We start from the raw sequence: 114062 nt of genomic DNA, 5'->3' as shown, positions 1-114062 counted from the left end.
GCCGGTGCATCTGGTACGCGACGTCGGCGCGCCCGCGTGGACGACGAGCGTGCTGTTCGCCCTGAACACCGTGCTCCTGGCCGTGTTCCAGGTCCCCTTGGCGCACCGGGTGGAACGGGTGCGGCCCGCCGTCCTGGTCGCGGTGGGCGCGGTCCTGCACATCGCCCTGCCCGCCGCCCTCGCCGCCGCGGCACACCTCGCGCCGACGCCCCGCACCGTCGTCCTGATCGCCGCCATGGTGATCTACACGGTCGGTGAACTCCTGGCCTCCCAAGCCGTACTGACCCTGCTCACAGCACTGTCCCCGGACGCGCGGCGCGGCTCCTACCTGGCGTTCAACCAGCTGTTCATCGGCCTGGCCAACGCGATGACACCGCTCCTCGTGACCAGCGCGCTGGACCACGGCGCGAACACCCTGTGGTGGCTGCTGACGGGCTGCGCCCTGGCGGTGGCGGTGCTGATGACCGGCGCGGTGCGCGGCGTGCCGGCGGAACGGGACCCGGCGGAACGGGACCCGGCGGAACGGGACCCGGCGGAACGGGACCCGGCGGAACGGGACCCCGCAGAGGGTGATCTCGACCGGGGGCCGGACGACGACCCGGACCTCGGCTCGGCCGGCCCCTCGGGCCTCGCCCCGGACGGCGGCTCGGATCGCGATCCGTACGGCGCACAGCCCAGCCCCCGGTAGGGCCCGCCCACAGAGCCGGCCCACGGCCGGCGCACTGACCCGCCCCGAGCCGCGTGTGCCGGGACACGCCCCGGCACACGCCCCGCACCCACGGTCACGACGTGATCACCCGGCCTTGAAGGAGAGCCCTCGCATGGGCCGTGCTACCGCCCACGAGTCCAGCCACGCGTCCACCCACGCGTCCAGCCACGGGTCCCTCCGCGCGATCAGCCCGCAGTTCGACCACGCCGAGCAGCGCCGCGTGGCCGATGCCGTCCTCGAACGGGCCCGCGAACTCGGCGTCCAGCACGCGGAGTTCCGCGCCGAGCATGTACGTGACGCGTCCTGGCGGCTGCGCGACGCCCGCCCCGCGGGCGCCTCCGACACGGTGACCGCCGGATTCTCCGTGCGTGTCCTGCACGAAGGGGCCCGCGGCTTCGCGGCACGCACCGCGGGCGGCCTGGACGCGGCTGTCGGCGCGGTCGACGAGGCGGTGCGGGCCGCCGAGGACGCCGGCCTTCTCGGCGGCCGCCGCATCGACCTCGCGCCCGAGCCGGTGTACGGGGAGCGGACGTGGACCTCCGCGTACGAGACCGACCCGTTCGAGGTGTCCGGGCAGGAGCGGACGGCACTGCTCGGCGAGTACAGTGCCCGGCTCCTCGCGGCCCCCGGGGTCCGGCACACGGACGCCGCGCTCCAGGCCGTACGGGAGTGCACGTTCCTCGCGGACAGCGCGGGCAACCGCATCCTCCAGCAACGGGTACGGGTGCTGCCGGAGTTCACCGCCCACACCGTCGACCCGGCCACCGGCACCCTGGTCAGCCTGCGCAGCACGGCACCCTCCACGGGCCGGGGCTGGGAGTATCTGCTCGGCACCGGCTGGGACTGGGACCGTGAACTCGCCGAGCTGCCCGCCCTGCTGGCCGAGAAGGCGGCCGCCCCGACGGTGCGGCCGCGCACGTACGACCTCGTGATCGACCCCACGAACCTGTGGCTGACGCTGCACGAGACCGTGGGTCACGCCACCGAACTGGACCGGGCTCTCGGGCACGAGGCGTCCTTCGCGGGCACCTCGTTCGCCTCGCCGGACGCGGTCGGCACCCTGCGCTACGGCTCGCCCGCCATGAACGTCACCGCCGACCGCACCGCCCCGCACGGTCTCGCCACCATCGGCTACGACGCCGAGGCGGTGGCCGCGCAGTGCTGGGACCTGGTGAGCGCGGGCGTCCTGAGCGGGTTCCAGGTCGACCGCGCGGGCGCGTCACGCGCCGGACTTCCGCGCTCCAACGGCTGCTCCTTCGCGGGCGCCTTCGACCGGGAGCCGCTCCAACGGATGCCGAACGTCTCCTTGCGACCCGCCCCCGAAGGACCGGACACCGCGGAACTGATCTCCCGGGTACAGGACGGCCTGTACGTCGTGGGTGACGGCTCCTGGTCCATCGACACCCGGCGGCAGAACTTCCAGTTCACCGGCCAGCGCTTCCACCGCATCCGCGACGGACGCCTCGTCGGACAGGTCAGGGACGTCGCCTACCAGTCGACCACCACGGACTTCTGGCACTCCCTGGAAGCGGTGGGCGGCCCCCAGACCTATCTCCTGTGCGGCGCCTTCCACTGCGGCAAGGGGCGCCCGCTCCAGGCCGCCCCCGCCGGCCACGGCACCCCCGCGGCCCTCTTCCGCCAGGTGAATGTCCTCAACTCCCGTGAGGAGAACTGACGTTGAACACCCCGCTGCCGCCCCAGGAGATCGTCGAGCGTGCCCTCTCCCTGTCCCGGGCCGCGCACTGCGATGTGATCGTCGACGACACGGACACGGCGTGGCTGCGCTGGGCCGGCGACGAGGTCACCGCGAACGGCGCGAGCGGCACCCGCCGGGTCACGGTGATCAGCAGCGGGCCGGGCGGCGGCGCGGCGGTCTCCGGAACCGTCGATGATCCGCACCGCCTGGAGGAACTGGTACGCGCCTCGGAGGCGCCGACCGACGCACCGGCGGCCGGGGAGACCGCGGCGGCCGGGAGCACCGCGGCGCCCCAGCCGATGCGCGGAGACGGCGCTTTCGAGTCCGCCGAACTCCCCGAAGCCGCCCCCGCGCGGGATCGACTGTCGGCGCTGATACCGGAGCTCGTCCGCGCGCGGGGCCGTTCCCACGGTGCCCTGCACGGTTTCGCGCAGCACCGGACCGGCACGGCGTGGCTGGGCACCACGGCCGGAGTCCGCAGGCGCCACCGCCTCGGGACCAGCACGCTCGAGCTCTACACCCGCACCCCCGACGGCGCCCGTACGGCATGGGCGGGCGCGGTCGCGGACGGTTTCCACGGCATGGACCTGCCCGGTCTCGAGGCCGCCACCACCGGACGCCTCCGACAGCCACTGCCGCACCGGGAGCTGCCGCCCGGCCGGTACGAGGTGCTGCTCTCTCCCGCAGCCGTGGCCGACCTGATGACCGCCGTGTACCGGGCCGGCGGAGCCGCGGACGCCACCGAGGGCCGCACCGTCTTCGCGCGGCCCGGCGGCGGCACCCGGATCGGGGAGACCCTCGCCGCCCTGCCGCTGAACCTGCGCAGCGATCCCCGCGAACCCGGCCTGGAATGCCGCCCGTTCGTGCTCTCGCACGGGGCGGTGTCGGACGCCTTCGGCGAGGCCGTGCAGGCCGGAGCCGACCCCGCGGACAACGGAATGCCGCTGTCGGCCACGTACTGGATGAAGGACGGAGCCCTCACCTCCCTGCTGGCCTCCCGGGCCGACGCGGCACGCCTGGGCGTCCCGGTCCGGCCGGCAGTGGGCAACCTCGTCCTGGACGGCGGCACCGACCGCTCCCTGACCGAGATGATCCGGTCCACCCGGCGCGCCCTGCTGATCAGCTGCCTGTGGTACATCCGCCCGACGGACGTGGGCACCCTGACCCTCACCGGTCTGACCCGGGACGGCGTCCACCTCGTGGAGGACGGGCGCGTCACGGCGTACGTGAACGACTTCCGCTTCGCCGAATCACCCGTCTCGCTCCTGTCCCGTGCCGTCGAGGCGGGGCGCACCGAACGGGCACCGGCCCGCGAGTCCGGCATGCACTTCCCGCGCACGGCCATGCCGCCACTGCGGATCCCGGACTTCCGGTTCACCGCGAGGGCCCCCTCCGCGGGCAGCTGAGCCGGGACGCGGGCCAGGGCGCGGAGCATGCCCCTGAAAGGGTTGCGGGCCCGGCACGCTCTTGAGGCCCTCTTAGGCGTTCCTTTCCTCGTAAAGGGGTTGTGCCCCGGCGCACGCGGCTTTATAGTCGTGATGACTATTAGTCATGGTGACCATTAAGGGGGCGATGGGCATGACCTCACCCGAGGGCTACGACAAGTACGCCTTCGAACCCTTCGCCGTCACCGTCGACCTGGCCGTCTTCACCGTCCGCGCCGGCGCCCTCCAGGTGCTGCTCGTCGAGCGTGGCCAGGAGCCGTACGCGGGCCGTTGGGCGCTGCCCGGCGGGTTCGTGCTGCCGGACGAGTCCGCGGAGGAGGCCGCCTGGCGGGAACTCGCGGAGGAGACCGGCCTCAAGGACGACTCCGGCCTCCACCTGGAGCAGCTGCGGACCTACAGCGAGCCCGGCAGGGACCCCCGGATGCGGATCGTCACCGTCGCCTTCGCCGCGCTGCTCCCGGACCCGCCCGTCCCGCACGGCGGAGGCGACGCCGCGCAGGCGCAGTGGCTGCGCTTCAACGCCATCGGGCCGCTCGCCTTCGACCACGACCGCATCCTCGCCGACGCCCACGAACGCGTCGGCGCCAAGCTCGAATACACCTGTCTCGCCACCTCCTTCTGCCCGCCCGAGTTCACCCTCGGCGAGCTGCGGCAGGTCTACGAGACCGTGTGGGGCACTCCGCTCGACCGGCCCAACTTCCGGCGCAAGGTGCTGGCCACGCCGGGCTTCGTCGAACCGGTGCCCGGTGCCGCCCGCCTGACCGGCGGTCGCGGCAAGCCCGCCGCGCTGTACCGCGCGGGTGGGGCCACCGCCCTGCACCCGCCGCTGCTGCGACCCACCACGGAAGGACGGCCCTGATGACCATGACGCTCCGCACGAAGCGCTCCGCCACCGGCTCCCTGATCGGACTCGCCCTCGGCGACGCCCTCGGCTTCCCGACGGAGTTCAACGACGTCGCCTCGATCCTCGCCAAGTGCGGCCCCTGGCGGAAGATGGCCCTGCCGAAGCCCGCGATCGTCACCGACGACACCCAGATGACGCTGGCGCTGGGGCACGGGCTGCGGGCCGCCATGGACCGCGGATCGCTCGGCCCCGAGGCCCTGGTGCGGGCCGTCCGCAAGGAGTTCGTGGAGTGGTCCCGCTCCCCGGAGAACAACCGCGCCCCCGGCCACACCTGCCTGGTCGCCTGCGACCTCCTCGCGGTCGAGCGCCACCCCTGGCAGTTCGCCAGCCAGATCCACTCCAAGGGCTGCGGCGCCAACATGCGGGTCGCGCCGCTCGGGCTGATCGGCCCGCTCAGCGACGAACAGCGCGCCGGCGCCGCCCAGTTGCAGGCCGCCCTCACCCACGGCCACCCCACCGCGCTCGCCGCCTCCGACCTCACCGCCCACGCGATACGGCTGCTCGCCCAGGGCGCCGAGCCGATGGGGCTGATCGGCCGGCTGCGCTCGTACGCCTACGAGAACCGCTCCCGCTACCACGCCCGCTGGCTCGGCGACCTGTGGACCTACAGCCAGGACCCCTCGCCCGAGCACTACATCGCCCGTGGCTGGGACGACTGCCTGGAGGCCCTGGACCGGGTGCAGGCGGCCCTGCGGCTCCCCTCGCCCGAGACGGACCCCTGCCTGGCCACGGGAGAGGGCTGGATCGCCGAGGAGGCCCTCGCCACCGGGCTGCTGTGCTTCCTGCTCTTCGTCGACGAGCCCGTGACCGCGCTGCGCCGCGCCGCCTGCACCTCGGGCGACTCCGACTCCATCGCCTGCCTCACCGGTGCCTTCGCGGGCGCCTACCACGGGCCGGACGCCTGGCCCGCCGAGTGGGCCGACCGGATCGAGTACCAGGGCGACCTCGTCTCGCTGGGAGCCCTCTGGGACGCTTGAGGGATGACCGACGCCCTGACCGACGCCCCCGACATCGACCTGGCGCCCGTCGTCGCCGAACAGCCCGACCCGCTGCTCTTCGCGACCGTCTCCGGCGCCCACCTGTACGGCTTCCCGTCGCGCGACTCCGACGTGGACCTGCGCGGTGTGCACCTGCTGCCCACGGCCGAACTGGTCGGGCTGCGCGAGCCGGAGGAGACCCGGTCGCGGATGTGGGACCGGGACGGCGTCGAGATGGACCTCGTCACGCACGACCTGCGCAAGTTCGCCCGGCTGATGCTGCGCCGCAACGGCTATGTGCTGGAGCAGCTGCTCTCGCCGCTCGTCGTGCACACCGGCGAGGCCCACCGCGAACTGGTCGCGCTCGCCCCCGGGGTGCTCACGCGCCACCACGCCCACCACTACCGGGGGTTCGCCGTCACCCAGTGGCGGCTCTTCGAGAAGACCGGCGAACTCAAGCCGCTGCTCTACACGTTCCGCGTGCTGCTCACCGGCATCCACCTCATGCGCAGCGGCGAGGTGCAGGCCCATCTGCCCACCCTGGTGCCGCAGGTGGACGAGGCGCCCGGGTATCTGCCCGACCTCGTCGCGGCGAAGGCGGCCCTGGAACACAGCAAGGCCGAGGTCGACCAGGAACGCGTCGCGGAGGACGTGGAGCGGCTCCAGGAGGTGCTGGAGCGGGAGCAGGCGCTGTCAGCGCTCCCGGAGAACCCGTCCGCGTACGACGCGCTGCACGACTTCGTCGTCCGGGTCCGCCTCGACGGCGCGCAGGGCTGACGCGCGCCGGGTGCGTACGAGGAAGTCCTCGACCCGGTCGCGGTCCGGTTCCGGCGGCAGCGGGCTGCGGTGCACCGCCTCCTCGGCCTCCGTCGCCAGCCGGGCCATCCAGGACTCGACCCGGGCCCACGCCATCTCGCCGTGCTTCACCGCCAGCAGGGGCTCGCGCTGGTCGCTCACGTCGACGGTGAGCGTGCCCGTGCGCAGCAGGTCACGGCAGCTCATCAGGAGGCGGAGGAGATGCATGGCGTGCTTCCAGCGCGGGGCGCCGTGCGTGCGGACGTCCGCGTCGAGCTTCTTGCGCTGGCCGAGGGCGTAGCGGGCGAACGTCTCGTGGGCCTGACGGGAGAGGAACGCCCCGCGCAGCGCGAGCAGTTCCCGGCCGGTGGCGTCGACGTGCTCCACCAACGGGGAGTGCAGGCACTCCAGGATGTTCGGGTTGGCGCGCAGGGCCAGGTTGCAGAAGCGCTCCAGCTCCCAGCTGAACTGCTCCTCCGCCGGGCCCTCCACATGGGTCGGCGGCTTCTCGAAGCGCCAGAACGTCTCGGTGGGGGCCAGGAAGACGCCCCGCAGGTCGGTGTCGCTGTCGTCCGTCGCGAGACCGAAGGCCCGCGACCCCATCACACAGGCGTAGACGGTGTGGTCGCGGACCAGGCTGTGCGGGTGCGGGGGCTGCATGCCGGGGAGCGTACGGGGTGCCTCAGGCCAGCTGAATCGAATTTCCCGAGACCTTGATCTCCTCGGCGGGCAGTGGCCGTGTGGCCGGGCCCCGCACCACCGCACCGTCCGTGATCTTGAACCTGCTGCCGTGGCAGGCGCAGTCGATCGTCCCGTCCGAGACGCCGCTGACGATGCAGCCCTGGTGCGTGCAGACCGCCGAGAAGGCCTTGAAGTCGCCCTCCTGCGGCTGCGTCACGACGACCTTCTGATCCTCGAAGATCCTGCCGCCGCCCACCGGGATGTCGGCCGTCCCGGCCAGCTCCTCACCGGCACCGCCCGTGCCGGCGTCCCCTGGGGAGGTCTCCTCCCCGGAGTCGCCCTCGGAGTCGCCGCCGTTGCCGCCGCCGCACCCCACCAGCAGCGCCGCCGTGCCCGCCGCGCCGGTCGTGAGCACCGTGCGCCGCGTCGAACCCATCGTCATGTCGTCACTCCGAACGTGCGGAAGAACCCAACCTAGGAGAGAGTGCCACAAAACGCGCTATTCGCACGTCACGGGCGTCGTCTCGGCAGGCGGGCGCCGCGCACCGGCCGGGGGCGGGCTGACTAGGCTGGTCGCGCAACGAGTCGGCGGGTACATCAGCGAGGAGCAGAGTCGTGGCGGTACGAGCGGTCCGGGGCGCCGTCCAGCTCGAACGGGACGAGGCGGGGCACATGGACGAGCGGGTGGGCGAGCTGCTCACCGCGGTCCTGGAGCGCAACGGACTCGGTCCGGACGACCTGATCAGCATCTGGTTCACGGCCACCCCCGACCTGCACAGCGACTTCCCGGCCGCCGCGGCCCGCAAGCTCGGCACCGGCTTCGCCGACGTACCCCTGATCTGCGCGCAGGAACTCGACATCGAGGGCGCCATGCCCCGGGTCGTACGGATCCTCGCGCACATCGAGTCCGACCGGCCGCGCTCCGAGATCGCGCACGTGTACCTGGGCGCCGCGGCCGCGCTCCGCAAGGACATCGCCCAGTGAGAACCGCACTCGTCATCGGCACCGGACTGATCGGCACCTCCGCCGCCCTCGCTCTCGCCCAGCGCGGGGTGATCGTCCACCTCACCGACCACGACCCCGAGCAGGCCCGTACGGCCGCCGCGCTCGGCGCCGGCACCGACGAGGCCCCCGAGGGCCCGGTGGACCTCGCGATCGTCGCCGCCCCGCCCGCGCACGTGGCCGCGACCCTCGCCGACGCCATGCGCCGGGGTCTCGCGCGCGGCTACCTCGACGTGGCGTCCGTGAAGGGCGGCCCCCGCCGGGAGCTGGAGGCGCTGGGCCTCGACCTCTCCTCCTACATCGGCACCCACCCCATGTCGGGCCGCGAGAAGTCCGGCCCGCTGGCCGCCACCGGCGACCTCTTCGAGGGCCGCCCCTGGGTGCTCACCCCGACCCGGGACACCGACACCGAGGTGCTGAACCTCGCCCTGGAGCTGGTCTCGCACTGCCGGGCCGTCCCGGTGGTCATGGACGCCGACGCCCACGACCGGGCCGTCGCCCTGGTCTCGCACATGCCGCACCTCGTCTCCAGCCTGGTCGCCGCGCGGCTGGAGCACGCCGAGGAGGCCGCCGTACGGCTGTGCGGGCAGGGCATCCGGGACGTGACCCGGATCGCGGCCTCCGACCCCGGCATGTGGATCGACATCCTCTCCGCCAACCCCGGCCCGGTCGCCGACCTCCTCGCCGACGTCTCCGCCGACCTCGACGAGACCGTCCAGGCCCTGCGCGCCCTCCAGGCCTCCGACGAGGCCAAGCGCCGCGAGGGCGTCACCGGCATCGAGGACGTCCTGCGCCGCGGCAACGCCGGCCAGGTCCGCGTCCCCGGCAAGCACGGGTCCGCGCCGCGGAGCTACGAGGTGGTGGCGGTGCTGATCGACGACCAGCCGGGCCAGCTGGCCCGCATCTTCGCCGACGCGGGGGCCGCCGGCGTCAACATCGAGGACGTACGCATCGAGCACGCCACCGGGCAGCAGGCCGGTCTGGTCCAGCTGATGGTGGAGCCGAAGGCGGCGGTGGTGCTGACGGGGGCCCTGCGGGAGCGGGGCTGGGCGATCCGGCAGTAGGAGCGGGCCGGACGGGGCTGTCGGAGGGCCGGGCCGAGGGGCTTCGGGCAACCAGTACCCTTGTCCGGGGCGCTTTTCGCCCCGCCCCACCGCCTCGGACCAGGAAAGGTGCTCCCCAGTGGAACGCGCCACAGTGATCGTTGCCATCGACGGCCCCTCCGGCACGGGCAAGTCGAGCACCTCGAAGGCCGTGGCCGCGCAGCTCGGGCTGAGCTACCTGGACACGGGCGCCCAGTACCGGGCGATCACCTGGTGGATGGTCAACAACGGCATCGACATAGAAGACCCCTCGGCGATCGCCGCCGTGGCGGGCAAGCCGGAGATCGTCTCGGGGACCGACCCGTCCGGGCCGACCATCACCGTCGACGGCACGGACGTCGCCGGGCCCATCCGCACCCAGGAGGTCACCTCCAAGGTCAGCGCCGTGAGCGCCGTCCCCGAGGTGCGGGCCCGGATCACCGAGCTGCAGCGCTCCATCGCGTCGGGCGCCGAGAACGGCATCGTCGTCGAGGGCCGGGACATCGGCACGACCGTCCTGCCGGACGCCGACCTGAAGATCTTCCTCACCGCCTCCCCGGAGGCCCGCGCCGCCCGCCGCAGCGGCGAGCTGAAGGGCTCCGACGTGCAGGCGACCCGCGAGGCGCTCCTCAAGCGGGACGCGGCCGACTCCAGCCGCAAGACCTCCCCGCTCGCCAAGGCGGACGACGCGGTCGAGGTGGACACCTCCGACCTCACCCTCCAGCAGGTCATCGAGTGCGTGGTGACCCTCGTCGAGGAGAAGCGGGCGGGAAAGTGAGCGGGGCGTCGGCGGACCGGACGAGCGCGGCCGGGACATCCTCGACCGGGACATCCCCGATCAGGACGTCTCCGGCTGGGACGCCTTCGGCTGCGGCACCCTCGGCCACGGCTCCCTCGCTGCTCGGTGCGGAGGTCGGCCGGCGTATCGGCGTCGGGCTGATGTACGGCCTGTGGAAGCCGCGGGTGCTGGGTGCCTGGCGGGTCCCCACGACCGGACCGGTCATCCTCGCCGTCAACCACTCCCACAACATCGACGGCCCGATGGTCATGGGCGTGGCACCCCGCCCGACGCACTTCCTGATCAAGAAGGAGGCGTTCATCGGTCCCCTCGACCCCTTCCTGCTCGGCATCGGGCAGGTCAAGGTGGACCGGTCGACCGCCGACCGCACCGCCATCACCCAGGCGCTGGCCGTCCTGGCGAACGGCGGAGTGCTGGGCATCTTCCCGGAGGGCACCCGGGGCGAGGGCGACTTCGCCTCGCTGCGCGCCGGACTCTCCTACTTCGCCGTGCGCGGCGGAGCGCCGATCGTCCCGGTCGCCGTACTGGGAAGCACCGAGCGGCGCGGACGGTTGATCAGAGGGCTGCCCCCGCTGCGCTCCCGTGTCGACGTCGTCTTCGGCGACCCGTTCGAGGCGGGCGACGGCACCGGGCGGCGGACCCGCAAGGCACTGGACGAGGCGACCGTGCGCATCCAGCAGCAGCTCGGCGCCCACCTGGACCACGCCCGACGGCTCACCGGCCGGCGGTAGAAAACGCCGGGCGTCCGAACGGGCGCCGGGCGACACTGAGTAGTGGATCAGCCGGCTCGACAGGCCGGACGCTCCACCGATCACCACGATGAACTACGAGGTACGGACTTCATGAACGACCAGTTTCCCTCCGAGCACGAGCACGGAGAGCTTGGCGACGCCGAGTACGCGGAGTTCATGGAGCTCGCCGCGGAAGAGGGCTTCGACATCGAGGACGTCGAGGGCGCGATCGAGGAGGCGGGCCACGGCCCGCTGCCCGTCCTCGCCGTCGTCGGCCGCCCGAACGTCGGCAAGTCGACCCTGGTGAACCGCATCATCGGCCGCCGCGAGGCGGTCGTCGAGGACAAGCCCGGCGTCACCCGCGACCGCGTCACCTACGAGGCCGAGTGGGCGGGCCGCCGCTTCAAGGTCGTCGACACCGGCGGCTGGGAGCAGGACGTCCTCGGCATCGACGCCTCCGTCGCCGCCCAGGCCGAGTACGCCATCGAGGCCGCCGACGCGGTCGTCTTCGTCGTGGACGCCAAGGTCGGCGTCACCGACACCGACGAGGCCGTCGTCCGGCTGCTCCGCAAGGCCAACAAGCCCGTGGTGCTCTGCGCCAACAAGGTCGACGGCCCGAGCGGCGAGGCCGACGCGACCGCGCTGTGGTCCCTCGGTATCGGCGAGCCGCACCCGGTCTCCTCGCTGCACGGCCGCGGAACCGGCGACATGCTGGACGCCGTCCTGGAGGCCCTGCCGGAGGCGCCCGCGCAGAGCTTCGGCACGGCCGTCGGCGGCCCGCGTCGCATCGCCCTGATCGGCCGCCCCAACGTCGGCAAGTCCTCGCTCCTCAACAAGGTGGCGAACGAGGAGCGCGTCGTCGTCAACGAGCTCGCGGGCACCACCCGTGACCCGGTCGACGAGCTGATCGAACTCGGCGGTGTCACCTGGAAGTTCGTCGACACGGCCGGCATCCGCAAGCGCGTCCACCTCCAGCAGGGCGCCGACTACTACGCCTCGCTGCGCACCGCGGCCGCCGTGGAGAAGGCGGAGGTGGCGGTCATCCTCATCGACGCCTCCGAGTCCATCTCCGTGCAGGACCAGCGCATCGTGACGATGGCCGTCGAGGCCGGCCGCGCGATGGTCATCGCCTACAACAAGTGGGACACCCTCGACGAGGAGCGCCGCTACTACCTGGAGCGGGAGATCGAGACCGAGTTCGGCCAGGTCGCCTGGGCGCCCCGGGTCAACGTCTCGGCACGCACCGGCCGCCACATGGAGAAGCTGGTCCCCGCGATCGAGACGGCCCTCGCCGGATGGGAGACCCGCGTCCCGACCGGCCGGCTGAACGCCTTCCTCGGCGAGCTGGTCGCCGCCCACCCGCACCCGATCCGGGGCGGCAAGCAGCCCCGCATCCTCTTCGGCACCCAGGCCGGCACCAAGCCCCCGCGCTTCGTCCTCTTCGCCTCCGGCTTCATCGAGGCGGGCTACCGCCGCTTCATCGAGCGCCGGCTGCGCGAGGAGTTCGGCTTCGAGGGCACCCCGATCCACATCTCGGTGCGGGTGCGCGAGAAGCGCGGCAAGAAGAAGTAGGCACCAGCGACACGAGGAGGCGGCCACCCGGACATCCGGGTGGCCGCCTCCTCGTGTGCTGCGCTCCGCTTCGAAGACCTCGGCGCCTCAAAGACCCCGGCGTGGGCCCGGGGGCAGCGGGGACGGGATGTGGTGCATCCCCGTGTGCCCGGTGGGGATCCGCCCCACCGGCTGCCACACGGCCGTCGTCGTGGTCGTGTGACCGGGCTGGGTCTCGCGCTGGGTGGCGAGATGCCCCGCCGCGTGCCGGGCGCCGTACGAGCCGGAGGTGTACGACCCGGTGGCGCGCTGTCCGCCGGAGCCGTGCGGCAGGCTCCCGAAACCCGTGAACCCCAGCTCCTCCTCGCCGTGCCGGTCGCCCGGCAGGGTCCGGTAGGTCCTGACCCACTCCGCGTAGAGCGAGTCGTAGATGGGCGTGGCCGAGGGCCCGCCCGACGGATCCTGAGTCGGCCGCATGGACGGGATCGACTGATAGGACTGGCGGCGAGGAACGTCGTATGCGTGCACGTCTGTGCCAACGACCCCACGCCGGAAGGGATGCGCCCCCTCAACCATTCAGCCTCCGGCCCGGGAAGCGCCCTGAAGGGGCGCGGGGAACTGCGCGACAAGCCCCACACGACTCGCAGCCGACTGACCAGCCGCATTGCTACGGCGGGTTGTCACGGCTCGCCGAGCGGAGCGATCAGGTTCCCGCCAGCGGCAGCGTCGCGGCCACCAACTTCCCGTTCGCCGCCGCCTTGTCGAGCGCGTCCCGCAGCAGATCCTCCCGCGGCTGCCGCCCGATGGAGCCCACCGGCGCCGCGAACATCAGCACCTGCTGGTGCTTGTTCGCGGCCGCCCGCCACGCGTCGGCGACCTGGAGCGCCTGGTGGGCCTGCCACCACGCGACCGGCGAACCACCGGAGGTACCCGGCTGCAGGATCGCGTGCAGCTGCCCCATGGCGAGCAGCACGGACCAGCCGTGCAGCACGGGAGGCACGGAGTCGATCTGGGGGAGCGGCATGAAGCCCTGCTCGATGAGCAGCGGCAGGAAGTCGTCGCCCGCGCCGGTCGTGCCCGGGCGTGCGATCGGGGCGGTCGGCTCGACGACCAGCGCCGGGTGCAACTCGCCGCTGAGCAGGATCAGTCCGCTGGTCACACCGAGCACGGCCTGCTCGGGCGCGGCCTGGGCCTGGCTGTCCCCGGCGATGGAACGGGCGGCGCCCTGCAGCTGTTCCTCGGTGACCTGGACGACCTGGGAGGGCAGACAGGTGGCGTGGGCGAAGGCGAGTACGGCGGTCTCGTCGCCGACGAAGAGGACGGTGCTGGTGCGCTCCTGCTCGGAGTCGCCGGGGGTGCGGCACGACGTGCAGTCGTAGCCGCCGGGGGCGTTCTCTCCGGCGAGCAGCCGGTCGGCTTCTTCGTCGCCGATCTCGGCGCGTACCTCGTCGCTGACCTCGAGCATGCGCGGCACGGGTGGCTCCTCGGGATGCGGTGCGTGTCGGTGCCGGGTGGCGCCCGGCCCATGAGCGCGGAGGTTCCGGCCCATGCAGAAGACAACGGGCGATCTGTGGCCGGAGTCACGCCCGAGGACGAACGGAATCGAACCAACCGCAGCGCAGGGTGAATCCCTGGGCGGAATCGGTTACTCCGCGCCAACTTCCCGAGGGTCCGGCGAAGTTGGTCCGGTGAAGTGGGTCACAGGCCATCGGGGTCGCGAGCCGACATATCAGGAAATCAGGGAATGAAGTGGGTGGCCGGAATTGGTCGCTACTCCGGGTAACAGTGAACTGGCCTCGCAGGACGGGCGATTCCTTGCTGACAACCCGTCAACCTCCCTACATTCCCGGCCGTGTGCAACGAGCACCGCTCGGGTACGTCCGCCGGCCGCGCAGAGCCAGACAGCGCGCAGCACCACCTCCGGCGGACGGGGCGGAGCGCCACGCCCGCGTCCGTGCGCGGGAAGCGCCCCGCTCGGGGGGACCCCGGGTCCGTGGAGAGGGATCTTCATGTCCGAATGTGCTGATACCACGCGCGGCAGCGCCCGGAAGGCCCGTACGACGGCGGTTCTCGCCGGGGCGGCACTGCTCGCCCCGCTCGGACTCCTGGCCGTCGGCGGCAGCGCCTCGGCGGCCGACAGCGGAGTGTGGGACCGCATCGCCAAGTGCGAGAGCGGCGGCAACTGGCACATCAACACCGGCAACGGCTACTACGGCGGCCTGCAGTTCGCCGCCTCCACCTGGCGTGCCTACGGCGGCACCGCCTACGCGGCCACCGCCGACAAGGCATCCAAGGCCCAGCAGATCGCGATCGCCACCAAGGTCCAGCGCGCCCAGGGCTGGGGAGCGTGGCCCACCTGTTCCGGCCGCGCCGGAGCGTCCGGCAGCGCGCCCGCCGCACCCGCCGCGGGCTCGGCCCCCGCCGGGTCGGCCGCGTCCACCGGGGCCGGGAAGTCCGCCAAGTCGGCTCCCTCGAACCCCTCGAAGGCGCCGTCGAAGGCTCCGTCGCGCTCCGCCGGTCACCCCGACCGCAGCGCGTCCCGCGGCGACTACACCGTCCGGCAGGGCGACTCCCTCAGCGGCATCGCCGCCCGGCACGGGACCACCTGGCGGCAGGTCTACGCCGCCAACAGGGACGTGATCGGCGGCGACCCGAATCTGATCGTCCCGGGGCAGCGGCTCGACCTCTGACCTTCCGAACCCTGACCCGCTCAGCCCTGTCCGTCGGCCGGTCGGGCGAGTTCGGCCGCCTCCCCGGCGAACGCCAGTGCCCCGCGCCGGAGTTCGTACGCCAGGACGCCCGGCACCTCGCGCAACGCCGGCGGCAGGCGCTGCTCGGCGACGACCACGCAGGCGTCGAGGCCGGCCAGCAGCTCGTACGTGCGGGCCGCGACCGCGGGTGACATGCCCTGGGCGGGTTCGTCGACGAGCACGACCCGCGCCCGTGCCGACAGGGCCCGGGTGAGGGCGAGCATCCGCTGCTCACCGCCCGAGAGGGTGCCCGCGCGGCGGGCGAGCAGGGGTTCGAGCGCCGGGTAGGCGCCCAGGGCGCGGGCGAGGCCGGGCGCGTCGGGGGCGGCGAGTTCGAGGTTCTCGCGCACGGTGAGCGTGCCGAAGACGGCTCGTCGTTCCGGTACGAGGACCAGGCCCCGCCGGGCGCGCTCGTACGCGGGCGTCCCGGTGACGTCGGCCCCGTCCCACACCACGGCACCCCCGGAGAGCGGGACCGTGCCGACGAGGGCCCGCAGCGCGGTCGTACGACCGGAACCGTTGCGGCCCAGCAGCACGGTGAGGCCGGGGCCGGGGACGGCCAGGGTGAGGCCGTGCAGGGCCTCCAGGGGCCCGTAGCGGACGCGGGCGCGGCGCAGGGAGATGAGCGTCATCGGCCGGCCTCCGGGGCGAGGGGGACCGGCGGGTCGAGGACGCGGTCGGCGGGGCCGGAGGTGACGATCCGGCCCGCCGCCATGACGTGGACGACGTCCGCGAGTTCCGCGACGAGGTCGAGGTCGTGCTCGACGACGAGCAGGGCCGTGCCGTCGTCGGCGAGGGCACGCAACACGCGGGCGAGGGCGGTCACCTCGGCCGAGTCGAGGCCGGCGGCGGGCTCGTCGAGCAGCAGCACGCGGGGGCTGCCGGCGAGCGCCCGCGCCAGTTCCACCCGCCGCAGCGTCCCGGTCGGCAGCCCGGCCGCCGGTGCGGTCCGTACCGCCCCGTCCAGCCCGAACAGCCGCAGCGCCCGCTCCACGGCCCCGGGATCGGCGATCCGTCCCTGCTCGGCGCCCACGCGTACGTTGTCCGCCACGCTCAACGACGGGAAGACCGCCAGCTGTTGGAACGTCCGTGCGATGCCGAGCCGGGTACGGGCGTGTGCGGGCAGCCGGGTGATGTCGCGCCCGCCGAGGCGCACCTGCCCGGTGTCCGGCCGCAGCGTTCCGGCGAGACAGTGGAAGAGGGTGCTCTTCCCGGCGCCGTTGGGACCCACGACCGCGCTGACCCGTCCCGGGAGGACGTCGAGATCGACACCGTCGAGCGCGGCGAACTCGCCGTAGCGCAGCCGGAGGCCGCGGGCGCGGAGGGAGGGGGGCGGGGAGGGAGGCGGGGCGGGGCCGATGGGGGTGCGGGCGGCTTGGGCGGGACCGGCGCGGCCTTCGGGCGGGCGGCTGGTGCTGATGTCGACGTTCGCGTCGGTGCTGACGTCCGTGCCGGTGCTGCCGGTGCCGGTGGTGCTGCTGGTGTCGGTCGAGGCGTCGGCCACCGCTCCGCTGACAGTGCTTGTGCGGGCATCCGTCTCGGCTCTCTCGGCCGTCCTGCTCACCGGCCCTCTCCGCCCCACCCCGGCCCGCGCCCCCGCTCGTACCCGTTCCCGAGCGCGCGCCCCCGTCCGCGTCAGCTCGCGTCGTTCACCCGGGTCCGGCCCCGGACGCAGGCGGGTGAGGCGCCTCCGTACCGCCTCGTACGGGCCGTCCGGGAAGCGGCCGACCAGGGTCGCCAGGACGCCGATGACCGCGGTGGCCACGCCGGCCTCGGTGCCCGCGTCCAGGCCCACCAGCAGGGCGGCCGCCGCGAGGGCGCCGAGGGAGTTGTCGGCGCCGAGGACGACGATCGCGGCGAACCAGAGGAGGCTGCGGACGGGGTCGTAGGCGGCCGGGTCGAAGGCGCGGACACCCATCGCGAGCATGCCGCCGCCGAGCGCGGCGAGGGCGGCGCCCGTGACGAACGCCGCGAGCTTCAGCGCCGGGACGCGCACGCCCGCCGCCGACGCCCCGGACTCGTGGTCCCGCACGGCGGCGAGGGCTCTGCCCGTGCGGCCCCGGCGCAGGGCGTGGGTGGCGAGGAGGGCGAGGCCGAGGAGGCCCAACTCCAGGACGTAGTAGGCGCGGTCGCCCTCGAAGCCCGGGGGCCGGGAGAGGGCCAGGCCCGAGGTCGCGTACGGCTGGGCGAAGACGAAGCGGCTCACGCCGACGCCGACGGCGAACGTCGCGAGGGCGAGCGCCAGCCCGCGACGGCTGATCGCGGGCCAGCCGGTCAGCAGGCCGAGGGGCGCCACCAGGAGGACGGCCACCAACAGGGCGGCCGGCGCGGGGAGGCCGGGCAGGAACGGGAAGCGGCCCGCCGCGAGGAGGGCCGTTAACAGGGCGCCCAGGCCCGCGTAGGCCGCCTGCCCCAGGGAGATCTGGCCGCCTCGGCCCGTCACCACCACCAGGGAGAGCAGGATCACGCCGAGCGCCGGCACCTGGACGGCCGTGTGCAGGTCCTGGCCCGCGAAGCCCAGCGGGATCAGGAACAGCAGCAGGGCCACGATCCACGCGCCGCCGGGTGTGCGGACCCGCGCGGTCGCCGGGCGGGGCAGCGCGTCGCGGTCGCCCACACCCGGCAGGACCAGCGCCGCCACGAGGAGGGCGACCACGAAGAGGTTGGCGCCCACGGCCTGGAGCAACGGTTCCGCCCAGCCCGACGGATGCAGCCGGGTCAGCTGGCTCTGCGCGACCGCGACGCCCAGCGCGACCAGTACGGCCACCGGCAGGCTCCGCATCCGGGCGGCGACCGCCACGGCCACCACCTCCATCACCAGCAGCGGCATGCCGTACGGGTCGAGGCGTACGTACGGGGCCAGCAGGACGCCCGTCAGGCCGGCCGTGAAGGAGCCGAAGGCCCAGCCGGTGGCGGCGACCCGGTCCGCGTCGATGCCGCCGAGCACGGCGAGGGAGCGGTCGTCGACGACGGCGCGCAGCTCCCGGCCGAAGCGCGTCCGGCGCGTGACCGCGCCCACGGCCGCCGCGACGGTGACGGCCACCGCCAACTGGCCCCACGGGTCGGCGGAGAACAGCGTCGGCGCGTCGTCCCGCGCGCCCTGCCCCCACAGCAGTGTGGTCCCGCCGACGAGGAGGACGAAGACGCCGATGGAGGCGACGAGGGTCCGCGCCGGGTCGCCGCCGAGCACGGCGAGCGGGCGGAAGACGAAGCGCTCCAGGACCAGGCCGATCGAGGGCGCCACGACCAGCAGGGTCACCACCCCGCCCGCCCAGAGGGGCCACCCCCACTCCACGGTGAACTGGCGCAGCAGATACGCGCACACCACGGCGATCGCCCCGTGCGCGAAGTTGAGCACACCGGTCGCCCGGTAGGTCACGATCAGACCGATCCCGGTGAGGGCCGCCGCGCTGCCGACCGACAGGCCGGCCAGCGTGAGGTCGTACGTCAGCGACGCCATCAGCCCTCCGGGGAGTCGTCCCGGGAGGGCGCCTCACAGATCGGGCACGGCCGCAGTTCGCCGCTCGTCAGGACCCGGGAGTCCACCGGCACCGCTTCCGTCTTCCCGGCCACCAGCGGGCAGTCGGCACGGTGCCAGAGCGTGCCGCCGGGCACCATCAGCAGGGTGCCGCTGGTGGCGAGGGGCCCGAGCGGCTCCCGCGCGGACGGGTCGTCGTCGGCGGGCTCGGCGGCGACCAGGAGGCCGTACAACTCCTCGACCCGCGAGGCGGCCAGGGCGTTCCGGCCGTGGGCGAGGAGGACCGCGCCCGCGACGATCAGCGCGGCGCCGGGGACCGTGCAGGAGGCCAGGTAGGGGAGTTGCCGTGCGGCGAAGCGCTCGCCGGAGACGCCGTACCAGCCGACGACGCACAGCACCGCGCCACCGGCGAGCGCGGCCCAGCCGGCCCAGAGGACGGGGTGCGCGGTCCGTGGTCGGGCTGTCCGCATCCGGGGCATCCGGGGCTCCCACACGTCGTGTGTCTGTCCATCGCAGCCGATGGCTTGCACTATGCCTTCTGCAAGCTGACCCTGAAAGAACCGGGCGCATGCCGCCCGGTCCGACACCCGGTGGTGAGCCAGATGGTTCTCGGGAGCGACCTCAGGCGGGCGAACGGACGCGGGTCCCAGGCGGCGGGACGGGGCACGGCCCTGGCGGCCGCCCTGGTCCTCCTCCTCGCCCCGGCCCTCGCGGCGTGCAGCGACGACAGCGGTGGCGGCGGCGACAGCCCTCCGCCGACCCCCTCCGTGGAACGGACGACGAGCGAACCCGCCGAGGAGACCGTGTCCGCCAGCGCGAGCGCGCCCGCGGACACGGCGGCGGCCGAGCAGGAGATCAAGAAGAACTGGAAGGCGTTCTTCGACCCGGCCACCTCCACGAAGGAGAAACAGGCCGTCCTGGAGAACGGCGACGAGATGGGCCCCGTCCTCGCGGCATTCAGCGGTGACGAGCGCGGCGGGCAGGTCGAGGCGGAGGTCCGGAAGATCGAGTTCACCTCGGCGACCGGCGCCGACGTCACGTACACCCTGCTGCTGGAGGGCGCCACGGCGCTGCCGGACGCGGCGGGCACGGCCGTCGAACAGGACGGCACCTGGAAGGTGTCCGTGAAGACCCTGTGCGGGCTGGTCGCGCTGAGCGGCAATGCGACACCGGGCCCGGGCTGCTGAGACGGCCGCCGCGGGCCTGCTGCTCCTGCTGGCCACGGCCTGCGGCAGCCGGCTCCCGGAGAGCGACTTCGAGCGGGGGAGCGCCCCGCCCGCCCCGTCGCACCGTGAGCCGCTGCGCGTCGGCATCATCACCAGCGTCACCAGCCCGGTCGGCGGCGCCGCGTTCACCGGTCCGCGTGACGGCGCGAAGGCCTACTTCGCCGCGCTCAACGCGCGCGGCGGCGTCGACGGCCGCCGCGTCGAGGTGCGGGAGTGCGACGACGGCGGCAGCGGCGTCGGCAACAACGAGTGCGTGCACCGGCTCGTCGAGGAGGACGGCGTGGTGGCGCTGGTCGCCACCACCGCCCTCGACTACGCGGGCGCCGCCCGGGTCGCACGCGCGCGCGTGCCCGACATCGGGGGCCAGCCCATCGGGCCCGCGTACGACACGTACCCGTATCTCTACAGCGTCTACGGCAGCCTCGCGCCCCGGGACGGCACGACCGGCTGGGACGGGAAGCAGTACGGCGGCACCGAGGTCTACCGCTACTTCAAGCGCGAGCACGGTGCCCGGACGGCCGCCGTGGTCTCGTACAACCAGTCGGCGTCGGCCGCCTACGCCCGCCTGCTGGTCCAGGGGTTGAAGGCCGAGGGGTACGACGTGGTCACCGAGCAGGTCGACTTCGCGCTGCCCAACTTCCGCGCGGCCGCCGCCGACCTCAAGGAGCAGGGCGCCGACCTGGTCTTCGACGCCATCGACGGCCACGGCAACGCCCGGCTCTGCGAGGCGATGGACGACGTGGGCGCCGACGTCACCGCCAAGGTCACCAACGTCCAGAACTGGACCTCCACGGTCGCCGAGGACTACGCGGACGCCCCGCGCTGCCGCAACGCCCTGTGGGCCACCGGCTCCAGCCGCAATCACGCGGATCTCGGCGACGCGGCCGTACGGGAGTTCCGGGAGGCGACGAAGGGCCTGAAGACGCACTCCCAGTGGCAGTTGGAGGGCTGGGCGGCCGCGATGTGGTTCACGGACGCGGCGAGATCGTGCGCGGGGAGCGCGGAGGGCGTCACCCGCGCGTGCGTCGACCGGTTCATGAACCGCGACGAGCCCTACAGCGCCGACGGACTGCTCGTCCCCGTCCGCTTCGAGCGGCTCGCCGAGCCGCCGACGACGCGCCGGACCTGTGTGTCGGTGGCCCGCTGGCGGGACGGGAAGGGGTGGGTGAGCCAGGGCGACATGAACGACACCTGCTTCGACGTTCCCCAACTGCCGTACAGGCCCTGATGCGTTCCGAGGCGAACAGGTTGCCTCGCCGGGCTATCGATCACACAACCGTTCAAAAACAACTTGATGATGATGTCCAACCATTCCAGGGGACGCCGGGTCTAACCGTATGGCGCTGGACCAGCAGTGCCATTGATGGATGACCAGGGAAAACAGGGGGTTCGGGGGACGCATGCACATTTCTTTCCTCATACACAACGCGTACGGGATCGGGGGAACGATCCGGACGACGTACAACCTCGCCAACACCCTGGCCGAACAGCACGACGTGGAGATCGTCTCCGTCTTCCGCCACCGTGACGAGCCGGTCTTCGCCGTCGATCCGAGGGTCCGGCTGCGTGGCCTCGTCGACATCCGGGAGGGTGGCGCCGACAAGGGCCACGCCGACCTGGAGCGCCCCGCCAAGGTCTTCCCGCGCGCCGAGGGCCGCTACAAGCAGTACAGCGTCATGACCGACCGGCGCATCGCCGAGCACCTCGCCTCGGTCGACGCCGACGTCCTGATCGGCACCCGGCCCGGCCTGAACGTGCACATGGCCCGGCAGACCCGTCGCGGCCCGATCCGCGTGGGCCAGGAGCACCTCACGCTCGACAGCCACTCCGCGGCCCTGCGCGCCACCCTGCGCGGTGTCTACCCGAGGCTCGACGCCCTCACCACGACCACCGAGGCCGACGCGCGCGCGTACGGCTCGAAGATGCGGCTGCCGGGCGTCCGCCTCCAGGCCGTGCCCAACCCGGTGCCCGCACCCGGCATCGACCCGGCCGACGGCACCGGCAAATGGGTCGTCGCCGCCGGGCGACTCGCCCCCGTCAAGCGGTACGACCTGCTCATCAAGGCCTTCGACAAGGTGCGCGAGGAGCGGCCCGACTGGCGCCTGCGGATCTACGGCGGCGGCAAGCAGAAGGACAAACTCCGCGCCCTCGTCGACAAGTTGGGCCTCTACAACCACGTCTATCTGATGGGCCCGGCCAACCCCATCGAGCCCGAGTGGGCCAAGGGTTCCGTCGCCGCCGTCACCTCCAGCCTGGAGTCGTTCGGCATGACGATCGTCGAGGCCATGCGGTGCGGTCTCCCGGTCGTCTCCACCAACTGCCCGCACGGCCCCGGCGAGATCATCGACGACGGCGTCGACGGCCGCCTGGTCAAGGTCGGCAGCGTCAAGGCCATCGCCGACGGTCTCCTGGAACTGATCAACGACGACGACAGGCGTCAGCAGATGGCGCAGGCCGCGCTCAAGGACTCCGAGCGCTTCGACCCGTCCCACATCGCCGAGCGCTACGAGACGCTCTTCGGCGACCTCGTCGCCCGCGGCGGCGCCTCCACGGTGGGCCGGATGCGCGGCTCGCTGCACCGCACCCGTGGCACGCTGCTCGGCGGCGCGTACGCCGTTCGGGATGCCGGACGTTCCGCCTTCAAGAAGGGACGCACCGCATGATGACGCTGGCTCCGCAGCAGCCCACGCACCGCGACGACCCGGAGGACAGGGCCACGACCCCCCGCGCCGACTGCGTCGCCGACTTCGCGGGCGGCCTGACCTTCGAGGTCCCCGCCCGCGGCGAGTCCGGCCCCGCCCACCTGCTCCTCGTTTCGCGCGATGGCGACCGGGAGGTGCGCCTGCCGCTCACCCCGGCCGGCGACGGCCTGCTGCGGGCCGCGCTGCCGAGCAGCGTGGACGTCCCCGAGGGCTTCTGGGACGTCTACCTCCAGACGGCCGAGGACGAGCCGCGACGCCTGGCCCCGGGCGTCAACGACCTGCGCTCCCTCGTCGACCGTGCGCCCGCCGCGTCGTCCGAACGGATCGCCGTCCGCATCCCGTACGCCACGAAGCACGGCAACCTCACCCTCCGCAGCTGGGAGCGCTCCCCCCACGCCGAGGCCGGCGAACTCCACATCGGCGACGGCAGGTTGGCGGTGACCGCCCGGCTGTACGGCACCGGGCCCACCTCCGAGGCGTTCGCCGAACTCACCGACCAGAACGGGGTGCTGACCGCCGTACGGACCGACCTCACCGCGCACGACGACAAGGGCGAGGTCCGCTTCACCGTGGCCTACGGCGATCTGCGGCCCGGCCACTGGGACCTGTGGCTGCGGCCCCGGGGCGAGGACGGCCCGAAGGTCCGGGTCGCGCGGCTGCTCGACGACGTCGTCGACAAGCACCCGGTCTTCGTCTACCCCAAGGCCCGCGCCGAGTCAGCGCACGGCCCGGTGGAGGGCGAGCCGTACTACACGGCCCACAACGACCTGTCCGTCACGGTCGTCGCCGTCGACTGAACCGGCCACCGGCCACGCTCGCGGGTGCCCCGGAGTCCTGGACCGTCAGGATCCTCCGGGGCCGCCCGTCGACCGTTCCTGACCGAACCGGGGGTGCGGGGTGCGCTCCTGCCCCTTGCGTGTCTGCGGCGGTGTGATCGCCGCGAACCTCGGATGGTGCAGGTCGAACGCCGGGGACTCCGAGCGCACCCGGGGCAGCGTCACGAAGTTGTGGCGCGGCGGCGGACACGAGGTCGCCCACTCCAGCGACCGGCCGAAGCCCCACGGGTCGTCGACGTCGACCGGCACGCCGTACCGGGACGTCTTCCAGACGTTGTAGAGGAACGGCAGCGTGGACAGGCCCAGCAGGAAGGAGCCGATCGTCGAGACCGTGTTGAGCGCCGTGAACCCGTCGGCGGCCAGGTAGTCCGCGTACCGCCGGGGCATGCCCTCGGCGCCCAGCCAGTGCTGCACCAGGAACGTGGTGTGGAACCCGACGAAGAGCGTCCAGAACTGGATCTTGCCGAGCCGCTCGTCGAGCATCTTCCCGGTGAACTTGGGCCACCAGAAGTAGAACCCCGCGAAGGTGGCGAAGACGACCGTGCCGAAGACGACGTAGTGGAAGTGCGCGACCACGAAGTACGAGTCGGTGACGTGGAAGTCCAGGGGCGGCGAGGCCAGGATGACCCCGGTCAGCCCGCCGAACAGGAACGACACCAGGAAGCCGGTCGCCCACAGCATCGGCGTCTCGAACGACAGCGAGCCCTTCAGCATCGTCCCCGTCCAGTTGAAGAACTTCACGCCCGTCGGCACGGCGATCAGGAAGCTCATGAACGAGAAGAACGGCAGCAGCACCGCGCCCGTGGCGAACATGTGGTGCGCCCACACCACGACCGAGAGCCCGGTGATCGCCATCGTCGCCCCGACCAGCGTGAGGTAGCCGAAGATCGGCTTGCGGCTGAAGACCGGGATGATCTCCGTGATGATCCCGAAGAACGGGAGGGCGATGATGTAGACCTCCGGGTGCCCGAAGAACCAGAACAGGTGCTGCCACAGCAGCGCGCCGCCGTTGGCCGCGTCGAAGACCTGCGAGCCGAAGCGCCGGTCCGCCTCCAGGACCAGCAGCGCGGCGGCGAGCACCGGGAACGCCATCAGGATCAGGATCGACGTGAACAGCGTGTTCCAGGTGAAGATCGGCATCCGGAACATCGTCATCCCGGGCGCCCGCATCCCGATGATCGTGGTCAGGAAGTTCACCGCGCCGAGGATCGTCCCGAACCCGGACAGCGCCAGCCCCATGATCCACATGTCGGCCCCGATCCCCGGCGACCGTTCCGCGTTGTTCAGCGGCGCGTAGGCGAACCACCCGAAGTCGGCGGGCCCCGACGGCACCAGCAGCGAGCCCATCACGATCAGCCCGCCGAACAGGAACAGCCAGTACGACAGCATGTTCAGCCGGGGGAAGGCCACATCGGGCGCGCCGATCTGGAGCGGCATGATCTCGTTGGCGAACCCTGCGAAGGTCGGTGTCGCGAAGAGCAGCAGCATGATCGTGCCGTGCAGCGTGAACAACTGGTTGAACTGCTCGTTGTCCACGATCTGGGTGCCCGGCCTGGCCAGCTCGGCACGCATCACCAGCGCCATCAGACCGGCGGCCAGGAAGAACAGGAAGGACGTGACCAGATAGAGATGGCCGATCTTCTTGTGGTCGGTCGTGGTCAGCCAGTCGACCACCAGCCGCCCCGGTGCCCTCGCCCCCGTCGGCCGGGTCGGCGCCTGTACGGTCTCGGTCCCCATCGCTCGCCCCTTCGCTGCCGCGTCCTGGGCCCGTGATGCACGCACGCCATGATGCTCGTGCCCCGTTCGCTCCGACAGGGGGCGTACGGGGGAAGTGTGGGGGAACCGTGTATTTCCCATGAGGTGGGGGCTTCCGGTAGCCGCCCGGGAATCAGTGGGAAAAGGCTGGACATGCACCGGACACACACGGCCCCGGACATGCTTTCCGACGGGCTATTCGCGATGGTGTCGAAGCGGTCGGGAATTACGTTCCGCAGCACGCGGAAGGCGTAAGGAACCGCTCGTACGTGTGACTGCGTTGGGCCGAAACGGGTGTCGTGGTTCTGTGACAGAAGCGTGACTGCGGGGCGACAGCGGGGCCTGGGGCCGCCTACCGTGGCGGTCATGGCACCCTTTCCCACCCCTTCCGAAGAGCCCCGGGACGACCCCGACGCCTACGTCGGTCTGGAGGCACCGCAGGCCGAGGCCCGAGCCGCCGAACGGGGCTGGTCCACCGTCAGAAAGCTGCCGCCGGGCGCGATCATCACCATGGAGTACCGCTTCGGCCGGCTGAACCTGGAGGTCGAGGACGGCCGGGTGAGGCGAGCCTGGAAGGGCTGAACCCGCGCGTCGTCGGTCGAGGACGGCGAAGGCCCGGCTCCGTAGGGAGCCGGGCCTTCGCCGTGCGGGGCATGGGCTGTGCGTACCGGGCCCCGCTGTCTCGTGTCAGCCGCCCGCGACCGGTCGGGCCGAGGTCGCGTTACGGGCCACCCGGTCCGCGTGGGGCGGCCTACGGGTGCCGAGCGGGGTCACCGGGGTCCGCTCCGACCTGGTCAGATGCGGGCCGGGGGACAGGTGCAGCGGCACGATCGGGGGGTGCGCGGCGCGGGCCGCGATGCCCGTCTCCCGGGCGCTCGCATGCTCCTCGTCGGGCGCCCGCAGCGGGGACGTGCCCACGGCGGGCGTCGGCGCGGGCGCCGGGGCCGTCGCCGGTGCGGTCGCCGTGCGGCGGTCGCGCCAGGCGTCCCGCAGCGAGAACAGCCAGACCTCCGCGCGGGCGATCAGCGGCTCGAACCAGGGCAGCGCCAGCATGATCAGCAGACCGGCGGCCCAGCCCAGCAGGACGTCGCTCAACCAGTGCGTGCCCAGGTAGACCGTGGTGAGGCCCACGCCGAGCGAGATCACGGCGGACAGCGCGGACAGCCAGCGCCTGGCTCTCGGCGTCGACGCCAGATAGGCCAGGATGCCCCAGGTCACCACGGCGTTGGCGGTGTGTCCCGAAGGAAATATGTCGCCGCCCAGCCACATCTCGTTGGAGCCGATCTCGGTGGCGTAGTGCGGACCGAGCCGGCCCATGCCGAGCTTCGCGGCGCCGACGGTGATGTTCAGGAGCAGCAGCGAGACGCCGAGCGCGAGCATCGGCCGCAGGGTGTGCTGTCTCCAGGAGCGCCAGCCCAGCCAGGCGGCGACCATCACGGCGGTGGGGCCGCGCTGGCCCAGGACGACGTAGTAGTCCAGGAAGGCGTGGATCTGCTGCCACTGCTGGTACGGCCGGAAGAACATGATCTGCCAGTCGAGCCGGACCAGCCAGGACGTGATGACGACGGCCCACACGATGGCGACGTAGAAGGCCAGGGTGGAGGCGAACAGCACCACCCGGTGGCGGGTCATCACCGGTACATCGATGTGGGCCGGCCGTTCCGGCTCACGGTCCAGCCTGGAGAAGACCCGGTCCAGACGGGTCGGCTTTAGTTCGGTACGCACTCAATCGACGTTACAGCGAGTGAGCTCGTACGCGGCGTGAATCACCGGCTTTGTGATGACGCCGTGATGTGGGATTCATCTCAGAATGATGTTTATTTCTGCTGAATGGCGAATCGTTGCGCCACTCGGCCTTCAATTCCATGGCCTAATGCGGAGCGGTCGTTTTGCGGCCCTTATGAATTCGTTCACCGATTGCTCGCACGGAATTACCCGTTCGCTCGCTGTCCGTCGCGGCCCGTCAGGGCGGACCGGAACCATTCAGCCAGAACGCCCCGTAGACCGCCGACAGCACCGCGACACCCCCGACGATCGCCGCTGACCTGGGCGTACGCGCACCGGCGAGGGCGCGCGCGAGCGGCAGCAGCAGCGGGAAGGCCGGCATCAGCAGCCGGGGCTTCGAGCCGAAGTAGCTCGAGGCGCACAGCGCCAGCGCGGTGACGACCCCCGCGTAGACCAGCAGCGGAAGCGGCTGCCGCTGACGTACACAGACCGCGTACAGCCAAACGATCGACGCCACTCCGACGATCAGCCCGGCCCCGGCCAGGGCCGACGGGAACGACGTGAACTTGTCGGCGACGAAACGCGCGAAGGCGTACCCGCCGTCGAAGCCGTTGCGCCACCCCGCCTGGACGTCGAGATAGCCGAGCGGGCCCTTGCCCGTACGCCGGCCGACCCACAGGACGTAGCCGAGGGCCCCCAGGGGCGCGAGGAGCATCCCGAGGGCGCGCGGCCACGCGGGAGCGCCTCCTGATACTTCCTCACTCCGGTTTCGTACGAACGGGGGACGGGTGACCGAGTCTCCGGCGCGCGGGAGAGTGTGCGGGACAGTGTGTCGCCGCTCCCGTGCGTACGACACGATCGCCGCCGCCCACACCGCCGCCACCACCGCGAGCCCCACCGGGCGGGTCAGCCCGGCGAGCGCCGCGAGGACGCCCGCCGTCACCCAGCGGCCGGTGAGGACGGCGTACAGCGACCAGGCGGCCAGCGCGGTGAACAGGGACTCCGTGTACGCCATCGACTGCACCACCCCGACCGGCAGCACGGCCCACAGCAGCACCGCGCACACCCCGACCCGGCGCCCGTACACCCGGTCCGCGACCGCGAAGATCCCCCAGGCCGCGGCGAGCGAGGCGAGGCCGGCGACGAGAAGACCGGCGTGCGCGTACGACAGCGGGGTCACCGCGGACACCCCCCGCTCCAGCCAGGGCAGCAGCGGGAAGAAGGCCAGGTTCGAGTGGATGTCGCCATTCGGCAGCCGCACCTCGTAGCCGTAACCGAGTTCGGCGACGCGGGTGTACCAGAGCGAGTCCCAGCGGGCCGACAGCAGGGTCAGGGCGCTCTTGTCGCGCGCCGCGCTCCACACGGCGAGGACGACGAGGCCCAGGACGCGCACGGCCGCGTACCCGAGGAGCGCGGGGGCGGCCCGCCTCAGAAGGGGCGCCGCCGGGCGCGTGGCGAGATCGGTCACGCGCTCGATTATCGACGGCACCGGGAACCGGCCGGGACGCCGTCACGTGGTGGACCGTGATGGACCGTGACCGAGGAACCACGGACGAGTGATGAAGGAGCCATGGAGGACCGGTGGACGGCCCGGCGCGTGGCGTATGCCACACGTCACATGAGGGTTCCATGAGACACCCACCACGTTCCACCGGCGGGAACTCGCGTACGCTGACGGCTCGCTCGCCTTTCGTTGCGCGGGTCCGGGACACCGCTCCTCCCGGGCCGTGACCGCCGGGGACTCCCCGCCCCGCCGGTTCCGCCGAACGCGAGAGCCTTCTGGGAGGTACGTACATGTCCGGGACGCCCACGGCCGCCGCACGACGCCGTCGGGACGCCGGGGCCGGTGCAAACCGCTGGGTCGTCCTCGTCGTCCTCTGCGTCAGCCTGCTGCTCGTCGCCGTCGACGCCACCGTGCTGCACGTGGCGGTGCCCGCCGTCACCGAGGACATCAAGCCGAGCGCCATGGAGCTGCTCTGGATCGTCGATGTCTACCCGCTGGTCTGCGCCTCGCTGCTGATCCTCTTCGGCACGCTGGGCGACCGGGTCGGCCGCAGACGGATCCTCCTCCTCGGCTACGCCCTCTTCGGCGTCGCCTCCGCCCTGGCCGCCTTCGCGGACAGCCCCCAGGTGCTGATCGCGGCCCGTGCCCTGCTCGGTGTCGGCGGCGCGATGATCATGCCCGCGACCCTGTCGATCCTGCGCCAGGTCTTCCCCGACCGCCGGGAACGGGCGCTCGCCATCGGCATCTGGAGCGCGGTCGCCGCCGTGGGCGCGGCCGTCGGACCCCTCCTCGGCGGGTTCCTGCTCGAGCACTTCTGGTGGGGCTCGGTCTTCCTCGTCAACATCCCGCTGATGCTCGTCAGCCTGCCGATCGGACGGCTGCTGCTGCCCGAGTCGACGGGCGACCGCGACGGTCCCTGGGACGTGGTCGGTGCCCTGGTGGCCGCCGTCGGTCTCTTCGGGCTCGTCCTCGCCGTCAAGCGGCTCGGCAGCGGCCACCCGCCGTTCGAGCCGGCCACCGCGCTCGCGCTCCTCGGCGGCGCCGCCCTGCTGATCGCGTTCGTACGACGGCAGCGGCGCCGGACGCATCCGCTGGTCGACCTGCGGATGTTCGCGCGGCCCGCGTTCAGCACCTCGGTCGGCTGCATCGTCCTCGCGATGCTCGCGCTGGTGGGGCTCGAACTGATCGCCGCGCAGTATCTGCAACTGGTCCTCGGCCTCTCCCCGCTGGAGACGGGGCTGCGGCTGCTGCCGCTGACCGTCGCCGCGATGGCCGCCGGGCTCGTCGGCTCCCACATGCTGCACCGCTTCGGGCCGCGCCGCATGGTCTCCCTCGGCTTCTGCCTCACCGCCTTCGCGGTCGTCCTGCTGACCGCGATGGGACGCCACGACAACGCGGGGCTGCTGCTCGCCGGGTTCGTGCTGCTGGGCTTCGGCCTGGAGACGACCCTGTTCGGGGCGTACGAGTCGATGCTGAGCGAGGCGCCCGCGTCGTCGGCGGGCGGGGCGGCGGCGATCGGCGAGACCTCCTACCAACTGGGCGCCGGCATCGGGATCGCGCTCCTCGGCAGTGTGATGAACGCGGCGTACGCGCCCGGCCTGTCGTCCGTGCCGGGGGTGCCTTCATCGGCGTCCGCCGCCGCCGGGCACTCGCTGGGGGAGGCGTACGAGGTGGCGGACCGGCTGGGCGGTTCCTCGGGCGAGGCCCTGCGCCATGCCGCCCGCGACTCCTTCGTCCACGGCCTGCACGTGACGCTGCTGGTGAGCGCGGCGCTGCTGGTGCTCGGCGCGGTGATGGCGCTGCGGCTGCCCCGGGGGATGGAGTGCGGGGGCTCCGCCGAGGTGCCGGGACCGCGGGAGGCCTCCGGGGCGACACCGGTGCGCGCGGAGTCGATGCGCTGACCCCGTCCGCAGCTGAGGACGGCGAGGACTGGGTACGGTGGTTAGCGTCGCTAGTTTTTGAGCCGGAGGTGCACCCATGAGCTTCGACCCCGCCGATCTCCTCGGTCTCGATGATCTGCTCGACCCGGAGGACCTCGCCGTGCGGGACACCGTGCGGAGATGGGTGGCGGACCGGGTGCTGCCGAACGTGGCCGAATGGTACGAGCGGGGCGAACTGCCCCAGATCCGGGAGCTGGCGCGGGAGTTGGGGGCGATCGGGGCCCTCGGGATGGCGCTTCAGGGGTATGGGTGCGCGGGGGCGAGCGCCGTGCAGTACGGCCTCGCCTGTCTGGAGCTGGAGGCCGCGGACTCGGGGATCCGGTCGCTCGTGTCCGTGCAGGGGTCGCTCGCGATGTACGCGATCCACCGGTTCGGCAGCGAGGAGCAGAAGCAGACGTGGCTGCCGCGCATGGCCTCCGGCGACGTCATCGGATGCTTCGGGCTGACCGAGCCCGACCACGGGTCCGACCCGGCGTCGATGCGCACGTACGCCAAGCGGGACGGCTCCGACTGGGTGCTCGACGGGCGGAAGATGTGGATCACCAACGGGTCCGTCGCCGGGGTCGCCGTGGTGTGGGCCCAGACCGAGGAGGGCGTGCGGGGCTTCGTCGTCCCCACCGACACGGCCGGGTTCTCCGCCCCGGAGATCAAGCACAAGTGGTCCCTGCGCGCCTCCGTCACCAGCGAACTCGTCCTGGACGACGTGCGGTTGCCCGCCGACGCCGTACTGCCGGACGTCATCGGGCTGAAAGGCCCGCTGAGTTGCCTTTCGCACGCCCGCTACGGAATCGTCTGGGGCTCGATGGGCGCCGCGCGAAGCTGTTTCGAGTCGGCCGTCGAATACGCGAAGACGCGGGAGCAGTTCGGGAAGCCGATCGGGGCGTTCCAGCTCACCCAGGCCAAACTCGCCGATATGGCGGTCGAGTTGCACAAGGGGATTCTGCTCGCCCACCATCTGGGGCGGCGGATGGACGCGGGACGGCTCCGTCCCGAGCAGATCAGTTTCGGCAAGCTGAACAACGTGCGTGAGGCGATCGAGATCTGCCGTACCGCCCGCACGATTCTCGGCGCGAACGGGATCTCCCTCGAGTACCCGGTGATGCGGCACGCGACCAACCTGGAGTCCGTGCTCACCTATGAGGGCACCGTCGAAATGCACCAACTCGTGCTGGGCAAGGCGCTCACCGGTCTCGACGCCTTCCGGTGAGCCGCGCCGGGTGACCGGGACACCGAAAGGACGGGCCGGCGAGCGGCCCTGCCTCAGCTCTGGTTGAAGAAGCCGTCCACCGGACGGCTCGCGACCTCGCCGCTGACGATCTCCGTGTCGGCGGGGGTCAGCAGGAACACGCGGTTCGACACGCGCTCGATCGAACCGCGCAGACCGAAGATCAGGCCGGCCGCGAAGTCGACGACACGCTTGGCGTCGGCGGGCTCCATGTTCGTGAGGTTCATGATGACCGGGACACCGTCCCGGAAGAGCTCGCCGATGTGCCGGGCGTCACGGAAGCTGTCCGGCGTGACCGTGCCGATCCGGCGGCCGTGCTCCTGCGCCGACTCGGACGCGACCTTCACACGAGGGTCGGTGACCCAGGCCTCGCCGGTGCCGGACTCCCGCTCATCGGCGTAGTCGTCGTCGTAGTAACGCTCGTCATCGTTGTCGTCGACGAGGCCAAGCCAGGCACTCGCCTTGCGCACCGATCCCATGGACGCCTCCTCTCGCAGCGGTCTTTCGTGCTTTCCGCATCCCTATCGTCGTCCATGATGCGGATGTCTCGCCAAGTGGATAGACGCCGCACGGGGGTTTCGTGACGGTACTGGTGCAGAACGAATTCGTCGAGAGTCCATGTGCCCCAAGGGCTCCGCTGTACACACCTGCTGACAGGGAGTGAAATAATATTGTTCACGGCGTTTGGGTGAGTCCTGCTGCGTCCGGGTGAACGTTCCGGCGGCTACGATGCGGCCACGCCGACGGGCGTGCGGAGACGTCGGGAGACACGGGGGAGTGTCGTGTTCGGAATCGTGAGGCCGTGCAGCCACCGGCTGGGCGAGGGGCTGCGGACCCAGTGGATGGCGCATCTGTGCGGACTCTGTCTCGCACTGCGCGGGGATCACGGGCAGTTCGCTCGGATCGTCACCAATTATGACGGTTTGCTGGTCTCGGTTCTGACGGAGGCTCAGGCCCAACGCACCACCGACCTGCGGCGCGCCGCCGGGCCCTGTCCGCTGCGCGGGATGCGCACCGCCTCCGTCGCACGCGGTGAGGGCGCGCGGCTCGCCGCCGCCGTCTCCCTCGTCCTCGCCTCGGCCAAGGTGCGTGACCATGTCGTCGATGGGGATGGACTGCTCGCGCGCAAGCCGGTGGCGCACGCCGCGCGCCGGATCGCGACGAACTGGGGGCGCGCGGGGGCGCGTACGGGAGCGGACATCGGGTTCGACACGACCGTGCTGGTCGACGCCGTGGACCGGCAACTCGGCATCGAGGCGCTCGCCGGCCTGGGCACCCCGCTGCTCACGGTCACCGAACCGACCGAGACGGCGACCGCGGCGGCGTTCGCGCACACCGCGATCCTGGCCGGACGACCGGGCAACGCCGAACCGCTCGCCGAGGCCGGACGCCTCTTCGGGCGGCTCGCCCATCTCCTGGACGCGGTGGAGGACCGGACCGCCGACGCCGCCGTCGGCGCGTGGAACCCGCTGACCGCCACCGGCACCTCCCTCACCGAGGCCCGACGACTCGCCGACGACGCCCTGCACGGCATCCGACTCGCCCTGCGCGAAGTCGACTTCGTGGACGCCGGGCTGGCCCATCTGCTCCTCGTGCACGAACTACGCAGGTCGGTGGAGCGCGCGTTCGGAACCGTGCCGGTGTGCTCGGCGCATCAGCCGGGCGGTGCGCCTCAGCAGGGGTGGGCGCACCAGCAGGGTGGGGCGCCGGTGCCGGGCAATCCGTACGCGGGTGGCGCCGGTGACCCCTATGCGGGCGGCGGAAGCAATCCCTACGCCGGCGGTGGCGGGAACCCCTTCGGCGGTGGTGGCGCGGGACACGGCGGTGGCGGGGGCGGTGGTTTCGGTGGCGCGCCGGCGCCTCAGCCGCCGCGGCGGCGGGGGTTCTGGGCGGGGTGCGGGATGTTCACGCTGCTGTGCTGCACCTGCCAGATGTGTTGTGCGAAGGAGTACGAGGGCCCCTGGTCCCGGAAGAAGCGCGAGGGCATCTGCCGGGACTGCGACTGCTGTGACGCGTGCGAGTGCTGTGGCTGTGACTGCTGAGAAGGCAGCCGCGCGGGACCGGAGTACAGGGGAACGCGAGGGGAGGGGCGCGTGTGTGAAGGCCGGGGGAAAACGCGAACGGCGCCCCGCGGAATCGGGGCGCGCAGTGGGATCGGCTCAGCTCAACAGGAGGAGGACCACACTCGACCGAAGTCGATGTGGGAGCGCTTGACCAGCCACTGCTGCGGATGCATGGACCAAGTGGAACAGGCATACGAAGGCACGTCAACCGACTTGAGACGTGGCGCTCACAGTTCGGACAACCTTGACAGCGGGGGGAAAGACCGCCGTACTCTCGGCGCAGACCGCTGCTGAGGGGCTCGGTCGCCCGCGTCCGTCTCACCGGACGCGCTCGTGTGAAGGCACCCGTGTTCGACTCGGACATCACGGAGCCTTTCGCATGCCGTCTGCCCCTTCCTCTCCTCCCTCCCCGCCCTTCTCCCGTCCGTCCCTGGTGATCGTCGGGGCCGGGCCGCGCGGCACCGGGCTGATCGAGCGGATCGCCGCCAACGCCGGTGCGCTGTACGCGGGCGCGGGCTTCGACATCCACCTCGTCGATCCGCATCCGCCGGGCGCCGGGCGCATCTGGCGGGCGGAGCAGTCGCCGTTGCTGTGGATGAACTCGCAGGCCGAGGACGTCACCATGTTCACCGACGAGACGGTGGCCATGGAGGGGCCCGTCCGGGAGGGGCCCACGCTGCACGAGTGGGCGGGCCTCGACGGGCGGGTCTTCCCGGACCGGCGGATCCAGGGCGAGTATCTGCGCTGGGTGCACGGACGCGCCGTGGCCGACCTGCCCGAAGGGGTCACCGTCCGCCATCATCCGCGGCGGGCGCTCCGGGTGACGGGTCAGCCCGAAGAGCGTCAGCAGGTGTGGCTGGAGGGGCGGACCCGTCCGCTGTCCGCGGACCTCGTCGTCCTCGCACTCGGCCATCTGGACGCCGAACTCGACGACGAACAGCGGGAGTTGGCGGAATACGCCCGCACCCATGGACTCGTCCATCTGCCGCCCGACTTCACCGCCGACAGTGACCTGTCGTCGCTGGCGCCCGGGGAACCGGTGCTCGTGCGGGGCTTCGGGCTCGCGTTCGTCGACCTCATGGTGCTGCTGACGGAGGGACGCGGCGGGCGGTACGAGGGGGACCCCGACGGGGGCGGCGACGGGGAGTTGACGTATCACCCCTCGGGGCGGGAGCCCGTGCTGTACGTGGGGTCGCGGCGCGGAGTGCCGTACCACTCGAAGATCGGGTACGACCTGGAGGGGGAACGGCCGCCGCTGCCACGGTTCTTCGGGCCGGCCGAGGTCGACGCGGTGCTGGAGCGGGCGGGCCGGGCCGGGCGGGTGGACTTCCGGCGTGACGTGTGGCCGTCGGTGGAGAAGGAGCTGGGGTTCGCGCACTACCACCGGCTGTTCCGTGCCCACCCCGAGCGGACCGCCATGGCCTGGGCGGACTTCGAGGAGAAGTACGCGGCGGCGGACGCGGGGGAACGGGCGGTGCTGGTGGCCTCGGCGGTGCCGGACGCGGCCGACCGGCTGGACCTGGCCGCGCTGGACCGCCCGTTGGAGGGGGTGCGGTACGGATCGTACGAGGAGTTCCAGGTCGGCCTGCGCGACTATGTCGAGGCCGATCTGGCACGCCGTCATGATCCGTCGTTCAGCCCGGACCTGGGGGTCTTCTTCGGACTGCTCTCCGTCTACGGGCAGTTGATCCGGCTCGGGGACGTCGGCCCCTGGTGGCACGGGTTCTTCAGCTACCTGGCCTCCGGCCCGCCCGGCCCCCGGTTGCGGCAGATGCTCGCGCTGTCGCGGGCCGGCGTCCTGAACTTCGTCGGGGCGGACATGACCGTGACCGTCGGGGACGGGGTGTTCCGGGCGTCCGGGGCCACCGTCCCCGGCCGGTCGGTCGAGGCGAGGGCACTGGTCGAGGCACGGCTCCCGGAGCCGACGGTCGCGCGGGTACGGGACGGGTTGCTGCGCGAGCTGTACGAGGACGGGGGTGTCGTCGAGACGGCGGAGGGGCTGGTCGCCGTCGACCCCGGGGACGGGCGCGTCCTGGACCGGGCCGGACGCCCGCACCCCAGACGTTTCGCCCTCGGCCCCTACACGAACAGCCGTACGCCGGGCGCGTTCACCCGGCCGCGTACGGGCGGGCCGGCCTTCCGCCAGAACGACGCGACGGCCCGGGCCGTACTGACGTTCCTGCGCGACCTCGGGCAGCGCGCGGCCGCGTGAGGACGGGGGCGGGTTCGGGGTGGGGGGCGGGGGTTTCTGTACGTGGTCGTGCGGTCGTGCGGTCTTGGGTCGGAGTGGAGAGAGGTCGGTCGGTATGGGGTCGTCGTACGGTCGGGGGCGGTTGCACCTGGCCGCAGCCATCGATCAGCGGGCGGAGGGCGACGGGGAGACGTGCGTCGAACTCGCCCGGCTCGCGGAGCGCGGGGCGCTGGATTTCGTGACCGTCGGGGACGCGTTCGCGCGGCCGGGGCTGGACGCGTTGGCGGTGTCGGCCCGGGTGGCGCCGGAGACGGACCGGGTCGGCCTCGTGCCGGTGGTGACGGCGGCGCCCACCGAGCCGTGCCGGGTGCGGGCGGCCGTCGCGACGCTCGACCGGGTCAGCCGGGGGCGGGCCGGGTGGTGGATCGAGGCGCCGGGGACGGAGGAGGAGGCGCTGCCGGTGAGGGCGCGTCACATCGGCTCCGGGGCGGTCGCGGATGTCGAGGGTGCCGGGCTCCCGGCTCAGGGGGCTTCGGTGGTGACCCGGTCGGCCCAAGGGCATCCGGTGCGGGTCGTCGACGTGACCGAGGAGGAGAGCCGCGGGGCCGCCGCCCGGTACGCGGAGGTGGCACTCCTGCGGGTCGCCGACCCGGCCCACGCCGACGCCGTACGGACGGAGCTGCGGGACGGGGCGGCCCGGGCGGGGCGGGACCCCGACGAACTGCGGGTTCTGGTGAGCCTCAGAGTGGACCTCGGCGGCGGGGAGCACGCGGCCGAGCCGGGCCACGGCGGGGGAGGGCCACGCCGTACCTCGGACGGCCCGCTGTACCGGGGCGGCCCCGTCGCCCTGGCCGAGCTGATCACCGACTGGCACCGCGCCGGGGCCACGGACGGCTTCCATCTCGTCCCCGTCGAACCGCGCCGTGACCTGGAGCGACTCGTCAACGGGACGGTGGCGCTGCTCCAGCACCGGGGATTGTTCCGCACCTTCTACCCGGGCAGCACGCTCCGCGAGCACCTGGGTCTCACCCGGCCCGCCCACCGGCACGTCGTGACAGGGGGAACGTCATGACACACCGCCGAACGGCTGAACGGCCCAACGCATCACTTCCGGACACCCCCGGGCGGTGGACCCGGGTACTCCGACCGGGCGCCTCGGGCGGTGGCCTCCACTGCGGCCGACGATAGTGGTGATCAACGCTTCCGGGCCCTGCGGCCTGCTCCGACGACCCGTCAGCCGATCCCTCCGGGAGCCGACAAGGATTCACACAGAACCCGCACATATGGCCTGGTGGGATCAACTGGCATGGAGGGCGAGCCGGTTGGGTCCCGAGAGGCCGAAAGGCACCCTTGCGTGGGTCGGCGGTACGGCCGAATACTTCCCCCCAGCGCCTTGTCAGGGGCACGGCGTGTCCGGAATCCGGACCGATGTCCTTGATCTGCGCCTCACGGGCCCCGACCCCACGCGGGCCCCCGACTTCCCTTTGGAGGGAACGAACAGTGAGGATCAAGCGCACCACCCCCCGCAGCGGCATAGCGAGACGGACCCGGCTGATCGCCGTGACCGCCGGACTCGCGGCCGCGGCCGCCGTCACGGTCCCCACCGCCAACGCGGCAGGCACCCAGACGTTCAGCGCCTCCGAGCTCAAGAGCGCCAGCTCATCGGTGCTCAAGGCCGATATCCCGGGCACCGCCTGGGCGATCGACCCGGCGACGGACAAGGTCGTCGTCACCATCGACAGCACCGTCTCCCAGGGCGAGCTGGCGAAGATCAAGGAGGCGGCGGGCGAGAACGCCGACGCCCTGACGATCAAGCGGACCCCGGGCAAGTTCAACAAGCTGATCAAGGGCGGCGACGCCATCTATGCGAGTAGCTGGCGCTGTTCCCTGGGCTTCAACGTCCGCAGCGGGAGCACGTACTACTTCGTGACCGCCGGCCACTGCACCGACGGCGCGGGCACCTGGTACTCCAACTCCGGCCGCACCACGGTCCTCGGCCCGACCGCCGGGTCGAGCTTCCCGACCAACGACTACGGTCTCGTCCGCTACAGCAACACGTCCATCGCCAAGGACGGCACCGCGGGCAACGTGGACATCACCAGCGCGGCCACCCCGAGCGTGGGCACCAACGTCATCCGCACCGGCTCCACCACCGGTACCCGTACCGGACGCGTGACCGCTCTCAACGCGACCGTGAACTACGGTGGCGGCGACATCGTCTACGGCATGATCCAGACCACGGTCTGTGCCGAGCCCGGCGACTCCGGCGGCCCGCTCTACGGCAGCAACGGCGTGGCGTACGGTCTCACCTCCGGCGGCAGCGGCAACTGCAGCTCCGGTGGCACGACCTTCTTCCAGCCGGTCACCGAGGCCCTGAGCGCGTACGGCGTCTCGGTCTACTAGGTCGGTGGATCGTCCGGTGATCCGGTCGAGAGGCTGACAGGTAGGCAGGCCGACAGGTAGGCAGGCCGACAGGTCGAGTGGGGGTCGGCGCACTTCCCCCCGGCGCCGATTCCCCACCCGGCCGCTGTCGGCAGCAGGTTGCAACGGGCGAGCCCCCGCACATCATGTGTGTGCGGGGGCTCGCCCTCGTTCCGGCGGCGGGGTTACCTTCGATCCGTACTCCCTCTCATACGCCCACTTCGGACCCTGGGGGCCGTGATGGTCGAGGAGCTGGTGACGGCGGGGGTGGCCCTCGCGTCGGTCGGCACGGCGTACGTGCTGTCGGCGGCCCGGGTCGTGAAGCAGTACGAGCGGGGGGTGGTGTTCCGGCTCGGCCGGCTGAAGCCGAAGGTGCGGGGGCCCGGTTTCACGATGATCGTGCCGTTCGTCGACCGGCTCCAGAAGGTCAACATGCAGATCGTCACGATGCCGGTGCCCGCGCAGGAGGGCATCACCCGGGACAACGTCACCGTGCGGGTGGACGCCGTCGTGTACTTCAAGGTGACCTCGGCGGCGGACGCGATCGTGCGGGTGGAGGACTACCGGTTCGCCGTCTCCCAGATGGCCCAGACCTCGCTCAGGTCCATCATCGGCAAGAGCGAGCTGGACGATCTGCTCTCCGACCGGGAGAAGCTCAACCAGGGGCTGGAGCTGATGATCGACAGCCCGGCGGTGGAGTGGGGCGTCACCATCGACCGGGTCGAGATCAAGGATGTCTCGCTGCCCGAGACCATGAAGCGGTCCATGGCGCGGCAGGCCGAGGCCGACCGGGAGCGCCGGGCGCGGGTCATCAACGCGGACGCGGAGCTGCAGGCGTCGAAGAAGCTCGCCGAGGCGGCCAAGGAGATGTCCGAGCAGCCTGCCGCGCTGCAACTGCGGTTGCTGCAGACGGTGGTGGCGGTGGCGGCCGAGAAGAACTCCACGTTGGTGCTGCCGTTCCCGGTGGAGCTGTTGCGGTTCCTGGAACGGGCGCAGCAGGGGGCTCCGCCGGTGCAGGAGGCTCCGCCGGGAAGCGGGGCGTCCTAGCGGGTGGTGGGTCGGCTGCGGGTCGGTGGGGGCTGGTCGCGCAGTTCCCCGCGCCCCTTGAAGCGTCAGGCCCGCGGGCCTGAAGAAGCCGGGGCGCGGCAGGGGGCTCCCGCTGTTCAGGGGCGCCACCTGTGGGTGGGGGTTGCTCGCGCAGTTCCCCGCGCCCCTAGAAGCGTCAGGCCCTGCGGGCCTGAAAAGCACGGGGCGCAGCCTGCTTTTCAGGGGCGCGGGGAACTGCGCGAGAAGCCCCCACTGGACCCGCGGCCGGTTGTCAAGGCTGGGGTAAAGGGGATGCGGATGCAACTCCCGCCCCGCGAGACCCGTTTCATCCCGGACCTTCCATGGGTGAATTCAAGACAGGAGTAGACCTCACCCGTTGCTGACGAGGTCGTTGCTTCTCGTGTTTGCAGTGCGAATTCCTGTGATCCTCAAGTGGTGCGTTACCGGACGGTAATGACATAGGGGGCGTGCGCCCTCGTTGTGTGCTCGGCCTGAAGTCGACCTTGTGTGCCCCCCGCGCGCCTAGGAATAGTTGTCGCCGCACAGTTGGCATGGACGCGGCGTTTTTACCGTCCGTCGCCTCCTTGCCCGCACACCTTCCGGTCGAACGGGGCCCCCACGCCCCTCTCGGCCAACCCCCCACAGGAGGACGCGAGTTGAAGCACCGACGCATACCCAGGCGCCGCGCCGTCGTGACGGGTGCCGGCATCGCCGCACTGGTCGCCGCGGGAGTGACCTTCCAGACTGCGAACGCGAGTGAGACCGCGCCGACCCCCGAGCCGAAAGCGCTCTCCATCACGGCGGCCGGAAAGCTCGCCCTGACCCTCGACGCGGACCTCGGCGCCGACGCGGCGGGAACGTACTACGACGCGAAGAGCAAGCTCCTCGTCGTCAACGTGCTCGACGAGGCCGCCGCCGAGACCGTCGAGGCGGCCGGTGCCAAGGCCCGCATCGTGGAGAACTCCCTCGCCGAGCTGAAGAGCGCCCGGACCACCCTCAAGGCGGACGCCACCATCCCCGGTACCGCCTGGGCCACCGACCCGACCACCAACAAGGTCGTCGTCACCGCCGACCGCACCGTCTCCGAGGCCGAGCTGGCGAGACTCACCAAGGTCGTGGACGGCCTCGGGGCCAAGGCCGAACTCAAGCGCACCAAGGGCGAGTACAAGCCCTTCGTCGCGGGCGGCGACGCCATCACCGGCGGCAGCGGCCGCTGCTCCCTCGGCTTCAACGTGGTCAAGGGCGGCGAGCCGTTCTTCCTGACGGCGGGTCACTGCACCGAGGGCATCTCCACGTGGTCGGCCGGCGGCCAGGTCATCGGCGAGAACGCGGACTCCAGCTTCCCGGGCGACGACTACGGTCTGGTGAAGTACACCGCCGACGTCGACCACCCGAGCGAGGTCAACCTCTACAACGGCTCCACCCAGGCCATCTCCGGGGCCGCCGAGGCGACCGTGGGCATGAAGGTCACCCGCAGCGGTTCGACCACCCAGGTCCACGGCGGCACGGTCACCGGCCTCGACGCCACCGTGAACTACGGCAACGGCGACATCGTCAACGGCCTCATCCAGACCGACGTCTGCGCCGAGCCGGGCGACAGCGGCGGCTCGCTCTTCTCGGGCGACAAGGCCATCGGCCTCACCTCCGGCGGCAGCGGCGACTGCACCTCGGGCGGCGAGACGTTCTTCCAGCCCGTCACCGAGGCGCTCTCGGCGACCGGCACGCAGATCGGCTGACAGCCGGTCAGCTGAACGGCCGGTCAGAAGCCTGCTGGGTGGAAGCCGGCCGATCAGAAGCCGGCCGATCAGAAGCCGGCCGATCAGAAGCCTGCCGATCCGTCGGCTTCTTTCTCAGGGCCGCCATCGCCACGGTGATGGCGGCCCCCGCCACTGCCCAGGCGGAGAGCACCAGCAGCGGGCCGGTGGTGTCGTTGCCCTCGAAGTACGCGATCGAGCGGGCCACCCAGACGCCCGCTCCCGGTGGCAGGGCCGGGCCGATCGCCGCCCAGAACGGCGGGAGCAGCGGCGGCGGCAGCGCGCCGCCCGCGCTCGGGTTGCCCGCGATCACCACCAGCAGGACGGCCACGCCGATGCCGGCGATCCCGAAGACGCACTGGAGCGCCAGCGTGGCCGCGCCCACCGCGAAGACCACCAGAGCCCCCAGCCCCCACAGGGCCGCCAGGCTTCCCGGCAGGGCGCCCAGGACCGGCCCGGCGATGACCGCGCCGCCGAGGCCGCCGAGGATCGCGAACAGCGCGAGGGCGCCGAGGCGGATGATCCCGCGCCGGATGTTGGTGGGCCGCGCGCCCGCGCTCATCGCCAGCGCCGAGGCGCACAGATAGCCGCCCACGCACCAGCCCACGACCAGATAGAAGGACGTGAGCCCGTTGGCGTCCCCGGTGTCGGCCGGGGCCACGTCCACCGTCCGCACCGTGCGGCCCTCGGACCGCTCCAGCGCGGTGACGAGGGTGGCCAGCGCGTTGGCGAGGGTGCGTCCGCCGCCGGAGGCGACCAGCAGGGTGTCGGTGGTGCCGGCCGGGTCGATCAGCAGGGCGCCGTCGATCTCCCGGTCCACGATCCGCTCGCGCGCCGCCGCCCGGTCGGCCACCGTACGCGGGTCCAGCGGCTCGCCCGGCAGGCCCTCCAGCCGGGTCACCGCCTGCTCGGCCGCCGCCCGGGGCGCGACCACACCGAACGGCACGTCCCTGAGCTTCGGGTGGTGCAGCGCCCCCACGTACGAGGCGATGAAGAGCAGCTGCAGGGCGAGCACCCCGACGACGAGCAGGGTGGCCCGTGGGGTGACCCCGTCCTTGAGCTCGTCGAGGAAGGACCTGGGGGCGGGCTCGGCCGTCTGTGTCATGTCCCCCACGGTCGGAGGAGGGCGGTGTTTGCGCAGGTGGGACGGGGCCGAATGGTTGTCGTACAGAAGTTCGAAAAGTGGTCTATGGTGGAGGCGAGGAGGCTGTGAACTGATGTTCGAGCCGAGTGGCTGATCGAGTGGCCGAGCAAGGCTGATCGAGTGGCTGGGTGACTGGTGGATCGAGTGCGGGAGGTGCGTGTGCCGGGGTTCACGCATCTGCACACCGTCTCCGGGTTCTCCCTGCGGTACGGGGCCTCGCACCCGGAGCGGCTGGCCGAGCGCGCCTCCGAGCGGGGCATGGACGCCCTCGCGCTCACCGACCGGGACACCCTCGCGGGCGCCGTCCGGTTCGCCAAGGCGTGCGCCGGGGCGGGGGTCCGCCCGCTGTTCGGGGTGGAGCTGGCGGTGGGGGCGCCCGCGCCTTCCGTACGGCAGGCGCGGCGGCGTGCCCCCGTGCGCGGCGGCGCCTTCCTCGACGAGTCGACCCCTCGGGTGACGTTCCTCGCCCGGGAGGGGGCCAAGGGCTGGGCCGAGCTGTGCAGAATCGTTTCGGCGGCGCATGCGGACGGTGGCCCGGACGGGAACAGGAATGAGGTTCCGCCGCTGCTGCCCTGGTCGGAGTGTGCCGCCGAGGGCCTGACCGTGCTCCTCGGCCCCGCCTCCGACGTGGGGCGCGCGCTGGCCGCCGGGCGCCCCGACCGCGCCGCGAAGCTCCTCGTGCCCTGGCGGGAGGCGTACGGCGACGCCCTGCGCCTCGAAGCGGTGTGGCACGGCCGCGAGGGCACCGGCCCCGGTTCGCTGCGGCTGGCCGCCCGGACCGTCGGCTTCGCCGCCGAGCAGCGGGTACGGCCCGTGCTCAGCAACGCCGTCCGGTACGCGGACCCCGGCATGGGTCCGGTCGCCGACGTCCTGGACGCGGCCCGGCGGCTCGTCCCCGTCGACCCCCGGGGCGAGCTGGACTCCGGCGAGGCCTGGCTCAAGGGCGCGGACGCCATGCTGGGCGTCGCCGAGCGGGTCGTCGAGGCCGCCGGGTACCGCCGTGACACCGCGCACCGGCTGCTGGAGCAGACCCGGGCCACCGCCGCCGAGTGCCTGGTCGACCCGGAGGACGACCTCGGCCTCGGCACCGTCCACTTCCCCGAGCCGCGTCTCGTCGGCGCGGGCCGCCGCACCGCCCAGCGGGTGCTGGCCTCGCGGGCGGCCGCCGGGATGATGCGGCACGGCTACGGCGCCCGGCGCGACTACTGGGAGCGGATGCACCGGGAACTGGACGTGATCGCCCACCACGGCTTCGCCTCCTACTTCCTGACGGTCGCTCAGGTCGTGGATGACGTACGCAAGATGGGGATCCGGGTCGCCGCGCGCGGGTCCGGCGCCGGGTCCCTGGTGAACCACCTCCTGGACATCGCGCACGCCGACCCCGTCGAACACGGGCTGCTGATGGAGCGGTTCCTGTCCAAACGGCGGGTCGCGCTGCCCGACATCGACATCGACGTGGAGTCCGCGCGCCGGCTGGAGGTCTACCGCGCGATCATCGACCGCTTCGGCACCGAGCGGGTCGCGACCGTCGCGATGCCCGAGACGTACCGCGTCCGCCACGCCGTCCGGGACGTGGGTGCGGCCCTCTCCCTGGACCCCGCCGACATCGACCGGATCGCCAAGTCCTTCCCGCACATCCGGGCCCGTGATGCGCGGGCGGCGCTCGAAGAGCTGCCCGAGCTGCGGCAGTTGGCGGGGGAGCAGGAGAAGTACGGCCGGCTGTGGGAGCTGGTCGAGGCGCTGGACGCGCTCCCGCGCGGAGTCGCCATGCACCCGTGCGGGGTGCTCCTCTCCGACGCGTCCCTGCTCCGCCGTACGCCGGTGATGCCGACCAGCGGCGAGGGGCTGCCCATGTCCCAGTTCGACAAGGACGACGTCGAGGACCTCGGGCTGCTCAAGCTCGATGTGCTGGGGGTGCGGATGCAGTCGGCGATGGCGCACGCGGTGGCGGAGGTCGCGCGGGCGACGGGGGAGCGGGTCGACCTGGACGCGCTCGACTTCGAGCGGGGCGCGGGCGATCCGGCGACGTACGAACTCATCCGCTCCACCGAGACGTTGGGCTGCTTCCAGATCGAGTCGCCGGGTCAGCGGGACCTGGTGGGGCGGCTCCAGCCGGCCACCTTCCACGACCTCGTGGTGGACATCTCGCTGTTCCGGCCGGGGCCGGTCGCCGCCGACATGGTGCGGCCGTTCATCGCGGCCCGGCACGGGCGGGCGCCGGTCCGCTACCCGCACGAGGATCTGGCGGAGCCGCTGCGGGAGACGTACGGCGTGGTCGTCTTCCACGAGCAGGTCATCGACATCGTGCACCGCATGACCGGCTGCGGCCGGGACGAGGCCGACCGGGTGCGGCGCGGGCTGTCCGACCCCGAGTCGCAGGGGCGGATCCGGGTCTGGTTCGCGCAGCACGCGGCGGCGAAGGGGTACGACGCCGAGACGATCGCCCGGACCTGGGAGATCGTCGAGGCCTTCGGGTCGTACGGCTTCTGCAAGGCGCACGCGGTGGCCTTCGCGGTGCCGACGTACCAGTCGGCGTGGCTGAAGACGCATCATCCGGCGGCCTTCTACGCCGGGCTGCTCACCCACGATCCCGGGATGTACCCGAAGCGGCTGCTGCTGGCGGACGCGCGGCGGCGCGGGGTGCCGATCCTGCCGGTGGACGTGAACCGGTCCGCGGTCGCTCATCGGATCGAACTGGTGTCTGAATCAGAGGGGTCGGAGGAGAGAGCGAAGACAAGGCGGGTGCCGGGGAAGGGCTCGGACGGGGAGAAGGCGTGGGGGATCCGGCTCGCGCTCTCCGATGTGCACGGCATCAGTGAGGCCGAGGCGGCGCGGATCGCGGACGGGCAGCCGTACGCCTCGCTGCTGGACTTCTGGGAGCGGGCGCGGCCGAGCCGACCGCTGGCTCAAAGGCTGGCCCAGGTCGGCGCGTTGGACGCGTTCGGCGCCAACCGGCGTGACCTGCAACTGCACCTGACCGAGCTGCACCGGGCCGGCCGGGGCGCGGGCGGCGGTCAGCTCCCGTTGGCCGGAGGGCGGCGGACCGCCCCGGCCGGTCTGCCGGACCTGTCCTCCGCCGAGCGGCTCAGCGCAGAGCTGGGCGTGCTGTCGATGGACGTCTCGCGCAATCTGATGGACGACCACCGGGCCTTCCTCGACGAGCTGGGCGTGGTGTCGGCCCGGCGGCTGCGCGAGGCGCGGCACGGCGAGACGGTGCTGGTCGCGGGGGCCAAGGCGGCCACCCAGACCCCGCCGATCCGCTCCGGCAAGCGGGTCGTCTTCACCACCCTCGACGACGGCACCGGCCTGGTCGACCTCGCCTTCTTCGACGACTCCCACGACACCTGCGCCCACACCGTCTTCCACTCCTGGCTGCTGCTGGTGCGCGGAGTGGTGCAGCGGCGCGGACCGCGCAGCCTCAGCGTGGTGGGCGCGGCCGCCTGGAACCTCGCCGAGCTGGTGGAGCTGCGGCGCGAGGGCGGCCTCGACGCGGTGGCACCCCGGCTGGCGGCGCCGGTGGCCACCGGGAACGACGGGAACACCGGGGGCGACGGGAGCACCGGTGGTGAGCCGGACGGCAGGCGCGGTGACACCGGGCGGCGGATCCGGATGCCCACCGGATACGAGATGCATCCATGGGCCGATCTGCGGCCCGCGGGCGAAGAGCCCTCGCAAGGTCCTTCTCAGCTACGGAAGTTGTGGCACCAGAGCCCAGGGAGTGCGGGATGACCATCCTCTGCGTACGTTTCCAGCTGCCGTCGGGGTACGAGGCCGCCCTGCCCGGGCTCCTCGGTCTGATCGAGGACTTCACCCCGGTCGTGGAGGCGCTGCCGCCGGACGGCGCGCTGGCCGATCTCCGGGGCGCCGAACGGTACTTCGGCCGGGACGCCGAGGAACTGGCCCGGCTGATCCGGGTCCGCGCCCTCGCGCTGTACGGCGTCGACTGCCTGATCGGCGCCGGGCCCGGACCGCTCACGGCGCGACTGGCGCTGGGGGCGGCGGCACCCGGGTCGCCCTGCGCGGTGCCCGCGGACCTCGTCGTGGACTTCCTCGCCGAACTGCCCGTCGGCGCGCTGCCCGGCGTCGGCACCGCGACCGCCCGCACCCTGCGGGAGTACGGCCTCGAAACCCTCGGCGGGGTCGCCTGCGCACCCCTGTCCACACTGCAGCGCCTGGTCGGCGCGCGCACCGGCCGTGACCTGCACGAGAAGGCCAACGGCGTCGACCGGGGACGGGTGGTGCCGAACGCTGTCGCACGCTCGCTCGCCACCGAACAGACCTTTCCGTACGACGAGTTGAACCCCGACCGGCACCGCCGCGCCCTGCTCGCCGGCGCCGAGGAGCTGGGCTCCCGGCTGCGCGCCCTGGAGAAGGTCTGCCGCACCCTGACCCTCACCGTCCGCTACGCCGACCGGTCCTCGACGACCCGCACCCGCACGCTCAAGGAGCCGACCGCGCACTCCCCGGCGCTCACCGCGACCGCCTACGCCCTGTACGACGCCCTCGGCCTCCAGCGCGCCCGCGTCCGCGCGATCGCCCTGCGCGCCGAGGGCCTCACCCCCGCCGACCAGGCCTCGCACCAGCTCGCCTTCGACCCCGTCGACGAGAAGGTCCGCCGGATCGAGGAGGTCGCCGACCGGGCCCGCGCCAAGTTCGGCCCGCACGCGGTGATGCCGGGGACGCTGGCCGCGTGACACCCCGGCGGGCGATCAGTTGGCCCACGGCGGCACGATCCGCGTGCCGTCGGCCAGCTCCGCCTCCAGGCCGACGGAGGTGGTGACCCAGGACGTGGCGACCTCGGTCGTCGGGTTCTCCACGGTGACGGTCGTGCCGGCGTTGATGATCACTGTGTCGCCCGCCGTGACGCGGTGGGTGTGAGCGTCGAGGGTGATCAGCAGTTCCCCGCCGAGGAGGTGGAAGATCTCCTCCCGGTTGACGGTGTGCGCGGGCGCCCTGGTCCCGGCGGGTATCTCGCCCCGCCAAGCGGCCAGTTCCCTGCTGCCGGTGAGCGGAGTGGCGTACGAGACGAAACGGGCGCCGTGGATCTCGTGGACGACGGCTTCGGACGAACGGACGACAGGCATACGGGTCCTCCTGGGATCTTCGGGGAGTCTCGGGGGTCTTCGAACGAAGTGGTCAAGGAGCTTGACCACTTGTCTTATGGTCAAGCTGCTTGACCGATTCGTCAACGGTGTTTCAATGCGGGCGTGCAGAACTCCGAAGCCCTGACCCTGTCCGCCGCCCTGCTCGCCGCCGCCGGTGAGCTGACGCGCCGTATCGACGAGGGAGTCGCCGCCCGCGGCTTCGAGGCGCGCCCCTCCTACGGGTTCGCGTTCGCCCGACTCGCTCCGGACGGTGCGACGGTCACCGAGCTCGCCGCCCATCTCGGCGTGACCAAGCAGGCGGCCAGTCAGCTGGCTGACGAACTCGTGCGCAAGGGGTACGTCGACCGCCGGCCGCATCCGCGGGACGCCCGCGCCCGGCTGATCGTGCTGACCGAACGCGGCTGGTCCTGCGCGCGGGCGGCGGAGGAGGCGGCGGCCGAGGTGGTCGCGGCGTGGGCCGAGACGCTCGGCGGAGCGGGTGAGGTGCGGGCGTTGCGCGACCTCTTGCTGCGTATCGCGCCCTACGGACCCATCAAGCCCGCCTGGTGACGGTCCGGCGTCACGTGTCAGTGGTCACGTGTCAGTGGTCCCGATCATCACTTGAATTTTTTTACTGACGCGTAACTTCCCACTTTTTCTACTCGCCCGTAACTTGGCGAAGAAGAACAGCATCCTCGTGATCCGGATCACAGGGCGAACGTCGTCGCACGTCCCTTGAGCCGCAAGGAGATCACCCGATGCTGCCCTGGAAGCGCCTGATCAGACCGTTGGCGGCCCTGTGCCTGGCCGCCGCGGCGACCCTCGTGCCCGTCACCGCCGCGGAGGCCGCCGACACGGCCGCCGCACCGAGTCGTGGCTGGAACGACTACTCCTGCAAACCCTCCAGCGCCCACCCCCGCCCCGTCGTCCTCGTCCACGGGACGTTCGCGAACTCCGTCGACAACTGGCTGGGCCTCGCGCCGTACCTCGTGAACCGCGGCTACTGCGTCTACTCCCTCGACTACGGCCAACTCTCCGGCGTGGCCTTCTTCAACGGGCTCGGCCCCATCGACAAGTCGGCGAAGCAGCTCGACGCCTTCGTCGACCGGGTGCTCGCCGCGACCGGCGCCGCCGAGGCCGACCTCGTCGGCCACTCGCAGGGCGGCATGATGCCCCGCTACTACCTCAAGTTCCTCGGCGGCGCCGCCGAGGTGAACGCGCTCGTCGGCATCGCGCCCTCCAACCACGGCACCACCCTCAACGGCCTCACCCAGCTCCTCGACCACTTCCCCGGCGCCGGCGACCTGCTCTCCGCCGCCACCCCGGCCCTCGCCGACCAGGTCGTCGGATCCCCGTTCCTCACCAGGCTCAACGCGGGCGGCGACACCGTCCCCGGCGTGACCTACACGGTCCTCGCCACCCAGTACGACGAGGTGGTCACGCCGTACCGGTCCCAGTTCCTCGACGGGCCGAACGTACGCAACATCGTCATCCAGGACCTCTGCGCGCTCGACCTCTCCGAGCACGCGGCGATCGGGCTCCTCGACCGGATCGCGTTCCACGAGGTCGTCAACGCCCTGGATCCGGCCCACGCCACCCCGACGACGTGTCTCTCGGTCGTCGGCTGACACGTGCCGACGCGTTCCGCCGGGGCCTGTCCGGCCTGAGCCGCCCGACAGGCCCCGGAAGTCGTCAGCGGCCGTGCCGGCCACCGGTCGTCGCGCGGCGGCGGGCCGCGGCGAAGAGGAGGGAGGAACCGAGCGCCAGGACGGCCGCGCCGCCGAGCGCCAGATACGGGGTCGTGCCGTCGCCGCCGGTGTCGGCGAGCCCGTCCTCGCCGGCGGGCTCCGCGAGGCCGTCCGCACCGGTCCCCGCCACCGACTCCCCGGCCGTCGTCGACTTCGCGGTCGGCGACGCGTCGGCGGAGGCGGCCCCCGCGGACCCCTGGGCCGCCGCCCGCGCCGTCGCCGATGCCTTCGGGGTCGGGTCCGTCGTCGTGCTCGCGTCGTCGTCGCCGTGGCCGCCGTGCTCGACGGTCGACTCGTCGGCGCCCTCCTCGATCTGCTCCTCGGAGGGCGTGGACGCGCCGGACCCGTCGGCCCCGTTGTCGCCGAACGAGACGTCCGAGCAGGAGTAGAACGCCTCCGGGCTGTCCGAGCGCTGCCAGACCGCGTACAGCAGATGTCTGCCGGTGCGCTGCGGGAGGGTGCCCGAGAACCTGTAGAAGCCGCCCGACACGGCCGGGTCGGTGGCGGTCGCCACCGGGTTCGCCAGGTCGAGGTCGTCCCAGGCGAGCGGCCGGGACGGGTCGTAGCCGCTCTTGGTGACATACACCTCGAACGTCCCCTTGTGCGGGGCCGTCACCCGGTACGCGAAGGCGTACGACCCGGCGCGCACGCTCGTCGCCGGCCAGTCGGCACGGGCGAGGTCGAGGCCCTTGAACGCCTCGTCGCCCGCGCCGCACAGTTCGCCGTCCGGGATCAGCTCCCGATGGCGGCCGGCCGCGTCGCCGATCCGTACGCCGTTCCAGTCGTAGAGCGCCTGGGTGCCGCCGGCCGCGACCGCCGCCCGGCAGGCCGCCGACCTCGGGTTCTCGGGGCCCTCCGCATAGCACTGGGCCACTCGGCTCACCGGGTCGCCCAACGAACCGTGCGCCACGGCCGGTCCTGCGGCGAACACGGTCAGGGCGAGCGGGGCGGCGCCGACGACACCCAGCGCGCCGACGACACGTGCGGCGGCGGACGTGGTGGCCTCGCGACGGGCAGCGGGCATGGCGGCGCACTCCTCGAAACGGTCCTGAACGGTTCCCGGGTGGTCCCGGATGCCGGGGGGCGATCAGCAAGCTAGCCCCAAGGAACCGCGGAATCGCCTGCTGAGGGCGGGTGCGGGGGATCCTTATGGTGGCGTTAAGGATGGGCTAACCGAGGGCTCAGGAAAGGCTGTTGGGAACCTGCCGAAGATCCGTTTCTTACCTCGGTGCGTGACACTGGGCCCGTTCGCACCTGTCAGAGAAGGGAACCCGCGCATGAGCGCCGTACGCGGAACATCCGTGGACATCACCACCGAGGACGGCACCGTCGACGCCTACCTCGTGCACCCCGACGACGACGCCGCGCATCCGGCGGTCCTGTTCTACATGGACGCGTTCGGGCTGCGGCCGCACTTGCGGGCGATGGCCGACCGGCTGGCCGGCGCCGGGTACACGGTCCTCGTGCCCAACGTCTTCCACCGGTCGGGGCGGACCCCGGTGTTCGACCTGCCCGAGTTCATCGATCCGGCCGCGCGTCCGGAGATATGGGACCAGATCCTGCCGGTCATGCTGTCGCTGACGCCGGAACTCGCGCTGCGGGACGCGGCGGCGTATCTGGGATGGCTCGCCGACAGCCCGCGCGCCGCCGACGGGCCCGTGGGGATCACCGGGTACTGCATGGGCGCCCGGCTGGCCCTGCACACCGCCGGCGCCTTCCCCGAACGGGTCGCCGCCGCGGCCGGCTTCCACGGGGGAGGCCTGGCGACCGACGACCCGGACAGCCCGCATCTGGCGGCGGCCCGGATCACCGGCGAGGTCTACCTCGGCCACGCCGACGAGGACCCGTCGCTGCCCCCGGAGCAGATCGAGCTGCTCGACAAGACGCTCACCGAGGCCGGGGTCCGCCACCGCACCGAGGTCTACGCCGGTGCCCCGCACGGCTACACCCAGGCCGACACCGCCTCGTACGACGCCGAGGCGGCGGAACGCCACTGGACGGCCCTGCTGGACCTGCTGGACCGCAACCTGCGGTCAGGGGCCTGATCGGGCCCGTCGAGGGTCCCCCGAGGCGGTCCGTCCCCGACGCCCGTGGTCGGGGCGTCGGGGACGGCTGCCGCTGGAGTCGGTGCTCTCGGTGGGGTCGCCGGAGTCGGTGGACGCGCGTACGTGCTCGTGGCCGGGGCGCGGGTGCTCAGCCGTCAGGCCACCAGGTGCGCGCGATGTCCTTTCGCACTTCCCGGCGCTCGACGGGGCGTTCGTCGGCCTCGTCCCGCACGCGGCGGGACGTGGACTTCCTCAGGGGCTTCTGCACGGTCGTACGGCGCATGGCTGCCTCCTTGCGTCTACCGTGTTCCGCGTTTTCACGGAGGTAGACCTTTTCCGGGAGCGTTACTCATCGTTCGTGCTCTGTCAGTGGCGGCTGTCACCATCTGGACTGTCAGTGGCATGTGTCACTCTGGCGGCATGACCAACATCGACGACGGCGAAACCTCCCCGGCCCTGCGAACACCGGGGAACCGGGCGGCAGATGACTCCTCGGGAGCCGTCGACTGGGACGCGGAAGCCGCCGGTTTCGACGACGAACCCGATCACGGCCTGCGGGAACCCGCCGTGCGGGAGGCCTGGTCGGCCCGGCTGCGGGACTGGCTGCCCGAACGCGCCTCCGACGTGCTCGACCTCGGCTGCGGCACCGGCAGCCTGTCACTCCTCGCGACCGAGCAGGGGCACCGAGTGACCGGGGTGGACTCCTCGCCGGCCATGGTCGACCTGGCCCGCGCCAAGCTCGCCGGGCGCCCCGCCGTGTTCCTCGTCGGGGACGCGGCGGCCCCGCCCGTAGGGGAGGAGCGGTTCGACGTGATCCTCGTCCGCCATGTGCTGTGGACCCTGCCCGACCCGGCCCGCGTGCTGCGCCGCTGGTGCGGACTGCTGCGGCCCGGGGGCAGGCTCGTGCTGGTCGAGGGGGTGTGGGGCACGGTCAGCCCGGTCGGCATACCCGCCGAGCGGCTGTACGGGCTGGTCGCGCCGCTGGTGTCCGACGCGGAGCTGGTGCGGCTGGGGGAGGACCCGCTGCTGTGGGGCAGGGAGGTCGAGGACGAGCGGTACGCGATCGTGGCCCGCCTCTGACCGCCCCCCAACCGGCGCAGGCTAGGACAGCAGGGACTCCAGGCCGCCCTCGGTGGTGGCGAGGGCCTCCAGCGTGTCGAGGGCGGCGACGGCTGCCGCCGCGGCCTCCGGGTCGCTCCGCGCGAGCCCGCTCTCCTCGAACTCGTCCTCGTCCAGCCGCAGTACGGTCCGGCCGTCGGCGGACCGCCACAGGTCCAGGTCCAGGTCCTCCACGACGACCTCCCCACCGGAGAACGTGGCGGGCCTGGTGATGTCGCAGTACCAGCCCTTCAGCGTGCCCCGCGCGTCCCGCACCTCCTTCACCGCGTACCACCGGTCGCGCCAGTAGTACTCGGTGAACACGTCACCGGGCCCGAAGCGCACGAAGCCGAAGTCCCGCACGCCCTCGGTCGCCCAGTCGGCGTGGACCACGATCCGGGTGCCGTCGTCGCTCACCAGCCGTGCGGGGTAACGGATCTTCGTGCGGCCCGCCTTGAGCAGGACGACGTCCACCTCGCGCCTCTCCTGCCCCTCCTGCCGGGAGTCAGCCGAGTTCACGGACATACCGCACCTCCGTCGCGCACACCTCGTACCCGAACCACTTGTTGACCGCGAGCATCGGCCCGTTGCCCGCGTCGTTGCCCGTGAACGCCTCCGCGTAGCCGGCGGCGCGGGCGCGGTGCAGGGAGTCGTTCTTGGCGAGCTTGGCGAGGCCCCGGCCGCGGAAGGCACGAGCGGTGCCCGTCATCGCGGTGAAGTAGCGGTCGCGGCCGTCCGTGCGGACCGCGGTGAAGGCGGCGGGGGTGCCGTCCACGACGACCACCGTGCTCAGAGCGCGGTCCAGCAGGGGGTGGTCGTAGGTCTCCTTCACCCACTGCTCGTAGTCGTCCAACTCGGCGTCGACGTCGCCCGGTTCGTCCGCCGTGGTCTCCGCGTCCAGGTCGAACAGGGGGCGCGGGTCGTCGGCGAAGTCGGCGGCCGTCCGCAGCTCCACGTCCCCGGGCGGGGCGTCGAGCGGGGGGAGGGTGCCGTGGGCCAGGTCCAGGCGCAGGAAGTGCGCGGAGCGGCTCGGCGCGTAGCCGCGGCGCTCGGCGAACGCGCGGTTCTCCGGGGTGTCCAGCACCCAGGACAGCAGCCGCCGCGCGCCCACCGCCGTCAGCCGCTCCTCGGCGGTGCGGGCCAGCAGGGCGCCCGCGCCCCGGCGCAGGTGCGCCGGGTGCACGTATATGTTGATGTCGCCCTGGCCCGGTACGGGGCTGTCGTGGGCGATGGACAGCTGCGCGGTGCCGATCACCTCGCCGTCCGCCTCGGCGACCAGCTGCCCGTGGTGGGCCTCGGGGGGAGCGTGCGTGGCGTCGTGGAGCAGGGACTCGGCGGTGCCGACCAGGAAGGGCAGGGCGTGCCGTCGTACGTCGGCGAAGGCCTCGGCGTCCGCCGGGTCGGCGGCGCGGAGGTCGCGCACGATCAATGTCATGGGTGGGCACGCTACGCGGGCGGCGCCGGGAGTCGCCTCCGATTTTCCGGCGGGTACGGGACAATCGCCGCGTGACCTTGAAGATTCGCATCGTGGACGGGGGCGCGCCCTATGAGCAGGTGCGCGCCCAGATCTCGGAACAGGCCCGCTCCGGGGCGCTGCCCGTGGGGTACCGGTTGCCGACCGTACGGGGGCTCGCCGAGCAGCTGGGGCTCGCGGCCAACACCGTCGCCAAGGCGTACCGGGCGCTGGAGACCGACGGGGTGATCGAGACGCGGGGGCGCAACGGGACGTTCGTGGCCGCGGCCGGCTCCGCCGCGGAGCGTGAGGCGGCGGTGGCGGCGGGGGCGTACGCGGAGCGGGCGCGCCGACTGGGGCTCAGCGAGACGGAGGCGTTGGCGGCGGCCCGGGACGCCCTGCGGGCCGCGTACGCGGAGTAGCGGGCGCCGCCGAGGGCTGAGCGAAGTCCGGCACCGCCGAACCACGCCGCCGTGGCTGAGCACCGTCGCGGCGGAATCAGTGAACCGGCGGACACACGTCAGCCGGGCACGACAGCCGCGAGCGGAGCGGCGCGAGAGGCCGGGGCGCGGGGCTGTGGGCCCATGGTGGGTGCCGGCGGCTTACCGGGGGACGTGCTCCGGGGTTCGGGTTGGTCGTAGGCCCGCTTTTTTCGCTGTCCTCGCGAATGTCGTCGCGTCCTGCACCGCCGCCGCGTGGGGGTCGTTGTTGAAGTAGACGTAGGCGTCGGCGGTGGCGGGCCAGGTGTCGGCGATGCGGTGGGCCCAGGTGGAGAGGGACCGCTCGCCGTAGTGGGGCCAGGGGTGGGCTCGGCCCTGGTGGAGGCGGAGGTAGGACCAGTCGGTGGTGCGCCAGAGCGGCGTGGCCGGGCGGGAGTGGCTGTCCGCCCAGCACAGGGCCGCGCCCCGGGACTCCAGGACCTCGCGGACCTCGGCGGTCCACCACGAGTCGTGGCGGGGCTCGACCGCGATCCGGGTGCCCGAGGGGAAGCAGCCCAGGCAGGCGTCCAGGAGAGCGGGGTCGGCCCGTAGCGTCGGGGGGAGCTGGAGCAGGATCGGGCCCAGACGGTCGCCCAGCCCCTCCGCGTGGCTCATCAGGCGGTGCACCGGCTCCTCGGGGTCCCGCAGGCGCTTGATGTGGGTCAGGTACCGGCTCGCCTTCACCGCGACCACGAAGTCCGCCGGCACCCTCTGCCGCCACGCCTCGAAGTTCTCCTTCGTCGGCAGCCGGTAGAACGCGTTGTTGAGCTCGACCGTCGCGAACCGCGCCGCGTACTCCTCCAGCCACAGCCGGGTGGGGCAGCCCTCCGGGTAGACGGCGCCCCGCCAGTCCTTGTACTGCCACCCCGACGTGCCGACGAACAAGGTCATACATCCATGAAAACACTCAGAGCGGAACCGCCTAGAGATCCTAGAGATACAGCCCCGCGTCCGCCCCGCCCCGCGGCTCCGGCAGCGACGTCGGTGACGTGCCCCGACGCAGCGCGTACAGCTCGGCCAGGGTCGCCCCCTCGCGCCCGACCCCCTCGTCCGTGCCGAGCCAGGAGACCGCCTCCGCGCGGGTCAGCGCACCCACCTCGATCCGGGCGAGACAGCGGCCGGGGCGGACCACGGCCGGGTGGAGGCGCTCCAGGTCCTCGTTGGTGGTGACGCCCACCAGGACGTTGCGGCCCTGGCCGAGCAGGCCGTCCGTCAGGTTCAGCAGCCGCGAGAGCGCCTGGCCCGCCGTGTGCTTGGCCTCGCCCCGGATCAGTTCGTCGCAGTCCTCCAGCAGGAGCAGCCGCCAGCGGCCCTTGCCCGCCGCGTCCTCCTCGCCGATCGCGATGTCCATCAGATAGCCGACGTCGGAGAAGAGCCGCTCGGGGTCCAGGACGCAGTCGACCTGGCACCAGTCCCGCCAGGAGCGGGCCAGCGTGCGCAGCGCGGACGTCTTGCCGGTGCCGGGCGGGCCGTGCAGCAGCAGGAGGCGGCCCGCGATGTCCTCCGGGGTCGTCTTCATCAGCCGGTCCATCGCGTCCGCCACCGGCGCCGTGTAGTTCGGCCGGACCTCCTCCCACGTACCCGCCGAGATCTGCCGGGTCGTGCGGTGCGGGCCCCGGCGCGGCGAGACGTACCAGAAACCCATCGTCACGTTCTCCGGCTGCGGCTCGGGCTCGTCGGCCGCGCCGTCGGTGGCCTGGCCGAGCACCTTCTCCGCCAGCTCGGCGGTGGTCGCGGTCACCGTGACGTCGGCGCCCCGGTTCCAGCGGGAGATCAGCACCGTCCAGCCGTCGCCCTCGGCGAGGGTCGCGCTGCGGTCGTCGTCCCGCGCGGAGCGCAGCACCCGGGCGCCCGATGGCAGCAGGGTGGCCCCGGACCGTACCCGGTCGATGTTCGCCGCGTGCGCGTACGGCTGCTCGCCCGTCGCGAAACGGCCGAGGAACAGCGCGTCGACGACATCGGACGGGGAGTCGCTGTCGTCGACGTTGAGCCGGATCGGCAGTGCGTCGTGTGGGTTGGCAGACATGTCGCCATGATCCGTCACCGAGGGCTCCCCGTGCATCCGCTTTCCGCTGCGCGCCGGTGGTGTCGGCGCGTGATGCGCCCGTGAGCCGCCCGTGAGCCGCCCGTGAGCCGCCCGTGAGCCGCCCGTGAGCCGTCATATCGCCCAGGAGTTCACCGGCGGAACCTCCCCCAGGGCGGGCCCGCGCGGTTACTGTTGCCCATGATGGGACGTCATGGGTGGATTGCGGGGGACCGGCGGTGGCGACTCGGCGCGCTGCTGGGCGTGGGGGTGGCCGCGCTGGCCCTCGTCGTGACCCTGCTCAACACACTTTCCGGGGGCGGCAGCAGCGCCGGCACCACCCCCGACGGCGACAAGGTGCACGGCACGCCCGCGACCCCGCCCGGGGACACCGGACCCAGTGTGGGCTGGGGTTTCACCCACACCCAGTTCAGCGCGGACGCGGGCAGCGGGACGGCTGTCGAGCGCGTCGAGGAGCGGCTCGCCGAGCGGCCCCTGCCGCAGATCCAGCACATCATGGGCTGGGGCGCGGGCAACCCCGAGCCCGTCGAGGGGCGTTACGACTTCGAGGAGATGGACCGGCGCATCGACTTCGTCCGCGCCACCGGCGGCACGCCCGTCGTCACCCTGTGCTGCGCGCCCGACTGGATGAAGGGCGGCAGACCGGGCGCCGACCGGACCGACTGGAGCCAGGCCGCGCTGGAGACCGCGCCCGAGCCCGAGCACTTCGCGGACTACGCCGACCTCGCCGCCACCGTCGCCAAGCGCTACCCGGACGTACGGCACTTCATCGTCTGGAACGAGTTCAAGGGCTTCTGGAACGACGCGGAGGCCCGCTGGGACTACGAGGGCTACACCGAGCTGTACAACCTCGTCCACAAGGCCCTGAAGAAGGTCGACGAGGACATCATGGTCGGCGGGCCCTACCTGGTCATGGACAGCGTCGACCCACGCCAGGAGCAGGACGCGTCGACACGGCTCAAGGGGCCGTGGGGCGCCATGGACCGGCGGATCCTCGACGCCTTCGACTACTGGAACGAGCACAAGGTCGGCGCCGACTTCGTGGTGGTCGACGGATCCAGCTACACCCGGGACGACGAGCTGGTCCCGGACGAGTTCGCGGCGACCGACAAGTTCACGGACGTGAGCCGGTGGGTGCGGGAGCGGTCCGGCGATCTGCCGCTGTGGTGGGCCGAGTACTACGTCGAACCGGCCGACGGGAACGACAACCGGCACGGCTGGTCCGAGAACCGCCGGGTCGCCGTCCAGGCCTCCGGGCTGATGGCCATGGCCAAGGGCGGTGCCACCTCCGGGTTCTACTGGAACCCGGAAGAGAAGACCGGCGAGTGCCCCGGCTGTCTGTGGACGCCGACCGACAAGCGTGACGGCGGACGCGAACTGCCCATGTACGGGCTGCTGTCCCGGTTCAGCGAGGAGTTCCCGCCGGGGACGACGTACGAGACGGTGTCCGTCGCGGCGGACGACAAGCCGAACGTGCGCGTGCTGGCCGACGACAAGGCCGTACTCGTCGTCAACACCCTCGACCGGAAGATCAGCGCCGACATCGACGGTCGGAAGTTCGACATGGCCGCGTACGAGGTGAAGTGGCTGAAGCGGTGAGCCTCACTGCGAGCCCATCGTCAGGAACCTCTGCACCAGTGACGCCAGCAGCAGGGCCAGTAGCGGCAGGCTGAACCAGAAACTGCTCTGCAGCCAGCGGAGTTGACGTACGCCGGGGCGGACCGCCACCCGGACCATCTCGCGGACGCTCAGCAGCACGATCAGGGCGATCGCGGCCAGGCCGCCCACCACCGACCACGGGGTCCAGGTGACCTGGGGGCCGATCGGGCCGGGATCGGGATCCGGGGCCTTTCCGGGCTGGTCGCGCAGGGCGAAGATCGTGGCGTCGTCGTTGGCGAAGACCTGCTCCACGTCGGCGCGCCTGTCGAGGTTCTCGATGAGCCGGGACTCCCAGTTCCCGGGGTAACCGGCGTCCATCTGGAGGTTGGTGACCTGGCTGCGGTTGACGATCAGGAACGAGCCCGCGCCCGCGTCCTTGAGCGCCTTGGCCACACCGGACACCAGGACCGGATCCACCGGCGCGAGCGTGGGCACGTACTCGACCTTCTCCATGTCCCGGGCGCCCCACGGCATCGCCGGCGTCACGTTGTTCACCGGGTCGTCGCTGAGCCACAGCAGCCGTACCGTCGGGTCGTCGTGGGCGTAGACGTACTCCATGGCGGCGACCTCGCCCGGCCGGACGCGCTCGAAGGGCTCGTTGCCCCAGCGGGCGACCAGGAAGCCGCCGATGAGGACGAGACCGGCCATCAGGGCAGCCGGCGGGCCGAGGTTCCTTCGGTCCTTCTCGCGTTCCCCGTCGGTGACGCCGGTGCGCGGGAAGAGGGCGAGCGCGCCCAGCAGCGCGGCACCCGGCAGCGCGAACATGAAGACCCGCAGGGCCATCTCACCGCCGTACGACTGCATGCCGAAGCCCAGGAACGGCACGAACGTGAGCACGAGCAGGGAGCGTTCGCGGTATTTGTTCGCGCGGCGGCGCCAGAAGCCGAGGCAAGCCAGGAGCATGACCGAGCCGGCGAGCGCCACGCGCGCGTACAGCACGAGTTTGTGGGTCGAACTGCCCTCGCCGATCCGGCCGGAGACCGAGGAGGTGACGTTCCCGCCGACCCCGCCGACCCCGCCGAAGAGTTCGTCGAAGTGGCCCGACCAGTACGGCTCGGCGAGGAAGCCCACCCAGACGGCGACCAGCACGGCGAACAGGATGGGCAGGCCGCGCAGTTCCGAGCGGCCGACCAGGACGAGGGCCGCGAGGACACCCAGCATCACGAACGGGGTGAGCTGGTGGGCCGGGACCGTCGCCGCGTACAGCGCGATCAGGACCGCGAGGAGCACCGCGCGCTGCCGGCGGTTCGTCGGCTCGACCTCCGCCTCGCCGGGGCGCACCGTGCCCCACAGCATGTGCGGGGCGCGGAACCAGACCAGCAGGATCGCGACGAAGACCAGGTAGAGGAGGTAGGTGAAGCCCTGGGGGGAGAAGTAGTCCTGGCCCACCCAGCCGCTCAGGACGAAGATCCAGACCCCTGTCCACCGGGCGCGCCAGCTCGCCCGCATATGGCGGGCGAGGAGGAACATCGGGGCCAGATAGAGGAGTTGGACGGCCGTCGGCCACCAGCGGATGATCTCGGTGAAGTCGGTGACCCCGCAGGCCCGCGCCACGAACGCCGCCGCCGCGAAGAACCCCGGCCAGCTCCACCGGGCGTCCAGGTCGGGTACGGCCGTGCCGGTGCGGTCGATGTAGTCGATGAAGCCCAGGTGCTGCCAGGCCGTCGCGAAGCGGGGTTCGGTCTCGATCACGGCGGGCAGCGCGTGCAGTGAGAACACGGTGGCCAGCAGCGTGATCAGCAGCAGCGCGCGATGCTCCCGGGCCGGCCACAGCAGCGCGGCGAACACGACCGCCAGCAGGCCAGCGCCGACCAGGGTCGGCGTCGGCAGCACGGAGATCAGGCCGAGGCCGCCCATGCGGTCCAGGTCGGAGTCGTCCAGCGCCAGCGCGGGCACCCAGTAGAGGAGCAGCGCGGAGAGCAGCAGGAAGCCGAGGACCACCCCGGTGATCGTGGGGTGCGAGAGGCGTTCGCGGAGGGACACCCGAGGTGTGTGCCGGCCGGACGGCGTCTCCTCGGCCTCGGGTGCCACCGGCTCCCGTACGGACTTCTCCAGCTTCTCGGCCTCTCGTGCGAAGTCCGGCTGCCCTTCGGCCTCTCGTGCGAAGTCCGGCTGCCCTGCGGTCTCTCGTGCGAGGTCCGGCCCGCCTGCGGCCTCTTCGAGCGGGGCGTCCTCGGGCGGACGGGTGGGCCGGTCCTGGGCCCAGGTCGGCCGGTGCTCCCCCCGCGGCAGCGCGGTGCCGGTGGGCGGGGTGCCCGGGCCGGGCCGTACGTCCGGGCGGCGTTCCAGGTGGTCGAAGTCGACATGGAGGCCGAGGGCGAGGGTGTCGGAGTCCAGGCGCCGGGACCAGGCGCCGCTCTGCTTCGCGGCGGACGCCATCCGGCCCAGGTCGGCGAGATCGCCGTCGGGCGCCGCGTCCGCGGGTACCTCGGCGGGCCCGGCGGTGCGCAGGATCCGGTACAGCCGCGGCGCGGCGATCAGCACGATCACCGCGAGGCTGGAGATCTCGGCGACGCCCGCGCCGGTCAGCCCCATCCGGGGGAGCAGGACCAGGGTCAGGCCGAGGACCAGGGCGCACAACAGTCCCTGCAGCCAGGCGAGTCCGGCGGTGCGGCTCTGGGCGCGCAGCACCGCGAAGTACGTCTCCATGACGACCCGCAGAACCGCGCCGACCGCGAACCAGCGCAGCAGCGGGGTCGCCGCGTCCGCGTAGGCCTGCCCGAAGACGGCCAGGATCCAGGGCGCCCCGAAGAACAGCACCGCGCACACCGGCAGCATGATCCGGGCCATCCGCTTCAGCGCGGCCCGGGTGTTGGCGGCCAGTCGTGCCGGGTCGTGGGCGCCCTCCACGGTCAGCGAGGCACCCATGTTGATGGCGAGCAGATTGACGGTGCCGCCGATGGTGGTGGTGATGTAGAAGTACGCGTTGTCGGCGGAGCCGACCTGCGCGGCGACGATCACCGGGACCAGATAGACGACCGCGAGCGAGAAGAGGGAGCCCGTGTAGTCACCGGCGAGGAAGCGGCCGATCTCCCGCAGCGACGGCGGGTGCGCGTGGTCCTCGGTGGCCCGCACATGGGCCGGGATGAGCCGTCGGAACACCAGCCAGCCCAGCGGCAGCACGGACATCGCGATCGCCGCGACCCAGGACACGAAGACGCCCATGGTCGGGATCGCGGCGGCGAACACCACCAGCAGCACCAGCTTCACCGCCGAGAACACGGTGTTGCCGACCGGCACCCACACCGCGCTGCGCAGCCCGGTGAGCACCCCGTCCTGGAGCGTCAGCGTCGACCAGGCGACCACCGCGAGCACGAAGAACACGGCGTAGAGCGGATCGTGCAGAAAGCTGTACGACGACCCCCACAGGCCCAGCGTCAGCAGGAACACGCCCGCCGCCAGCGCCACGACCACCGCACTGCCCGCGTACGTGCGGAAAATCAGCCGGCCGGTGTCCCGGCCCGCGACCGGGATGAACCGCGCCAGGGCACCCGTCAGCGTCAGCGCGGTGAGCCCGGCGAGGAGCTTCATCGCGGCGATCGCGGCGGAGCCCTGACCGACCGAGGCTTCGGTGTAGTAGCGGGCGGCGGCCAGCCAGAAGCCGAGGCCGAGGACGGCCGAGATACCGGTGTTCAGCATCAGGGCGTAGGCGTTGCGGAACAGCTGGTCGCCCCCTGCCCCCTTGCCCAGCCCGGGCAGGCGCAGCCTGCGGCCGGGGCCCGGCCCTGGCCCGGTCTCCTCGGTCGTGGTGTCCTCGGCCTCGTGAGCCGTGGTGGTCGTCGTGTCAGACACGGGAACGGATGGCCTTCCGGACCTGTCGTGCTCTTCGGACCATGGCGTACCCCTTGGTCAGGGCACGGTCCCGGGCGAAGGTGCGGGCGATCGCACGGCCCTCGACGAGCCGCTCGAACTCCGCGAGGTCCGTGGAACGCCGCACGGTCACCCGCCGCAGCGCGTACGGGCCCTGTGCGCGCCGGGCCAGTGCGTTGCCGACGGCGAGCGACTGGGCGAAGCCCGTCTCGCGCACCGCCACGCGCACCCGGCGGCTGGAGTAGCCGTACGGGTAGGCGAACGAGACGGGCCGGGTGCCCAGTTCGTCGGCGACGATCTGCCGGCAGCGCCGCAGCTCGAACCGGAGCCGGTCGTCGTCCAGCATGTCGAGCTGGGGATGGGTGTGGCTGTGCCCGCCGATCTCCACGCCGTGGTCGGCGAGCTCGCGGACCTGGTCCCAGTCGAGCATGGTGTCGAGGGCCTCGCCGTTGTCGTGGGGGCCCTCGATCCAGCCCGTGGTGACGAACAGCGAGGCCGCGAAGCCGTGTTTGGCGAGGACGGGCAGGGCGTGCCGGTGCACGCCCGCGTAGCCGTCGTCGAAGGTGATCAGCACGGGCCGGGCGGGCAGCGGGCGGCCGTGCCGCCAACTTGCCGCCAGGTCGGCGGTGTTCACCGGGGTGAGGCCCAGGTCGTCGATGAGCGCCAGCTGTTCCGCGAAGGCCTCCGGGGTCACCGACAGGTCCTTGGTGGCGTCGTTCGGCGCGGTGGACACCGCGTGGTACATCAGGATCGGCACGGCCGCAGCCGTCCCCGCCGGCCCCGCCGTCCCCGTCGTTTCCGTCATGACGAGCCCCCCTCGCCCCCCTTGCCGACCGGGCCGCCCGGGATCTCGCCGACCGAGAACGTGACCTCGCCCCTGCGGGCCCGGACGCTCCCCACAACGTACCCCCCGGCCGCCGCCGCCACCCCCGTGACGATCGCGCCCGCACGTCCCGCGCCGCCCGCGCGGCCGAGCAGCGCGTCCCGCAGACCGCGCGCCACCCCGGCGGGCAGTACCCGGGTGGTGTAGCGGCGCTCCGACTCCAGCCCCTTGTCCGTGCCCACGCTGCGCGCCACCAGCGCCTTCGACAGCCCTTCGGCGTAGGTGCGCGCGCGGAAGTACGCGAAGCGCTCCCGCACGTCCGGCACCCGGTGGTGGATCACCGCCCGGTCGTCGAGCAGCAGCACCGCGTCCGGCCGGGCCCGGGAGAGCCGGATGCACAGTTCCGTCTCCTCGCAGCCCAGCGGGCGCTTGTCGCCGTCGCGGCCGATACCGGTGGCGAAGCCCCCGGCCGCGTCGAAGGCGCCGCGGCGGAAGGAGGCGTTGCCGCCGAGGACGTTGCGGACCTCGGCGACACCGCCGGGCAGCCCCTTGTAGGCGCAGCCCACCACCCAGTCGAACTCCTCGGGGAACCAGGCCGGGCGGCGGCCGGACGCCCACACGGGCACCGTACGGCCGCCGACGGCCATGACCCGGGGGTCGGCGTATCCCTGGACGAAGTAGCGCAGCCAGTCGCGCTCGGCCACGGCGTCGTCGTCGAGGAAGGCGATGATCTCCCCGTACGAGGCGGCGATGCCCGTGTTGCGGCCGGCGGACAGCCCCCGGGGGCCCGCGTTGGCGAGCACGCGCACCTCATGGACCTCTTTGTACTCCCCGGTCAGACGCTCCAGCAGGGACCGGTTGTGGTCCACCACCAGGAGCGTCTCCAGGGCCGGCCGGGACTGTGCGCGCACCGAGGAGACCGCCGCGAGGATGTCCTCCCAGCGGTCCTCGGTGTACACACAGATCACGACCGAGACGGTCGGCTCGTTCAAGACGACTCTCCCCGCCCGGCGGTGAGCATCGTCGGGGCCGAACGGCGGCGCAGGGCGCGCCGGTTGGAGCGCTCCTTGAGGATCACCTTCAGCACCCGCAGTCCGTCGCGGACGGCCCGCAGATTGCTCGCGCCGTGGATGCGCAGGTACTCGTGGCTGGGGATCTCCTGCACCCTCAGGCCCGCCTTGACCACCCGGATGTTCATCAGGGTCTCCACCTCGAAGCCGGTGCAGTCGAGGTCGATCTTGTCGAGGCAGTGCCGCCAGAACGCGTTGTAGCCGTAGCACAGGTCGGTGTAGCGGGCGCCGAACTTGCGGTTCACGGTGGTGCACAGCGCCCAGTTGCCGAGCTTGCGGATCAGGGTCATGTCGTCGGTGCCGCCGCCGTTGGCGAAGCGGGAGCCCTTGGCGAAGTCGGCGCCCGAGACGAGGGCGGAGACGTACGACACGATCTCGTGCCCGTCGGCCGAGCCGTCCGCGTCGACCATCACGATGATGTCACCGGTGCACGCCTCGAAGCCGGTGATCAGGGCGTCCCCCTTGCCCTTGCCCTGCTGCGGGACGACCTTGACGTCCGGCCACAGTTCGCGGGCCACCTCGACCGTGTTGTCGGTGGAGTTGCCGTCGACCAGGACCACCTCGTGGATCCAGCCGGGCAGCGTCTTGAAGACGTACGGCAGGTTCTCCGCCTCGTTCATGGCGGGGATCACCACGCTCACCGGCGGTGCGATGGCCAGGTGGTGGGAGATCGGCCGGTACTTCGCGAGCGCCGACGTCTCGGCGCTCTCGGTATCGGATTCGGATATCGCCGGGCGCAGAACTGAGCTCATGAGTCTGGTCCCTCTCGTCCGGTGAACCACCCGCCCCTGGGTGGTTCGGAATGTTGTCCGGTTCGAAAGGGGGGTTCTCACTCACGGCACGGCGAAGTGGATCTCCGTGCGTGCCGGGTGAGCTGGCAAAAAGCCGGCCGACTGTCGCGACTCGGCAGTCGGTCGCGCGGCACGACTCGATGAACGGTGTGCTCACCGAGCACGGCACCCCCCTACCGCGCCCCGCGCCGGGACCGCCGCGCTCCTTGAGCCCTCCCCTAGGAGCATGTGCCGACGGACCGATGCGGGTTTATGTACAGCGATGCAAGACGGTATTGATGATTGAGACCATATGGCAAGACCTCGTACGAGGTCTCACGTTTTTGTTGATGTGTCCGTTAGCTGACCTCCCGACCGGATTTTCCCCATCCGTTTCAACAATCTGTCGGCAGGTTCGAACAGTTCCGGTCGGGCCAGCACAGCGTTCCGCAAGGCCCTGACCGGCGCCCGTCGCGCCCGGTGCCCGAGCGCCACCGGATGGCGCCGGGTGACCCACCCCTCCGACACCGAGATCTCCCGGGTCTTCAGGGAGTCCTTGTACTGCTTCTGCCCCCGGCCCAGGTCCAGGTAGGCGATGCCGTCGGCGGCGCCCTCCTCGGCCATGTGCAGATGCAGCAGCAGGCCCGGCGAGAACCTCGCGAACGCCGGGTCGTACGCCGGGAACCAGCATGTCAGTACCCGCTCGGAGCGCAGTCCGAAATGAGCCGCGGCCGGCTTGCCGTCCGCGTACAGCACGGACAGCTGGCCGGCGAAGGAGGCGGAGCGGGTGTGGAAGAGCTGGTGCACCAGGCGGGTGATCCACGGGTGCGCGAAGCGGTCGCTGCGCCCCGTCCTGCGGTACTGCGCCGACTTCCAGGCCATCAGGGTGCGCAGGGCCCCCGGGTCCCGCTCGTCGTGCACATAACGCACCTCGTTCACCGCGCGGCCGAGCCTGCGCTCCTTGGCGAACGTCGAGCGGAGGAACTTCGGCGAGCGGGCCCGCACCTGGCCCAGATACGCCTCGTAGCCCTGCTCCAGATCCATGACCGGCGACGGGAAGCTGTCGGTGACATGAGCGGCGAACGGCGTCTGGCCCGCCGCCAGATGGTCGAACTCCCACACCGCGAGCCCGCAGGCACGCAGCAGTTCCTCGGGGTCCCAGGTGAAGCCCGGCCGGTGGACCACGCCCTGGCAGTCGGAGAGGCCGAGACCGACGGCTCTGCCCACCCCGACGGTGGTTCTCTGGTACGGGAAGAAGGCCGCCGGTTCGCCGCCCTCCCGTACGACCGCGATCCGTACCCCACGTCTGCAGCGGCCCACCGCGAGGGCGAACTCCGGGGACAGGAACGGGTTCGCCAGTTCGGGCGCGCCGTGGAGATGGGCCTTGGACTGCAGAGCGGTCCAGGCCGCCCGATCGGCGGCGGTCAGTTCGCCGGGGCGGTACACACTGATGTCCACGTCTCAGGTCCGTCTTCTCTCCGTACGGGCGCCCGGGCGCCGTACCAGACTCGGCAGGAGAACGAGCGAGCTGATCACGGTCACGGCCGTGATCCCACCGGTCACCGACCACGAGTGGGTGGCGATCATGCCCTGGGCGACGAGGAGGTTCACCGCGATCGCGCCCGCGAAGGACGTCACGACCCGGGCGAACGGCTCCAGTCCGCGCAGTACGGCCCCGATGGCGGCTCCTGGCGCGACGAGGAGGAAGAACAGGGTGAACGGGCCGCGCAGCACGGAGTCGGTGTCGGCGAGCGCGAGCACCGCGCCGACCCCCGCCACGGCCGCGGCCACGCCCGCCAGCAGCGGCCCCCCACTGTCTGACAACGATGGCTTGATACCCGAGGTCTGCATTGGCGACTTTGCCCCCTGAAGCGCCGGATGCCGGGCTTCAATGTCGCTCAGTCGGCGCGGGGGAGTCAATACGTCGAGACCCGCCACGCCCGACCGTATGCCCGATTGTCACGCGTCGCGAGGAGATGCGCGGTCGCACACGAAGAATCCCCGGAGGCGACCCGCGCCTCCGGGGAAACTTCTCTCACAAGGGGACTTTCACACAGGGACCCTCACAGAGGGGCGGTCGCCCTTACGGGACGATCTGCAGCAGGCGGTTCGGGGAACCGGTGCCGGGGCTGGTGACCTTGCCGGTCACGGCGCCGGCGGTCAGGGCCGAGGCGACCTGGGCCGGGGTGGCCGAGGTGTGGCCGGCCAGGTAGACGGCGGCCGCGCCCGCGACGTGCGGCGTGGCCATCGAGGTGCCCGAGATGGTGTTGGTCGCGGTGTCGCTGGTGTACCAGCCGGCCGTGATCGACGAGCCCGGGGCGAAGATGTCCAGGACCGAGCCGAAGTTGGAGTAGCTCGCCCGGGCGTCCGTGTTGGTGGTGGCGCCGACCGTGATCGCCTCGGTGACGCGGGCCGGGGAGTACGAGGAGGCGTTGGCGCTGCTGTTGCCGGCCGCGACGGCGTAGGTCACACCGCTGGATATGGAGTTGCGGACGGCCGTGTCGATGGCGGTGGAGGCGCCGCCGCCGAGCGACATGTTGGCGACGGAGGGGCCGCTGTGGTTCGCGGTCACCCAGTCGATGCCCGCGACGACGCCGGCCGTGGTGCCCGAGCCGGCGTTGTTCAGCACGCGCACGGCCACGATCTTCGCCTTCTTGGCGATGCCGTAGGTCGAGCCCGCGATCGTGGACGCGACGTGCGTGCCGTGGCCGTTGCCGTCCTGGGCGACGCTGTCGCCGTCGACGGCGTCGTAGCCGTTGACCGCCCGGCCGCCGAACTGGGCGTGCGAGATGCGCACACCGGTGTCGATGACGTACGCCGTCACCCCGCTGCCCGCGCTGTCCGGGTAGGTGTACGTGCCGGAGAGCGGCAGCGACGCCTGGTCGGAGCGGTCCAGGCCCCACGGGGCGTTGGTCTGGGTGGCGTCGACGGTGAAGACCTGGTCCTGCTCGACGGAGGCGACCGCCGGGTCGGCGGCGAGTCTCTTCGCCTCGGTCGCGGAGAGCTTCGCCGAGTAGCCGTTGAGCGCGGACTTGAAGGTCCGCTTCACCGTGCCGCCGTACTCCTCGACCAGGTCCTTGCCCGCGCTCGACGCGGCCTTGAGGCCCGCGCCCTTCTTGAGCGTGACGATGTAGCTGTCCTTGACGGCGGTGGGGGAGCCGGCCGCGAGCACCTTGCCCTCGGCCGGGGCGGCCTGGGCGGGGAGCGCGGTCAGACCGCCGAGCAGGGCGGCGGTCGCCACGGTGGTGACGGCGGCGACGCGGATGTTCTTGCTACGCAGGTGTGCCATTACGAGGGTTTCCTCCTCATAGGCGACGCGCGCCCGGGTGGGGCGCGCGTTCGTGGGGGGCGCGTGCGGGATCGCACGCACGGCCGGGAGCGTCGCGTTCCGCTCGCGGCTGTAAGCAGACTGGGTGATCTACGGGTGTAGCTCAAGAGAGTTGAAGCGTTGTCATGTTTCTGTCACGTATCTGAAATCGAACGCCGATGGAACGCGGTGGGTACGTTCGCTTGCGGACGGGAAAGTATTGACATGAACACTTCCGATCAACACGCGTAGTTGCTACGACGGTTGAGGCAGAGATCCTGCTAAAGGGAGGTTCCATGAGACGTTCCCGACTTGCGGCATACATGACCTCGCTCCTCCTCGCCGTCGGCGTCACCCTCACCGGGGCCGCGACGGCGCAGGCGTCCCAACAGGCCGCCGCCACCGGCTATGTGGCGCTCGGCGACTCCTATTCCTCGGGTGTCGGTGCGGGGAGTTACCTCTCCTCCAGCGGCGACTGCAAGCGCAGCACGAAGGCCTACCCCTACCTCTGGGCGGCCGCCAACGCTCCCTCGACCTTCGCCTTCACGGCCTGCTCGGGCGCCCGAACGGGTGATGTTCTGGCGAGTCAACTGGGGCCGCTTAGTGCGGACACGGGGCTGGTCTCCGTCTCCGTCGGCGGCAACGACGCCGGCTTCGCCGACGTCATGACGACCTGCGTCCTGCAGTCCGACAGCGCCTGCGTCTCCCGCATCAACACGGCGAAGGCGTACGTCGACTCGACGCTCCCCGGTCAACTCGACAAGGTGTACTCGTCGATCAGCGCGAAGGCACCGGCCGCCCATGTGGTCGTGCTCGGCTACCCCCGCTTCTACCAGCTCGGCGGCACCTGCCCCGGCCTCTCCCAGGCCAAGCGGACCGCCATCAACAACGCCGCCGACTACCTGAACACCGCGATCGCCAAACGCGCCGCCGACCACGGGTTCACCTTCGGCGACGTGCGCTCCGCGTTCACCGGCCACGAACTGTGCTCGGGCAGCGCGTGGCTGCACAGCCTCAACCTGCTGAACATCGGCGAGTCGTACCACCCGAAGGCCGCGGGCCAGTCGGGCGGCTACCTGCCGGTGTTCAGGAACGCGGCCTGACGGCCCCGTTCAGGGCTCCGGCGCCGGCTCCGGCTTCGTCGTAGTCGGCGTCCGAGTCGCTGTAGCCGTCCGGGTTCTCCGAGTCGTCGGAGGGGGAGGTCCCGCCCGTGGTCGGGGCCTCCGACTCGCACGTCACCGAGAACGCGACCTTGTTCGACTCCGTCTTCACCGGGCCGCGCACCTCGACGCTGATCTCGTCCGTGTGGCTCCCGTTGGTCGAGACGACGACCCGGTCCTGCTTGGTCTTCTCACCACCGGACGCGAACGACAGGGTCTTCCAGCCCTCGTCCTCGACCTCGCCGCTCCTCGCCACCCACCGGTAGTCGACGTCCACGGGGACGCTGCCCACGGTGAACGTCGCGGTGAAGGTGGGCGCCTCGGCGTCCTGCGGCGGACAGGCGCCGGTGTAGTCGGTGTTCGAACCCTCGACGGTCACCTTGACCGACTGCGCGGGCGGTTCGGTGGTCGGCTTCTCCTCGTCGGTGGGCGTGTCCGAGGGCGTGGCGTCGCCGCTCGTCTCGTCCCCGCCGCCGGGTTCCTCGCCCGTACCGCCGTCGCCCGTCTGGTCGTTGGTGCCGCCCACCGTGCCCGCCCCGTTGGTCGGAGTGCCGTCCTTCCCGCCGTCGTCCCGGTTGACCAGGGCGTACGTCAGACCGGCGATGGCGAAGGCGATCGCCGCGATCCCCGCGACCAGGAAGACGAGGGCCCGGCGGTTGCGGTCCGGCCCACGCGTCGGTACCGGGGACGGGTGTGTCGCCGCCGGGGTGGGGTGCGGCGGGGTCGGCGGCCCGAACTCGTTCGTGCCCGGCCCCGGTCCGGTCCGCGCGCCCGGGCTCGGGAAGGCCGCCACCGTCGGGCTGTACGGGGTGGTGGGAGCCGTGTCGGAGTACGCGGCGCCTCCCGCGGAGGGGGTGCCCCCGGCGCCGATGATCCGCAGGTCCCGCTCGGCCTGCTCGGCGGGGATCCGTTCGGCCGGATCCTTGCGCAGCAGCCCCTCGATCACCGGTGTCAGCGGACCGGCCCGGTGCGGCGGCGGAAGCTCCTCGTCGACCACCGCGCGCAGGGTGCTCAGCGGCGTGTTCTGCCGGAACGGCGAGTTGCCCTCGACCGCCGCGTACAGCAGCACCCCGAGCGACCACAGGTCCGACTCGGGGCCGAACGCCCGGCCGAGCGCCCGCTCGGGGGCGAGGAACTCCGGGGAGCCGATGACCTCACCGGTCATGGTCAGCGCGGAGCTGCCCTCGACCGTGGCGATGCCGAAGTCGGTGAGCACCACCCGGTTGTCGTTGGAGATGAGCACGTTGGCCGGTTTCACGTCCCGGTGCAGCACCCCGGCCTCGTGCGCGGCGCGCAGCGCGGACAGCACCTCGGCGCCGATCTGCGCGGCGCGCTGAGGAGACAGGGGGCCCTCGCCGTCCAGGAGGTCGGCGAGCGACAAGCCGCGCACCAGCTCCATCACGATCCACGGGCGGCCGTCCTCCATCGCCACGTCGTACACCGTGACGACATTGCGGTTGGCGACCCGGGCCGCCGCCCACGCCTCCCGCTCCAGCCGGGCGTACATCCGCTCGACGTCGGAGACCGCGATCCCGCCCGGCGCCCGCACCTCCTTGACGGCGACCTCGCGGTGCAGCACCTCGTCGCGGGCCCGCCACACGGTGCCCATGCCGCCCTCGCCCAGCGGGGTCAGCAGCCGGTAGCGGCCCGCGATCACCCGTTCACCGCCCGGTTCTTCGGACACGGCCATCCCCCGTCACTCGCATCCGCCCACGCATCGGCCCGGAATCTCCACTCCGTGCGATTTCTCCCCAAAAGTAGCTCAGCCCAGTGCGGATGTTGCCCCCCTGAACACCAGAACGGCACCGAGCGCGACGACCAGCAGAGCCGACGCCAGCGGTACGGTCCTGCGCACCAGCGCGGCCGTCGGTCCGCCGAGCCGGCCCTCGCCCCGGTCCATCACCCGCGTCACCCAGCCGCCCGCCTTCACGACGGCGTACCCGGCCGCCGTCAGCGTGAGCGCCAGCCCGATGCCGTACGCCAGCACGAGCAGCAGCCCGAACCACGCCTTCCCCAGCGCCGCCGCGCCGACCAGGACGACCACGGCGGACGGGCTCGGCACCATGCCGCCCGCGAAGCCGAGCAGGATCGTGCCGCGGAGGGTGGGGGCGGTGGGGTGCGTGTGGGTGAAGCCGCCGTGGGTGTGCGTGACACCACCGCCGAAGAGGGAGCGCTTCTCCTTGGGGGCGTGGTCGTGGTCGTGGTCGTGGCTGTGACCGTGCGTGTGGTCGTGACCGTGCGTGTGGTCGTGACCGTGCGTGTGGTCGTGGCTGTGGGAGTGGCCGTGGTCGTCGTCGTGGTCATGGCTGTGGGGGGTGAGCGACGTGTGGGTGTGCGTGGTGGTCGCGCTCTGCGCGTGGGTGGGTGACGGTGCGGCCTGGGCGAGTACGAGTTCGCGGCTGGGCTCGGGCTGGTGGTCGTGCGAGTGGGTGTGCCCGTCTCCGTGGCCGTGGTCGTGGCTGTGGCTGTGCCCATGACTGTGGCTGTGGTCGTGCTCATGGGTGTGGCCGTGGTCGTGACCGTCGGCGTGGTCGTGGTCGTGACCGTCGGCGTGGTCGTGGTCGTGGTCGTGGTCGTGCGAGTGACCGTTGTGCCCGTGGCCGTGCGCGCTCGCGTGCGTGAGTGCCAGTTTGCGGTTCAGCCATGCGCGGCGGGCGAGGGTGACGCCCGCGCCCATCACGAACAGGCCGCTCGCGATGCCGAGCCAGGTGATCACGGACGGGGCGGCGGCGGAGCCGGCCAGGACCAGGAGGCCGAGGGCGACCACGCCCAGGGTGTGGGTGACCGTCACGGACGCGGCCATGGGCAGGACGTCTCGCATCCGGGCCCGGTCGCGCGCGGCGGCCGTCGCGGCCATCAGGGTCTTGCCGTGGCCGGGCCCGAGCGCGTGCATGGCGCCCAGGAACATGGCGATGCCGAAGGCGAGGGCACCGAAGCCGAGGGTGAGGTCCTGGCTGGAGACCAGGTCGTCGAGAGCCCTGGTCCAGCGGTCCGCGCCGCGCGGCAGGATCGAGGCCCCCGGGGCCGCGCCCTCCTGCTCGGCCAGCGCGGGGCCGCCCGGCTCCACCTGGAGCGAGGCCTTCGCCGTGTCCTCCGGGGACTGCAGCAACTCCGCCGGATACTCGGTGAGTTGCTTCGAGACCGACTCCTCCGGCACGTCCGACCCGGTCAGCGTCATCCGGTCGCCCCGGGCGGTGACCTCACGCCAGCCGGGCCCGGAGTCCACGGCCGCGTGGAAGGCCACGTCGGCGGCCCGGTCCGGCAGCGGGGCCGTCAGCCGGCACTCCACCCGCAGCGTCTTCAGGCCCGCCTGGCCCGGCCGTTCCTCGGCCCGGCTCGACTTCAGCGCCACCTCGGCGGCACTCCCGTCGACGGTGACCTCACTGCCCGCGGCGGCCTTCTCGCACCGTTCGCGGGCCCAACTCTCCATGCCCTGGCGCTCGATGGCGGGCTCGGCCTGGGTCGCCGGGATCTCCGCGAGGTCCTCGACGTGGAGGATCCTCAGCTGTCCGGGGGCGGCGACCAGACCGTCGTACCGGTTGACGGTGAAGTTGCCGAGGGGGTGGGCGCTCGCGGCCTGGGCGGGGCCGAGGACGAGCACGCAGGCGGCCACCAGGACCGCCGTGCCGGAGGCGAACACGCGCCGGGAAGAGGTCACTTGGCGGTCTCCAGGGCCTGCAGTGCCTTCAGGGTCTTGCGGGCCTCCGCCGCGCCGAGCGGCGAGAAACCGGCGTTGAGGTCGAGCGCCGCCTTCAGCGAGGCGCGGGCGTCCTTCTTGTCGCCGGCCGCGTACTCGACCATGCCCCGGTGGTACAGGAACGTCGCGTCCTTGTATCCGGTGGCGGTGGCCCGGCGGGCGTACGGCAGGGCCTCCTCGTCGCGGCCGTTGACATGCAGCGCCCAGGCGAGGGCGTCCGCCGTGTGCACCGTCTCCCGGCGCTTCCACTCGGCCTCGGCGGCCCGCAGCGCGGCCTTGGTGTCGCCGTGGTCGGCGGCGGCGAGCGCGGTGTCGAGGTCGGCGTTGACGCCGTTGGAACGGGCGATCGCGGTGTAGGCGTCCACCAGCGCGTACTGGTCGCCCGCCTTGGTCCTCTCGCCCTTCGCCTCGTACAGCTCGCCGAGCACGACGAGCGGTCCCGGCAGCGGATAGGAGGACACGACCTGCTCCAGGCCGCGGATCGCCTCCGCGTCGTCGCCGCTCGCGGCCTGGGCGCGGGCGCGGCCCTCCAGGGCGGGGAGGTAGGTGTCGTCGGCGCCGAGGGCGCGGGCGTAGTGGTCGAGCGCGGTCTTGTAGTCGCCCTGTTTCCAAGCGAGTTGGCCGAGCTGGGTGGCCACGTAGGCGATGTCTCCGCGTGTGGCGGCCGAGTCGAGGGCCTGTTCCAGGACGCGTCGGGCGGTCTTCACGTCGCCGCGCAGCTCGTACACGTAGGCGTACCGGGTGAAGACGGGGATGCCGGGGCGGCGGGTGTCGGCGAGGCGGACCGCCTCCAACGCGTCGTCGTAGCGGCCCAGTTCGACCAGGGCGTCGACGCGGCTGCACAACGCCCGTTCGCTGTACGGGTTCTGCTTCAGCGCCTTGTCCGCGTACCGCAGGGCGTCCTCGAACTCGTGGCGGGCTGCGGCGAGGGCGGCGAGGCCCGCGAGCGCCGGGTCGTTGTCCGGGCGCAGCTCCAGGGAGCGCTCCAGGGCCTTCTCGGCCTGCGGGTAGCGGGACGGGTCGCCCTTGACCCTGGCCTGCTCGACGTAGGCGAGACCGAGCGTGGACCAGGAGCCGAAGTCCTTGGGCTGTGCCTTGAGATGGGCCTGGAGCCGCTCGACGGCCGTGTCGAGGTCGCCACCGGCGAGCTGCGCCGCCGAGACACCCGGCGAGGAGGACATGGCCACGGTCCGGCCGTCGTCCCCGGCCCCCAGCGCCACCGCGAACCCGGTGAACGCCACGGCCAGCGCCGCCGCGCACGCGGCGACCCGAGCCAACCGCCGCCGCCCCGACTCGGGCGCGCTCTCACGCCCCCGCCGGGGAGCCGTCCCACGACCGGGCACCACGGTGGTCTCCGAACCCCCCTCGCCCTTCGAGACGCCCCCGGACCCACCGCCGGACGCGAAGCCGGCTACCGGCCTCGCCCCGGAGTCGGCGCCGGACGTGGAGTCGGCCTCGGCCACTGGGTTCCCCTCGGCCTCGGCCTCGGCCTCGGCGCCGGCCACCGGGCTCCGTTCGGCCTCGGACACCGGCTCCGGTCCCGCGTCGGACCTGGTGTCAGCCCCGGGCTCGTTCGCGGCGTCGGACACGATGTCTGCCCGCGACCCGATCGCGGCAGCGGACCCGTCGGCCCCCGGCTCGTCCGAGGCGTCGCACCCGGAGTCGGCTCGCGGCTCGTTCGCGGTAGCGGACCCGTCGCCCCCTGGCCCGACCCCGGCAGTGGCCCCGTCGTCGGTCGTCCGCCCTGACGCGGCAGTGGCCCCGTCGTCGGCCGTCCGCCCTGACGCGGCAGTGGCCCCGTCGTCGGTCGTCCGCCCTGACGCGGCAGTGGCCCCGTCGTCGGTCGTCCGCCCCGACGCGGCGGCGGGCCCGGTGTTCCGGTCGGAGGCGGTGGGTGCGGACCGGTCGGGTTCGGGAGTTCCCTCGTCGGGGCGCGGGCGCCCGTTCTGCGGCGCGCTCTCGTTCGTACGCGGGGACATTCCCTCTCCTCAACAGCCTTGCCGGGTGCGGTGATCGTGGTCGTGGGGCGCGGCCCGCGCCGGGGGGATGGATACGGACGGGCCGCGCCGGTCACGGCGGCCGGGCCCCATGGGGAAGGGCCCGGACGCGGGTCCGGCTAGTAGTACGCGCGGTCGTTGCGACGGCGCCACCACAGCAGACCCGAGCCGATCAGCAGGACACCGGCCGCGCCGGCGCCGGCCGAGGCGGCGATCAGCGTGGTGTCGTCGGTGCCGCTCTCGACACCGCCGCCCAGCGCGCTGCGGACGTTGTTCGTGGTGTTGCCCTTGACCGTCTTGCCCCGCGAACCGGCCGTCGGCAGACCGACGTACGGGAAGGACTTGCCGAACTTCTTGTCGTTCTTGTCGACCGCGTCGCCCAGGTCGTTGGGCGCGTCGACCAGCTCGCCCTCGACGACCTGGAGCGCGATGTCGATCACGTCGTCGGTGAGCCGGCGACCGTTCGGGAAGCCCTGGTTGTCACCGTCCAGCACACCCAGCCGCTTCGGCTTCGCCGTGGGCTCGATGGAGGTGTTGAGCCGCAGCTGCTCCGAAGGGGTCACGTGCGGCGGCTGGTTGAGGCCCTCGACGCCCTTGAGGAAGACGTCGACGAGGTCGTTGCGCGGCTCCTTGGGCGCCGGGATCTTGTAGATCGCCTCGATGAGCTTGGGCAGCTCGGGCTCGGTGACGTTCTTCAGGAACTGGGCGTCGTCGACCGGCGAGGACGCGTTGAACTTGTCCTTGTCGCCGATGGGGTTGACGACCTCGTTCACCAGCGGCATGCCGAGGCGCGACACCTGGTGGTACTGGCCGTCGGCGCCCTGGCGCTGCGTCGTGGACCAGATGCCGACGATCGGCTGGTCCTTGGACTGCACGAGCGCCTCGCTCGGGATCTGCAGGGCGATCGAGTTGACGTTGTAGCCCTTCAGCGTGTCCCGCCCGACCTCGGAGAGGTCACCGCCGTACAGCAGGTCGAAGACGCGCAGGTCCAGGAAGAACGGGTCGTCGGCCTGACCCGCGTACGTGGTCACCCCGCTCGCCGTCTTGTACACGGCCTCGTCGCGCAGCTTCTTGAAGTCCGGCATCGACGCCTTGCCGACGTTCGACGGCGCCACCCACACGTCGTCCGCGAGCTTGGTCTTGGAGACCGCGCGACGGTCCTTCAGCTTGATCAGGTCGATGTCGTACGTCTGCGTGATGTTCAGGTCCGGGTCGTCGAGGCTCTCCACGACGCCCGTGTTGTACAGGAAGGTCCTGTCGTTCTTCGTCTTCGTCTTGAACGTGTACCGGAAGACGAGGTCTTCCTGGGCGTCGCCGTCCTGGTCGACGCGGATGTCGTACTCCGCGTCCTCGGAGAAGGTGAAGAAGTTCGGTCCGCCCGCCGGCTCCTCGAAGGGGATCCAGTTGGCGATCACCGTGGTCGTGTCCGGCTTGTCGGGGCTGACGAACGCGTACACGTCGGTGTTGTCGAACTGGGGCTCCCCCGAGATCAGCGGGGCCTCCCGGTGGCTGGAGGCGGAGGCCGCCCCCGGCTGCAACACGGTGACGCCGGCGGCCGCGAGTCCTCCGGCGGCCAGCGAAGCACAGATGAGGGACGCGATGCTCCGCCGTCCCGCGCCGCTCCTGGAAGTAGGTGTCGTCATGCCGTCCGTCCTCTGTCCCAACTTGCCTGACGAACGCCATTCGGAGCGGTCGGCAGGGTGGATTGGTCGAATCCCAAACGTTCTTACGGCGCGTTTGAAAGGTTGTTTCAGCGGAGAGCGGGATTTGTTGATCCGGATCTCGTCCGGATCCGTAACCCCATCCGGAGGTGGGTCGGTTGCGAATGCCTTACGCGCGGGGATGGCCGTGCTCGGCCGGAGGCGAGGGGGAGCGAGTGGAGGCGGACAGTCTTCTGGTCCGGGTGGCCGGAGGCGACCAGCGGGCGTTCGAGGATCTGTACGCCCTGGTGTCCGGCCCGGTGTTCGGGCTGGTGCGCAGGGTCGTACGTGACCCCGCGCAGTCGGAGGAGGTGGCCCAGGAGGTGCTGCTCGAACTCTGGCGCTCCGCGGGCCGGTTCGACCCGGCGCGGGGCAGCGCCCTGTCCTGGATACTCACCCTCGCGCACCGGCGCGCGGTGGACCGGGTGCGCAGCGCCCGCGCCGCCACCGAGCGCGAGCAGCGCGAGGGACGACGCAACCACCACCCCGCCTTCGACCAGGTCGCCGAGGAGGTCGAGGCGGGTCTCGAACGCCAGTGGGTGCGCCACTGCCTGGAGAAGCTCACCACCCTCCAGCGCGAGTCCGTCACCCTCGCCTACTACGACGGCTACACCTACCGTGAAGTGGCCGAGCGGCTCTCACTGCCGCTCGGCACGGTCAAGACCCGTATGCGCGACGGACTCACACGGCTGCGCGAATGCCTGGGAGGAGTCGCATGAGCGCCCTGTACGGCCGGCCCGGGGGAGGTGTGCGGTGAGCCTGTTCCGCCGCGAGGATCTCCACTCGCTCGCCGCTCCCTACGCCCTGGACGCCCTGGAGCCCGACGAGCGGCGCCGCTTCGAGCAGCATCTGGAGCGCTGCGACCGCTGTCCGGCCGAGGTGCGCGCCCTGTCCGAGGACGCGGTCCGCCTCGCCTGGTCGACGGCCGCGCCGGCCCCGGCCGCGATGCGCGACCGGGTCTTCGCCGCCGTGCGCAACACGCCGCAGGAGGCCAACACGCCTCAGGAGAACCAGTCCTGGAGCGCCCAGCCGCCGCGGTCCCAGCACCTGCCGAGGCATGTGTGGGGGACCGAGCCGCCGCCGAGGTCGCGCGCCCGTGCGCCCCGGTTGCGCTCTTGGCTCGTCCCGCTGGCCACCGTCACGGCCGCCGCCGCGCTCGTGGTGGCCTCCCTCTTCGCCGTCCAGGCCGACCGCACCCGTGACGAGCTGGCCGCCGAGCGCGCACAGGCGAGTGAGATCGCCCACGTTCTCGCCGCGCCGGACGCCCGCGCGACCAGTGACCGGGACGGAAAGGGCCACAGAATCGGAGTGATCGCTTCCGCGGAGGAGGGGAGCGCGATCGTGACCCTCAGCGGATTCGAGGACCTCCCGAAGGATCAGGTGCACCAGCTCTGGCTCATGCGCCCCGACGTGCAACCACGCTCCCTGGGCCTCTTCGACGGCGACACGCCCTTGGTCACGAGCGGAATGAACACCGACGCGACGTCACTCGCCGTGACCGTCGAACCCGACGGTGGATCACCACAGCCCACCAGCCAGCCAGTTGTCCAACTCGCCCTGGAATCGGTCGGATTCGGAGAGTAATCAACAACGCCGTTACAGGGTAGGTGAATACCGGGACCGTGATTCCCGAGTGCTCCAACGGGGCGATATGGTTACGCTGCCCGGGCCGGGTGGACTCGTACGGGTGGGGAGTGACATGGAACAGATAACAGTGCGCAGGGCGCGAGTCCCTGCGATCACATGCGGGAGCAGCGCGACCAGCTCGCGCCTCGACCGACATCTCTCGGTGCTGAGCGGCCCCGCCGTGCCACAGCGCGAGGCGGCCGAGGCGACCTCGCTGATGCGCGAGATAACGTCACGTTCCCCGCAGGAGCGCAGCAGCCGCAAGGACACGCGCGTCGGCCGGGTCTCGCTGTTCGCCCCCCTCAAGAGGCTGCGCCGCTCGCTGTTCGGCAGCCGTTAGCACCACAGCACCAAGGGTTTCCCCGCAGGAGGCCCGCGCTCAGGCCACCACGCCGTCCCGGCGCAACGCTGCGATCTCGTCGTCCGTCATCCCCGCGGCACGGAGCAGCGACCCGGTGTGCTCCCCGAGCGCGGGCACCGCACCCATCCGCGCCTCGTCCCCGCCCGGCAGCGTGATGGGCGGCAGCAACGCCCGGAGCGGCCCCACCGGTGACTCCACTTCCCGCCACCGGTCCCGGGCCGCCAACTGCGGATGCTCCGCCACCTCCGTCACGTCCCGTAGCCGCGCGCAGGCGATCCCCGCCGCCTCCAGCCGCGCCAACGCCTCGTCGGTGTCCAGCAGCCCGAGCGTCTCCGTGACCAGCTCGTCCGTGCGTTCCCGGCGCTCGACCCGCGCCGGATTCGTCGCGAAGGCCGGGTCGTCCGCCAACTCCGGCCGCCCCAGCACCTGTTCGGCGAGCCGCCGCCACTCCCGGTCGTTCTGCACCGACAGCAGCACCCGCCCGCCGTCCGCCGTCGGATAGGCGTCGTACGGCGCGATCACCGCGTGCCCGAGGCCCGTCCGGGCCGGGGCGCCGCCGCCGTGCATGGCGTGGTGCAGCGGATGTCCCATCCACTCGGCCAGCGCCTCCAGCATCGACACCTCCACCGGCCCGCCCCGCCCGGTCGTGCCCCGCCGGACGAGCGCCGCGAGCACCCCCGAGAACGCGTACATCCCGGCGGCGATGTCCGCCGCCGGGATGCCCGCCTTCACGGGCTGCTCCGGGGTCCCCGTCACCGACACCAGCCCCGCCTCGCACTGCACGAGCATGTCGTAGGCCCGCTTGTCCGCGTAGGGCCCCGTCGCCCCGTAGCCCGAGATGTCCACGGCGACCAGCCGGGGGTGCGCGGCGCACAGCGTGGCCGCGTCCAGGCCGAGCCGGGCCGCCGCGCCGTGCGCGAGGTTCTGCACGAACACGTCCGCGTCCGCCACCAGTCGGCGTACGACGGCCAGGCCGCGCGGGTCCTTCAGGTCCAGCGCGAGGGACTCCTTGCCCCGGTTGCACCACACGAAGTGCGAGGCCAGGCCCCGGGCCGCCGTGTCGTAGCCCCGGGCGAAGTCACCGCCGTCCACCCGCTCGACCTTGATCACCCGGGCGCCGAGGTCGGCGAGCTGCCGGGTGGCGAAGGGTGCCGCGACGGCCTGCTCGACGGCGACGACGGTGACGCCGTCGAGGGGCAGGGGGTCACCGGCGCGGGGGAGTGGACGCATGCCGTGGATCATGTCCCCGCCGGGGCGGGGTTGTCACCAGGGAGTGCCGCGTGTCACGTGCCCCGGTGACGCGTCCCGGCGTCGGCGGTCTCCGGCCCGTCCCCCGAACGGGCCGGAGGTCACCTCGGGCCGGCCGCGTACGTGCGGACCGCGAGCGGCACGAACACCGCGAGCAGGAGCGCGCACCAGAGCAGCGACCCGGCGACGGGATGCGTCACCGGCCAGGCGGCCCCCTCCGGCACGGCCGCGTTGCCGAAGAGGTCACGCAGGGCCGTCGCGACCGCGCTGATCGGGTTCCACTCGGCGGCCGTGCGCAGCCAGCCCGGCAGACCCTCGGTCGGGATGTACGCGCTGGAGAGCAGCGGCAGCAGGAAGGTCGCACCGCCCAGCTGCCCGGCCGCCTCCTCGTCGCGGGTGAGCAGCCCCAGGAAGATGCCGATCCACACGCAGGCGAACCGGAACAGCAGCAACAGCCCGAACGCGCCGGCCGCCGCGAGCGCGCCCCCCTCGATCCGCCAGCCCACCGCCAGCCCGACGAGCAGGAACAGCAGCGACCCCACGACGGTGACCACCAGGTCCGCCAGGGCCTGGCCCAGCGGCACCGCCGCCCGGCTCATCGGCAGCGTCCGGAAGCGGTCCATCACGCCGCGGTGGGTGTCCTGGGCGGCCTGGAACATCCCGGTCATGATCCCGCCGGAGGCCGTCGCGACCAGCAGACCGGGCACCAGGAACCGCCGGTACTCCTCGCCCGGCACGGCGAGCGCGCTGCCGAAGACGTACCCGAAGAACAGCAGCATCGAGACGGGCATGATCTGGGTGAGGATCAGCAGCCCCGGGTTGTTGCGGACCCGCCGCAGCTGCCGGCCCAGCATCGCCGTGCCGTCGTACGCCAACGCGCTCACGCCGCACGCTCCTTGAGGTCTCGTCGGTCGCGAAAGTCTGCCGGGGCGCCCTCGGTGAGGCGGAGGAACACGTCGTCCAGGGTGGGCGGTCGCAGGCTCGCGTCCAGCAACGGGATGCCCGCCGCGTCGAGTTCACGCACCAGCCGGGGGAGCGTGAGCGTCGGGTCCAGCGCGATCACGCCGACGGCCCGCCGCTCGTGGTCGAACGACGGCTCCGCGCCGGTCAGTTGGTCGAGCACTCCCGCCGCCGCCGTCATCGCGTCCGCGTGGGCCACGACGACCTCCGCGTACGAGCCGACGAGCGCCTTGAGTTGGGGCGGCGAGCCGCTGTGCGCGATCCGGCCCCGGTCCATCAGCACGATCCGGTCGGCGAGTTGGTCGGCCTCCTCCAGGTACTGCGTCGTCAGCAGGACGGTCGTCCCTTCGTCCTTGAGGGCGCGCACGGCGTCCCAGGTCCGGTTGCGGCTGACCGGGTCCAGGCCGGTGGTGGGCTCGTCGAGGAAGAGCACCGCCGGGCGCCGGACGAGGCCGGCCGCGAGGTCGAGCCGGCGGCGCATACCGCCCGAGTAGGTGGAGACCGGCCGGTCGGCGGCCTCGGTCAGGCCGAAACGGTCGAGGAGTTCGGCCGCGCGGGCCGCCGTGTCGCGGACCCGGTGCAGCCGGGCGAACAGCCGGAGATTCTGCCTGCCGGTGAGGTCGCCGTCGACCGACGCGTACTGCCCGGTCAGCCCGATCACCCGCCGGACCGCGGCCGGCTCCCGCACGAGATCGTGGCCCGCGATCCGCGCCGAACCCGCGTCCGGCCGCAGCAGCGTCGCCAGCAGCCGTACGGCCGTGGTCTTGCCCGCCCCGTTCGGGCCGAGCATCCCGAGCACCGTGCCCTCCTCCACGGCCAGATCGAGGCCGCGTACGGCACGGACGTCGCCGAAGCGCTTCTCCAGACCCTCACTAAGTACAGCGTACGTAGTAGTCATGGGCCGACCATAGCGCATTACGTACGCTGTACGTAACTAGGATGGTGGCCGAGGTGATGATCGATGGCTGGCCGAGCGGCCCGACCCGAAGTGATCTGGGCCCGCCCCGAACGCACCGGCCGGGGGCCGAGACCCGCGTTCAGCCGCGCGGACATCGCGGCGGCGGCCGTAAGGCTCGCCGACGCGGGCGGCCTGGACGCCGTGTCCATGCGGCACGTGGCCGCCGAGCTGGGCTGCGGCACGATGTCGCTCTACAACTACGTGCCGCGCAAGGAGGACCTGTACGAGCTGATGGTCGACGCGGTCGCGGGCGAGCACGAGCTGTGGGAGCCGGCCGGCGACTGGCGGGCCGATCTGCGGCGGGTGGCCCACCAGACGCGTGACCTGCTGCGTCGCCACCCCTGGATGCCACGGCTGATGTCGCCGGTCTACGGCTTCAGCCCCAACGGGCTGCGGTATCTGGAGCACTGCATGGCCTGCATGGACTCCCTCGACGCGCCGTACGGGACGAAGATGCAGCTCCTGGGGATGCTGAACGGGTGCGTGACGACCTACGTCGCGAACGAGCTGGCGACGGCCGAGCGGGTGCGGTCGCTGCCGTGGTCGGAGGACCGGGAGAACGAGGTCCGGATCGCGTACCTCGGGGGGCAGATCGCGAGCGGCGCGTACCCGCGGCTGGCGGCGGCGTTCACGGAGGACTCCGGGCCGATCGATCTGGAGGCCGTGTTCGAGTGGATGCTGGGCAGGGTGCTGGACTCGTTCGCGCCGTAGAGAGCCCTGCGCCGTAAAGCGCCCTACAGCAGGGTGAACTGGCCCTCCGGGCCCTCCTCCCGGTGGTCCAGGACCGAGGCGGGCCGACGGGCGGAGTCCGGCACCGGGAGCACTCCCGCCCGGCGCAGCTCAGCCGCCGTGATCGGGTCCCCGACCGACAACTCCTCCTGCCTCGGCCGCAGTTCGGCCAGCAGCGCCAGCACGGTGATCAGTTCGAGCAGCTCCGACGTCCAGGTCTGGGGCCAGGTCGTCGGGCGGATCGCCTCAAGCGTGCCCGGCTCGGCGGTCTCGGTCCTGCGGGCGAACCACTCCTCCAGCACGCGCACACCGCCGACGTGGAAGTCCCAGGCCTCGGACGGGACGGGGGAGATACGGCCGTCGTCGACGACGAGGGTCTCCTCCTCGCGGGCGTAGCGGACTTCGACGGGGCGGGACGGGAGCGGCGCGCGCACGTACGGGCGTCGGCCTCCGGGGAGCTTGGGGCGGTCGCCGTCGCGGCGCATCAGCCACAGGGCGCGGCGGCCCAGTTCGACGCCCCGCGACCAGACGTCGGGGTCGGCGGGGAGGGGCACCCCGACACCGTCAGGGCCGGGCCGCGCGGCCACCAGGGCCCAGGCGAGGACGTCGATGGCGTCGACCGGGCCGGTGCCGAGGCGCTCGCCCAGATACTCCACCAGACCCGGCGCGAGGTTGGGTTCGGCGGCCCTCGGGCGGCGGAACAGCGGGTGGACGCGGCCGATGCGGGGGCCGTGCGGCGGGGCGAGCGGGAGCACGGACGACGCGGTGAGCAGAGGGCCCGCGGAGTCCGGGGCGACCGTCTGTTCGACCACGAAGACCTGCCGCTCGTCCGCCACCCGCCACAGCTCGGGGCGGGCGGCGTCGATGAGCCGGTGGTCGGGGATGAGCCACTGTTCGTCGAAGGGCGCGGCCAGGACACGGACCGGCTCCGGGCAGGGCCCGGACTCCCGGGCCAGCCGACCGGTGCCGGTGGACCGGCCCGGCAGCTGAGCCACCGCGGAGGTGAGCGTGCGGGAACGGGTGGGGGCGAAGAGGGTCTCGCGGTCCGGGCCCTCCGCCTTCACCAGGGCGTCCCAGCGGGCCTTCAGGGACACGGCGTCGGGGGCCGTCGGCCACCCCCGGCCCAGCCGTGGCGGTGCGACGGACCACGGCATGAGGTCCGCGAGTCGCGGAGCGTCGTCGGGCGTCACGCTGGGCATCGTACGGCCTCGTCAGGGGGCGTCGAGGGTCACGGTGAACGAGAAGCGGTCACCGCGGTAGTGGATGACCGCCACGTCGAGGACACGGCCGGACTCGTCGTGGGTGACGCCCGTGTAGTGCAGGATCGGGCTGAGCAGGGGGACCTGGAGGAGGCGGGCGGTCTCCGGGTCGGCGATGCGGGCCTCGACCGTGTCGGTGATCCGGCCGATGGCCACCCCCACGACATCGCGCAGGACCTTGGTCATCGGCCACCGGAGCAGGTCGTCGCGGTCGATGCGTTCGGCCAGCTCGGGGCGGACGTAGTTGCGGGCGTGGTTGGTCGGCTCGCCCGTCCGCTCGTCGCCGCGCAGCCGGTGGTAGGTGGCCACCTCGGTCAAGTCGGGGAAGTACTGCGAGAGTTCACCCGATACGGGGGTGCTGCCCTCCTCCAGCAACTCCGTCGTCATCCCCGACTGCTGGGCCACGATCGCGTCCACGGAGCCGAGCAGCCGCACCGGGGAGCCCCGCCGGGCGCCCGGCTCGATGAAGGTGCCGCGCCGGCGGTGCCGGCTGATCAGTCCCTCGCCCTCCAGCTCCTTCAGCGCCTGCCGCATGGTCAGCACGCTCACGCCGTAGTGCCCGGCCAACTGCTCCTCGGTCGGCAGCCGCAGCGGCTCCTGCGGCGACCGGCCCAGTATCGAGGCACGCAGGGACTGCGACACCTGGTACCAGAGCGGCAGTTTGCGGTTCAGGACGATCGAGTCCGGAGCGAATGAGGTCACGTCGGTATCCGTACCCGGCCCGGCGGGTTCAGCGCAACGGGCCGAAGTGGCGCCGCAGCCCGGACCACACATCGTCGTACGCCTGCTGCCGTTGTTCTGAACGGGCCGCCTGCTCGGTGGTGAGCACGGGCCAGCGCGTCTCGAACATGAACGCGAGCCCGTCGTCCACCCGTTGCGGCGCCAGCTCCGCCGCGCTCGCCCGGTCGAAGGTCTCCCGGTCCGGACCGTGCGCCGACATCATGTTGTGCAGCGAGCCGCCCCCCGGCACGAAGCCCTCCGCCTTCGCGTCGTACGCGCCCTCGATCAGGCCCATGTACTCGCTCATCACGTTCCGGTGGAAGTAGGGCGGCCGGAACGTGTCCTCACCCACCAGCCACCGGGGCGCGAACACCACGAAGTCCACCGCCGCGAGGCCCGGGGTGTCGCTCGGCGAGGTCAGCACCGTGAAGATCGACGGGTCCGGGTGGTCGTACGAGATCGTCCCGATGACGTTGAAACGGCGCAGGTCGTAGACGTACGGGGTGTGGTTGCCGTGCCAGGCGACCACGTCGAGCGGGGAGTGGTCGTAGGTGGCCGTCCAGAGGTTTCCGCAGTACTTGTTCACCACCTCCACCGGGCCCTCCACGTCCTCGTACGCCGCCGTCGGCGCCCGGAAGTCACGGGCGTTCGCGAGGCCGTTGGCGCCGATCGGGCCGAGGTCGGGGAGGCGGAAGGGGGCGCCGTAGTTCTCGCAGACGTAGCCGCGGGCGGTGGCGTCGAGGAGGTCGACGCGGAAGCGGACGCCCCGGGGGATCAGGGCGACCTCACCCGGCTCGGCGCGCAGCAGGCCGAACTCCGTGCGCAGCAGCAGGCCGCCCCGCTCCGGGACGATCAGGAGTTCGCCGTCCGCGTCGCCGAAGACCCGCTCCATGGCGGAATTGGCGTGATACAGGTGCACGGCCATGCCCGTGCGCAGCGTCGCGTCGCCGTTGCCGCCGAGCGTCCACAGGCCGCCGAGGAAGTCGGTGCCCGCCGGGGGCTCCGGCAGCGGGTTCCAGCGCAGCCGGTTGGGGTCGGGGACGGTCTCGGTGAAGGGCGCCGTGCGCAGCGCGCCGTTGCCCGCGCGCGTGAACGCGGGGTGCGCGGCCGACGGGCGGATCCGGTAGAGCCAGGAGCGGCGGTTGTGCGCCCTCGGTTCGGTGAAGGCGGTGCCGCTGAGCTGCTCCGCGTACAGGCCGAGCGGGGCGCGCTGCGGGGAGTTGCGGCCGAGCGGCAGCGCGCCCGGGACCGCCTCCGAGGCGTGCTCGTTGCCGAAACCGGTGAGGTACTCCAGCTCCTCGGCCGTCTTCCTCGCGTCCCCGCTCATGCCCGCTCCCTCGCACTCCCGATTCCTATGCTTCACCGTAGGATTCCGTCGGGGTGGCTGCAAGGGGACAAAGCGGCGGCGAGCCGGCGACGGGGCGTCGACGGACGACAACCGGACGTCGACGGGGCGTCCACAGATCGGGTGCATCGGGCGGAGAGGGAGAACCGGACCGCGAGGGGATCCGTCCTGTCAGTGCGGTGCTCTAGTCTCCCGGCAGGCTGTGGGCGTGCGGATGTTCGGTGTCCGTACGGTCCAGTGCTGAGCGGGAGCGGCGGTACCGGCCGTACTGATATTCGGACAGCTCATCGGACCTCGGCGGAAAGGCATCATGAAGCCCGTGTCCCAGGCGACCTCCCTGCGCCGCGCCCCCGTGCAGCGGCGCAGTGCCGAACGACTGACCAGGATCCTCGACGCCTGCGCCGACCTCCTCGACGAGGTCGGCTACGACGCGCTGAGCACCCGTGCCGTGGCGCTCCGCGCGGGTGTGCCCATCGGCTCCGTCTACCGCTTCTTCGGCAACAAGCGCGCGATGGCCGACGCGCTGGCCGAACGCAACCTGGACCGTTTCACCGACCGGGTCACCCGCCGCCTCCAGGCGACGGGCCGCCGGGACTGGCGCACCGCGATGGACGCCGTCCTCGACGAGTACCTCGACATGAAGCGCAACACCCCGGGCTTCGCCCTCATCGACTTCGGCAACCAGATCCCGGTCGGCGGCAGCCGCCAGGAACCCAATCACCGCGTCGCCGACCGCCTCTCCGACCTGCTCTCCGCGTTCATCGACCGCACCCCCGACGAGGATCTGCGCCGCACCTTCCTGATCGCCGTCGAGACCGCCGACACCCTGGTCCACCTGGCCTTCCGGGTCTCCCCGGAGGGCGACGAACGGATCATCCTGGAGATGCGGGAGCTGCTACGGGCCTATCTCGCACGCGTACTGGACTGAGGCCACGCACCGCCGGGCGCGGCCCATGCGCCCGGCGGCTTCCGCGCGGCCCATGCGCCAGGCGGCTCCCGCGAGGCCCGCGCGCCCGGCCGCCTCCGCGCGGGGCCGCACCCCGGGGGGCTTCCGCGCGGCCGGGGCCCGGTGCCCCGGCGGTTTCCCGACAAGACCCCCGGCAGCCCCTCCCCGTGGTGCATACCGGTCGGTATGCTCGGCCTCGGTGTCGCGTGCCCCGCGCGTGGCGCCCGTCCGAGCGTCATCGTCGCCGCCGCCCCTCCGGGAGGACCCGTGTCCACCACCACCGACGCCCGCACCGCCCTGCGGGTCTGCCCGCTCTGCGAGGCGACCTGCGGACTCACCCTCACCATCGAGGGCACCCGGGTGACCGGGGCCCGCGGCGACCGGGACGACGTGTTCAGCAAGGGGTTCATCTGCCCCAAGGGCGCCTCGTTCGGAGCGGCCGACGGCGACCCCGACCGGCTGCGCACCCCGCTGGTCCGCAAGGACGGGGAGCTGCGGGAAGCCACCTGGGCGGAGGCCTTCGACGCCGTCGCCGCCGGACTGCGCCCGGTCGTCGAGGCGCACGGCCCGAACGCCGTCGGCGTCGTCCTCGGCAACCCCAACGTCCACACCATGGCCGGCGCCCTCTACCCGCCCGTCCTGCTCGCCGGCCTCGGCACCCGCAGCCTGTTCACCGCCTCCACCGTCGACCAGATGCCCAAGCACGTCTCCAGCGGACTGCTCTACGGCGACGCCCACGCCATCCCCGTCCCCGACCTGGACCGCACCGACCACCTGCTGCTCCTCGGCGCCAACCCGCTGGAGTCCAACGGCAGTCTGTGCACCGCCCCCGACTTCCCCGGCAAGCTCAAGGCCCTCAAGGCGCGCGGCGGCACCCTCACCGTCGTCGACCCCCGGCTGACCCGCACGGCCAAGCTCGCCGACCGGCACGTCGCCATCCGGCCGGGCACGGACGCCCTGCTGCTGGCGGCGATGGCGCAGGTGCTGTTCGAGGAGGAGCTCACCGACCTCCGCGACCTCGCCCCGCATGTGCAGGGGGTCGACGAACTCGCCGCCGCCATGCGGGAGTTCACCCCCGAGGCCGTCGCCGAGGCCTGTGACGTCGACGCCGGCACCATCCGCGCGCTCGCCCGCGAACTGGCCGCCGCGCCCACCGCCGCCGTATACGGCCGCATCGGCAGCTGCACCGTCCCGCACGGCACCCTCGCCAGCTGGCTGGTCGACGTCCTCAACATCCTCACCGGCAACCTCGACCGGCCCGGCGGCGCCCTGTTCCCGCACTCCGCGACGGACAAGACCCCCCGGCCCGCAGGACCCGGCCGGGGCTTCGCCCTCGGACGCTGGCGCAGCCGGGTCGGCGGCCACCCCGAGGCCAAGGGCGAACTGCCGCTGTCCGCGCTCGCCGAGGAGATCGACACCGCCACCCCCGAGGGCAGCCCGGTCCGCGCCCTCATCACGATCGCCGCCAACCCCGTGCTCTCCGCACCCGACGGCGACCGCCTCGACAAGGCGCTCGACTCGCTGGACTTCATGGTCAGCGTCGACCCCTACCTCGGCGAGACCGCCCGCCACGCCGACGTGGTCCTGCCGCCACCCCCGCCCTCGCAGGCCCCGCACTTCGACTTCGCGTTCAACGCCTTCGCCGTGCGCAACCAGGTCCGCTACAACCGCGCCGCCGTCCCCCTGGAGGACGGCCGCATGGCCGAGACCGAGATCCTCGCCCGCCTCACCCTCGCCGCCACCGGGATGCACGGCGCCGACCCCTCCGCCGTCGACGACCTGGTCATCGGCCAGACCCTGGGCAAGGCCGTCAAGGACGCCCACTCACCCGTCCACGGCCGCGACCCGAAGGAACTCGCCGGCCTTCTCACCGGCGACACCGGCCCCGAGCGCCGGCTCGACATGATGCTGCGCCTCGGCCCGTACGGCGAGGGCTTCGGCGCGGACCCGGACGGACTGACGCTGGAGAAGCTGCTCGCCCACCCGCACGGCATCGACCTCGGACCGCTGCGGCCCCGGCTGCCGCAGCCGCTGAAGACGGTCAGCGGCCGCATCGAACTGCTGCCCGAGCCGATCGTCGGCGATCTGCCGAGGCTCCGCACCGCCCTGCGCGAGCGCCCCGACGGCCTGGTCCTCATCGGCCGCCGACACCTGCGCTCCAACAACAGCTGGCTGCACAACATCCCCGCCCTCACCGGCGGCACCAACCGCTGCACCCTCCACATCCACCCCGACGACGCCGACCGCCTCGGCCTCGCCGACGGCGACGCCGTAAGGATCAAGGGCGCCGGGGGAGAGGTCACCGCTCCCGCCGAGGTCACCGACGTCGTACGCCAGGGTGTCGTGAGCCTTCCGCACGGCTGGGGACACGACCGTCCGGGCACCCGTATGAGCCACGCGGCGATCGATCCCGGGGTCAACGTCAACCAGCTCCTCGACGGCTCCCTGCTCGACCCGCTGTCGGGCAACGCGGTCCTCAACGGCATCCCCGTGGAGCTGTCCCGAGCAGGCGCAACGCTGTGACCTGGAGTTCTGCGCTTATTGCTCGCATGTCAACGTCTTGTTAACGCTTGTGGAGCCGCCCTAACGTCGTCGCACCGCCGGTGCCCTGGTGGGAGTTCAAGGGCGAACGTTAGGTATCCACATGTTGACCATCCTCGGCTTCGCCATGATCGCGACCTTCCTGGTCCTGATCATGATGAAGAAGATGTCGCCGATCGCGGCACTCGTACTGATCCCCGCGCTCTTCTGCGTGTTCGTCGGAAAGGGAGCCCAACTCGGCGACTACGTCATCGAGGGGGTGGGCAATCTCGCGCCCACCGCCGCGATGCTGATGTTCGCCATCGTCTACTTCGGCCTCATGATCGACGTCGGACTCTTCGACCCGATCGTCCGGGGCATCCTGAAGTTCTGCAAGGCCGACCCGCTGCGCATCGTCGTCGGCACGGCCCTGCTCGCCGCGATCGTCTCGCTGGACGGCGACGGCTCGACCACCTTCATGATCACCGTCTCGGCGATGTACCCGCTGTACAAGCGCCTGAAGATGAGCCTGGTCGTGATGACCGGTGTCGCCGCCACCGCCAACGGCGTGATGAACACGCTGCCCTGGGGCGGCCCGACCGCCCGCGCCGCCACCGCGCTCAAGCTCGACGCCGGCGACATCTTCGTCCCGATGATCCCGGCGCTCCTCGTCGGTCTGCTCTTCGTCTTCGTCCTCGCCTACTTCCTCGGTCTGCGCGAGCGCAAGCGCCTCGGTGTGCTGAGCCTCGACGAGGTCCTGGAGCAGGAGAAGATCGTCAAGGACGAGGAGAAGTCCGGCTCCGAGGAGACCGTGCTCGTCGGCGCGGGCGCCTCGTCGGCCGCCGGTTCCGGTTCCGGTGACGACAAGGTCCGTACGACGAAGACCACCGGCGGAGCGGGCTCCGGCACCGACGCGGACGCCGAGGACGACGACGCGGACGACGTCCGCCTCCAGGGTCTCGACCCCAATCGCCCGACGCTGCGCCCCAAGCTGTACTGGTTCAACGCGCTGCTCACGGTCACGCTGCTGACCGCCATGATCATGGAGTGGCTGCCGATCCCGGTGCTGTTCATCCTCGGCGCCGCGCTCGCGCTGACGGTCAACTTCCCCCACATCCCCGACCAGAAGGACCGGCTCGCCGCCCACGCGGACAACGTCCTCAACGTCTCCGGCATGGTCTTCGCCGCCGCCGTCTTCACCGGCGTCCTCCAGGGCACCGGCATGGTCGACTCGATGGCCAAGTGGATCGTCGACGGCATCCCGGCCGGCATGGGCCCGCACATGGCCCTCGTCACCGGCTTCCTGAGCCTGCCGCTCACCTACTTCATGTCCAACGACGGCTTCTACTTCGGTGTCCTCCCCGTCCTCGCCGAGGCCGGTGCCGCCCACGGGGTCTCGCCGCTGGAGATCGCCCGCGCCTCCCTCGTCGGCCAGCCGCTGCACATGTCCAGCCCGCTGGTCCCCGCCGTGTACGTGCTCGTGGGCATGGCCAAGGTCGAGTTCGGCGACCACACCAGGTTCGTGGTCAAGTGGGCGGCGGCGACCTCGCTGATCATTCTCGGCGCGGGTGTGCTGTTCGGCATCATCTGACGGCATCGCCCGGACCGTCGGACCCGACTCCCGCGCCCTAGAGCGAAGTTCGCTCGGACCGGCGTGAACTTCCCCCAGGAGGAACCGCATCGTGAGGCCCGGTAGGAACCGCGGCTGGCTGCTCCGCCTCGTCATCGCCTTCAGCTTCGCGCAGGGGGCGGTGTCGATGGCACGGCCCGCCGTGTCCTACCGGGCCCTCGCGTTGGGCGCCGACGAACGGGCGGTCGGTGTGATCGCGGGGGTCTACGCCCTGCTCCCGCTGTTCGCCGCCGTCCCGCTCGGCCGCAGGACCGACCGGGGCCGGTGCGCGCCCCTGCTGCCGATCGGTGTCGTCCTCATCTCCGGCGGCTGCGCCCTGAGCGGTCTGGCCGACTCCCTGGTGGCGATGGCCGTCTGGAGCGGTGTGATGGGCCTCGGTCATCTCTCCTTCGTGATCGGCGCCCAGTCCCTGGTGGCCCGCCAGTCCGCGCCGCACGAACACGACCGCAACTTCGGCCACTTCACCATCGGCGCCTCCCTCGGCCAGCTGGTCGGCCCCATCGCCGCGGGCGCCCTGATCGGCGGCCCGGACATGGCCCGGACCAGCGCCCTGGCGCTGGTGGTCGCCGGTGCCGGGGCGGCCGTCGCTTTCACGTCGCTGTGGCGCATAGAGCGTCCCGCCGAGCCCAAGTCCCGTACGGCGAAGGGCGAGCGCGTGCCCGTGCACCGTATCCTGCGCACCCGGGGCGTGCCGGGCGGCATCTTCATCAGCCTGGCCGTGCTGTCGGCGACGGACATCCTGACCGCGTATCTGCCGGTGGTCGGTGAGGACCGGGGCATCGCGCCCTCGGTGATCGGCGTCCTGCTGAGCCTGCGGGCGGCGGCGACCATCGCGTGCCGTTTGGTGATGACCCCCATGCTGCGGCTGCTCGGCCGGACCGCGCTGCTCACGGTCACCTGTGTGCTGGGGGCCGTGCTCTGCGCCGGGATCGCGCTGCCGGTGCCGGTGTGGGCGCTCGCCCTGATCCTCGCCGCCCTCGGGTTCTGCCTCGGAGTCGGACAGCCGCTGTCCATGACGACGGTGGTGCAGGCCGCGCCGGACGACGCCCGCTCCACAGCGCTCGCCCTGCGGCTGACGGGAAACCGGCTGGGGCAGGCCGGGGCACCGGCCGCCGCGGGCCTGATCGCCGGGGTCGCGGGCGTGGCCGCGCCGTTCGTGATGCTGGGCGCGCTGCTGCTGGTGTCGTCGGTCATCGCTCTGCGCTCACCGGCGGAGCCGGGGCGCGGGGAGCCGGGACGGGCGGGGCCGGGGCGGGGGAGCGGCACCTCGACGAGGCGGAGGGCGAGGGGCTCGCGGTCGGATGCGGCGGGTGAGTCCCTGAGCCGTAAGGGGGATATCTGACGAGCCGTCGGGCGCGGCTCCACCCGCGCCCCGTGTGATGTGACAGAGAGTCAGGCGAAAGAGCGATTTGTGTGAAAATCGTCTGACTCGGAGGTTCTGCATGTCCACCTCGTCCCGCCCGCGCCCCGCCGGAGTGCGCGCGAGTGCCGCCGCCGTCCTCGCGGCACTCACCGTCACGGGAGCCAGCCTCATCACGGCACCGGCCGCCGTCGCCGCCCCGGGCGACCCCGACGTCGTGATCCACAAGGTGGGCTTCCCGTTCGACAACCAGCGCAACCAGCAGCTGGTCTGCGACTTCTACCTCTCCGCCTTCAACTTCCCCACGGACCCCACCCCGACGCAGCGCATCAGCTGGACCATCGACCGCCAGCCCCCCGCGCCGCGCACCGACCCCGTCGCCACGGGCGAGATCACGCTCGCCGCCGACGGCACCGGGCACAGCACGCCGGTGGCGCCCCCCAACGCGGCGCGGCTCCCCAACGGGGACTACGTGCTGACCTGGAGGACCATCGGCGGAACGCTGGAGGAGGGCCGCAGGGACATCAACGTCAACTGCCCGCTCGCCGGGCCCGAGGGCGCGGTGCCGGCCGGTGGCGGCGGTCTCGCCCTCACCCAGAACTTCTCGCCGGTCGCCGGCGCGGCCGCCGTGGGTCTCGCCGCGGTCGGCGGCGTGGCCTATCTGCGGCTGCGCCGTCGCCGCGCCGATGGCGCCGCGTAGACGCCGGCGCAGGCCCTGGCACCGGACGCGCGCCTACCGCCTGACGCGGACGGTCGTCATGGCCACCGCGCTGGTGGTGGGCGGCGTCCACCTGGCGGAGAACAGGGACCGGACCGGGGCCGCCGAGGCCGGTGCCGCCTGGGCCGACTCCAGGGCGCGCGGTGCGGGGGCACCACACGCCCAAGCGTCCCTGTACTTCACGCCTCCCCCACCCGACGAGCCCGCATCCCCGCCGCCGCCGACGGCGACCGGTGCGCAAGGGACCGAGCGCACGGAACCGGAGACACCGACCGAGCCGGGGACCGAGGCGGGGGCCGCTGCGGGGACGGTGGCGGGGGCCGGCGCCGGGTCGGTGGCGGGGGATGCGGCGGGGACCCAGCCCCCGACCGGGTGGGAGACCCGCCCCCCGACCGGGTGGGCGAGCCAGACGCCCGCCCGGCCGACGGTGCCCACCTCCACGGCCGCACCGACGGGCCAGGCCCCCGCCCAACCCACGGGTGCCGACCCCACGGGCCCGGCACCCGTCGTGCCCACCACAGCGACGCCCGTACGGCCCGCCCCCACCCGGCCCGTGCGACCCGCGCCGCCCACCCCCAGGCCCGCCGAGCCACGCAAGCCCGCCCGCCCGCGTACGCTGCCGCCCTCCCCGGCGAGGACCGTCACCATCCCCTACCTTGGCATCGAGGCGCCGGTGACCGATCTCCGCCTCGACGCCCGACGGCGACTCCCCGCGCCGCCGGACGACAAGCCGAAGCTGGTCGGCTGGTACGCGGACGGGCCCGCGCCCGGCGGACCCGGCACGGCGGTCGTCGTCGGGCACCGGGACACCCGGACGGGCCCCGCCGTCTTCGCCGCGCTCGACGTGATCAAGGCCGGCCGCCTGGTGGAGGTCCTGCGGGCGGACGGCCGCACCGCCGTCTACACCGTGGACGCCGTGAGGTCGTACGAGAAGGACCGCTTCCCCAGCAAGAAGGTGTACGGCCACCGGGGGCGCCCCGAGCTGCGCCTGATCACCTGCGGTGGGACGTACGACCGCCGGAAGGGCTACGCGAGCAACGTCGTCGTGTTCGCCCACCTCACCGCGACCAAGGAACCGGCGCGCAAGCCGTGAACCGGGCGTGCGGGGCGTGCGCCGCACGCCTCGCCGAGCCCCCGGGGGCGTACGGACGCACACGGGGACCGGCACCGGCGCGGCCGACGCAACCGGAAGCGGCGGTACCGCTAGAGGTGGACGCATGAACGCACTCCCCACCTCCCCCCGCGCCCACCGCCGTACCCGCGCCCGCGTCGCCCTCGCGGCCACCGTCTGTCTGCTGGTGGTGGGCGCCCCGACCGCGTACGCCACCCTCGCCGAGGACGCCCCCGCCGGTTCCGTGATCGCTCCGGCGCGCGGGACGCCCTACATGGAGACGCGGCTGCTCTTCGGCACCGAGCGACCGGACGGCGGTCCCGCCGTCACCGACGACCAGTTCATGACCTTCGTCGACCGTGAGGTCACCCCCGGGTTTCCGGACGGGCTGACCGTGCAGGAGGGGCGCGGGCAGTGGCGGGACGCGAACGGGACGATCGAGAAGGAGCGGTCGTACGAGCTGGTCCTGCTGTATCCCGTGTCGTCGGCCACCGTGAGCGACCGCAGGATCGAGGAGATCCGCGGCGACTACCGCGCGGAGTTCGCCCAGGAGGCGGTGGCACGGGTCGACGACCGCAAGCGCGTCGACTTCTGAGGCGAGGCGACTCCCCGCCGCCACCGGAACCGACGAGTCCTGCCTCACTCCTCGAAGGCCTGGTGCCGGAAAACTATCAGGGCTAGTTTTTGGGGCGGACGACCACGCCCGCTCGGGAGGCAGCACGATGAAGGCACACGACGGCATGTACATCGGCGGTACCTGGCGCCCCGCCGCGGGGACCGACACGATCGAGGTCGTGAACCCGGCCGACGAGCAGGTGATCGGCCGCGTCCCCGCGGGCACCGCCGAGGACATCGACGCCGCCGTGATCGCGGCCCGCGCCGCTCTCCCCGGCTGGGCCGCCACCCCGCCCGCCGAGCGGGGAGCGATCATCGGCGCGCTGCGCGACGCGCTCGCCGCCCGCCGGGAGGAGATCGCCGAGACGGTGACGGCGGAGCTCGGCGCGCCGCCGCCGCTCGCGCAGAGGGTGCACGCGGATCTGCCCGTCACGGTCGCCGGTTCGTACGCCGAACTGGCCGCCGGGCACGCCTTCGAGGAGAAGGTCGGCAACTCCACCGTCCACCACGAGCCCATCGGCGTCGTCGGGGCCATCACCCCGTGGAACTACCCGCTGCACCAGATCGTTGCCAAGGTCGCCCCGGCCCTCGCCGCCGGCTGCACGGTGGTCCTGAAGCCCGCCGAGGACACCCCGCTGGTCGCTCAGCTCTTCGCCGAGGCCGTCCACGACGCGGGCGTACCCGCCGGAGTGTTCAACCTGGTCACCGGCCTCGGCCCGGTCGCCGGACAGGCGCTCGCCGAGCACGACGGCGTCGACCTGATCTCCTTCACCGGCTCCACGGCGGTGGGCCGGCGGATCGCCGCGACCGCCGGTGCCGCGATCAAGAAGGTCGCCCTCGAACTCGGCGGCAAGTCCGCCAACGTCATCCTCCCGAGCGCCGACCTCGCCAAGGCGGTGAGCGTCGGCGTCGCCAACGTCATGTCCAACTCCGGTCAGACGTGCAGCGCCTGGACCCGGATGCTCGTCCACACCTCCCGGTACGACGAAGCAGTCGAACTGGCCGCGCAGGCCGCCGCGAAGTACGGCGACCGCATCGGCCCGCTCGTGAACGCCAAGCAGCAGGCGCGGGTGCGGGGTTACATCGAGAAGGGCGTGGCCGAGGGCGCGCGTCTGATCGCGGGCGGCCCCGAATCCCCGCGCGAGCACGGCTACTTCGTCAGCCCCACCGTCTTCGCCGACGTGACCCCCGAGATGACGATCGCCCAGGAGGAGATCTTCGGCCCGGTCCTGTCGATCCTCCGCTACGAGGACGAGGCCGACGCCCTGCGGATCGCCAACGGCACGGTGTACGGGCTGGCCGGCGCGGTCTGGGCCGGCGACGAGAGCGAGGCCGTGGCCTTCGCCCGCCGGATGGACACCGGCCAGGTCGACATCAACGGCGGCCGCTTCAACCCCAGGGCCCCGTTCGGGGGTTACAAGCAGTCGGGTGTGGGCCGCGAACTGGGCGCACACGGCCTGGCCGAGTACCTCCAGACCAAGTCCCTCCAGTTCTGAGCCCCTGCTTCCGAGTCCCCTCGTTCCGACCGGGTTCCAGACGAACCAGTAGGAGAGTCGTCCCCATGGCCGTTCGAGCCGCCGTACTGCCCGCCGTCGGCGCCCCGTTGGAGATCACCGAGATCGAGCTGCCGGACCCCGGACCCGGCCAGGTCCGGGTGCGGCTCGCCGCCGCCGGGGTCTGCCACTCCGACCTGTCGCTGTCCGACGGGACCATGCGGGTGCCGGTGCCCGCCGTGCTCGGCCACGAGGGGGCGGGCACGGTCCTGGCGGTCGGCGAAGGGGTCACCCATGTCTCGCCGGGCGACGGCGTCGTCCTCAACTGGGCCCCGTCCTGCGGGAGTTGCCACGCCTGCTCACTCGGCGAGGTCTGGCTGTGCGCGAACGCGCTGCTCGGCTCCGGGAACGTGTACGCCCGGCGCGCCTCGGACGGCGCCGACCTCCATCCCGGGCTGAACGTGGCCGCCTTCGCGGAGGAGACGGTCGTGGCCGCCGGCTGTGTGCTCCCCGCACCGGACGGCGTGCCGCTCACCGACGCGGCTCTGCTCGGCTGCGCCGTCCTCACCGGCTACGGCGCGGTCCACCACGCGGCGCGGGTCCGGGAGGGCGAGACCGTCGCCGTGTTCGGGGCGGGCGGCGTCGGGCTGGCCTCGCTCCAGGCCGCGCGGATCGCCGGGGCGTCCCGGATCGTCGCCGTGGACGTCTCCCCGGCGAAGGAGGAGCTGGCCCGGACGATGGGGGCCACGGAGTACGTGGTCGCCTCCGAGAACACCGCCCGCGAGATCCGCGCGCTCACCGGCAAGCAGGGCGTGGACGTCGCCGTGGAATGCGTGGGCCGGGCGGTCACCATCCGGACGGCCTGGGAGTCGACCCGGCGGGGCGGCCGCACCACGGTCGTCGGCATCGGCGGCAAGGACCAGCAGGTCACCTTCAACGCGCTGGAGATCTTCCACTGGGGCCGCACCCTGGCCGGGTGCGTCTACGGCAACTCCGACCCGGCGCGCGACGTACCGGTCCTCGCGGACCACATCACCGCCGGCCGCCTGGACCTCTCCGCCCTGGTGACCGACCGCATCACCCTGGAGGACATCCCGGCGGCCTTCGACAACATGCGAGCGGGCAAGGGCGGCCGGGCGCTGGTGACGTTCTGAGACTCCGGGCGCGGCCCATGCTTGTGAGGGGCGCGGGGAACTGCGCGACCAGCCCCCACGCACTCGCACCCGAAGATCTCACCCCTCACTCGTAGAACTCACCCCCAAAGCAATCCACGCACGACCGTTGACCGACATACCGTCCGGTCAGTACGTTCCCGGGAACGTCCCCGCACCCACCGGAGTGTGCTCACATGGACACCGCTCCCGTTTCCGTCCCCACCACCACCTCCCGCCCCCAGAGCCACCGCAAGGTGGCCACCGCCGCGGCGCTCGCCTCGGCGGTGGAGTGGTACGACTACTTCGTCTTCGGCATAGCCGCCGCCCTCGTCCTGGGCGACCTCTACTTCCCGGCCGGCAGCTCCTCCGCAGGAGTCCTCGCCGCGTTCGCCACCTTCGCCGTCGGCTTCCTCGCCCGCCCCCTCGGCGGCGTCGTCGCCGGTCACCTCGGCGACAAACGGGGCCGCAAGCCGATGCTCGTCCTGGCGCTCACCCTGATGGGCGTCGCCACCACCGGCATCGGCCTCCTCCCCACGTACGAGACGATCGGGATCGCCGCTCCGGTCCTGCTCGTCCTCCTCCGCGTCGCCCAGGGCGTGGCCGTCGGCGCCCAGTGGGGCGGCGCGATGCTGCTGGCCACCGAGTACGCCCCCGAGGGCAAGCGCGGGGTGTACGGCAGCTTCGTCCAACTCGGCGTCCCCATCGGTGTGGTGAGCGCCAACACGATGTTCCTGGTCGTGGGCGCGGCCACCAGCGACTCGGCCTTCGCCGCCTGGGGCTGGCGCGTGCCCTTCCTGGTCGGGCTGTTCGTCCTCGGTCTCGCCTGGTACATCCACCGCCACGTCGAGGAGACCCCTGAGTTCCGGGCAGCGGAAAGGGAGTTGGCGGAGAAGGAGAAGGGCGAGAAGGGCTCCCCGCTCAGGACGATCCTGCGCGGTCATCTCGGTACGGTCTTCCTGGCCGGCGGCTCCTTCGCCGTGAACACCGCGACGTTCTACATCCTCATCACCGGTGTCCTCGACTACACCACCCGCGAACTCGACATGAAACGCAGTGCCGTCCTCGCGGTCTCCCTGTGTGTCAGCCTCACCCAACTGGTGCTGATCCCCGCCGCCGCGGCCCTCTCCGACCGCGTCGGCAGGATCCGGATCTACGCGTTCGGCGCGGCCGGCATCGCCCTGTGGGCCGTCCCGCTGTTCCTGCTCATCGACACGGGCTCCCTGCTGTGGCTCGCCGTAGGCACCTTCGTCGCCAGCTGCTTCCTCAGCATCATGTACGGCCCCCAGGCCGCCCTGTTCGCCGAGCTGTTCACCCCCGAGATGCGCTACACGGGTGCTTCCCTCGGCTACCAGATCGCCGCGGTGCTCGGCGGCGGCCTCGCCCCGTTCCTGATGGTCCTCCTCCTGGAGGCCACCGGCACGTCCCTCGCGGTGTCCGCGTACATCATCGTGCTCTCGGTGATCGCCCTGATCTCGATCAAGATCCTCGCGGGGAGGGCGAGTTCACGAGCCGAGAGCTAGCCCGCTCCGGCCAACCCCCTCGCGCAGACGGCCCCGGCCGCGGTTCCGGACTCCGGTCCGGGCCGCGGCCCGGACCGTTCGCGGCGCGAGGGCCCGCACCCCCGGCACCGCCCTACCGGGACCCCACCCGCTCGTACTGCTGCTCCAACCCGTCCAACAGCGCCCGCAGCCCCACCTCGAACGCCCGCTCGTCGACCTTCTGCTGCTGTTCGGCCAGCAGGTGTGCCTGGCCGAGATGCGGATAGTCGGCGGGGTCGTAGGCGCTCTCGTCGTCCACGAACCCCCCGGCGAACGAGCCGATCGCGGAGCCCATGATGAAGTACCGCATCAGCGCCCCGATGGACGTGGCCTGGGCCGCCGGCCACCCCGCCTCGACCATCGCCCCGAACACGACGTCCGCGACCCGCAGCCCCGCCGGCCGCCGCCCCGGTCCCCGCGCGAGGATCGGCACGATGTTGGGGTGGTCGCGCAGTGCCGCCCGGTACGACACGGCCCAGTCGTGCAGCGCGGTCCGCCAGTCCCGCCCGTCGCGGAACATGGACAGGTCGACCTGCGCGCTCACCGAGTCGGCGACCGCCTCCAGGATCTGGTCCATGGTGCGGAAGTGGTTGTAGAGGGAGGGCCCGCTCACCCCGAGTTCGGCGGCGAGCCGTCGCGTGGAGACCGCCGCCAGCCCTTCCGCGTCCACCAGAGCCCGCGCCGTCTCCACGATGCGGTCGGTGCTCAACAAGGGCTTGCGCGGTCGGGCCATGGCGCACATAGTAGGGCTGCGAGCTAAAACTAGCAGTGGTAATTAAACGGGGAACGGACGAGAGGCGGGCCGCGTGAACCTGGAGCTCAGCGAGGAACAGACCGCCGCGCGCCGACTCGCGAGCGACTTCGTGGAGCGCGAGATCGCCCCGCATGTCATCGAGTGGGACCGCGCCGAGAACGTCGACCGGGCGATCGTGAAGAAGCTCGGCGAGGTCGGCTTCCTGGGGCTCACCGTCGACGAGGAGTACGGCGGATCCGGCGGCGACCACCTCACGTACTGCCTGGTCACCGAGGAGCTGGGGCGCGGGGACTCCTCCGTGCGCGGCATCGTCTCCGTCTCCCTCGGCCTGGTCGCGAAGACGATCGCGGCCTGGGGCGACGAGGAGCAGAAGCGCCGCTGGCTGCCGGGGCTCACGGCGGGGGAGTACGTCGGCTGCTTCGGTCTCACCGAACCCGGCACCGGCTCCGACGCGGGCAACCTCGCCACCCGGGCCGTCCGGGACGGCGACAGCTACGTCATCAGCGGCACCAAGATGTTCATCACCAACGGCACCTGGGCCGACGTCGTCCTGCTCTTCGCCCGCTCCACCGACGCCCCCGGCCACAAGGGCGTCTCCGCCTTCCTCGTCCCCACCGACACCCCCGGCCTCACCCGGCGGACCATCCACGGCAAGCTCGGCCTGCGCGGCCAGGCCACCGCCGAACTGGTCCTGGAGGACGTCCGCGTCCCCGCCTCCGCGATGCTCGGCCCCGAGGGCAAGGGCTTCACCGTCGCCATGTCCGCGCTCGCCAAGGGCCGGATGTCGGTCGCCGCCGGCTGCGTCGGCATCGCGCAGGCCGCGCTGGACGCGGCGGTCCGCTACGCCGGTGAGCGCGAGCAGTTCGGCAGGCCCATCGCCCACCACCAGCTCGTCCAGGAACTCATCAGCGACATCGCGGTGGACGTCGACGCGGCCCGGCTGCTGACCTGGCGCGTCGCCGATCTCGTGGACCGGGGCCAGCCCTTCGCCACCGAGGCCAGCAAGGCCAAGCTCTTCGCCTCCGAGGCCGCCGTCCGCGCCGCGAACAATGCCCTCCAGGTCTACGGCGGTTACGGCTACATCGACGAGTACCCGGCCGGAAAGCTCCTGCGCGACGCCCGGGTGATGACCCTCTACGAGGGCACCAGCCAGATACAGAAGCTGCTCATCGGGCGGGCGCTGACGGGCGTTTCGGCCTTCTGAGCTTGAGCTTTGACCTCGCCGTGGATGGTGGTAATCCCTCTCGGGCGGCCACTCCGAGCCGCGAAGAGAGCCCGGGTACCGGCTGGGTAACGTCCTGGACGCAGAACCACACTTCCGGGCCTATCGGCGGCTGACAAAGCGTTGACTTACGCCCGACGACGGGGGGTGCCTGATGGATCGATCGCCACTGATCACACACGTCTCATGGGGGCGGATGGAGGTCGAAGGGCTCGCGACCGACAAGGATCTAGTGTTGTACCCAGGGGGAGGGCACCCCTGGGACTGGAACGAGTACGGGACCCGGCACGATCCGGGGATCCAGCCCGCGGACGTACGAGAACTCCTTGATCGTGGATGTACGGTCGTCGTCCTCAGCCAGGGCATGGAACGGCGGCTGAAGACGATGCCGGAGACGTTGCGGCTGCTTCAAGAAGCGAGCGTGGCCGTGCACGTCGAGGAGACGAGGGGCGCCGTTGACCTGTACAACCAGCTGGCAAGCGAGAGCAAGCCTGTCGGCGGCCTGTTCCACTCGACCTGCTGAGTAGGGTCGGGGCCTGGAAAGGAGGGGCCCGACCTCACCGCCGGGGCCCTCGTCCGCGTATGTGTCCTGGGTGCCGTTACGCGTAGAACGGCCCCGGCGTACTCCAGTTCGTGTTGCCGAAGACGTTCGCGTCCTCGATGGTGACGCTGACGTTCGTGACCTTGAGGCCGCGCTGGGTGGGGGTCGTGCCGTCGGGGCAATTCACCTCCACGGGCGCGAAGTTGACGTAGAAATGCGGCCCGTACTCGCCGGAGTGGTTCCGGTGCGCGTAGAGGATGTAGTTGCTGTCGGGCTCGTAGTACGTCGCCGACAGGGGCTGCTGCTGGGTACGGACCACGAAACTGGTGCTGTGGTCGAACGTGCCGTCCGCGCGCAGACAGCCGAACGTGCGGGCCGTGTCGGCGTACGCCTGGAAGTAGCCGCCGGTGCTGCTCAGGCCCGCGATGTAGCCGGGCTGGTTGCGTACGTTGTGCAGTTCGACGCTCAGCTTGAAGCCGCCGCAGCCTGCCGTCGGGTCGTAGTCGTGGTAGGTGAGCAGGCACTTGCGGTCGCCGAAGTAGGCGGTGGGATCCGGGTTGTAGGGCTGGGGCACCACGGCGCCGTAGAACTTGACGGTCGCGGAGATACCGCCGTCGGTGGCCGCCGGGATCTCGACCGTGGTGGTGGCGTGGGCGGTTCCTGTACCGACCAGGACGAGCAGGGCCCCCGCCAGTAAGGCCGTGGACAGCCGCCCCAGTGTTCTGCGCATGCTCCGCATGTGTGACTTCCCCCCTGTGCACGTGGTGCACCTCACATGAACAGTGACCTGAGCACGCTATCCACCCCTCCGCTCCCACAACCGGGAAACGTCCCAGCCCTCACAACCGGAACGGATGGTCAAGGCCGATGAGGATGCCGTCCCTGAGTCCCGAGTCGCCCGAGCCGAGTCCCGGTGTGCGCGCCGGTTCGGGCGTCGGTGCGGCCTGAGTACGCGAGGGCCGCCGGCTGAGTACCTCGACGGATGTGGTTCGGGCCACATCCGGCGAACCATGTCCCCATGAGTGAGACACCGGTCAAGCAGCAGAACACGGCGGCCTTCTACGGCCAGGCCGTCGCCTCCTTCGCCGTCGCCATGGGCGCCACCGCCGTCGGCATCTACCACCTCGACGCCGACACCTGGGTCCGCGCCTTCCTGGCCATCGCGGTCCTCTACCTCGTGACCTCGTCCTTCACCCTGGCCAAGGTGATCCGCGACCGCCAGGAGGCCGGCCGGATCGTCAGCCGGGTCGACCAGGCCCGGCTGGAGAAGCTCCTCGCCGAGCACGACCCCTTCGAAAAGCTCTGACGACCGGCCCTGAGCGGGGCTTCTAAGCGCTCGCTCACCTTCGGCGGTATGGTGGTGCCGAGCCATCGGAAGGGGCGAACGAGCGATGAGTACGGCGGAGGAGACGGCGGGCGGCGAGCCGCAGCCGTGGGGTGAGGTCAACCCGGACGCGGCCCGGCGGCTGCTGGTGGCCGCCGTGGAGGCCTTCGCCGAGCGTGGCTACCACGCGACGACGACCCGGGACATCGCGGGTCGCGCGGGCATGAGCCCCGCCGCGCTGTACATCCATTACAAGACCAAGGAAGAGCTGCTCCACCGGATCAGCCGCATCGGTCACGAGAAGGCCCTCGACGTCCTGCGTACGGCGGCCCGTTCCGAGGGCGGCCCGGCCGACCGGCTCGCCGAGGCCGTGCGCTCCTTCGTCCGCTGGCACGCGGGACAGCACACCGTCGCCCGTGTCGTGCAGTACGAGCTCGACGCCCTCGGGCCCGACGCCCGCGCCGAGATCGTCACGCTGCGCCGTGAGAACGACGCGGCCGTGCGCGGCATCATCGAGGACGGCGTCGCCTCGGGCGACTTCGACGTCCCCGACGTCCGCGGCACGACGATCGCCATCCTCTCCCTCTGCATCGACGTGGCCCGCTGGTTCAACGTCAACGGTTCCCGCACCCCGGACGAGGTCGGCACCCTCTACGCGGACCTCGTCCTGCGCATGGTGGGCGCGAAGAAGTGACCCTCGACGATCGGATCGACCGTCGAAACATTCGAAGTCTCTGGCCGGTGATGTGACCCCCTCCGCAGGGCTCTTGGCGGGTTGTCGCTGGTGCGGACCGCGAATGTTTCGGGCTCGACGCCGAAAGCATTGACAGTTGGCAGGGGCAGGCCAACACTCCCGGGATGACAGGGCGAACCCCACGAGCCCGAGGAGGACGCGCGCGTATGAGCGACGCACCCGCACCCGCAACCGCACCAGAATCCGCATCGGAATCCGCACCCACCCCGCCCCCCAGCCGCAGGCTCTTCATGAGCGGTGTCTGCGCCACCGCCATGGCCGCGGCGACCACGCTGGCCCTGCCCGGCACGGCCCGCGCGGACACGGTGGTCACCAGCAACCAGACCGGCACGAACAACGGCTTCTACTACTCGTTCTGGACCGACGCCCCGGGCACGGTCTCCATGACCCTGGCCTCCGGCGGCACCTACCGGACCTCCTGGCGGAACACCGGCAACTTCGTCGCCGGCAAGGGCTGGAGCAACGGCTCCCGCAGGACCGTCACCTACTCGGGCAGCTTCAGCCCGTCCGGCAACGCCTATCTGACCCTCTACGGCTGGACGGCCAGTCCGCTCATCGAGTACTACATCGTCGACAACTGGGGCACCTACCGGCCCACGGGCACCTACAAGGGCACGGTCACCAGCGACGGCGGCACGTACGACATCTACAAGACGACGCGGTACAACGCCCCCTCCGTCGAGGGCACCCGCACCTTCGACCAGTACTGGAGCGTGCGGCAGTCGAAGCGGACCGGCGGAAACATCACCACCGGCAACCACTTCGACGCCTGGGCCCGCGCGGGGATGCCCCTCGGCAGTTTCCGCTACTACATGATCATGGCCACCGAGGGATACCGGAGCAGCGGCAGCTCCAGTATCACGGTGTCCCCGTGAGCACCGGACCGCGCCGCTCGCCGCGTCGAGCGGCGCGGCGGCTGGCGGTCGTCGCGACGGCCCTGGTGAGCGCCGTACCCCTGACGCTCACCTCCGCCACGGCGGCACCGGAGCGGGTCGCTGCCTGTACCGGCTATGTCGGGCTCACGTTCGACGACGGTCCGTCCACCAGTACGCAGTCCCTGCTGACCGCGCTGCGGCAGAACGGGCTGAGGGCCACCATGTTCAACCAGGGTCAGTACGCCGCCGCCAACCCCGCCCTGGTCCGGGCGCAGGTCACGGCCGGCATGTGGGTGGCCAACCACAGCTACACCCACCCGCATCTGACCGGGCTGAGCCAGGCGCAGATCGACTCGGAGATCTCCCGGACCCAGGCGGCGATCGCGGGCGCGGGCGGCGGCACCCCGAAGCTGTTCCGGCCGCCGTACGGCGAGACCAACGCGACGGTGAAGGCGGTCGCGGCCAGACACGGCCTGACCGAGATCATCTGGAACGTCGACTCGCAGGACTGGAACGGCGCCGGCACCGACGCGATCGTGCAGGCCGCGGCCCGCCTCACGAACGGCCAGGTCATCCTCATGCACGACTGGTCCGCGAACGCGCGCGCGGCGCTCCCGCGCATCGCGCAGGGGCTGTCCGTCCGTGGTCTGTGCGCGGGAGCGATCTCACCGCAGACCGGCCGCGCCGTGGCGCCCGGGTAGGACACGCTCGTGGCGCGGCGGTCGCGAACGCCGCGCCACGGTCGAGCTCAGAAGTAGAACCGGGACACCGACTCGGCCACGCACACCGGCTTCTCCCCGCCCTCGCGTTCCACGACGACCGCGGCCGTGACCTGGACGCCCCCGCCGACCTCCGTGACGTCCTGGAGGGTCGCGGTGGCGCGCAGTCGGGAGCCGACCGGGACCGGCGCCGGGAAGCGGACCTTGTTGGTGCCGTAGTTCACGCCCATCTTGGCGTTGTCGACCTTGAGGACCTGCGGAACGAACAACGGCAGCAGGGACAGGGTCAGATAGCCGTGGGCGATGGTCGTTCCGAACGGCCCGGCCGCCGCCTTCTCCGGGTCCACATGGATCCACTGGTGGTCGCCGGTGGCCTCGGCGAAGAGATCGATCCGCTTCTGGTCGACCTCCAGCCAGTCGCTGTACCCCAGCGACTCACCCACCGCCGCCTTCAGCTCCTCGGCGGACGTGAAGATCCTCGGCTCTGCCATGTCTCGGCCTCCCTGGTCCCGATGTCTAAGCGACTGCTTAGCATGGTCGGCCGCGCGATCCCTGTCAACGGACCGTGACCCTTTCGGGTATGGGTAGGCTCGGCGGGGTGCCCCAGATCCCTGAGAAGATCCACGAGTTGACCGTCGGCCAGCTGTCGGCCCGTAGCGGCGCCGCCGTCTCCGCGCTGCACTTCTACGAGTCCAAGGGGCTGATCAGCAGCCGCCGCACCACGGGCAACCAGCGCCGTTACAGCCGGGACGCCCTGCGCCGGGTGGCCTTCGTCCGGGCCGCGCAGCGCGTCGGCATCCCGCTCGCCACGATCCGCGAGGCGCTCGCCGAACTGCCCGAGGAACGGACACCGACCCGCGAGGACTGGGCCCATCTCTCCGAGGCCTGGCGGTCCGAGCTGGACGAACGGATCAAGCAGCTGAACCGGCTGCGGGACCACCTCACCGACTGCATCGGCTGCGGCTGTCTGTCCATGGACACCTGTGTGCTCTCCAACCCCGACGACATCTTCGGCGAACGCCAGAGCGGCTCCCGCCTCCTGGTCGAGCGCCGGAAGGCCGAACAGCGGGAACCCGGGAGCTGACAAGTCAGCTCCCGGGTTCCCGCACCCCACGAGTCCCCCGGAGATCCCGTGGGGGGCTGATGGCACCCGGCCCCGGCCTTCATCCGGCCCGGTCGCACCCGGCCCGGTCTTCACCCGGCCGGGTGCCACCGGGTGCGGCCCTCACTCGTACTCCGTGCCGCCCTTGCGGGTCAGGTACGCCGGGCTGACCGCCTTGGCGACGGCCCGTCCACCGGTCACCGGGCTGTACCGCTCGGTGGCCGGCCGGATCACGACGCCCTCGCGCAGGTGCAGCCCGCGCCCGGAGACCGTCTCCCGTCCACTGGCGACCTCCAGGACCCGGTCGACGGCGTACGGGCCCTCGTACAGCCGTGGTACCAGGGGCAGTTCGCCGTCGAGCAGGTCCGGCAGCTCCGCGGCGTCCAGCCAGCGGACCCGGCCGTCGATGTCCGCGGAGACGTCGAAGACGGCGTACCCGAGGGTGTCGCGGCGACCGTCCGCGCCGTATGTCAGGTCCTGCACCCCGGCGCCGTAGACCTCGCCGAAGATCCCGACGCGGCGGGCGCCGAGCCGCTCGGCGAGCCGGGCCGCGACCTCGCCCACCCGGTGACCGTGGACGGCGCGCCAGTACAGATTGCGCGGATCCTCCTTCAGGGCCAGGGACTTCGACCCGAAGCCCTTCGAGGACACCTGGATCCGGCCGCCCTCGGCGAGGTACGTGACCAGGCAGGCCGTGCCGTGCAGCTTCTCCGTCAGGACGACCGGCTCGCCGGGCGTGAAGATGCCGGGGTGGCGCTGGATGTTCTCGATGTCGACCCAGGGCAGCAGATCCGGCGCCGACTCGACCTCACCGCTCATCGTGGGCGGGATCGGCGGCACCCATTTGACGATGCCGAGCCGCTCCGCGAAGTCCGTGCCGTCGGAGACGGCGGCCGTGAGATCGACGTCCGCGAGGGCCCTCGGCCGGCAGACGATGCCCTGCGACAGCTCGCCCCGCAGCCGTACCGCCTTCACCCTGTCCGCGTTGCCGCCCGCCAGCCGGCCGGTGAGCCCCAACTCCTCGATCAGCGCGGCGGGGAGCACGGACTGCTCCGGGATGTACACGGCGGTGTCACCGGTGCGGTACGCCCCCTTCGCCACGACGGCTCGATACAGGCCCACCTGGGCCAGTTCGAGCGCGTCGGCGTTCGGGTGTTCGTGGATCGTCAGCACTTCGGCGGTGACGCGCAGCGTCGACATCGGCCTCTCCTCGGTCCTGGGCGGCTCAGGGGTGTCTCATCGACCCCAACTGTCCGGACGGGAAAGGGGTGGAGCGAGTCAATTTCGGACTGGTAAGAGCGCCCGCGCCGCAACCGCTTTCACCGCAGCTGTGTCATGGACACGGAGGGGTGACGCGGCGCGTCCCCCGGCGAGGCAGGGCAAGAACACAGCAGGGGCACAGTAAGGGCGAGGAGCGCCGATGAGCGTTGTCATCTGTTCGCTGAAGTGGGAGAAGGCACACTCAGGGACACAGCGGATCAGCTACGACCCGGACGGCTACCACCTGGTGCGCTTCCCGTACGAGGCGACCGAGGAGTCGTACGACCCCTGGAAGATGCACGACCCGGCCCAGGGCGGTGGCGCCGCCTCCACGTTCCCCGACCCGCGCTCCGGACTGATCTGGCCCAGCCACGACGGCTGGGGCGTGCTGTCGGCGATGGTGTTCTGGGAGGCCGACGCCAGGACGCTGGAGTACCGCACCCGCTTCGTGCGCGACCCCCTGAACCTGACGAAGAAGAAGTACGACTCCACGGGCACGACGGACAGTGTGAGCACCCGGGGCGGCCAGTACCGCACCTGCGTGTGGCAGATGTTCGTGCACAAGGGCATGCCGCTGGGCCTGAAGATATCCGCGCGGGGGGCGGGGGACACCAAGCGGGCCACGGCGATCACCCTCGCCGAGTTCAAGCTCGCCATCCACACGGACGTCAAAAGGCCCTGACGTCGCGCCGTGGAGGCACAAACACGGGGGTGCGGCATCCCCGGCGCACCCCCGCCGAGCTAGGCCGAGACCAGCAGCCGTCCGCGCCTGGACTCCGCCAGGGCCTCGGGCGTGAGCACCGGTCGTGGCACCACGATTCCGCACTCCGTGCAGACCGGGCCCGAGGACGGTTCGTGGGCCAGGTCGTACATCCAGACGAGGCGCTCACCCTCGCACACCGGGCAGGTCGAGCCCGGTTCGCGCTCCAGCGCGGCGATGAGCCGGCGCAGCACCTCCGCCAGGGGTTCCCGGGGATGGACCTTCGGGTCGTCGCACCACGCGACGCCGAAACCGCCCCAGGTCAGCCGGTGCCAGTCGTCGACACTGCCCGGCCTGCGCAGCCCGTCGTACTTCTCCTTCTTGCGGCGCCGCGCGAACTGCACCTCGTAGTCGAGCCAGACGGAGCGGGCCTCTTCCAACTCCTCCAGTGCGGCCACGAGCCGCGCCGGGTCGGGGTTGCGGTCCTCGGGGCCGAAGCCGGCCCGCGAGCACAAGTGGTCCCACGTCGCCCGATGCCCGTAGGGGGCGAACCTCTCAAGGCACTTGCGCAGCGAATACCGCCGCAGTGCCAGGTCGCACCTGGGATCTCGCACCTGTCTTGCCAGACTCCGGAAACCGGCCATCGCCCTGCACCTCCGTCACACCTGCACCTGTACTTCGGTCACTTCGGCGTCGTCGTCGGGACGTCGCCGAATAGACGTATCGACACGCGATTCGGCTCCATCCGATTTCCGATGACCTCCATAAGTCGTCAACTGAGCCGTTCACGGACCGTTCCTGCCTACGCCTGACTGCCTCTGACGTCTTGTCGCGCTTCTTGTCGTACTTGGTGTCGCGCTTCTTGTTGTGCTTCCTCTTGGGCTTACGACTACTTCTGAGTACCTGTTCACGCTGTGCGTCACCTGTCCGTCGACGGTGATTCCAAAAACGTGACGCTTGCTCATCTTCAAAGTCGGGGATACCGGCGGTAACATCCGGCCCACCCCCGTCAGGAGGAGCTGCCATGCCCTGGCGCACCCCACGCACCTCACGCAACGCACCGGACAGACTGAGAACTCCCCGTGGATTCCCGGAGTTCCTCAAGGCCGCCTCCCTATGCGCACTCGTTGCCGGTCTTTTGTCGCCTCTTTCCCCGGCTTCCCCGGCGGCGGCCGCCGACACCGGGTCCGTGCAGGCCGCGGCGGTCACCGACCACTGCGGCGGACAGTGCTCCGACATCCTGCCGCCCGGCCAGAACGGCAACGCCACCCTCGCCCAGATCCTGCTCAACCAGGGGTTCGGCTCCATGCCGGAGAACGCGAGCAACCAGCTCGGCCCCTACAACAACCTGGCCACCGGCTACCCGGGCCTCACCAACTCCACCATCAACACCTTCTTCAACGACGCCTCCTTCGGTGTGGCCGCCGACCAGGTCGCCTCCACCCTGAAGCCGGCCGGCCGCACCGACGTCACGATCGTCCGCGACAAGAAGACCGGTGTGCCGCACATCACGGGCACCACCCGCTACGGCACCGAGTTCGGCGCGGGCTACGCCGCCGCCCAGGACCGGCTGTGGCTGATGGACGTCTTCCGGCACGTCGGCCGCGGCAAGCTGACCCCGTTCGCGGGCGGCGCCCCCTCCAACCAGGGCCTGGAGCAGGAGTTCTGGCGCCACGCCCCCTACACCGAGGCCGACCTCCAGGCCCAGATCGACAAGGCGGTCGCCGCCAACGGCGAGCGCGGTCGGCTGGCCCTCGCCGACGTCAACGCGTACGTCGCCGGCATCAACGCCTACATCGACGCCTCCGACAGCGGCCGCTACTTCCCCGGCGAGTACGTCCTGACCGGCCACAAGGACTCCGTCACCAACGCCGGCACCATCGAGAAGTTCAAGCCCACCGACCTGGTCGCCCTGGCCTCCGTCATCGGCGCCCTCTTCGGCTCCGGCGGCGGCGGCGAGGTCAACAACGCCCTCTCGCTGCTGGCCGCCCAGGAGAAGTACGGCGTCACCGAGGGCACCGAGGTCTGGGAGTCCTTCCGCGAGCGCAACGACCCCGAGGCCGCCCTCACCGTCCACGACGGCAGCTTCCCGTACGCCACCAAGCCCGCGAACCCGCAGGGCATGGCCCTCCCCGACGACGGCACGGTCACCGAGGAACCCCTCGTGTACGACCGCACCGGCAGCGCCGCCACCTCGGCCTCCAGGAACCTCTCCTCCCAGGCCACCGACAGCGCCCTCAGCTCGGCCCGGCGCGGCATGTCCAACGCCCTCGTCGTCAGCGGCGAGCACACCGCGAGCGGCCACCCCGTCGCCGTCTTCGGCCCGCAGACCGGCTACTTCGCGCCCCAACTCCTCATGCTCCAGGAGATCCAGGGCCCGGGCATCAGCGCCCGTGGCGCCTCCTTCGCGGGCCTGAGCATGTACGTCGAGCTGGGCCGGGGCCAGGACTACGCCTGGAGCGCCACCACCTCCGGCCAGGACATCATCGACGCGTACGCCGTCGAGCTGTGCCAGGACGACGTCCACTACCTCTACCACGGCACCTGCACGGCCATGGAGAAGATCGAGCAGACCAACGCCTGGAAGCCCACCACCGCCGACTCCACCCCGGCGGGTTCGTACCGCATGCAGGTCTGGCGCACCAAGTACGGCCCCGTGACCCACCGCGCCACGGTCGACGGCAAGAAGGTCGCCTACACCACCCTGCGCTCCTCGTACCTGAACGAGGCCGAGTCGATCATCGGTTTCCAGATGCTGAACGACCCGGACTACGTCAAGGGCCCCGAGACCTTCCAGAAGGCCGTCCAGAACATCAACTACACGTTCAACTGGTTCTACGCCGACTCCACGCACACGGCGTACTACAACAGCGGCGACAACCCGGTGCGCGCGGCGAGCGTCGACCCCGAGTTCCCGGCCTGGGCGCAGTCGGCCTACGAGTGGCGGGGCTGGAACCCCACCACCAACACCGCCGACTACACCCCGCCCTCCGCCCACCCCAACTCCGTCGACCAGGACTACTACATCTCCTGGAACAACAAACAGGCCGCCGACTACACCACCGCCCCCTGGGGCAACGGCTCCGTCCACCGCGGCAACCTCCTCGACGACCGCGTCAAACGCCTGGTCGCCGCGGGCGGTGTCACCCGGGCCTCGCTGACCAAGGCCATGGCCGAGGCGGGCCTCGCCGACCTGCGGGCCGAGGACGTCGTCCCCGACCTGCTCAAGGTCATCAACAGCGGCACGGTCACGGACTCCGCGGCCGCCGCGGCGGTCACCAAGCTCCAGACCTGGGTCACGTCCGGCTCGAAACGCACGGAGACCTCCGCCGGTTCGAAGACCTACGCCAACGCCGAGGCCATCCGCATCCTGGACGCCTGGTGGCCCCTGCTGGTGAAGGCCGAGTTCGAACCCGGCCTCGGCACCGATCTCTACAACGCCATCACCGCCAACCTGCCCGTCGACGAGTCCCCGTCCGCCGCGCACGGCCCGACCGGCTCGCACGCCGGCAGCTCCTTCCAGTACGGCTGGTGGAGCTACGTCGACAAGGACATCCGCTCGGTGCTGGGCGAAACCGTGCGGGGCCCGCTGGCGAACCAGTACTGCGGCGGCGGCAGTCTCAGCGCCTGCCGCACGCTCCTGATCAACACCCTCAAGGAGGCGGCCGGCAAGACAGCCGCGCAGGTCTACCCCGGCGACGCGTACTGCTCGGCGGGCGACCAGTGGTGCGCCGACTCGATCATCCAGCAGCCCCTGGGCGGCATCAAGCACAACAAGATCAGCTGGCAGAACCGGCCGACCTACCAGCAGGTCGTGGAGTTCACCTCACACCGGTGAGCCGCCGCCGTCGCCTGCGGGCGACGCCGGTGAACGTGTGACGGCGGCGGGCCGGGATCAGGTGATCCGGCCCGCCGCCAGCACCACCCGGGCCAGCTCGCGGTGGCAGATGTCGCTGTGGGCGCCGGAGGGCGCGCCGCCGCGCTTCACCACGGCCGAGGCGTCGATGTTCACACACCCCGTCGTCGGCAGCTGGGCCGTGAGCGCGTCGGCCAGCTTGAACGACCGCGTGCCCTTGACGGCCTGCACCCCGCCGTAGCCGAGGGCGCCCCACTTCCTGCCCAGCAGGCTGTTGACGCTCAGCCCCAGCACCGTGCGCGCGTCGCCCGCCATCCGGGAGGCCAACGGGTAGATCGTGCCGAGCGCCGAGTCGTGTTTGGAGTGGCAGCACACCAACGGGCCGTCGACACGCTTCTGTTGGCCGCTCAACACACCGCTCGACCCCGTGTCGTGCGGCAGCCGGGCCGCGAACGCGTAGTGCGAGAAGGCGGCCTGAAGGAGCGTCACCGACTTGACGCTGTGCACGCCCTCGGGCAGCCCGCGCAGCGCGAACGACACCAGACGGGCGCCGAAGCTGTGCCCGACGAGGTGCACCCGCACCTGCGGCGAGGTCCGCGCGAGTCGTCCGAGCAGCGGCCCGAGCCCCCGCTCGCCGACCGTCCCCGCCCGGCGCTTCATCGCGAAGTAGGTCGCCTGACGCAGGAGTTCGTGGGCGCCGTCCCACGCCTGGGGCGGCGTGATGGCGGCCCCGGTGGGCACCCCCGAGGTCTCGACCTCCGCCAGCGCCGCCGCGAAGTCCGCGCACACCGCCACCGTGTCCCCGCACAGCATCCCGGGCAGGCCCTCTGGCACCCCTCCCGTGACGGTGTCCGCCGCGAACGCGCCCTGCGGCCCCTGCGGCTCCACCTCGACCAGCAGCCGCACGAGTCGGCCGAACTCCTCCAACGAGGTATCCGCGTCCGGCCGTTGCTCCAGCAGCCGGGCCAACTGCTCGACGACGGTGGCCCGCTCGGGGAAGACCTCCACCAGCGCGTTCCGCGTGTGCTTGTCGAGCGCGGGGCGGCCGGGCGCGAGGGCCGGCACCGGCTTGAAGTCCGGAATCGGCTCGTCCGAGAACCGCATCGAGGGCCACAGCACTCCGACGTACCCCAGCTTCGCCTTCGGCGCGAGTGTGGGGAACGGCTCGAAGAAGCGGCTGTAGAGCCGGGTCGCGCCGGACCGGTCGCTGTTCCAGCCGTGCGCGAAGACGACCAGATCCGCCACCCCGCGCTTGCGTACGCCGTCGAGCAGCCGGTCCCGTTGACCGGTGTCCACGTCCCCGTCCGCGTCGAAGGTCAGTTCCCAGTAGGGAGTCACGCTCATTCCCGGATCCGCCATGACGAGCCCCCTTCGGCCCCCGTTGGTGATGCGCTCAGGCGCATGGTCCTGCCAACGGCGAAAGATGGCCATACGTCACGTACGACCGGACTCGTGATCCGACCACCAGGCCCTAGCGGTACAGCAGATACTCCTTGCGCACCCTGCGGAACGCGGCCAGCTCCTCCTGCCAGCCGGCCACGACCTCGTCCGTGTCCGCCCCCGCGTCGATCATCGTCCGCACCCGCGCCGAACCGGTCAGCTTGTCGATCCAGTTGTCCGGCCGCCAGGCGAACCCGCTCCACACCGCCCTGGCGGTCACCAGCAGACCGATCCCGGTGCGCACGGGGTCGTACGCGGCCCGGTCGTGGACATGGATCTGCACCCCGCCGACGGTCTTCCCCTGGAACTTGGAGAACGTCGGCGCGAAGTACGCCTCCCTGAAGTGCGCCCCGGGCAGGCCCAGTTCGTTCGCGGCGGCCGCCCACCGCCGGTCGATCCCCTCCGCGCCGAGCAGCTCGAACGGCCGCGTGGTCCCCCGCCCCTCCGACAGGTTCGTCCCCTCGAAGAGACACGTCCCCGAGTAGACGAGCGCGGTGTCCGGCGTCGGCATGTTCGGGCTCGGCGGCACCCACGGCAGCCCGGACTCGTCGTAGAACCGTGACCGCTTCCACCCCGACATCAGTACGGTCTCCAGCGGTACGGGCGTGGTGAGGAACTCCCCGTTGAACAGGCGCGCCAGCTCCGCCACCGTCATCCCGTGCGCCTGCGCGATGGGCTGCCGCCCGACGAACGTCGCGAACTCCTTGTGCAGCACGGGGCCTTGGGCGGCGCGTCCGGTCACCGGGTTCGGCCGGTCCAGCACGACGAAGCGCTTCCCGGCCAGCTGAGCCGCCTCCATGCAGTCGTACAGCGTCCAGATGTACGTGTAGAAGCGGGCGCCCACGTCCTGGATGTCGAAGACGATCGTGTCCACGCCGGAGGCGGTGAAGATGTCCGCGAGGGGACGGCCGCTCTTCTGGTACGTGTCGTACACGGGCAGCCCCGTCGCCGGGTCGTCGTGGCGGCCCTCGGAGCCGCCGGCCTGGGCGGTGCCGCGAAAGCCGTGCTCCGGGCCGAAGACGGCCCTCAGGTCCACGCGGTCGTCGGCGTGCATCACGTCCACGATGTGGCGGGCGTCGCGGGTGACGCCGGTCGGGTTGGTGACGATGCCGACCTTCTGGCCGCCGAGCAGTTTGTAGCCGTCGTG

At 72.0% G+C, this 114062-nt stretch carries 100 protein-coding genes (2 of these 100 cut by a window edge); 57 read left to right on the top strand and 43 right to left on the bottom strand.

What is annotated here, in order from left to right; genetic code table 11:
- The 6 genes from L3078_RS10190 to L3078_RS10165 all read left to right on the top strand — a co-directional run.
- Positions 1-688, top strand: partial view of an MFS transporter gene (locus L3078_RS10190; RefSeq protein WP_239753101.1) — the 3' end only. 710 nt of this gene lie to the left of the window's left edge; the window shows 688 of its 1398 coding nt (coding positions 711-1398); its start codon lies beyond the left edge, outside the window; the stop codon is at positions 686-688.
- Between the two features lie 133 nt (positions 689-821).
- A complete protein-coding gene (locus L3078_RS10185; RefSeq protein ID WP_239753100.1) occupies positions 822-2384 on the top strand; it encodes a TldD/PmbA family protein in 1563 nt (520 codons plus the stop codon).
- Between the two features lie 2 nt (positions 2385-2386).
- Positions 2387-3811: a metallopeptidase TldD-related protein gene (locus L3078_RS10180; RefSeq protein ID WP_239753099.1), complete on the top strand. Its 1425-nt coding sequence runs from the start codon at positions 2387-2389 to the stop codon at positions 3809-3811.
- A gap of 172 nt (positions 3812-3983) precedes the next feature.
- Positions 3984-4709: an NUDIX hydrolase gene (locus L3078_RS10175; RefSeq protein ID WP_239753098.1), complete on the top strand. Its 726-nt coding sequence runs from the start codon at positions 3984-3986 to the stop codon at positions 4707-4709.
- Positions 4709-5731 carry an ADP-ribosylglycohydrolase family protein gene (locus L3078_RS10170; RefSeq protein WP_239753097.1) on the top strand — a complete coding sequence of 341 codons (1023 nt, stop codon included), beginning with the start codon at positions 4709-4711 and terminating at the stop codon, positions 5729-5731. The genes L3078_RS10175 and L3078_RS10170 overlap by 1 nt, the downstream gene beginning before the upstream one ends.
- A gap of 15 nt (positions 5732-5746) precedes the next feature.
- Complete coding sequence (locus L3078_RS10165) at positions 5747-6508, top strand: nucleotidyltransferase domain-containing protein (RefSeq protein WP_239760269.1); 762 nt, start codon at positions 5747-5749, stop codon at positions 6506-6508.
- Here the strand turns inward: L3078_RS10165 and L3078_RS10160 are convergent.
- Together L3078_RS10160 and L3078_RS10155 are read right to left on the bottom strand one after the other, a co-directional pair.
- Positions 6425-7186, bottom strand: coding sequence for a nucleotidyltransferase domain-containing protein (locus L3078_RS10160; RefSeq protein WP_239753096.1), 762 nt, complete (start codon positions 7184-7186; stop codon positions 6425-6427). The two genes, L3078_RS10165 and L3078_RS10160, sit on opposite strands and share 84 nt — an antisense overlap.
- Positions 7187-7208: 22 nt before the next feature.
- Positions 7209-7649 (bottom strand): Rieske (2Fe-2S) protein, encoded by a 441-nt coding sequence (locus L3078_RS10155; RefSeq protein ID WP_239753095.1) that lies wholly within the window; start codon positions 7647-7649, stop codon positions 7209-7211.
- Positions 7650-7822: 173 nt separating this feature from the next.
- Between L3078_RS10155 and aroH the strand changes: the two genes are divergently transcribed.
- From aroH to der, 5 genes are all read left to right on the top strand, one after another.
- Positions 7823-8191: a chorismate mutase gene (gene aroH / locus L3078_RS10150; RefSeq protein ID WP_239753094.1), complete on the top strand. Its 369-nt coding sequence runs from the start codon at positions 7823-7825 to the stop codon at positions 8189-8191.
- Positions 8188-9273 carry a prephenate dehydrogenase gene (locus L3078_RS10145; protein WP_239753093.1) on the top strand — a complete coding sequence of 362 codons (1086 nt, stop codon included), beginning with the start codon at positions 8188-8190 and terminating at the stop codon, positions 9271-9273. The genes aroH and L3078_RS10145 overlap by 4 nt, the downstream gene beginning before the upstream one ends.
- Before the next feature lie 118 nt (positions 9274-9391).
- Positions 9392-10069 carry a (d)CMP kinase gene (gene cmk / locus L3078_RS10140; RefSeq protein ID WP_239753092.1) on the top strand — a complete coding sequence of 226 codons (678 nt, stop codon included), beginning with the start codon at positions 9392-9394 and terminating at the stop codon, positions 10067-10069.
- A gap of 161 nt (positions 10070-10230) precedes the next feature.
- Complete coding sequence (locus L3078_RS10135) at positions 10231-10821, top strand: lysophospholipid acyltransferase family protein (protein ID WP_239753091.1); 591 nt, start codon at positions 10231-10233, stop codon at positions 10819-10821.
- A 111-nt stretch (positions 10822-10932) separates the two neighbouring features.
- Positions 10933-12393: a ribosome biogenesis GTPase Der gene (gene der / locus L3078_RS10130; RefSeq protein WP_239753090.1), complete on the top strand. Its 1461-nt coding sequence runs from the start codon at positions 10933-10935 to the stop codon at positions 12391-12393.
- 87 nt (positions 12394-12480) lie between these two features.
- Here the strand turns inward: der and L3078_RS10125 are convergent, their stop codons facing one another.
- Positions 12481-12849: a hypothetical protein gene (locus L3078_RS10125; RefSeq protein ID WP_239753089.1), complete on the bottom strand. Its 369-nt coding sequence runs from the start codon at positions 12847-12849 to the stop codon at positions 12481-12483.
- A 226-nt stretch (positions 12850-13075) separates the two neighbouring features.
- The gene (locus L3078_RS10120) at positions 13076-13846 is read right to left on the bottom strand and encodes a hypothetical protein (RefSeq protein ID WP_220649764.1); all 771 of its coding nucleotides are present in this window, start codon (positions 13844-13846) and stop codon (positions 13076-13078) included.
- Positions 13847-14381: 535 nt separating this feature from the next.
- Here L3078_RS10120 and L3078_RS10115 point away from each other — a divergent pair.
- A complete protein-coding gene (locus L3078_RS10115) occupies positions 14382-15062 on the top strand; it encodes a LysM peptidoglycan-binding domain-containing protein (protein ID WP_239753088.1) in 681 nt (226 codons plus the stop codon).
- Between the two features lie 20 nt (positions 15063-15082).
- On the opposite strand, the gene L3078_RS10110 is transcribed toward L3078_RS10115, so the two are convergent.
- The 3 genes from L3078_RS10110 to L3078_RS10100 are packed head-to-tail and all read right to left on the bottom strand — an operon-like array spanning position 15083 to position 19070.
- On the bottom strand, positions 15083-15754 hold the full coding sequence (locus L3078_RS10110; protein ID WP_239753087.1) for an ABC transporter ATP-binding protein: 672 nt from the start codon (positions 15752-15754) through the stop codon (positions 15083-15085).
- Positions 15751-18582: an ABC transporter permease subunit gene (locus tag L3078_RS10105; protein WP_239753086.1), complete on the bottom strand. Its 2832-nt coding sequence runs from the start codon at positions 18580-18582 to the stop codon at positions 15751-15753. The genes L3078_RS10110 and L3078_RS10105 overlap by 4 nt, the downstream gene beginning before the upstream one ends.
- Positions 18582-19070, bottom strand: a complete 489-nt coding sequence (locus L3078_RS10100; RefSeq protein WP_239753085.1) for a hypothetical protein — start codon at positions 19068-19070, stop codon at positions 18582-18584. The genes L3078_RS10105 and L3078_RS10100 overlap by 1 nt, the downstream gene beginning before the upstream one ends.
- Before the next feature lie 132 nt (positions 19071-19202).
- Here L3078_RS10100 and L3078_RS10095 point away from each other — a divergent pair, with 132 nt between their 5' ends.
- From L3078_RS10095 to L3078_RS10080, 4 genes are all read left to right on the top strand, one after another.
- The gene (locus L3078_RS10095; protein ID WP_239753084.1) at positions 19203-19787 is read left to right on the top strand and encodes an MTB12 C-terminal domain-containing protein; all 585 of its coding nucleotides are present in this window, start codon (positions 19203-19205) and stop codon (positions 19785-19787) included.
- Positions 19762-21054 carry an ABC transporter substrate-binding protein gene (locus L3078_RS10090; RefSeq protein ID WP_239753083.1) on the top strand — a complete coding sequence of 431 codons (1293 nt, stop codon included), beginning with the start codon at positions 19762-19764 and terminating at the stop codon, positions 21052-21054. Before L3078_RS10095 ends, L3078_RS10090 begins: the two co-directional genes overlap by 26 nt.
- A gap of 172 nt (positions 21055-21226) precedes the next feature.
- The gene (locus tag L3078_RS10085; RefSeq protein ID WP_239753082.1) at positions 21227-22489 is read left to right on the top strand and encodes a glycosyltransferase family 4 protein; all 1263 of its coding nucleotides are present in this window, start codon (positions 21227-21229) and stop codon (positions 22487-22489) included.
- Positions 22486-23325: a hypothetical protein gene (locus L3078_RS10080; RefSeq protein ID WP_420864049.1), complete on the top strand. Its 840-nt coding sequence runs from the start codon at positions 22486-22488 to the stop codon at positions 23323-23325. The genes L3078_RS10085 and L3078_RS10080 overlap by 4 nt, the downstream gene beginning before the upstream one ends.
- 45 nt (positions 23326-23370) lie before the next feature.
- Here L3078_RS10080 and ctaD read toward each other — a convergent pair whose 3' ends face one another.
- Positions 23371-25101, bottom strand: coding sequence for an aa3-type cytochrome oxidase subunit I (ctaD, locus tag L3078_RS10075; protein ID WP_239753081.1), 1731 nt, complete (start codon positions 25099-25101; stop codon positions 23371-23373).
- Positions 25102-25485: 384 nt separating this feature from the next.
- On the opposite strand from ctaD, the gene L3078_RS10070 reads away from it, so the two are divergent.
- Positions 25486-25701, top strand: coding sequence for an I78 family peptidase inhibitor (locus tag L3078_RS10070; RefSeq protein ID WP_239753080.1), 216 nt, complete (start codon positions 25486-25488; stop codon positions 25699-25701).
- Positions 25702-25806: 105 nt separating this feature from the next.
- Here the strand turns inward: L3078_RS10070 and L3078_RS10065 are convergent, their stop codons facing one another.
- The gene (locus L3078_RS10065; protein WP_239753079.1) at positions 25807-26844 is read right to left on the bottom strand and encodes a phosphatase PAP2 family protein; all 1038 of its coding nucleotides are present in this window, start codon (positions 26842-26844) and stop codon (positions 25807-25809) included.
- A 238-nt stretch (positions 26845-27082) separates the two neighbouring features.
- Positions 27083-28312, bottom strand: coding sequence for a glycosyltransferase family 39 protein (locus L3078_RS10060; RefSeq protein WP_239753078.1), 1230 nt, complete (start codon positions 28310-28312; stop codon positions 27083-27085).
- A 326-nt stretch (positions 28313-28638) separates the two neighbouring features.
- Between L3078_RS10060 and L3078_RS10055 the strand changes: the two genes are divergently transcribed.
- Entirely contained in the window at positions 28639-30249 is a 1611-nt protein-coding gene (locus L3078_RS10055) for an MFS transporter (RefSeq protein WP_239753077.1), read from the top strand.
- A gap of 76 nt (positions 30250-30325) precedes the next feature.
- On the top strand, positions 30326-31495 hold the full coding sequence (locus L3078_RS10050) for an acyl-CoA dehydrogenase family protein (RefSeq protein WP_239753076.1): 1170 nt from the start codon (positions 30326-30328) through the stop codon (positions 31493-31495).
- Positions 31496-31548: 53 nt separating this feature from the next.
- Here the strand turns inward: L3078_RS10050 and L3078_RS10045 are convergent, their stop codons facing one another.
- Complete coding sequence (locus L3078_RS10045; protein WP_045556976.1) at positions 31549-31992, bottom strand: cell division protein SepF; 444 nt, start codon at positions 31990-31992, stop codon at positions 31549-31551.
- A 303-nt stretch (positions 31993-32295) separates the two neighbouring features.
- Between L3078_RS10045 and L3078_RS10040 the strand changes: the two genes are divergently transcribed.
- The 6 genes from L3078_RS10040 (at position 32296) to L3078_RS10015 (ending at position 40971) form a co-directional block, all read left to right on the top strand.
- A complete protein-coding gene (locus L3078_RS10040) occupies positions 32296-33555 on the top strand; it encodes a DUF5685 family protein (protein WP_239753075.1) in 1260 nt (419 codons plus the stop codon).
- A 400-nt stretch (positions 33556-33955) separates the two neighbouring features.
- Positions 33956-35788 (top strand): FAD/NAD(P)-binding protein, encoded by a 1833-nt coding sequence (locus tag L3078_RS10035; RefSeq protein WP_239753074.1) that lies wholly within the window; start codon positions 33956-33958, stop codon positions 35786-35788.
- Between the two features lie 94 nt (positions 35789-35882).
- The gene (locus L3078_RS10030; protein ID WP_239753073.1) at positions 35883-36839 is read left to right on the top strand and encodes an LLM class flavin-dependent oxidoreductase; all 957 of its coding nucleotides are present in this window, start codon (positions 35883-35885) and stop codon (positions 36837-36839) included.
- A 428-nt stretch (positions 36840-37267) separates the two neighbouring features.
- Complete coding sequence (locus tag L3078_RS10025) at positions 37268-38170, top strand: S1 family peptidase (RefSeq protein ID WP_239753072.1); 903 nt, start codon at positions 37268-37270, stop codon at positions 38168-38170.
- Positions 38171-38428: 258 nt separating this feature from the next.
- Positions 38429-39235, top strand: coding sequence for a slipin family protein (locus L3078_RS10020; RefSeq protein ID WP_239760267.1), 807 nt, complete (start codon positions 38429-38431; stop codon positions 39233-39235).
- A gap of 656 nt (positions 39236-39891) precedes the next feature.
- Entirely contained in the window at positions 39892-40971 is a 1080-nt protein-coding gene (locus tag L3078_RS10015) for a S1 family peptidase (RefSeq protein ID WP_239753071.1), read from the top strand.
- A 7-nt stretch (positions 40972-40978) separates the two neighbouring features.
- On the opposite strand, the gene L3078_RS10010 is transcribed toward L3078_RS10015, so the two are convergent.
- On the bottom strand, positions 40979-42094 hold the full coding sequence (locus L3078_RS10010) for an ABC transporter permease (protein WP_239753070.1): 1116 nt from the start codon (positions 42092-42094) through the stop codon (positions 40979-40981).
- Positions 42095-42292: 198 nt separating this feature from the next.
- Here L3078_RS10010 and L3078_RS10005 point away from each other — a divergent pair, with 198 nt between their 5' ends.
- Entirely contained in the window at positions 42293-45862 is a 3570-nt protein-coding gene (locus L3078_RS10005; protein WP_239753069.1) for a DNA polymerase III subunit alpha, read from the top strand.
- Positions 45859-46827 carry a DNA polymerase Y family protein gene (locus tag L3078_RS10000; protein ID WP_239753068.1) on the top strand — a complete coding sequence of 323 codons (969 nt, stop codon included), beginning with the start codon at positions 45859-45861 and terminating at the stop codon, positions 46825-46827. The genes L3078_RS10005 and L3078_RS10000 overlap by 4 nt, the downstream gene beginning before the upstream one ends.
- Positions 46828-46842: 15 nt before the next feature.
- On the opposite strand, the gene L3078_RS09995 is transcribed toward L3078_RS10000, so the two are convergent.
- A complete protein-coding gene (locus L3078_RS09995) occupies positions 46843-47217 on the bottom strand; it encodes a cupin domain-containing protein (protein ID WP_239753067.1) in 375 nt (124 codons plus the stop codon).
- Between the two features lie 123 nt (positions 47218-47340).
- On the opposite strand from L3078_RS09995, the gene L3078_RS09990 reads away from it, so the two are divergent.
- Positions 47341-47787: a MarR family winged helix-turn-helix transcriptional regulator gene (locus L3078_RS09990; protein WP_239753066.1), complete on the top strand. Its 447-nt coding sequence runs from the start codon at positions 47341-47343 to the stop codon at positions 47785-47787.
- A 188-nt stretch (positions 47788-47975) separates the two neighbouring features.
- On the top strand, positions 47976-48845 hold the full coding sequence (locus L3078_RS09985; RefSeq protein WP_239753065.1) for an esterase/lipase family protein: 870 nt from the start codon (positions 47976-47978) through the stop codon (positions 48843-48845).
- A 64-nt stretch (positions 48846-48909) separates the two neighbouring features.
- Here the strand turns inward: L3078_RS09985 and L3078_RS09980 are convergent, their stop codons facing one another.
- The gene (locus L3078_RS09980) at positions 48910-49989 is read right to left on the bottom strand and encodes a lytic polysaccharide monooxygenase (protein ID WP_239753064.1); all 1080 of its coding nucleotides are present in this window, start codon (positions 49987-49989) and stop codon (positions 48910-48912) included.
- Positions 49990-50242: 253 nt separating this feature from the next.
- On the opposite strand from L3078_RS09980, the gene L3078_RS09975 reads away from it, so the two are divergent.
- Positions 50243-51010, top strand: coding sequence for a dienelactone hydrolase family protein (locus tag L3078_RS09975; RefSeq protein ID WP_239753063.1), 768 nt, complete (start codon positions 50243-50245; stop codon positions 51008-51010).
- Positions 51011-51158: 148 nt separating this feature from the next.
- Here the strand turns inward: L3078_RS09975 and L3078_RS44540 are convergent, their stop codons facing one another.
- Entirely contained in the window at positions 51159-51293 is a 135-nt protein-coding gene (locus L3078_RS44540; protein ID WP_086751667.1) for a hypothetical protein, read from the bottom strand.
- A 137-nt stretch (positions 51294-51430) separates the two neighbouring features.
- Here L3078_RS44540 and L3078_RS09970 point away from each other — a divergent pair, with 137 nt between their 5' ends.
- Positions 51431-52090, top strand: coding sequence for a class I SAM-dependent methyltransferase (locus L3078_RS09970; protein WP_239753062.1), 660 nt, complete (start codon positions 51431-51433; stop codon positions 52088-52090).
- 21 nt (positions 52091-52111) lie between these two features.
- Here L3078_RS09970 and L3078_RS09965 read toward each other — a convergent pair whose 3' ends face one another.
- Positions 52112-52633: a ribonuclease FAU-1 family protein gene (locus L3078_RS09965; protein WP_239753061.1), complete on the bottom strand. Its 522-nt coding sequence runs from the start codon at positions 52631-52633 to the stop codon at positions 52112-52114.
- Positions 52614-53543, bottom strand: coding sequence for a GNAT family N-acetyltransferase (locus L3078_RS09960; RefSeq protein WP_239753060.1), 930 nt, complete (start codon positions 53541-53543; stop codon positions 52614-52616). Before L3078_RS09960 ends, L3078_RS09965 begins: the two co-directional genes overlap by 20 nt.
- A gap of 71 nt (positions 53544-53614) precedes the next feature.
- Between L3078_RS09960 and L3078_RS09955 the strand changes: the two genes are divergently transcribed.
- Positions 53615-53983, top strand: a complete 369-nt coding sequence (locus L3078_RS09955) for a GntR family transcriptional regulator (protein WP_239753059.1) — start codon at positions 53615-53617, stop codon at positions 53981-53983.
- 180 nt (positions 53984-54163) lie between these two features.
- Here the strand turns inward: L3078_RS09955 and L3078_RS09950 are convergent, their stop codons facing one another.
- Together L3078_RS09950 and L3078_RS09945 are read right to left on the bottom strand one after the other, a co-directional pair.
- The gene (locus tag L3078_RS09950) at positions 54164-54931 is read right to left on the bottom strand and encodes a DUF72 domain-containing protein (protein WP_239753058.1); all 768 of its coding nucleotides are present in this window, start codon (positions 54929-54931) and stop codon (positions 54164-54166) included.
- A 40-nt stretch (positions 54932-54971) separates the two neighbouring features.
- Positions 54972-56066, bottom strand: coding sequence for a DUF5925 domain-containing protein (locus tag L3078_RS09945; protein ID WP_239753057.1), 1095 nt, complete (start codon positions 56064-56066; stop codon positions 54972-54974).
- Between the two features lie 201 nt (positions 56067-56267).
- On the opposite strand from L3078_RS09945, the gene L3078_RS09940 reads away from it, so the two are divergent.
- The gene (locus tag L3078_RS09940; RefSeq protein WP_239760266.1) at positions 56268-57683 is read left to right on the top strand and encodes a GH39 family glycosyl hydrolase; all 1416 of its coding nucleotides are present in this window, start codon (positions 56268-56270) and stop codon (positions 57681-57683) included.
- Between the two features lie 3 nt (positions 57684-57686).
- On the opposite strand, the gene L3078_RS09935 is transcribed toward L3078_RS09940, so the two are convergent.
- The 7 genes from L3078_RS09935 to L3078_RS09905 all read right to left on the bottom strand — a co-directional run bounded on the left by L3078_RS09935 (position 57687) and on the right by L3078_RS09905 (position 67505).
- A complete protein-coding gene (locus L3078_RS09935) occupies positions 57687-61535 on the bottom strand; it encodes a lipopolysaccharide biosynthesis protein (protein WP_239753056.1) in 3849 nt (1282 codons plus the stop codon).
- A complete protein-coding gene (locus L3078_RS09930) occupies positions 61528-62358 on the bottom strand; it encodes a polysaccharide deacetylase family protein (protein WP_239753055.1) in 831 nt (276 codons plus the stop codon). The genes L3078_RS09935 and L3078_RS09930 overlap by 8 nt, the downstream gene beginning before the upstream one ends.
- A complete protein-coding gene (locus tag L3078_RS09925) occupies positions 62355-63368 on the bottom strand; it encodes a glycosyltransferase family 2 protein (protein WP_239753054.1) in 1014 nt (337 codons plus the stop codon). The genes L3078_RS09930 and L3078_RS09925 overlap by 4 nt, the downstream gene beginning before the upstream one ends.
- Positions 63365-64198 carry a glycosyltransferase family 2 protein gene (locus L3078_RS09920; RefSeq protein WP_239753053.1) on the bottom strand — a complete coding sequence of 278 codons (834 nt, stop codon included), beginning with the start codon at positions 64196-64198 and terminating at the stop codon, positions 63365-63367. Before L3078_RS09920 ends, L3078_RS09925 begins: the two co-directional genes overlap by 4 nt.
- A 354-nt stretch (positions 64199-64552) precedes the next feature.
- Positions 64553-65674 carry a GNAT family N-acetyltransferase gene (locus L3078_RS09915; protein ID WP_239753052.1) on the bottom strand — a complete coding sequence of 374 codons (1122 nt, stop codon included), beginning with the start codon at positions 65672-65674 and terminating at the stop codon, positions 64553-64555.
- Positions 65675-65677: 3 nt separating this feature from the next.
- On the bottom strand, positions 65678-66040 hold the full coding sequence (locus L3078_RS09910; RefSeq protein ID WP_338059478.1) for a hypothetical protein: 363 nt from the start codon (positions 66038-66040) through the stop codon (positions 65678-65680).
- 259 nt (positions 66041-66299) lie between these two features.
- Complete coding sequence (locus L3078_RS09905) at positions 66300-67505, bottom strand: S8 family peptidase (RefSeq protein ID WP_239753050.1); 1206 nt, start codon at positions 67503-67505, stop codon at positions 66300-66302.
- A 314-nt stretch (positions 67506-67819) separates the two neighbouring features.
- On the opposite strand from L3078_RS09905, the gene L3078_RS09900 reads away from it, so the two are divergent.
- Positions 67820-68626, top strand: coding sequence for an SGNH/GDSL hydrolase family protein (locus L3078_RS09900; RefSeq protein ID WP_239753049.1), 807 nt, complete (start codon positions 67820-67822; stop codon positions 68624-68626).
- Here the strand turns inward: L3078_RS09900 and L3078_RS09895 are convergent.
- The 4 genes from L3078_RS09895 to L3078_RS09880 all read right to left on the bottom strand — a co-directional run bounded on the left by L3078_RS09895 (position 68610) and on the right by L3078_RS09880 (position 76020).
- Positions 68610-70373: a serine/threonine-protein kinase gene (locus L3078_RS09895; RefSeq protein ID WP_239753048.1), complete on the bottom strand. Its 1764-nt coding sequence runs from the start codon at positions 70371-70373 to the stop codon at positions 68610-68612. The genes L3078_RS09900 and L3078_RS09895 overlap by 17 nt on opposite strands.
- A 72-nt stretch (positions 70374-70445) precedes the next feature.
- Positions 70446-72341: a nickel transporter gene (locus L3078_RS09890; protein WP_239753047.1), complete on the bottom strand. Its 1896-nt coding sequence runs from the start codon at positions 72339-72341 to the stop codon at positions 70446-70448.
- Positions 72338-73990: a tetratricopeptide repeat protein gene (locus L3078_RS09885; RefSeq protein ID WP_420864165.1), complete on the bottom strand. Its 1653-nt coding sequence runs from the start codon at positions 73988-73990 to the stop codon at positions 72338-72340. Before L3078_RS09885 ends, L3078_RS09890 begins: the two co-directional genes overlap by 4 nt.
- 506 nt (positions 73991-74496) lie before the next feature.
- Complete coding sequence (locus L3078_RS09880) at positions 74497-76020, bottom strand: DUF4331 domain-containing protein (protein ID WP_239753045.1); 1524 nt, start codon at positions 76018-76020, stop codon at positions 74497-74499.
- Between the two features lie 233 nt (positions 76021-76253).
- Here L3078_RS09880 and L3078_RS09875 point away from each other — a divergent pair, with 233 nt between their 5' ends.
- The 3 genes from L3078_RS09875 to L3078_RS09865 all read left to right on the top strand — a co-directional run bounded on the left by L3078_RS09875 (position 76254) and on the right by L3078_RS09865 (position 78043).
- A complete protein-coding gene (locus L3078_RS09875) occupies positions 76254-76796 on the top strand; it encodes a sigma-70 family RNA polymerase sigma factor (protein WP_239753044.1) in 543 nt (180 codons plus the stop codon).
- Positions 76797-76830: 34 nt separating this feature from the next.
- On the top strand, positions 76831-77661 hold the full coding sequence (locus L3078_RS09870) for an anti-sigma factor (RefSeq protein ID WP_239753043.1): 831 nt from the start codon (positions 76831-76833) through the stop codon (positions 77659-77661).
- 115 nt (positions 77662-77776) lie between these two features.
- Entirely contained in the window at positions 77777-78043 is a 267-nt protein-coding gene (locus tag L3078_RS09865) for a hypothetical protein (RefSeq protein WP_033531581.1), read from the top strand.
- A gap of 39 nt (positions 78044-78082) precedes the next feature.
- On the opposite strand, the gene L3078_RS09860 is transcribed toward L3078_RS09865, so the two are convergent.
- The 3 genes from L3078_RS09860 to L3078_RS09850 all read right to left on the bottom strand — a co-directional run bounded on the left by L3078_RS09860 (position 78083) and on the right by L3078_RS09850 (position 81170).
- Complete coding sequence (locus tag L3078_RS09860) at positions 78083-79306, bottom strand: CaiB/BaiF CoA transferase family protein (RefSeq protein WP_239753042.1); 1224 nt, start codon at positions 79304-79306, stop codon at positions 78083-78085.
- A 107-nt stretch (positions 79307-79413) separates the two neighbouring features.
- Entirely contained in the window at positions 79414-80196 is a 783-nt protein-coding gene (locus L3078_RS09855) for an ABC transporter permease (RefSeq protein WP_239753041.1), read from the bottom strand.
- A complete protein-coding gene (locus tag L3078_RS09850; RefSeq protein ID WP_239753040.1) occupies positions 80193-81170 on the bottom strand; it encodes an ATP-binding cassette domain-containing protein in 978 nt (325 codons plus the stop codon). Before L3078_RS09850 ends, L3078_RS09855 begins: the two co-directional genes overlap by 4 nt.
- 63 nt (positions 81171-81233) lie before the next feature.
- Here L3078_RS09850 and L3078_RS09845 point away from each other — a divergent pair, with 63 nt between their 5' ends.
- The gene (locus L3078_RS09845; RefSeq protein WP_239753039.1) at positions 81234-81941 is read left to right on the top strand and encodes a TetR/AcrR family transcriptional regulator; all 708 of its coding nucleotides are present in this window, start codon (positions 81234-81236) and stop codon (positions 81939-81941) included.
- A 23-nt stretch (positions 81942-81964) separates the two neighbouring features.
- Here L3078_RS09845 and L3078_RS09840 read toward each other — a convergent pair whose 3' ends face one another.
- From L3078_RS09840 to hmgA, 3 genes are read right to left on the bottom strand one after another with little or no spacing between them, the layout of a single operon-like run.
- The gene (locus tag L3078_RS09840; protein WP_239753038.1) at positions 81965-83158 is read right to left on the bottom strand and encodes a type ISP restriction/modification enzyme; all 1194 of its coding nucleotides are present in this window, start codon (positions 83156-83158) and stop codon (positions 81965-81967) included.
- A gap of 12 nt (positions 83159-83170) precedes the next feature.
- Positions 83171-83920, bottom strand: a complete 750-nt coding sequence (locus L3078_RS09835) for a GntR family transcriptional regulator (protein ID WP_239753037.1) — start codon at positions 83918-83920, stop codon at positions 83171-83173.
- Between the two features lie 28 nt (positions 83921-83948).
- Complete coding sequence (hmgA, locus tag L3078_RS09830; protein ID WP_239753036.1) at positions 83949-85265, bottom strand: homogentisate 1,2-dioxygenase; 1317 nt, start codon at positions 85263-85265, stop codon at positions 83949-83951.
- Between the two features lie 328 nt (positions 85266-85593).
- Here hmgA and L3078_RS09825 point away from each other — a divergent pair, with 328 nt between their 5' ends.
- The 10 genes from L3078_RS09825 (at position 85594) to L3078_RS09780 (ending at position 98350) form a co-directional block, all read left to right on the top strand.
- Positions 85594-86211, top strand: coding sequence for a TetR/AcrR family transcriptional regulator (locus tag L3078_RS09825; protein ID WP_239753035.1), 618 nt, complete (start codon positions 85594-85596; stop codon positions 86209-86211).
- A gap of 285 nt (positions 86212-86496) precedes the next feature.
- A complete protein-coding gene (locus L3078_RS09820; RefSeq protein ID WP_239753034.1) occupies positions 86497-88752 on the top strand; it encodes a molybdopterin oxidoreductase family protein in 2256 nt (751 codons plus the stop codon).
- Between the two features lie 121 nt (positions 88753-88873).
- The gene (locus tag L3078_RS09815) at positions 88874-90340 is read left to right on the top strand and encodes a CitMHS family transporter (protein ID WP_239753033.1); all 1467 of its coding nucleotides are present in this window, start codon (positions 88874-88876) and stop codon (positions 90338-90340) included.
- Positions 90341-90431: 91 nt separating this feature from the next.
- Positions 90432-91721 carry an MFS transporter gene (locus tag L3078_RS09810; RefSeq protein ID WP_239753032.1) on the top strand — a complete coding sequence of 430 codons (1290 nt, stop codon included), beginning with the start codon at positions 90432-90434 and terminating at the stop codon, positions 91719-91721.
- 100 nt (positions 91722-91821) lie between these two features.
- Positions 91822-92439 (top strand): hypothetical protein, encoded by a 618-nt coding sequence (locus tag L3078_RS09805; protein WP_239753031.1) that lies wholly within the window; start codon positions 91822-91824, stop codon positions 92437-92439.
- A gap of 58 nt (positions 92440-92497) precedes the next feature.
- Positions 92498-93550, top strand: a complete 1053-nt coding sequence (locus L3078_RS09800) for a class F sortase (RefSeq protein ID WP_420864048.1) — start codon at positions 92498-92500, stop codon at positions 93548-93550.
- Between the two features lie 124 nt (positions 93551-93674).
- Complete coding sequence (locus L3078_RS09795; RefSeq protein WP_239753030.1) at positions 93675-94163, top strand: DUF3574 domain-containing protein; 489 nt, start codon at positions 93675-93677, stop codon at positions 94161-94163.
- Between the two features lie 127 nt (positions 94164-94290).
- Complete coding sequence (locus tag L3078_RS09790; protein ID WP_239753029.1) at positions 94291-95679, top strand: aldehyde dehydrogenase family protein; 1389 nt, start codon at positions 94291-94293, stop codon at positions 95677-95679.
- Positions 95680-95744: 65 nt separating this feature from the next.
- Positions 95745-96830: a Zn-dependent alcohol dehydrogenase gene (locus L3078_RS09785; protein WP_239753028.1), complete on the top strand. Its 1086-nt coding sequence runs from the start codon at positions 95745-95747 to the stop codon at positions 96828-96830.
- A gap of 194 nt (positions 96831-97024) precedes the next feature.
- Complete coding sequence (locus L3078_RS09780) at positions 97025-98350, top strand: MFS transporter (RefSeq protein WP_239753027.1); 1326 nt, start codon at positions 97025-97027, stop codon at positions 98348-98350.
- 112 nt (positions 98351-98462) lie between these two features.
- On the opposite strand, the gene L3078_RS09775 is transcribed toward L3078_RS09780, so the two are convergent.
- Positions 98463-99101 (bottom strand): TetR/AcrR family transcriptional regulator, encoded by a 639-nt coding sequence (locus L3078_RS09775; protein ID WP_239753026.1) that lies wholly within the window; start codon positions 99099-99101, stop codon positions 98463-98465.
- 73 nt (positions 99102-99174) lie between these two features.
- On the opposite strand from L3078_RS09775, the gene L3078_RS09770 reads away from it, so the two are divergent.
- Positions 99175-100326, top strand: coding sequence for an acyl-CoA dehydrogenase family protein (locus L3078_RS09770; protein ID WP_239753025.1), 1152 nt, complete (start codon positions 99175-99177; stop codon positions 100324-100326).
- A gap of 172 nt (positions 100327-100498) precedes the next feature.
- Complete coding sequence (locus L3078_RS09765; protein ID WP_275593133.1) at positions 100499-100867, top strand: Mth938-like domain-containing protein; 369 nt, start codon at positions 100499-100501, stop codon at positions 100865-100867.
- Between the two features lie 76 nt (positions 100868-100943).
- On the opposite strand, the gene L3078_RS09760 is transcribed toward L3078_RS09765, so the two are convergent.
- A complete protein-coding gene (locus L3078_RS09760; protein WP_239753023.1) occupies positions 100944-101615 on the bottom strand; it encodes a hypothetical protein in 672 nt (223 codons plus the stop codon).
- Positions 101616-101903: 288 nt separating this feature from the next.
- Between L3078_RS09760 and L3078_RS09755 the strand changes: the two genes are divergently transcribed.
- The 4 genes from L3078_RS09755 to L3078_RS09740 all read left to right on the top strand — a co-directional run bounded on the left by L3078_RS09755 (position 101904) and on the right by L3078_RS09740 (position 104539).
- On the top strand, positions 101904-102191 hold the full coding sequence (locus L3078_RS09755; RefSeq protein WP_239753022.1) for a YiaA/YiaB family inner membrane protein: 288 nt from the start codon (positions 101904-101906) through the stop codon (positions 102189-102191).
- A gap of 85 nt (positions 102192-102276) precedes the next feature.
- Entirely contained in the window at positions 102277-102903 is a 627-nt protein-coding gene (locus L3078_RS09750) for a TetR/AcrR family transcriptional regulator (protein ID WP_239753021.1), read from the top strand.
- Positions 102904-103193: 290 nt separating this feature from the next.
- On the top strand, positions 103194-103838 hold the full coding sequence (locus L3078_RS09745; protein ID WP_239753020.1) for a glycoside hydrolase family 11 protein: 645 nt from the start codon (positions 103194-103196) through the stop codon (positions 103836-103838).
- A complete protein-coding gene (locus L3078_RS09740; RefSeq protein WP_239753019.1) occupies positions 103835-104539 on the top strand; it encodes a polysaccharide deacetylase family protein in 705 nt (234 codons plus the stop codon). Before L3078_RS09745 ends, L3078_RS09740 begins: the two co-directional genes overlap by 4 nt.
- A 47-nt stretch (positions 104540-104586) precedes the next feature.
- Here the strand turns inward: L3078_RS09740 and L3078_RS09735 are convergent, their stop codons facing one another.
- On the bottom strand, positions 104587-105048 hold the full coding sequence (locus L3078_RS09735) for a MaoC family dehydratase (protein WP_239753018.1): 462 nt from the start codon (positions 105046-105048) through the stop codon (positions 104587-104589).
- Positions 105049-105155: 107 nt separating this feature from the next.
- Between L3078_RS09735 and soxR the strand changes: the two genes are divergently transcribed.
- Positions 105156-105641, top strand: coding sequence for a redox-sensitive transcriptional activator SoxR (gene soxR, locus L3078_RS09730; protein ID WP_275593132.1), 486 nt, complete (start codon positions 105156-105158; stop codon positions 105639-105641).
- 141 nt (positions 105642-105782) lie between these two features.
- Here soxR and L3078_RS09725 read toward each other — a convergent pair whose 3' ends face one another.
- Positions 105783-106859 carry an RNA ligase (ATP) gene (locus L3078_RS09725; protein ID WP_239753016.1) on the bottom strand — a complete coding sequence of 359 codons (1077 nt, stop codon included), beginning with the start codon at positions 106857-106859 and terminating at the stop codon, positions 105783-105785.
- Between the two features lie 220 nt (positions 106860-107079).
- On the opposite strand from L3078_RS09725, the gene L3078_RS09720 reads away from it, so the two are divergent.
- Entirely contained in the window at positions 107080-107601 is a 522-nt protein-coding gene (locus L3078_RS09720; RefSeq protein ID WP_239753015.1) for a hypothetical protein, read from the top strand.
- Positions 107602-107660: 59 nt separating this feature from the next.
- Here L3078_RS09720 and L3078_RS09715 read toward each other — a convergent pair whose 3' ends face one another.
- Positions 107661-108263: a hypothetical protein gene (locus tag L3078_RS09715; RefSeq protein WP_045557032.1), complete on the bottom strand. Its 603-nt coding sequence runs from the start codon at positions 108261-108263 to the stop codon at positions 107661-107663.
- Between the two features lie 380 nt (positions 108264-108643).
- Between L3078_RS09715 and L3078_RS09710 the strand changes: the two genes are divergently transcribed.
- Positions 108644-111457, top strand: coding sequence for a penicillin acylase family protein (locus tag L3078_RS09710; protein WP_239753014.1), 2814 nt, complete (start codon positions 108644-108646; stop codon positions 111455-111457).
- 57 nt (positions 111458-111514) lie between these two features.
- Here L3078_RS09710 and L3078_RS09705 read toward each other — a convergent pair whose 3' ends face one another.
- Positions 111515-112834 (bottom strand): serine-threonine protein kinase, encoded by a 1320-nt coding sequence (locus L3078_RS09705; RefSeq protein ID WP_239753013.1) that lies wholly within the window; start codon positions 112832-112834, stop codon positions 111515-111517.
- Positions 112835-112946: 112 nt separating this feature from the next.
- Positions 112947-114062, bottom strand: the 3' portion of a protein-coding gene (locus L3078_RS09700; protein WP_239753012.1) for an exo-beta-N-acetylmuramidase NamZ family protein. It continues 144 nt past the right edge of the window; only the last 1116 of its 1260 coding nucleotides appear in the window; its start codon lies beyond the right edge, outside the window; it ends in the stop codon at positions 112947-112949.

The organism is Streptomyces deccanensis (assembly GCF_022385335.1).
In the GTDB taxonomy this organism is placed as follows: Bacteria; Actinomycetota; Actinomycetes; order Streptomycetales; family Streptomycetaceae; genus Streptomyces; species Streptomyces deccanensis.
The sequence above is the reverse complement of the archived record's forward strand: the minus strand, read 5'-3'. Positions and strand labels throughout refer to the sequence as shown.

Excerpts from the sequence above, each read along its gene's own strand:
- L3078_RS09950 (WP_239753058.1), bottom strand. The coding sequence starts at position 54,931 with ATGACCTTGTTCGTCGGCACGTCGGGGTGGCAGTACAAGGACTGGCGG.
- L3078_RS09905 (WP_239753050.1), bottom strand. The coding sequence starts at position 67,505 with ATGGCACACCTGCGTAGCAAGAACATCCGCGTCGCCGCCGTCACCACC.
- L3078_RS09980 (WP_239753064.1), bottom strand. The coding sequence starts at position 49,989 with ATGCCCGCTGCCCGTCGCGAGGCCACCACGTCCGCCGCCGCACGTGTC.
- L3078_RS09865 (WP_033531581.1), top strand. The coding sequence starts at position 77,777 with ATGGAACAGATAACAGTGCGCAGGGCGCGAGTCCCTGCGATCACATGC.
- L3078_RS09705 (WP_239753013.1), bottom strand. The coding sequence starts at position 112,834 with ATGGCGGATCCGGGAATGAGCGTGACTCCCTACTGGGAACTGACCTTC.
- L3078_RS09755 (WP_239753022.1), top strand. The coding sequence starts at position 101,904 with ATGAGTGAGACACCGGTCAAGCAGCAGAACACGGCGGCCTTCTACGGC.
- L3078_RS10080 (WP_420864049.1), top strand. The coding sequence starts at position 22,486 with ATGATGACGCTGGCTCCGCAGCAGCCCACGCACCGCGACGACCCGGAG.
- L3078_RS09840 (WP_239753038.1), bottom strand. The coding sequence starts at position 83,158 with ATGCCCAGCGTGACGCCCGACGACGCTCCGCGACTCGCGGACCTCATG.
- L3078_RS10045 (WP_045556976.1), bottom strand. The coding sequence starts at position 31,992 with ATGGGATCGGTGCGCAAGGCGAGTGCCTGGCTTGGCCTCGTCGACGAC.
- L3078_RS09850 (WP_239753040.1), bottom strand. The coding sequence starts at position 81,170 with ATGACTACTACGTACGCTGTACTTAGTGAGGGTCTGGAGAAGCGCTTC.
- L3078_RS10020 (WP_239760267.1), top strand. The coding sequence starts at position 38,429 with ATGGTCGAGGAGCTGGTGACGGCGGGGGTGGCCCTCGCGTCGGTCGGC.
- L3078_RS09775 (WP_239753026.1), bottom strand. The coding sequence starts at position 99,101 with ATGGCCCGACCGCGCAAGCCCTTGTTGAGCACCGACCGCATCGTGGAG.
- L3078_RS09960 (WP_239753060.1), bottom strand. The coding sequence starts at position 53,543 with ATGACATTGATCGTGCGCGACCTCCGCGCCGCCGACCCGGCGGACGCC.
- L3078_RS10125 (WP_239753089.1), bottom strand. The coding sequence starts at position 12,849 with ATGCGGCCGACTCAGGATCCGTCGGGCGGGCCCTCGGCCACGCCCATC.
- L3078_RS10090 (WP_239753083.1), top strand. The coding sequence starts at position 19,762 with ATGCGACACCGGGCCCGGGCTGCTGAGACGGCCGCCGCGGGCCTGCTG.
- L3078_RS10085 (WP_239753082.1), top strand. The coding sequence starts at position 21,227 with ATGCACATTTCTTTCCTCATACACAACGCGTACGGGATCGGGGGAACG.
- L3078_RS10105 (WP_239753086.1), bottom strand. The coding sequence starts at position 18,582 with ATGGCGTCGCTGACGTACGACCTCACGCTGGCCGGCCTGTCGGTCGGC.
- L3078_RS09845 (WP_239753039.1), top strand. The coding sequence starts at position 81,234 with ATGGCTGGCCGAGCGGCCCGACCCGAAGTGATCTGGGCCCGCCCCGAA.
- L3078_RS09765 (WP_275593133.1), top strand. The coding sequence starts at position 100,499 with ATGGATCGATCGCCACTGATCACACACGTCTCATGGGGGCGGATGGAG.
- L3078_RS09995 (WP_239753067.1), bottom strand. The coding sequence starts at position 47,217 with ATGCCTGTCGTCCGTTCGTCCGAAGCCGTCGTCCACGAGATCCACGGC.
- L3078_RS09900 (WP_239753049.1), top strand. The coding sequence starts at position 67,820 with ATGAGACGTTCCCGACTTGCGGCATACATGACCTCGCTCCTCCTCGCC.
- L3078_RS09790 (WP_239753029.1), top strand. The coding sequence starts at position 94,291 with ATGAAGGCACACGACGGCATGTACATCGGCGGTACCTGGCGCCCCGCC.
- L3078_RS09975 (WP_239753063.1), top strand. The coding sequence starts at position 50,243 with ATGAGCGCCGTACGCGGAACATCCGTGGACATCACCACCGAGGACGGC.
- L3078_RS09795 (WP_239753030.1), top strand. The coding sequence starts at position 93,675 with ATGAACGCACTCCCCACCTCCCCCCGCGCCCACCGCCGTACCCGCGCC.
- L3078_RS10055 (WP_239753077.1), top strand. The coding sequence starts at position 28,639 with ATGTCCGGGACGCCCACGGCCGCCGCACGACGCCGTCGGGACGCCGGG.
- L3078_RS10115 (WP_239753088.1), top strand. The coding sequence starts at position 14,382 with ATGTCCGAATGTGCTGATACCACGCGCGGCAGCGCCCGGAAGGCCCGT.
- L3078_RS09735 (WP_239753018.1), bottom strand. The coding sequence starts at position 105,048 with ATGGCAGAGCCGAGGATCTTCACGTCCGCCGAGGAGCTGAAGGCGGCG.
- L3078_RS09725 (WP_239753016.1), bottom strand. The coding sequence starts at position 106,859 with ATGTCGACGCTGCGCGTCACCGCCGAAGTGCTGACGATCCACGAACAC.
- L3078_RS10185 (WP_239753100.1), top strand. The coding sequence starts at position 822 with ATGGGCCGTGCTACCGCCCACGAGTCCAGCCACGCGTCCACCCACGCG.
- L3078_RS10030 (WP_239753073.1), top strand. The coding sequence starts at position 35,883 with ATGGGGTCGTCGTACGGTCGGGGGCGGTTGCACCTGGCCGCAGCCATC.
- L3078_RS10000 (WP_239753068.1), top strand. The coding sequence starts at position 45,859 with ATGACCATCCTCTGCGTACGTTTCCAGCTGCCGTCGGGGTACGAGGCC.
- L3078_RS09710 (WP_239753014.1), top strand. The coding sequence starts at position 108,644 with ATGCCCTGGCGCACCCCACGCACCTCACGCAACGCACCGGACAGACTG.
- L3078_RS09785 (WP_239753028.1), top strand. The coding sequence starts at position 95,745 with ATGGCCGTTCGAGCCGCCGTACTGCCCGCCGTCGGCGCCCCGTTGGAG.
- L3078_RS44540 (WP_086751667.1), bottom strand. The coding sequence starts at position 51,293 with ATGCGCCGTACGACCGTGCAGAAGCCCCTGAGGAAGTCCACGTCCCGC.
- L3078_RS09880 (WP_239753045.1), bottom strand. The coding sequence starts at position 76,020 with ATGACGACACCTACTTCCAGGAGCGGCGCGGGACGGCGGAGCATCGCG.
- L3078_RS10095 (WP_239753084.1), top strand. The coding sequence starts at position 19,203 with ATGGTTCTCGGGAGCGACCTCAGGCGGGCGAACGGACGCGGGTCCCAG.
- hmgA (WP_239753036.1), bottom strand. The coding sequence starts at position 85,265 with ATGAGCGGGGACGCGAGGAAGACGGCCGAGGAGCTGGAGTACCTCACC.
- L3078_RS10160 (WP_239753096.1), bottom strand. The coding sequence starts at position 7,186 with ATGCAGCCCCCGCACCCGCACAGCCTGGTCCGCGACCACACCGTCTAC.
- L3078_RS10070 (WP_239753080.1), top strand. The coding sequence starts at position 25,486 with ATGGCACCCTTTCCCACCCCTTCCGAAGAGCCCCGGGACGACCCCGAC.
- L3078_RS09920 (WP_239753053.1), bottom strand. The coding sequence starts at position 64,198 with ATGAGCTCAGTTCTGCGCCCGGCGATATCCGAATCCGATACCGAGAGC.
- L3078_RS10050 (WP_239753076.1), top strand. The coding sequence starts at position 30,326 with ATGAGCTTCGACCCCGCCGATCTCCTCGGTCTCGATGATCTGCTCGAC.
- L3078_RS10100 (WP_239753085.1), bottom strand. The coding sequence starts at position 19,070 with ATGCGGACAGCCCGACCACGGACCGCGCACCCCGTCCTCTGGGCCGGC.
- ctaD (WP_239753081.1), bottom strand. The coding sequence starts at position 25,101 with ATGGGGACCGAGACCGTACAGGCGCCGACCCGGCCGACGGGGGCGAGG.
- L3078_RS09800 (WP_420864048.1), top strand. The coding sequence starts at position 92,498 with ATGGCCACCGCGCTGGTGGTGGGCGGCGTCCACCTGGCGGAGAACAGG.
- L3078_RS09945 (WP_239753057.1), bottom strand. The coding sequence starts at position 56,066 with ATGTCTGCCAACCCACACGACGCACTGCCGATCCGGCTCAACGTCGAC.
- der (WP_239753090.1), top strand. The coding sequence starts at position 10,933 with ATGAACGACCAGTTTCCCTCCGAGCACGAGCACGGAGAGCTTGGCGAC.
- L3078_RS09815 (WP_239753033.1), top strand. The coding sequence starts at position 88,874 with ATGTTGACCATCCTCGGCTTCGCCATGATCGCGACCTTCCTGGTCCTG.
- L3078_RS09860 (WP_239753042.1), bottom strand. The coding sequence starts at position 79,306 with ATGATCCACGGCATGCGTCCACTCCCCCGCGCCGGTGACCCCCTGCCC.
- L3078_RS10175 (WP_239753098.1), top strand. The coding sequence starts at position 3,984 with ATGACCTCACCCGAGGGCTACGACAAGTACGCCTTCGAACCCTTCGCC.
- L3078_RS09745 (WP_239753020.1), top strand. The coding sequence starts at position 103,194 with ATGAGCGGTGTCTGCGCCACCGCCATGGCCGCGGCGACCACGCTGGCC.
- L3078_RS10035 (WP_239753074.1), top strand. The coding sequence starts at position 33,956 with ATGCCGTCTGCCCCTTCCTCTCCTCCCTCCCCGCCCTTCTCCCGTCCG.
- L3078_RS09750 (WP_239753021.1), top strand. The coding sequence starts at position 102,277 with ATGAGTACGGCGGAGGAGACGGCGGGCGGCGAGCCGCAGCCGTGGGGT.
- L3078_RS09720 (WP_239753015.1), top strand. The coding sequence starts at position 107,080 with ATGAGCGTTGTCATCTGTTCGCTGAAGTGGGAGAAGGCACACTCAGGG.
- L3078_RS09930 (WP_239753055.1), bottom strand. The coding sequence starts at position 62,358 with ATGACGGAAACGACGGGGACGGCGGGGCCGGCGGGGACGGCTGCGGCC.
- L3078_RS09805 (WP_239753031.1), top strand. The coding sequence starts at position 91,822 with ATGTCCACCTCGTCCCGCCCGCGCCCCGCCGGAGTGCGCGCGAGTGCC.
- L3078_RS09715 (WP_045557032.1), bottom strand. The coding sequence starts at position 108,263 with ATGGCCGGTTTCCGGAGTCTGGCAAGACAGGTGCGAGATCCCAGGTGC.
- L3078_RS10110 (WP_239753087.1), bottom strand. The coding sequence starts at position 15,754 with ATGACGCTCATCTCCCTGCGCCGCGCCCGCGTCCGCTACGGGCCCCTG.
- L3078_RS10135 (WP_239753091.1), top strand. The coding sequence starts at position 10,231 with ATGTACGGCCTGTGGAAGCCGCGGGTGCTGGGTGCCTGGCGGGTCCCC.
- L3078_RS09825 (WP_239753035.1), top strand. The coding sequence starts at position 85,594 with ATGAAGCCCGTGTCCCAGGCGACCTCCCTGCGCCGCGCCCCCGTGCAG.
- L3078_RS09965 (WP_239753061.1), bottom strand. The coding sequence starts at position 52,633 with ATGTCCGTGAACTCGGCTGACTCCCGGCAGGAGGGGCAGGAGAGGCGC.
- L3078_RS09780 (WP_239753027.1), top strand. The coding sequence starts at position 97,025 with ATGGACACCGCTCCCGTTTCCGTCCCCACCACCACCTCCCGCCCCCAG.
- L3078_RS09940 (WP_239760266.1), top strand. The coding sequence starts at position 56,268 with ATGGGACGTCATGGGTGGATTGCGGGGGACCGGCGGTGGCGACTCGGC.
- L3078_RS09895 (WP_239753048.1), bottom strand. The coding sequence starts at position 70,373 with ATGGCCGTGTCCGAAGAACCGGGCGGTGAACGGGTGATCGCGGGCCGC.
- L3078_RS09985 (WP_239753065.1), top strand. The coding sequence starts at position 47,976 with ATGCTGCCCTGGAAGCGCCTGATCAGACCGTTGGCGGCCCTGTGCCTG.
- L3078_RS10010 (WP_239753070.1), bottom strand. The coding sequence starts at position 42,094 with ATGACACAGACGGCCGAGCCCGCCCCCAGGTCCTTCCTCGACGAGCTC.
- L3078_RS10155 (WP_239753095.1), bottom strand. The coding sequence starts at position 7,649 with ATGACGATGGGTTCGACGCGGCGCACGGTGCTCACGACCGGCGCGGCG.
- L3078_RS09970 (WP_239753062.1), top strand. The coding sequence starts at position 51,431 with ATGACCAACATCGACGACGGCGAAACCTCCCCGGCCCTGCGAACACCG.
- L3078_RS09760 (WP_239753023.1), bottom strand. The coding sequence starts at position 101,615 with ATGCGCAGAACACTGGGGCGGCTGTCCACGGCCTTACTGGCGGGGGCC.
- L3078_RS10170 (WP_239753097.1), top strand. The coding sequence starts at position 4,709 with ATGACCATGACGCTCCGCACGAAGCGCTCCGCCACCGGCTCCCTGATC.